General features: G+C 61.0%; 86 protein-coding genes and 5 pseudogenes. 60 read left to right on the plus strand and 31 right to left on the minus strand.

Going from position 1 to position 97,742, the window contains the following annotated elements:
* The first annotated feature begins 165 nt into the window (after positions 1-165).
* From AC0L2Z_RS02505 to AC0L2Z_RS02550, 10 genes are all read left to right on the plus strand, one after another.
* Positions 166-1,707, plus strand: a complete 1,542-nt coding sequence (locus AC0L2Z_RS02505; RefSeq protein ID WP_473626532.1) for a sugar ABC transporter ATP-binding protein — start codon at positions 166-168, stop codon at positions 1,705-1,707.
* Between the two features lie 19 nt (positions 1,708-1,726).
* Positions 1,727-2,716 carry an ABC transporter permease gene (locus AC0L2Z_RS02510; protein ID WP_473509414.1) on the plus strand — a complete coding sequence of 330 codons (990 nt, stop codon included), beginning with the start codon at positions 1,727-1,729 and terminating at the stop codon, positions 2,714-2,716.
* 28 nt (positions 2,717-2,744) lie between these two features.
* Positions 2,745-3,725, plus strand: coding sequence for a sugar-binding transcriptional regulator (locus AC0L2Z_RS02515; protein WP_473626534.1), 981 nt, complete (start codon positions 2,745-2,747; stop codon positions 3,723-3,725).
* Complete coding sequence (locus AC0L2Z_RS02520; protein WP_473626535.1) at positions 3,722-4,717, plus strand: aldo/keto reductase; 996 nt, start codon at positions 3,722-3,724, stop codon at positions 4,715-4,717. Before AC0L2Z_RS02515 ends, AC0L2Z_RS02520 begins: the two co-directional genes overlap by 4 nt.
* Before the next feature lie 18 nt (positions 4,718-4,735).
* The gene (locus tag AC0L2Z_RS02525) at positions 4,736-6,472 is read left to right on the plus strand and encodes a glycerol-3-phosphate dehydrogenase/oxidase (protein ID WP_473626536.1); all 1,737 of its coding nucleotides are present in this window, start codon (positions 4,736-4,738) and stop codon (positions 6,470-6,472) included.
* Positions 6,445-7,287, plus strand: coding sequence for a class I fructose-bisphosphate aldolase (locus tag AC0L2Z_RS02530; protein ID WP_473626538.1), 843 nt, complete (start codon positions 6,445-6,447; stop codon positions 7,285-7,287). Before AC0L2Z_RS02525 ends, AC0L2Z_RS02530 begins: the two co-directional genes overlap by 28 nt.
* A gap of 25 nt (positions 7,288-7,312) precedes the next feature.
* Complete coding sequence (locus AC0L2Z_RS02535) at positions 7,313-8,827, plus strand: FGGY-family carbohydrate kinase (protein ID WP_473626539.1); 1,515 nt, start codon at positions 7,313-7,315, stop codon at positions 8,825-8,827.
* Positions 8,824-10,470: a GMC family oxidoreductase gene (locus AC0L2Z_RS02540; protein WP_473626541.1), complete on the plus strand. Its 1,647-nt coding sequence runs from the start codon at positions 8,824-8,826 to the stop codon at positions 10,468-10,470. The genes AC0L2Z_RS02535 and AC0L2Z_RS02540 overlap by 4 nt, the downstream gene beginning before the upstream one ends.
* A 229-nt stretch (positions 10,471-10,699) precedes the next feature.
* Positions 10,700-11,089: an antitoxin Xre/MbcA/ParS toxin-binding domain-containing protein gene (locus tag AC0L2Z_RS02545; protein ID WP_473516206.1), complete on the plus strand. Its 390-nt coding sequence runs from the start codon at positions 10,700-10,702 to the stop codon at positions 11,087-11,089.
* Positions 11,086-11,604 (plus strand): RES family NAD+ phosphorylase, encoded by a 519-nt coding sequence (locus AC0L2Z_RS02550; RefSeq protein ID WP_473516205.1) that lies wholly within the window; start codon positions 11,086-11,088, stop codon positions 11,602-11,604. Before AC0L2Z_RS02545 ends, AC0L2Z_RS02550 begins: the two co-directional genes overlap by 4 nt.
* Before the next feature lie 36 nt (positions 11,605-11,640).
* Here the strand turns inward: AC0L2Z_RS02550 and AC0L2Z_RS02555 are convergent.
* The 3 pseudogenes from AC0L2Z_RS02555 to AC0L2Z_RS02565 all read right to left on the minus strand — a co-directional run bounded on the left by AC0L2Z_RS02555 (position 11,641) and on the right by AC0L2Z_RS02565 (position 13,991).
* Positions 11,641-12,659: pseudogene (locus AC0L2Z_RS02555) on the minus strand (LLM class flavin-dependent oxidoreductase).
* A gap of 70 nt (positions 12,660-12,729) precedes the next feature.
* Positions 12,730-12,998 (minus strand): annotated as a pseudogene (locus AC0L2Z_RS02560) (hypothetical protein); the annotation flags it as partial.
* A 203-nt stretch (positions 12,999-13,201) separates the two neighbouring features.
* A pseudogene (locus tag AC0L2Z_RS02565) lies at positions 13,202-13,991 on the minus strand (class I SAM-dependent methyltransferase).
* A 161-nt stretch (positions 13,992-14,152) separates the two neighbouring features.
* Here AC0L2Z_RS02565 and AC0L2Z_RS02570 point away from each other — a divergent pair.
* From AC0L2Z_RS02570 to AC0L2Z_RS02585, 4 genes are all read left to right on the plus strand, one after another.
* Positions 14,153-15,235, plus strand: a complete 1,083-nt coding sequence (locus AC0L2Z_RS02570) for an ABC transporter substrate-binding protein (RefSeq protein WP_287258573.1) — start codon at positions 14,153-14,155, stop codon at positions 15,233-15,235.
* Positions 15,225-16,292 (plus strand): FecCD family ABC transporter permease, encoded by a 1,068-nt coding sequence (locus AC0L2Z_RS02575; RefSeq protein ID WP_473626542.1) that lies wholly within the window; start codon positions 15,225-15,227, stop codon positions 16,290-16,292. The genes AC0L2Z_RS02570 and AC0L2Z_RS02575 overlap by 11 nt, the downstream gene beginning before the upstream one ends.
* Positions 16,286-17,071 (plus strand): ABC transporter ATP-binding protein, encoded by a 786-nt coding sequence (locus AC0L2Z_RS02580; RefSeq protein WP_473626543.1) that lies wholly within the window; start codon positions 16,286-16,288, stop codon positions 17,069-17,071. Before AC0L2Z_RS02575 ends, AC0L2Z_RS02580 begins: the two co-directional genes overlap by 7 nt.
* 269 nt (positions 17,072-17,340) lie before the next feature.
* Positions 17,341-17,835 carry a hypothetical protein gene (locus AC0L2Z_RS02585; RefSeq protein WP_473626545.1) on the plus strand — a complete coding sequence of 165 codons (495 nt, stop codon included), beginning with the start codon at positions 17,341-17,343 and terminating at the stop codon, positions 17,833-17,835.
* A 103-nt stretch (positions 17,836-17,938) separates the two neighbouring features.
* Here the strand turns inward: AC0L2Z_RS02585 and AC0L2Z_RS02590 are convergent, their stop codons facing one another.
* Positions 17,939-18,883: a lipid kinase gene (locus AC0L2Z_RS02590; protein WP_473626546.1), complete on the minus strand. Its 945-nt coding sequence runs from the start codon at positions 18,881-18,883 to the stop codon at positions 17,939-17,941.
* Positions 18,884-19,037: 154 nt separating this feature from the next.
* Between AC0L2Z_RS02590 and AC0L2Z_RS02595 the strand changes: the two genes are divergently transcribed.
* From AC0L2Z_RS02595 to AC0L2Z_RS02650, 12 genes are all read left to right on the plus strand, one after another.
* A complete protein-coding gene (locus AC0L2Z_RS02595) occupies positions 19,038-19,271 on the plus strand; it encodes an AbrB/MazE/SpoVT family DNA-binding domain-containing protein (RefSeq protein ID WP_473626547.1) in 234 nt (77 codons plus the stop codon).
* Positions 19,258-19,452 (plus strand): hypothetical protein, encoded by a 195-nt coding sequence (locus tag AC0L2Z_RS02600; RefSeq protein WP_473626642.1) that lies wholly within the window; start codon positions 19,258-19,260, stop codon positions 19,450-19,452. The genes AC0L2Z_RS02595 and AC0L2Z_RS02600 overlap by 14 nt, the downstream gene beginning before the upstream one ends.
* A gap of 122 nt (positions 19,453-19,574) precedes the next feature.
* Complete coding sequence (locus tag AC0L2Z_RS02605) at positions 19,575-20,657, plus strand: P-loop NTPase family protein (protein WP_473626549.1); 1,083 nt, start codon at positions 19,575-19,577, stop codon at positions 20,655-20,657.
* Positions 20,636-22,207 (plus strand): ABC transporter transmembrane domain-containing protein, encoded by a 1,572-nt coding sequence (locus AC0L2Z_RS02610; protein ID WP_473626550.1) that lies wholly within the window; start codon positions 20,636-20,638, stop codon positions 22,205-22,207. Before AC0L2Z_RS02605 ends, AC0L2Z_RS02610 begins: the two co-directional genes overlap by 22 nt.
* A gap of 290 nt (positions 22,208-22,497) precedes the next feature.
* Complete coding sequence (locus AC0L2Z_RS02615; RefSeq protein WP_473626630.1) at positions 22,498-24,342, plus strand: TRAP transporter large permease; 1,845 nt, start codon at positions 22,498-22,500, stop codon at positions 24,340-24,342.
* Between the two features lie 29 nt (positions 24,343-24,371).
* Positions 24,372-25,388 carry a TRAP transporter substrate-binding protein gene (locus AC0L2Z_RS02620; RefSeq protein ID WP_473626551.1) on the plus strand — a complete coding sequence of 339 codons (1,017 nt, stop codon included), beginning with the start codon at positions 24,372-24,374 and terminating at the stop codon, positions 25,386-25,388.
* A 79-nt stretch (positions 25,389-25,467) separates the two neighbouring features.
* Positions 25,468-26,271: an SDR family NAD(P)-dependent oxidoreductase gene (locus tag AC0L2Z_RS02625; RefSeq protein ID WP_473626632.1), complete on the plus strand. Its 804-nt coding sequence runs from the start codon at positions 25,468-25,470 to the stop codon at positions 26,269-26,271.
* Between the two features lie 2 nt (positions 26,272-26,273).
* Positions 26,274-27,131, plus strand: a complete 858-nt coding sequence (locus AC0L2Z_RS02630) for an IclR family transcriptional regulator (RefSeq protein ID WP_473626553.1) — start codon at positions 26,274-26,276, stop codon at positions 27,129-27,131.
* Positions 27,128-27,265 carry a hypothetical protein gene (locus tag AC0L2Z_RS02635; RefSeq protein WP_473626555.1) on the plus strand — a complete coding sequence of 46 codons (138 nt, stop codon included), beginning with the start codon at positions 27,128-27,130 and terminating at the stop codon, positions 27,263-27,265. The genes AC0L2Z_RS02630 and AC0L2Z_RS02635 overlap by 4 nt, the downstream gene beginning before the upstream one ends.
* Positions 27,265-28,890 carry an acyl-CoA synthetase gene (locus AC0L2Z_RS02640; protein ID WP_473626556.1) on the plus strand — a complete coding sequence of 542 codons (1,626 nt, stop codon included), beginning with the start codon at positions 27,265-27,267 and terminating at the stop codon, positions 28,888-28,890. The genes AC0L2Z_RS02635 and AC0L2Z_RS02640 overlap by 1 nt, the downstream gene beginning before the upstream one ends.
* A gap of 10 nt (positions 28,891-28,900) precedes the next feature.
* Positions 28,901-29,659, plus strand: a complete 759-nt coding sequence (locus AC0L2Z_RS02645; protein WP_473626557.1) for an SDR family NAD(P)-dependent oxidoreductase — start codon at positions 28,901-28,903, stop codon at positions 29,657-29,659.
* Positions 29,660-29,669: 10 nt separating this feature from the next.
* Positions 29,670-30,524, plus strand: a complete 855-nt coding sequence (locus AC0L2Z_RS02650) for a PCC domain-containing protein (RefSeq protein WP_473626558.1) — start codon at positions 29,670-29,672, stop codon at positions 30,522-30,524.
* A gap of 95 nt (positions 30,525-30,619) precedes the next feature.
* Here the strand turns inward: AC0L2Z_RS02650 and AC0L2Z_RS02655 are convergent, their stop codons facing one another.
* The 7 genes from AC0L2Z_RS02655 to AC0L2Z_RS02685 all read right to left on the minus strand — a co-directional run bounded on the left by AC0L2Z_RS02655 (position 30,620) and on the right by AC0L2Z_RS02685 (position 36,024).
* Complete coding sequence (locus tag AC0L2Z_RS02655) at positions 30,620-31,603, minus strand: branched-chain amino acid ABC transporter permease (protein WP_473626560.1); 984 nt, start codon at positions 31,601-31,603, stop codon at positions 30,620-30,622.
* A complete protein-coding gene (locus tag AC0L2Z_RS02660) occupies positions 31,603-32,490 on the minus strand; it encodes a branched-chain amino acid ABC transporter permease (RefSeq protein ID WP_023799665.1) in 888 nt (295 codons plus the stop codon). Before AC0L2Z_RS02660 ends, AC0L2Z_RS02655 begins: the two co-directional genes overlap by 1 nt.
* Before the next feature lie 69 nt (positions 32,491-32,559).
* Positions 32,560-33,747, minus strand: a complete 1,188-nt coding sequence (locus tag AC0L2Z_RS02665; RefSeq protein ID WP_413468402.1) for an ABC transporter substrate-binding protein — start codon at positions 33,745-33,747, stop codon at positions 32,560-32,562.
* 53 nt (positions 33,748-33,800) lie between these two features.
* The gene (locus AC0L2Z_RS02670; RefSeq protein ID WP_473626562.1) at positions 33,801-34,547 is read right to left on the minus strand and encodes an ABC transporter ATP-binding protein; all 747 of its coding nucleotides are present in this window, start codon (positions 34,545-34,547) and stop codon (positions 33,801-33,803) included.
* Positions 34,540-35,295, minus strand: coding sequence for an ABC transporter ATP-binding protein (locus tag AC0L2Z_RS02675; RefSeq protein WP_473626564.1), 756 nt, complete (start codon positions 35,293-35,295; stop codon positions 34,540-34,542). Before AC0L2Z_RS02675 ends, AC0L2Z_RS02670 begins: the two co-directional genes overlap by 8 nt.
* Positions 35,296-35,619: 324 nt before the next feature.
* Positions 35,620-35,820 carry a hypothetical protein gene (locus AC0L2Z_RS02680; RefSeq protein WP_287177729.1) on the minus strand — a complete coding sequence of 67 codons (201 nt, stop codon included), beginning with the start codon at positions 35,818-35,820 and terminating at the stop codon, positions 35,620-35,622.
* Positions 35,821-35,877: 57 nt separating this feature from the next.
* Positions 35,878-36,024, minus strand: a complete 147-nt coding sequence (locus tag AC0L2Z_RS02685; protein ID WP_023799660.1) for a hypothetical protein — start codon at positions 36,022-36,024, stop codon at positions 35,878-35,880.
* Positions 36,025-36,199: 175 nt separating this feature from the next.
* Between AC0L2Z_RS02685 and AC0L2Z_RS02690 the strand changes: the two genes are divergently transcribed.
* Both AC0L2Z_RS02690 and AC0L2Z_RS02695 read left to right on the plus strand, forming a co-directional pair.
* On the plus strand, positions 36,200-37,294 hold the full coding sequence (locus AC0L2Z_RS02690; protein WP_473626565.1) for a glycosyltransferase family 4 protein: 1,095 nt from the start codon (positions 36,200-36,202) through the stop codon (positions 37,292-37,294).
* Between the two features lie 75 nt (positions 37,295-37,369).
* A complete protein-coding gene (locus tag AC0L2Z_RS02695; RefSeq protein WP_473626567.1) occupies positions 37,370-39,538 on the plus strand; it encodes an amylo-alpha-1,6-glucosidase in 2,169 nt (722 codons plus the stop codon).
* Between the two features lie 272 nt (positions 39,539-39,810).
* On the opposite strand, the gene AC0L2Z_RS02700 is transcribed toward AC0L2Z_RS02695, so the two are convergent.
* From AC0L2Z_RS02700 to AC0L2Z_RS02715, 4 genes are read right to left on the minus strand one after another with little or no spacing between them, the layout of a single operon-like run.
* Positions 39,811-39,984, minus strand: coding sequence for a hypothetical protein (locus tag AC0L2Z_RS02700; protein WP_167366274.1), 174 nt, complete (start codon positions 39,982-39,984; stop codon positions 39,811-39,813).
* 32 nt (positions 39,985-40,016) lie between these two features.
* Positions 40,017-41,144, minus strand: a complete 1,128-nt coding sequence (locus AC0L2Z_RS02705; protein WP_473626569.1) for a WD40 repeat domain-containing protein — start codon at positions 41,142-41,144, stop codon at positions 40,017-40,019.
* Positions 41,145-41,158: 14 nt separating this feature from the next.
* Complete coding sequence (locus AC0L2Z_RS02710) at positions 41,159-41,446, minus strand: hypothetical protein (RefSeq protein WP_287394699.1); 288 nt, start codon at positions 41,444-41,446, stop codon at positions 41,159-41,161.
* 1 nt (position 41,447) lies between these two features.
* On the minus strand, positions 41,448-41,957 hold the full coding sequence (locus tag AC0L2Z_RS02715) for a hypothetical protein (RefSeq protein WP_473626571.1): 510 nt from the start codon (positions 41,955-41,957) through the stop codon (positions 41,448-41,450).
* Positions 41,958-42,520: 563 nt separating this feature from the next.
* On the opposite strand from AC0L2Z_RS02715, the gene AC0L2Z_RS02720 reads away from it, so the two are divergent.
* From AC0L2Z_RS02720 to AC0L2Z_RS02755, 8 genes and pseudogenes are all read left to right on the plus strand, one after another.
* Positions 42,521-44,194, plus strand: a complete 1,674-nt coding sequence (locus AC0L2Z_RS02720; RefSeq protein ID WP_023799652.1) for an aromatic/alkene/methane monooxygenase hydroxylase/oxygenase subunit alpha — start codon at positions 42,521-42,523, stop codon at positions 44,192-44,194.
* 54 nt (positions 44,195-44,248) lie between these two features.
* Complete coding sequence (locus AC0L2Z_RS02725) at positions 44,249-45,310, plus strand: 2Fe-2S iron-sulfur cluster-binding protein (RefSeq protein ID WP_473626573.1); 1,062 nt, start codon at positions 44,249-44,251, stop codon at positions 45,308-45,310.
* Between the two features lie 50 nt (positions 45,311-45,360).
* Positions 45,361-46,419: an aromatic/alkene monooxygenase hydroxylase subunit beta gene (locus AC0L2Z_RS02730; RefSeq protein WP_023799650.1), complete on the plus strand. Its 1,059-nt coding sequence runs from the start codon at positions 45,361-45,363 to the stop codon at positions 46,417-46,419.
* A 17-nt stretch (positions 46,420-46,436) separates the two neighbouring features.
* On the plus strand, positions 46,437-46,808 hold the full coding sequence (locus AC0L2Z_RS02735; RefSeq protein WP_023799649.1) for an MmoB/DmpM family protein: 372 nt from the start codon (positions 46,437-46,439) through the stop codon (positions 46,806-46,808).
* A 73-nt stretch (positions 46,809-46,881) separates the two neighbouring features.
* A pseudogene (locus AC0L2Z_RS02740) lies at positions 46,882-47,903 on the plus strand (amidohydrolase family protein).
* Between the two features lie 5 nt (positions 47,904-47,908).
* On the plus strand, positions 47,909-48,709 hold the full coding sequence (locus AC0L2Z_RS02745; RefSeq protein WP_128167862.1) for an iron-sulfur cluster assembly protein: 801 nt from the start codon (positions 47,909-47,911) through the stop codon (positions 48,707-48,709).
* Positions 48,710-48,786: 77 nt separating this feature from the next.
* Positions 48,787-50,418 (plus strand): molecular chaperone GroEL, encoded by a 1,632-nt coding sequence (gene groEL / locus AC0L2Z_RS02750; RefSeq protein ID WP_128167861.1) that lies wholly within the window; start codon positions 48,787-48,789, stop codon positions 50,416-50,418.
* Positions 50,419-50,456: 38 nt separating this feature from the next.
* On the plus strand, positions 50,457-51,500 hold the full coding sequence (locus AC0L2Z_RS02755) for an NAD(P)-dependent alcohol dehydrogenase (RefSeq protein WP_473626574.1): 1,044 nt from the start codon (positions 50,457-50,459) through the stop codon (positions 51,498-51,500).
* A 187-nt stretch (positions 51,501-51,687) separates the two neighbouring features.
* On the opposite strand, the gene AC0L2Z_RS02760 is transcribed toward AC0L2Z_RS02755, so the two are convergent.
* The 3 genes from AC0L2Z_RS02760 to AC0L2Z_RS02770 form a co-directional block, all read right to left on the minus strand.
* Positions 51,688-53,763, minus strand: coding sequence for a sigma-54-dependent Fis family transcriptional regulator (locus tag AC0L2Z_RS02760; protein WP_128172143.1), 2,076 nt, complete (start codon positions 53,761-53,763; stop codon positions 51,688-51,690).
* A 130-nt stretch (positions 53,764-53,893) separates the two neighbouring features.
* The gene (locus tag AC0L2Z_RS02765) at positions 53,894-54,367 is read right to left on the minus strand and encodes a hypothetical protein (protein WP_128167859.1); all 474 of its coding nucleotides are present in this window, start codon (positions 54,365-54,367) and stop codon (positions 53,894-53,896) included.
* 268 nt (positions 54,368-54,635) lie between these two features.
* A complete protein-coding gene (locus AC0L2Z_RS02770) occupies positions 54,636-55,286 on the minus strand; it encodes a GntR family transcriptional regulator (RefSeq protein WP_128167928.1) in 651 nt (216 codons plus the stop codon).
* Between the two features lie 200 nt (positions 55,287-55,486).
* Here AC0L2Z_RS02770 and AC0L2Z_RS02775 point away from each other — a divergent pair, with 200 nt between their 5' ends.
* From AC0L2Z_RS02775 to AC0L2Z_RS02785, 3 genes are all read left to right on the plus strand, one after another.
* Positions 55,487-56,881, plus strand: coding sequence for a malonyl-CoA decarboxylase (locus tag AC0L2Z_RS02775; protein ID WP_128167858.1), 1,395 nt, complete (start codon positions 55,487-55,489; stop codon positions 56,879-56,881).
* A gap of 22 nt (positions 56,882-56,903) precedes the next feature.
* Positions 56,904-58,424 (plus strand): malonate--CoA ligase, encoded by a 1,521-nt coding sequence (locus AC0L2Z_RS02780; protein ID WP_473626576.1) that lies wholly within the window; start codon positions 56,904-56,906, stop codon positions 58,422-58,424.
* A gap of 222 nt (positions 58,425-58,646) precedes the next feature.
* Positions 58,647-59,996, plus strand: a complete 1,350-nt coding sequence (locus AC0L2Z_RS02785; RefSeq protein ID WP_128172146.1) for an SLC13 family permease — start codon at positions 58,647-58,649, stop codon at positions 59,994-59,996.
* Positions 59,997-60,172: 176 nt separating this feature from the next.
* On the opposite strand, the gene hutC is transcribed toward AC0L2Z_RS02785, so the two are convergent.
* From hutC to AC0L2Z_RS02825, 8 genes are all read right to left on the minus strand, one after another.
* A complete protein-coding gene (gene hutC / locus AC0L2Z_RS02790) occupies positions 60,173-60,907 on the minus strand; it encodes a histidine utilization repressor (RefSeq protein WP_023799637.1) in 735 nt (244 codons plus the stop codon).
* On the minus strand, positions 60,904-61,926 hold the full coding sequence (locus AC0L2Z_RS02795; RefSeq protein WP_031255122.1) for a zinc-dependent alcohol dehydrogenase: 1,023 nt from the start codon (positions 61,924-61,926) through the stop codon (positions 60,904-60,906). Before AC0L2Z_RS02795 ends, hutC begins: the two co-directional genes overlap by 4 nt.
* A gap of 6 nt (positions 61,927-61,932) precedes the next feature.
* Positions 61,933-63,255, minus strand: coding sequence for a histidinol dehydrogenase (gene hisD / locus AC0L2Z_RS02800; RefSeq protein ID WP_031255121.1), 1,323 nt, complete (start codon positions 63,253-63,255; stop codon positions 61,933-61,935).
* 35 nt (positions 63,256-63,290) lie between these two features.
* A complete protein-coding gene (locus AC0L2Z_RS02805; protein WP_023799634.1) occupies positions 63,291-64,091 on the minus strand; it encodes an ABC transporter permease in 801 nt (266 codons plus the stop codon).
* The gene (locus AC0L2Z_RS02810; RefSeq protein WP_473626577.1) at positions 64,088-65,032 is read right to left on the minus strand and encodes an ABC transporter permease; all 945 of its coding nucleotides are present in this window, start codon (positions 65,030-65,032) and stop codon (positions 64,088-64,090) included. Before AC0L2Z_RS02810 ends, AC0L2Z_RS02805 begins: the two co-directional genes overlap by 4 nt.
* Positions 65,033-65,098: 66 nt before the next feature.
* Positions 65,099-66,205 (minus strand): ABC transporter substrate-binding protein, encoded by a 1,107-nt coding sequence (locus tag AC0L2Z_RS02815; protein WP_473626578.1) that lies wholly within the window; start codon positions 66,203-66,205, stop codon positions 65,099-65,101.
* Between the two features lie 35 nt (positions 66,206-66,240).
* On the minus strand, positions 66,241-67,305 hold the full coding sequence (locus AC0L2Z_RS02820) for an ABC transporter ATP-binding protein (protein WP_473626634.1): 1,065 nt from the start codon (positions 67,303-67,305) through the stop codon (positions 66,241-66,243).
* Between the two features lie 196 nt (positions 67,306-67,501).
* A complete protein-coding gene (locus tag AC0L2Z_RS02825; RefSeq protein WP_473626580.1) occupies positions 67,502-68,275 on the minus strand; it encodes an SDR family NAD(P)-dependent oxidoreductase in 774 nt (257 codons plus the stop codon).
* A 122-nt stretch (positions 68,276-68,397) separates the two neighbouring features.
* On the opposite strand from AC0L2Z_RS02825, the pseudogene AC0L2Z_RS02830 reads away from it, so the two are divergent.
* Positions 68,398-68,666, plus strand: a pseudogene (locus AC0L2Z_RS02830) (plasmid stabilization protein).
* A 152-nt stretch (positions 68,667-68,818) separates the two neighbouring features.
* On the opposite strand, the gene AC0L2Z_RS02835 reads toward AC0L2Z_RS02830, so the two are convergent.
* A complete protein-coding gene (locus AC0L2Z_RS02835) occupies positions 68,819-69,061 on the minus strand; it encodes a hypothetical protein (RefSeq protein WP_473626581.1) in 243 nt (80 codons plus the stop codon).
* A 527-nt stretch (positions 69,062-69,588) separates the two neighbouring features.
* On the opposite strand from AC0L2Z_RS02835, the gene AC0L2Z_RS02840 reads away from it, so the two are divergent.
* The 3 genes from AC0L2Z_RS02840 to AC0L2Z_RS02850 all read left to right on the plus strand — a co-directional run bounded on the left by AC0L2Z_RS02840 (position 69,589) and on the right by AC0L2Z_RS02850 (position 71,688).
* Positions 69,589-70,215, plus strand: a complete 627-nt coding sequence (locus AC0L2Z_RS02840) for a transglutaminase-like cysteine peptidase (RefSeq protein ID WP_473626582.1) — start codon at positions 69,589-69,591, stop codon at positions 70,213-70,215.
* Positions 70,216-70,515: 300 nt separating this feature from the next.
* Positions 70,516-71,253: a TylF/MycF/NovP-related O-methyltransferase gene (locus AC0L2Z_RS02845; protein ID WP_036264615.1), complete on the plus strand. Its 738-nt coding sequence runs from the start codon at positions 70,516-70,518 to the stop codon at positions 71,251-71,253.
* 306 nt (positions 71,254-71,559) lie between these two features.
* Entirely contained in the window at positions 71,560-71,688 is a 129-nt protein-coding gene (locus AC0L2Z_RS02850; protein WP_473626583.1) for a hypothetical protein, read from the plus strand.
* 465 nt (positions 71,689-72,153) lie between these two features.
* Here AC0L2Z_RS02850 and AC0L2Z_RS02855 read toward each other — a convergent pair whose 3' ends face one another.
* Together AC0L2Z_RS02855 and AC0L2Z_RS02860 are read right to left on the minus strand one after the other, a co-directional pair.
* A complete protein-coding gene (locus AC0L2Z_RS02855; protein ID WP_473626585.1) occupies positions 72,154-72,399 on the minus strand; it encodes a class I SAM-dependent methyltransferase in 246 nt (81 codons plus the stop codon).
* Positions 72,400-72,572: 173 nt separating this feature from the next.
* A complete protein-coding gene (locus AC0L2Z_RS02860; RefSeq protein WP_473533787.1) occupies positions 72,573-73,505 on the minus strand; it encodes a GSCFA domain-containing protein in 933 nt (310 codons plus the stop codon).
* A gap of 305 nt (positions 73,506-73,810) precedes the next feature.
* Between AC0L2Z_RS02860 and AC0L2Z_RS02865 the strand changes: the two genes are divergently transcribed.
* The 8 genes from AC0L2Z_RS02865 (at position 73,811) to AC0L2Z_RS02900 (ending at position 83,692) form a co-directional block, all read left to right on the plus strand.
* The gene (locus AC0L2Z_RS02865; protein WP_473626586.1) at positions 73,811-74,584 is read left to right on the plus strand and encodes an FkbM family methyltransferase; all 774 of its coding nucleotides are present in this window, start codon (positions 73,811-73,813) and stop codon (positions 74,582-74,584) included.
* 161 nt (positions 74,585-74,745) lie between these two features.
* Positions 74,746-75,726: a glycosyltransferase family 2 protein gene (locus tag AC0L2Z_RS02870; RefSeq protein ID WP_473626587.1), complete on the plus strand. Its 981-nt coding sequence runs from the start codon at positions 74,746-74,748 to the stop codon at positions 75,724-75,726.
* 460 nt (positions 75,727-76,186) lie between these two features.
* On the plus strand, positions 76,187-77,839 hold the full coding sequence (locus tag AC0L2Z_RS02875; RefSeq protein WP_473626635.1) for an ABC transporter ATP-binding protein: 1,653 nt from the start codon (positions 76,187-76,189) through the stop codon (positions 77,837-77,839).
* Between the two features lie 6 nt (positions 77,840-77,845).
* Positions 77,846-79,024: a glycosyltransferase family 9 protein gene (locus AC0L2Z_RS02880; protein WP_473626589.1), complete on the plus strand. Its 1,179-nt coding sequence runs from the start codon at positions 77,846-77,848 to the stop codon at positions 79,022-79,024.
* Between the two features lie 170 nt (positions 79,025-79,194).
* On the plus strand, positions 79,195-80,220 hold the full coding sequence (locus tag AC0L2Z_RS02885; protein ID WP_473626590.1) for a glycosyltransferase family 9 protein: 1,026 nt from the start codon (positions 79,195-79,197) through the stop codon (positions 80,218-80,220).
* Positions 80,210-81,382 (plus strand): glycosyltransferase family 9 protein, encoded by a 1,173-nt coding sequence (locus tag AC0L2Z_RS02890; RefSeq protein ID WP_473626591.1) that lies wholly within the window; start codon positions 80,210-80,212, stop codon positions 81,380-81,382. Before AC0L2Z_RS02885 ends, AC0L2Z_RS02890 begins: the two co-directional genes overlap by 11 nt.
* 154 nt (positions 81,383-81,536) lie before the next feature.
* Positions 81,537-82,610, plus strand: coding sequence for a glycosyltransferase (locus tag AC0L2Z_RS02895; RefSeq protein WP_473626593.1), 1,074 nt, complete (start codon positions 81,537-81,539; stop codon positions 82,608-82,610).
* Between the two features lie 485 nt (positions 82,611-83,095).
* Complete coding sequence (locus tag AC0L2Z_RS02900) at positions 83,096-83,692, plus strand: sulfotransferase family protein (RefSeq protein ID WP_473626594.1); 597 nt, start codon at positions 83,096-83,098, stop codon at positions 83,690-83,692.
* Positions 83,693-83,713: 21 nt separating this feature from the next.
* Here AC0L2Z_RS02900 and AC0L2Z_RS02905 read toward each other — a convergent pair whose 3' ends face one another.
* Positions 83,714-84,631: a sulfotransferase family protein gene (locus AC0L2Z_RS02905; RefSeq protein WP_473626595.1), complete on the minus strand. Its 918-nt coding sequence runs from the start codon at positions 84,629-84,631 to the stop codon at positions 83,714-83,716.
* Between the two features lie 173 nt (positions 84,632-84,804).
* On the opposite strand from AC0L2Z_RS02905, the gene AC0L2Z_RS02910 reads away from it, so the two are divergent.
* The 8 genes from AC0L2Z_RS02910 to AC0L2Z_RS02945 all read left to right on the plus strand — a co-directional run bounded on the left by AC0L2Z_RS02910 (position 84,805) and on the right by AC0L2Z_RS02945 (position 95,663).
* Positions 84,805-85,974, plus strand: a complete 1,170-nt coding sequence (locus AC0L2Z_RS02910; protein ID WP_023799613.1) for a glycosyltransferase family 4 protein — start codon at positions 84,805-84,807, stop codon at positions 85,972-85,974.
* Positions 85,975-86,081: 107 nt separating this feature from the next.
* On the plus strand, positions 86,082-86,897 hold the full coding sequence (locus AC0L2Z_RS02915; RefSeq protein WP_473626597.1) for a glycosyltransferase family 2 protein: 816 nt from the start codon (positions 86,082-86,084) through the stop codon (positions 86,895-86,897).
* Between the two features lie 78 nt (positions 86,898-86,975).
* On the plus strand, positions 86,976-87,707 hold the full coding sequence (locus AC0L2Z_RS02920) for a glycosyltransferase (RefSeq protein WP_473626598.1): 732 nt from the start codon (positions 86,976-86,978) through the stop codon (positions 87,705-87,707).
* A gap of 580 nt (positions 87,708-88,287) precedes the next feature.
* Positions 88,288-89,427 carry an acyltransferase family protein gene (locus AC0L2Z_RS02925; RefSeq protein WP_473626599.1) on the plus strand — a complete coding sequence of 380 codons (1,140 nt, stop codon included), beginning with the start codon at positions 88,288-88,290 and terminating at the stop codon, positions 89,425-89,427.
* Positions 89,428-90,468: 1,041 nt separating this feature from the next.
* Positions 90,469-91,188, plus strand: a complete 720-nt coding sequence (locus AC0L2Z_RS02930; RefSeq protein ID WP_473626601.1) for a Crp/Fnr family transcriptional regulator — start codon at positions 90,469-90,471, stop codon at positions 91,186-91,188.
* A gap of 395 nt (positions 91,189-91,583) precedes the next feature.
* Positions 91,584-92,354 carry a response regulator transcription factor gene (locus AC0L2Z_RS02935; RefSeq protein ID WP_287050089.1) on the plus strand — a complete coding sequence of 257 codons (771 nt, stop codon included), beginning with the start codon at positions 91,584-91,586 and terminating at the stop codon, positions 92,352-92,354.
* A 59-nt stretch (positions 92,355-92,413) separates the two neighbouring features.
* Complete coding sequence (locus AC0L2Z_RS02940) at positions 92,414-94,357, plus strand: GNVR domain-containing protein (RefSeq protein ID WP_473626637.1); 1,944 nt, start codon at positions 92,414-92,416, stop codon at positions 94,355-94,357.
* Positions 94,358-94,772: 415 nt separating this feature from the next.
* Complete coding sequence (locus AC0L2Z_RS02945) at positions 94,773-95,663, plus strand: sugar transferase (protein WP_473626602.1); 891 nt, start codon at positions 94,773-94,775, stop codon at positions 95,661-95,663.
* Positions 95,664-95,734: 71 nt separating this feature from the next.
* Here the strand turns inward: AC0L2Z_RS02945 and AC0L2Z_RS02950 are convergent, their stop codons facing one another.
* Positions 95,735-95,977, minus strand: coding sequence for a hypothetical protein (locus tag AC0L2Z_RS02950; protein WP_473626603.1), 243 nt, complete (start codon positions 95,975-95,977; stop codon positions 95,735-95,737).
* Between the two features lie 149 nt (positions 95,978-96,126).
* Between AC0L2Z_RS02950 and AC0L2Z_RS02955 the strand changes: the two genes are divergently transcribed.
* Positions 96,127-97,602 carry a hypothetical protein gene (locus tag AC0L2Z_RS02955; RefSeq protein WP_287050093.1) on the plus strand — a complete coding sequence of 492 codons (1,476 nt, stop codon included), beginning with the start codon at positions 96,127-96,129 and terminating at the stop codon, positions 97,600-97,602.
* Positions 97,603-97,742: the final 140 nt, after the last annotated feature.

Consider the following 97,742-nt stretch of genomic DNA (forward strand, 5'->3'; position numbering starts at 1 on the left):
TTTTTTCTCCCCCCCCCCCCCCCGCCGCGGCCCCCCCCCCCCCCCCACCCCCCACCCCCCCCCCCCCCCCTCCCCCCCCCCCCCCCGGGGGGGGGGGGGGGGGGCCCCCCCCCCCCCCCTCGACCCCGGGCCATATCATCAATTTCAACGCTGAAGGGGGACGGAGTGACTGCCGCCGCCATTCTTGAAATCCGCGACATCTCGAAATCGTTCGGCGCCATCAAAGCGCTGACCGGGGTCGATTTCACGCTGCAGCGCGGCGAAATTCATGCGCTGTGCGGCGAGAACGGTGCGGGAAAGTCCACGCTGATGAATATCATCGCCGGCATTGTGCAGCCCGACGAAGGCGCCATTCGTCTCGAAGGCAAGAACGTCACCATCACATCGCCATCCGCCGCGCAGCGGCTTGGCATAGGCCTCGTCCATCAGGAAATCGCGCTCTGCCAGGATGCCACGGTGGCCGAGAATATCCTCATGGCGGCCGTCAACAATCGGCGCGCGCCGCTGATGAATTTTCGCCGGCTCTACGCCGATGCGCAGAAGATAATGGACCTGCTGGCACCGATCCCGGTCGAGACGCCAGTCGCCGATCTTTCTATTTCCAACCAGCAACTTGTGGAAATCGCCAAGGCGCTGACGCTCGAATGCCGGGTGCTAATGCTCGACGAGCCGACGGCCGCGCTGACCGAGACCGAGGCGCAGCGCCTTTTCGCAATCGTCCGCGATCTCAAGGCGCGCGGAATTTCAATCATCTACATCAGCCATCGCATGGCGGAGATCTTCAGCCTGTGCGACCGCGTCACGGTGTTTCGTGACGGCAGATACGTAGCGACCGATTCCATCGCTTCGGTCACTCCCAATGATGTCGTGCGCAAGATGGTCGGGCGCGAAATCACGCAGCTCTATCCGCAAAAGCTCTCGCCTGAACGGCGTACGGACCGCGCTGTGCTGTCGGTCGAAAATCTCTCCTATCGACAGGGTTCCGCTGGCGTCAGTTTCACGCTTCGAGCAGGCGAAATTCTTGGCGTTGGCGGGTTGATTGGCGCCGGTCGCAGCGAGATGGTCCAGACCGTTTGCGGCTTGCGCCCGAAAGTGTCGGGATCGGTCGAACTCAACGGCGAGCCGGTCAGCATCAGGACCTACAGCGATGCGGTGCGCGCAGGCCTCGTCTACCTCTCGGAGGACCGCAAGGCGTCCGGCCTGTTCCTCGACCTGTCGGTTGCATCCAATATCTCCGCGCTCGATCTTCGGAAGCTAACCACGCCGCTTGGGCTGCTCGATCGCCGCGCCGAGGCAAAGCAAGCCACCGATCTGGTCGTGCGCCACGGTGTGCGCATGGGCGGCATCGAGACACAGGTGTCGACGCTTAGCGGTGGCAACCAGCAGAAAGTCGCCATCGCCAGGCTTCTGTCGGTCGGCCCCAAAGTGGTCATTCTGGACGAACCCACACGCGGGGTCGATGTCGGCGCCAAAGTGGAAATTCATCGCCTGCTGCGCGATCTCGCCGAGCGGGGCGTCGGCGTCATCGTGATTTCATCCGAGCTTCCGGAATTGATCGGGCTGAGCGACCGGGTGCTTGTCATACACGAAGGTGCCATCGTCGGCGAACTGGGGGCTGACGAATTGACCGAAGAGGCAATCATGCTGCTGGCTTCGGGTCTCCGGCAGCAACGATTAAACGCAAGGCAGGTTCAGAATGTCGCTTAGACAGACCGGAGGAACCCTCATGGACGCTGAAATCAAGGCGAGCGCCCCCGGGCTTGGCGGGCGCAACCGGCTGCGTCTTGGGTCGATGCGCGAGGCGGGGCTGATCGCTATCATGCTGGCGCTGTGCATCGCCATGACATTCGCTTCGCCGCATTTCCTGACTTGGGGAAATTTCCGCGCCATGCTGATGAGCTTCTCGATTGAAGGCATCGTCGTGGTCGGCATGACGATACTTCTCATTGTCGGCGGCATCGACCTTTCCGTCGGGTCGGTGGTCTGCTTCTCCATGGTCGTGTCAGGCGCTCTGTTCCTGATGGGTCTGGACCCGTGGACCGCGAGCCTCATCGGCATAGGCGCCAGCGCGCTGATCGGCGCGGTGATGGGCTTCTTCGTGACCGTTATCGGGCTCAATCACTTCATCACATCGCTGGCGGCGATGGTGATCGTGCGCGGTCTCTGTCTTGTCATCACCAAGGGAACCCCGCTGTCGCTGTTCACCCTGCCGCCCGGGTTCAAGGCGATCGGCCAGGGCAGCTTCGGCAATGTGCCTTATGTCATCGTCATCTTTGTTGTGGTCGTGGCCATATTCGATTTTCTGCTTCGGCGTGCCACGGCATTCCGCAAGGTCTTTTATACCGGCAGCAACGAGAAGGCGGCCCAATTTTCAGGCATCAAGACCAAGCAGGTCAAATTCTGGGTCACGGTTCTCTGCTCCACCCTCGCGGGCTTTGCCGGCATCATCTATATGTCACGCTTTGGCGCTGCGACCCCGACCTTCGGCGCTGGCATGGAGCTCAACATCATCGCCGCGGCGGTGATTGGCGGAGCATCGCTCAATGGCGGCTCGGGCACCATCTTCGGCGCCATACTGGGCATGGCGCTGCTCTCGGTCGTCACAAGCTCGCTGATCCTGCTCGACGTTTCCGTCTATTGGCAGGACATGATCAAGGGATGCATCCTGCTCGCGGCGGTATCGATCGACCACTTCCTGCACCGCAGGAAATCCTGAGCAGCAGCGCCAGAGTTGAGCATCCATCATGTCACCACCCAATTCGCGGGACGACGTCACGATCGTCCGCCAGATGTATCAGGCGCTTGTGCTTCATTACATGGAAGCCAAGACGCAGGCGGAAATCGCCAAGGAGCTCGGCATCTCGCATGCGACCGTCAACCGCCTCATCAAACGCGGTCATCAACTCGGGCTTGTCGAGATCAAGATCAAGTCGCCGGTCGAGCAACTGATCGACATCGAGGCGCGACTTGTCGCGATCGGTGGACTCCAAAGGGCCGTCGTCGTCCCCTCCGTTTCGGACAATCCGCAGACTGCGCTTCAGCGTGTCGGTGAGGCCGCAGCCAGGCTGGTGCTCGAGACGATCAAGGACGGCGACACGATTTCCATCACCGGGGGCAAGGGGGTGAGTGCCGTCGTCGCCGGCCTCAAGCCGAGCCGCAGCTACGACGTCGAGGTTGTTCCCGCGACCGGCCTGGTCCAGGGCAAGCATTACACCGACGTCAATCATGTCGCGTCTCTGATGGCCGACAAACTCGGCGGGCGCGCCTATCAGATTCACGCACCGCTGTTTGCCGACAGCCCGGCCCAACGTGACATGCTGATGGGCGTCCGGGCCGTTTCGGACGTCTTCAGCAAGGCGCGCGAAGCAACGCTTGCGGTCGTCGGCATCGGCTCCATCCTGGCCGACGATTCGAGCTACTACGATCTGCACCCGTCCTCGAGCGCCGACCGGCTGGCCATCGAGCGCTCGGGGGCGGCGGGCGAACTGCTCGCCCATCTCATAGACGGCGACGGCAAGCTCGCGGACTACAGCCTCAACCGCTCACTGGTCTCGCTGACGCTCGAGGAATTCGCGACCATTCCGCAGTCGATCGGGGTCGCAAGCGGCGCCAGCAAGGTGGTCCCGATCCTCAGTGCCATGCGCGGCTCTCACCTGGACACTCTCGTCACCGACGAAACCACCGGCTTGAAGATCCTCGAGCTTGCCGAAGGAAATGCAGCATGAATACTCGACAAATCACCCGCTCAATCGGCAACTCCGGCGTTGTCGCTTCGGCGGTGGGACTCGGCACTTGGGCTATCGGCGGCTGGATGTGGGGTGGCACGGATGAAGCAGAATCGATCGCCGCCATCCAGGCGTCCTTCGATGCCGGCATTTCGCTGATCGACACCGCGCCGGCTTACGGTCTTGGCCGCAGCGAAGAGATCGTCGGCAAGGCCATCAAGGGCCGGCGCGACCGCGCGGTCATCGCCAGCAAATGTGGCCTCAACTGGCATTCGAGAAAGGGCAACCACTTCTTCGATCAGGATGGAACGCCGGTGAACCGATATCTGGGCGCCGACGGCATCGCTTATGAAGTGGAACAGAGCCTGCGGCGGCTCGGCACCGACTATATCGATCTCTACATCACCCACTGGCAGGACCCGACGACACCCATTGCCGAAACAATGGATGCGCTCGAACGCCTCAAATCCGCTGGCAAAATCCGCGCCATCGGCGCCAGCAATCTCAATGCTGCTGAGCTGCAGCAGTATGTCGCCGCTGGCCAGCTCGACGCGATCCAGGAAAGATATTCGATGCTGGATCGCGACATCGAGCAGACATTGCTGCCGATCGCGCGCCAGCATCAAGTTGCAGCACTCAGTTATTCGTCGCTTGCACTCGGCCTGCTCTCGGGCGCCATCGATCCGGCGCGTGAGTTCAGCGGCGACGACCAGCGCAAGGACAATCCTCGATTCTCTCAGGCCAACCGGCGCAAGGTAGCCGCGCTGAAACATGCCCTGGCCCCGGTCGCTGAGATCCACCAGGCAAGCATGGCGCAGATCGTCATCGCCTGGACGCTGGCGCAGCCCGGCATCACCTTCGCGTTGTGTGGAGCGCGAAACGCCACGCAGGCGCTCGACAACGCCAGGGCAGGGGAGATTTTATTGAGCGCGGCGGAACTGGGAACGATCGATGCGGCGGTGGCCGGGCATCTCGTAGCGATAGACGCGTGATCGAAAGCGCGTCCTGAGATGAATCGCATCCAGACGATCGCCGGCTTGCGCGAGAATCCCGATGTTGACGTCCTCGTCATAGGCGGCGGCATCAACGGCATCAGCGTGTTTCGCGAGCTCGCTTTGCAGGGCGTCGATGTCCTGCTCGCCGAAAAGGGCGATTATTGTTGCGGCGCCAGCGCAGCCCTCTCGCGCATGGTTCATGGCGGCTTGCGCTACCTTGAAAACGGCGAGTTCAAGCTGGTCCGTGAATCTCTGCTCGAACGCGATCGGCTATTGAAGAACGCGCCGCATTACGTTGCGCCATTGCCAACCACAGTGCCTATCTTCGACCTGTTCTCAGGCATCGCAAATGGCGCATTCCGCTTCCTTGGGCTAAGCCGTCGTCCGGGTCGGCGTGGCGCATTGGTCATCAAGACCGGCCTGGCGATGTATGACTTCTTCACCGCCGCACGGCGTATCGTCCCGACGCACAAGTTCAGGAGCCGTGCTGAAACACTCAAGGTCTGGCCTGCAATCAATCCTGCTATCCGCAATTCGGCGACATACTATGACGCCTGGGTCAGCCACCCCGAGCGGCTGGGTACCGAGATGCTGCGCGACACCATGAACGAAAGGCCATCGGCTCGAGCGCTAAACTATGCACGCATATCGTTCGGTGACGCGGGCCTTGCGCTTAACGACGGACTGTCTGGCGAAACAGTTGCCGTGAAGCCGCGGCTCGTCGTCAACGCCACAGGCGGCTGGATCGACCTGACCAATTCGGCTATCGGAGCCGTTGCGCCCAAGTTTATGGGCGGCACCAAAGGATCGCATCTGATCGTCGATAATCGCGAGCTTCACGACGCGCTCGACGGCCACATGATCTATTACGAGAACGAGGACGGCCGGATCTGCATCCTGTTCCCCTATCTCGGCAATGTGCTGGTCGGCTCGACGGATATCCGTGCCGACGATCCCGACCAGGCGCGCTGCGAGGACGATGAGCGGCAATACATCCGGCAGTCCGTGTCCTTCGTGTTTCCCGGGATCGAGATCACTGATACCGACATCGTCTTTCAGTTCACCGGGGTGAGGCCGCTACCGATAAGCCGGGACAGTTTTACCGGGCGCATTCCCCGCGATCATTTCTGCGAGCTCATCGAGGGCGCCGGTATGGTGCCGCCGACGCTGTGCATGATCGGCGGGAAATGGACAACCTTCCGGTCGTTCGGCGAACTGGCAGCGGATATCGTGCTCGAGCGATTGTGCCGACAGCGCATCGTCGGCACCGAAAACATGCCGATCGGCGGCGGCCGGCATTTTCCCATGGCCCCCGAGAAATGGTGCGCAGAACGCGCGGCGGCGCATGGCCTGTCGCTTGACCGCATGCGCAGCCTGTTCGCGCGCTACGGCACCGTGGCGGATGCCGTCGCCGCTTTTTTGGCAGCGGGACAGGACGAGCTCTTGCCTGGCAGCGACTACTCGGTCCGGGAGATTCAGTATCTCATCGCCAATGAATATGTCGAGCAGCTGGAGGACCTGCTGCTCCGCCGCACGACAATTGCCATCACCGGTGCACTCTCTTGCGACCTTCTCGATGCGGTTCTCGATATTCTCGCAGTCGAAAAGAGCTGGGACGCTGCGCGCAAGGCATTCGAGCGCACCGATTTCCTCGCCCTGTTGCGACGCCAGCACGGCGTCGATCTCGACCAGCTATCGCAAAAAGACCAAGGAAGGAGCGCCGAATGCGCATCAACAAGAAAGTCCGCATGAACCGGCTGTTCGGCGGGGCGCGCTGTCTCGACGTCGCAATCGACCATGGCGTATGCAACGAGCCGTCGTTCCTGGAAGGGCTGGAGGATATGGCTGGCGTCGTCGCCGAGCTGGTCGCCGCGGGGCCGGACGCCATTCAGATGAATTATGGCCAGGCCGATTTGCTGCAGACCCTGCCCGGCAAGGACAAGCCGGCATTGGTCATGCGCATAGACATGGGCAATCCATACAACAAAACCCGCCATCGCTCGATGTGGGCCATCCTGCAGAACGAAGCCGAGCCGCTGATCGGCGCGCTGGAGATGGACGCGGCCTGCGTGGTCGTCAATCTGTTCATGCTGCCCGACGAGCCGGACCTGTTTCGGCAATGCGTCCACAACATTGCCAGCGTTCGCGCCGACTGTGAAAGATATGGCTTGCCGCTGATGATCGAGCCGCTGGCAATGCTGCCCAATTCAGAGCGCGGAGGCTACATGGTCGACGGCGACCCCGAAAAGATCGTCACCCTGACCCGGCTCGCCAGCGAGATGGGCGCCGACATCATCAAGGCGGATCCGACGACCGATCCGAACGACTTCCACCGGGTGGTGGCTGCGGCACGCTGTCCTGTCCTTGTGCGCGGTGGGGGCAGGGAGGATTTGCGCGCCGTCTTCGACAAGTCGGCGGCGCTGATGGCACAAGGCGCGGCGGGCATGGTCTATGGCCGCAACATATACCAGCATTCCAACCCTCGTGCCGTCGTGAGAGGATTGATGGCGATCATCCATGAGAATGCGGACGGCGCGGCGGCCTGGGAGCTCTACCAGCAAGAATAATCTTTGCAGCTTGGGAGGAGCTTCAATGCAGCGATACATTCTTGGCCTTGATGCGGGCAATACCGTCATCAAAGCCATCATCTTCGACACCGCCGGTCGCGAACTCGCCCTTGCCGCTCGCGACGGCCGTTCCTGCATGCCAGAGCCCGGCCATGTCGAGCGGGACCTCGGCGAATTGTGGCGCAACGCCGTCGAGGTCATCCGCCAGTGCCTCGACCAATCGGGCATCGACCCCCGCGACATCGCGGTGATCGGCTGCGCCGGCCACGGCAACGGGCTCTATGCGCTGGACCGCGGCGGCGACCCGCTGCTCGGCATCCAGTCGCTCGACACGCGCGGCGTCGGCATCGTCAGCGAATGGGCGGCCGCAGGCGTTGGCGACCGGACCTATATCCACTGCCTGCAACGGCCCTGGGCGGCGCAGACGCCGACTCTGCTGGCGTGGCTCAAGCGCCATGATCCGGCACTTTTTGCCAAAATAGGCACCGTCTTCCTATGCAAGGATTTTATCGTCAACCGCCTCACCGGCACGCGCTCGACCGAGACCTCGGATATGTCGGGCTGCGGGCTTTTGCACATGCCCGGCCGACGCTACGAGCCTGAGTTGCTGGCCGCCTATGGTCTCGACGATTGCATGGAACTGCTGCCGAACGTGCTGGAAGCCTCCGCCATCGCCGGCCATGTCACGCGCGATGTCGCCGCTGCCACCGGCCTTCTTGCGGGCACGCCTGTGGTGGCGGGCCTGTTCGACGTCGTCGCCAGCGCCATCGGTTCGGGCGTCACCAGCACCGGCGCCGCCTCGATCATTGCCGGCACCTGGAGCATCAACCAGGTTATCACCCAAGAGCCGATCCGCGATCCGTCTATCTTCATGCTGTCGACCTTCGATCCGCTGCGCTATCTCGCCATCGAATCGAGCGCCACTTCGGCCGCAAATCTCGAGTGGATCGTGCGTGAGTTCTTCGAGCATGCGCCGCCGGCAGGCGCATCGCCGTTCGAGATCTGCAGCGAGCTTGTTGCTTCCGTCGATCCCGCGGGAGACATGCCGATCTACCACCCATTCCTTTACGGCTCGCAGCAGAATGGCAAGGCGCGTGCCGGTTTCTACGGCATCGCCGGCTGGCACACGCGGGCTCATATGCTGCGCGCACTGTTCGAGGGCGTCGTCTTCGAGCACCGGCGCCATGTCGAGACGCTGCGTCGAGCGGGAGCCATTGTCAGCCAGGCGGTTCTTTCGGGCGGCGGCTCGCGCAGCGCCGTTTGGCCGCAGATATTCGCAGATGTGCTGGACGTGCCGGTGACCGTGGCGCGCAGCCGTGAGACAGGTGCGTTGGGAGCTGCGATTGCAGCCGGGACAGGCGTCGGCCTGTTTGCCGACTTCTCTGCGGGCGCCGCCGCGATGACCGCGCCCGACCGATGCTACCAGCCCAATTGCGCGATCGCACCGGTCTATGAGCGGCGCTATCGTCTCTATGGTGAGATCAACAAGGCCATGGGTCCGCTATGGGACAGGATGGCAAGCGAACGGACGTCCAATTGACACAGACCGCTGCCGATTTTGGACAGTACGACTTCATCATCGTCGGCGCGGGTTCAGCCGGCTGCGTGCTGGCCAACAGACTGTCGGCCAATCCAGGCATGCGCGTGCTGCTTCTGGAAGCCGGCGGCAGCGATCGCTATCACTGGGTCAACATTCCCATCGGCTATCTCTACTGCATGGGCAACCCGCGCACCGATTGGCTGATGAAGACCGAGCCGGAGCCCGGGCTGAACGGTCGTGCGCTCAACTATCCGCGCGGCAAGCTTCTGGGCGGCTGCTCGTCGATCAACGGCATGATCTACATGCGTGGCCAGGCGGCCGACTATGATGGCTGGCGGCAAGCCGGGAATCTCGGTTGGGGCTGGGATGACGTGCTTCCGTATTTCCGCAAGTCCGAGGACCATTTTGGTGGCGCCAACGACCTTCACGGCGCCGGTGGCGAATGGCGCGTCGAGCGCCAGCGCCTGTCGTGGCCAATCCTGGATGCCTTCCGCGATGCTGCCGAGGAACTCGGCATCCCCCGGACCGAGGATTTCAACGGCGGGACCAACGAAGGCTCGGGCTATTTCGAGGTCAACCAGAGGAAAGGCGTGCGCTGGAATACCTCTAAGGCGTTCCTGCGCAGCGCGCTGCGACGCCCGAATTTGCGCGTCGTCACCGGCGCCGAGACCGAGATGCTGGATTTCGACGGAGCTTGCGTCACCGGCGTTGTCTTTCGCATGGGCGGCCAACTGCATCGTGCGCGGGCAGGCGAGACGATCCTTGCCGCCGGCGCGATCAATTCGCCGAAGCTGCTCGAGCTTTCCGGCGTCGGCCGACCTGCCGTGCTTGGCGCAGCAGGTATCCCGGTTCGCCACGCGCTGGAAGGCGTCGGCGAGAACTTGCAGGATCATTTGCAGATCCGCACAGTCTTCAAGGTCGCCAACGCCTCGACGCTAAACCAGCGCTACCACAATCTGTTCAGCCGCGCGGCCATGGGCGTCGAATACGCTATCCGTCGCAGCGGACCGCTGTCGATGGCGCCGAGCCAGCTTGGCATCTTCGCCAGGAGCGACCCACGCCTGGAGACGCCCGATCTCGAATACCATGTCCAACCGTTGAGCACTGACCGGCTGGGCGAGCCGCTGCATCGTTTCCCCGCGGTCACGGTTTCGGTCTGCAATCTCAGACCGGAAAGCCGCGGCAGCGTCCACATGGAGGCGTCCGATCCGCAGGCGGCTCCGAAGATCCGGCCGAACTATTTGTCTACCGACGGAGACAGGGCCGTGGCTGTGGCATCGCTCCGCCACGTCCGCCGCTTGATGAGGGCGCGCGCCATTGCCCGTTTCGCGCCTGAGGAAATGCTGCCCGGTGCACATTATGAAAGCGACGAAGAACTCGTCCGCAAGGCCGGCGATATCGGCACGACGATTTTCCACCCGGTCGGCACCTGCAAGATGGGCTCAGGCTCGACGGCAGTGGTCGACGGCCGGCTGCGGGTGCACGGCATTTCTGGCCTGCGCGTCGTCGACGCTTCGATCATGCCGACGATCGTTTCCGGCAACACCAACTCTCCAGTGGTCATGATCGCGGAGAAGGCATCGGCAATGGTTTTGCAGGACGCAACCACGAGAAATGTTCTCGGCGCGTCTGAGCTAAACTGAAACGAATGAGCAGTGCATGCGATTCTCAGCGTCCCGCCGAATCGATGTGTTCGACAGACGTAGGACAAGAGTGCTTCGAAGCAGCACGTCACGTGGATACATCGGACGGCCCGTGGCGGCACGCTGCTCGGTTGGAGATGCCATCGGCTTCCGGGACTTGAAGACGGTCGATAATTGTCATATATTTTGCACAGTGAATGTGACTATGGATATGACAAGAGAGAGATCTATGGGTCAGGCCCTTAAGACACCGGTGCAGAATGAATCTCTGATTTTGTCCTATATGGACCGGGCCGGGAAAATTGCCATTGACCAGGTGGCGGGCAGTTTTGGAATGTCCAAGAGCCAACTGGCGGAGACCACCGGTCTTGCCCGCGAAACCCTCTATCGGCTAGAGCGCAGCCGCACGGCCAAGACACAGGGGCGTCTACGGGAAATGCTCGAGATCATCAGCCGCGTGGCCGATTGGGCGGGCGGCAAGGAACAGGCCATGGCCTGGTATCGAGCCCAACCGCTGCCGGCGTTCGGCGGACGCACCGCCGAAGCCCTCGTGAAGGAAGGCAAAGCCGCCGCCGTTCGCGACTATCTCGATCATATGGCTTTGGGTGGCTTTGCTTGAGGTTTGTCGGAACCTGCTACAGGGCGCATGATCCACGCTGGGCATTCAAACCGACTTCCGGTGATGGAGCGGCGATCAGGGGTGCCCGCTTCAATCCCAAAGGTGTGCCGGCGCTTTATCTGGCGCTGACCGTAATGACAGCGGTCAAGGAAGCCAACCAGGGTTTCGCGCATCGGATCGACCCCTGCGTGCTGTGCTCTTATGAGGTGGACTGCGGGGACATCACTGATCTGACGACGGAGCAGGGGAGGGGAGAATCTTCTGTCACGTTCGAGGACATGGCCTGCGCCTGGGCGACGGCTCTCAGCGGGGGAGAGCGTCCTGCATCCTGGTTCATCTATGACCGACTGCGGCCTCAAGGCATTGCCGGTATTCTGGTTCCGAGTTTTGCTCCGGGCGCCGAGACGGAGGACCGCAACCTGGTGCTGTGGGACTGGGGGCCGGATCTTCCGCACAAGGTGAATGTATTCGATCCGAGCGGCCGGCTGCCGAAGGACCAGCTGTCCTGGCGATGAAGCATTCGCGGAAGGGCAGGGCTTTGGCCGCAGGCGTCAGCGCCAGCCCAGGGCCGGGGCAACATGGGTCAGGATCGCCTCGATGACATGCGCGTTGTAATCGACGCCGAGCTGGTTGGGAACGGTGAGCAGCAGCGTGTCGGCCTCCGCAATGGCCTCGTCCTTCTTCAGTTCCTCGATGAGGCCGTCCGGCTCGGCGGCATAGGTGCGGCCGAACACGGCGCGCCTGTCCGCTTCGATGTAGCCGAAATGATCCTCGCTCTCATTGCTGCCGAAATAGGCGCGGTCGCGATCGTCCACCAGCGCGAAGATGCTACGGCTCACCGACACCCGCGGCTCGCGTTCGTGACTGGCCGCTTTCCAGGCCGCACGAAAGGCCCGGATCTGTTCGGCCTGCTGAATGTGAAAAGGCTTTCCGCCCTCGTCGAATTTGAGCGTTGAGCTCTGCAGGTTCATTCCCAGTTTCGCCGCCCATTCCGCGGTGGCATTGGTCGCGGCGCCCCACCAGATCCTGTCGCGCAAACCCTCCGAGTGTGGTTCGACGCGAAGCAGGCCGGGCGGGTTTGGAAACATCGGCCGCGGGTTCGGCTGGGCAAATCCTTTGCCGCGCAAGACTTCGAGCAGCACTCCCGTGTGCCGCCGGGCCATGGCGGCGTCGCTCTCACCCTCTTGCGGGGCGTAGCCGAAGTAGCGCCAGCCGTCGATCACCTGCTCGGGCGAGCCGCGGCTGATACCCAGCTGCAGACGCCCGCCGGCGATCAGGTCGGCGGCACCGGCGTCCTCGGCCATGTAGAGCGGGTTCTCGTAGCGCATGTCGATCACCGCTGTGCCTATCTCGATGCGGCTGGTCTTGGCGCCGACTGCCGCAACAGCGGGAATGGCGAGCCGAGTTGCCGTGCGAAGTGATGCACACGGAAATATGCCCCGTCGGCGCCCAGCGCCTCGGCAGCAACGGCAAGCTCGATGGATTGCAGCAGAGCGTCGGAGGCTGATCGCGTCTGCGATTGCGGCGAGGGCGCCCAGTGTCCGAACGACAGAAACCCGATTTTTTTCATGAGAATGCCACGTCAGAGTGAAAGGCGTTCTCGTTATCTAGTTATTGAACCGCTCGCCTGCCACGCCAATTCAGACCTGCCGGCTTGGAAGCAGGGTAGGGCAGGCTTTTTGCCTCCAAGCCTTGGTCAGGTTGACCCGGAACTGGTCTCTGCGGCGTTGATAGCGGGGGGCATCCCGGCGGAGGCATGGCCGAGTTGTTTTTTGCACATTGCGTTCGTCGACCTCGGCTTACGAAAGCTAGGCCAGCGCTCAGTGATTGGTCCGCGAACTTCTTCGCCCGTTCGCCCTCCGGCAAGGTCGCCGCGGACGCCGGCGACCAGGGCCGCGCGCTCGACGATCATTTCCGGCAACACCAACTCTCCAGCGGTGATGATCGCGGAGAAGGCCTCAGAAATGATCCTGCAGGACGCCAACCATGAGAAATGATCGTCGGTGGCGCATCTGAGCTAAAGCAGACCGGCAGCTATTCGTTGTCGTGCCGTCTCCCCGCTCCTTTGAGGCGACGGACGATGGAGCGACCGATTCCGGCAGCGCCGAGGTGTTACTGCGACTTTGTCGCGCAGATCGCGAAGCGATGTTGAGTGGCGCGTTCGAGCGCCTTGGGCCAACTCATCCGTCGAGCCTGGGCGCGATGGATCGCGCCCAGTTTCCAGTCCACGACCGGCTGCTCGAACCCGGCGTCGGCCAGCAAGCGAACTATCTCGTCCGCCCGTGCGCCGCCTGAGAAATAGACACGGGCAAGAATGTTCTGGTGACGTCTGGCCATGGCGGCGCCGTCATCGTCCGAGACCTGGGACTTGCCGGCCGTGAGCTTCTCCCAAAGTTCCCGCATACGCGTCGCCCAGTTGCGGCTGACAAAATCGCCGTCGATGACCAGCAGCCTGCCGCCGGGCTTCAGCAGCGAGAACCATTCGGCAAAGGCCGCCTTCGGATCCAGCAGCGTCCAGACCAGGTGGCGGGTGACGATGACATCGTAGCTCGCCCTGTCCTCGAGCGTCCGTTCTGCATCCCTCACGATGAAGCGGATATCGACGCCGCGTTTTTGTGCCTTGGCGCGCGCCTTGGCAAGCATGGCTTCCGACCAGTCGAGGGCCTGTCACCACAAAGCCCAGATCGTGCATCAGATGCGAAATGACGCCAGTCCCGCAGGCGAGATCCAGAGACGCCCGCCCGGCGCCTGGCCCAATGTGCCTGGTTATGAGCGCGTGCCAGGCGGCACGCTCCTGCTCGGAAAAAATCTCGTGGCCGACCTGCAGGTCGAATGTCTCGGCGCGGTCGGACCAATAGTCCCGAATCTCGTCGCGCAGCGAATAGTTTGCGTGAGCCGTCATTGCCCGAAACGCACTCCCCAAAGCGGCTACATTGGAATTGCTCTAAAAGAAAAATCTTGATTACGAAATTCATGTTTCATAAGCGGGGCCGGCAACTGAATTGCGAGAGCCCAATGATTTTGAAATCGATATTTGCGGCCGCGGTCGCGCTCGCGGCCTTGATGCCGCTTACCCCAGGCGCGCGCGCCGAGACCGTCACCGACATTGCCGGCCGCAAGGTCGAGGTGAAGACGCCGGTCGAGAAGGTCATCCTCGGCGAAGGCCGGCAGATCTACCTGATCGCCGCGCTCGATACCGACAACCCTTTCAAGCGCATCGTTGGCTGGCGCGAGGATTTCTCCCAGGCCGATCCGGACAATTACGCCGTCTATCTGGAAAAATTCCCGTCGATGGCGGCGATACCGACCTTCGGCGGTTTCAAGGACGGCACCTTCGACATCGAGCAGGCCATCGCACTTGACCCGGACGTGATGATCATGAACATCGAGTCCAAGCAGGCAACCGAGGACGCGCAATACATCGAGAAGCTCGCCGCCGTCGGCATTCCGGTGGTCTATGTCGATTTCCGCGAGCAACCCTTCACCAACACCGAGCCGAGCATGCGCCTGATCGGCAAGCTGCTTGGCCAGGAACAGCGGGCCGAGGCGTTCATCGCCTATCGCGCGGCCCAGATCGCGCGCGTCACCGATGTGATCGCAGAGAAAAACCCCAAGCGCCCGACCGTGTTCATCGATCGCGCCGGGGGTTATTCCGATGATTGCTGCATGAGCTTCGGCAACGACAATTTTGGCAAGTTCGTCGACATGGCCGGCGGGGCCAATATCGCGGCCGACCTGATCCCGGGCACGTTTGGCGCGCTCAATCCCGAACAGATCATCGCCAGCGATCCCGACCAGGTGATTGTGACGGGCGGCAATTGGGAGGCCTATGTGCCGGGCGGCAAATGGGTCGACGTCGGTCCCGGCGCCGACGAAGCCGCGGCACTGAAGAAACTCAGGGGCCTGACCGAGCGGCCCGCGCTGACCGGCATCAAGGCGGTGGAGAACGGGCAGGTCCACGCCATCTGGCACCAGTTCTACAACAGCCCCTATCAGTTCGTCGCCATACAGCAGATGGCCAAATGGCTGCATCCCGACCTGTTCGCCGATCTCGACGCCGAGGCCACCTTCAAGGAGTTGCACGAGAAGTTCCTGCCGGTCGGGTACAGGCCTGGCCATTGGGTCTCGCTCTCCGATGAGCAGTGAACCGGCCGCACTGTCAGCCAAACAAGGGCGCGGGCTCTACCGCGCCCTTGTCCTGCGCAAGCAACTGATCCTGGCGGGGCTCGCCCTGGCGCTGTTGCTGAGCCTCTGCATCGACCTCGCGCTCGGGCCGGCAAGCTATAGCCTCGACCAGGTGGTGCTCGCCCTGGTTTCTCCCGGCAGTGTGCCGCTTCAGGTGCGCGTCGTGTTGTGGGACATCCGGCTTCCCATCGCGCTCATGGCAGTAGTCGTCGGCGCAGCACTGTCGGTCGCCGGTGCGCAGATGCAGACCATCCTCAACAATCCGCTCGCCAGCCCGTTCACGCTCGGCATTTCGGCGGCGGCCAGCTTTGGCGCAGCCCTCGCGCTCGCCTTCGGCGTCGCGCTGATCCCGGCCGCGATCGAATATATCGTGCCGCTCAACGCCTTCGTGGTGGCGATGCTGACCGCGCTCGTCATCCACCTTCTGAGCCTCAAGCGCGGCGTGACGGTCGAAACCATCGTGCTTCTCGGCATCGCGCTCGTATTCACCTTCAATGCGCTGCTGTCGCTCGTCCAGTATCTTTCCTCCGAGCCGGCGCTCGCCGCGGTCGTGTTCTGGACGATGGGAAGCCTCACCAAAGCCACCTGGCCCAAGCTCATCATTACCAGCCTCATCCTTCTTGCAACACTTCCGATATTCGTGCGCCGCGCCTGGGCGCTGACGGCGCTGCGGCTAGGCGAAGACAAGGCCGCGAGCTTTGGCGTCAAGGTCGCACGCCTCAGGCTCGAAACCATGATGATGGTGAGCCTCCTTGCTGCCATTCCCGTCGCCTTCGTCGGCACGATCGGCTTCATCGGGCTTGTCGGTCCGCACATCGCCCGCATGCTGATCGGAGAAGATCAGCGCTTCTTCCTGCCCGCCTCGGCGCTTTCGGGGGCGCTCATCCTTTCGGCGAGTTCGGTTGCCAGCAAGTCGCTCATTCCAGGCACGATCTTCCCGATCGGCATCGTCACCTCGCTTATCGGCATTCCCTTCTTCATCTCGCTGATCCTCTCGAATGTGAGGCGCTCATGGTAACGATCAGGCTCGATGGTCTCGGAGCCTTCCACGGGGCGCGGCTCGTCCTTTCGGATGTTTCAACTCCCCTTTTCCGGGGTGGCGAGGTTGTCGCCGTGATCGGACCCAACGCAGCGGGCAAGTCGACGCTGTTCAAGCGCATCGCAGGACTTCTGAAGGGCCCGGGACGCGTCTGCCTCGAGGGAGCGGTGAAGGGGCCGGACGGCATCTGCTATATGCCGCAGGATACGGCAGCCAACGCGGTGCTGACCGTCTATGAATCGATTCTGCTCGCCCGCAAGCAGGGCTCGGCATGGTCGGTCAGCGACGGCGACCTCGCACTCATAGACGGCATCCTGGCCGCGCTCAGCATCTCGGATCTTGCCTTTCGCAACGTCGGAGAATTGAGCGGCGGGCAAAGGCAGGTGGTAAGCATTGCCCAGACCCTGGCTCGCGAACCTGAAATCCTGCTGATGGACGAGCCGACGTCCGCGCTTGACCTGCACCGGCAGGTAGAGGTGCTGACCTTCATGCGCGGGCTTGCGCGCAAGCACGGGATTGCGGTGCTGATCGCAATTCACGACCTCAATCAGGCCCTGCGCTTCGCCGACAAATGCATCGTCATCGCCGAGGGCCGGATGGTCGCCTGCGGCACGCCGGAAGATGTCGTCACCCCGGCGCTATTGCGTGATGTGTACCGCGTCGAGGCGAGGATCGAGCGCTGCTCGCGGGGCATCGGTCATGTCATGGTGGACGGCGTTGCCGCCGAAACGGCAGCGACTGCATCGATAGCAGCTTAGGCATCTGCGGTCAAAAGCCAAAAGCCTGTAAAATAGATCAAAATTATGGCGTAAATAATTGAATTAAAAACATTTTCAGACGCCAAGGCGGTTACTTTGGCGACGAATGGAAGCGTTCGCTTTCGACCGCTGCACGTCCTTCGACGAGCCACTGTCGTACGAGATACTTTGGGTAGACAGAGGTCGTGAAAACGCGCGATAAGGTTAGCCTGCGCTAGATTCAGAGATGGCCGGGGCACCAGATGATGGCACGCCGAATGTGCAACGCAATGCTTGGCTTCGCGGCGCTTGCCATAACCGCGTGCCAATCGGCGCCTGAAACGCCGCGACCCACTGTCGAACCTGCGTTAGGACCTGGACCCATTCCTGCCCAAACCGCCTCGGATCCTGCCGCTGTTCCTTCCGGCTCGGCAATTATTGATCAATCCGTGGCGGTCACTCCGCCTGCCAAGACCGTCCCGACAAAATATGCTGCTTTTTCGGGTCTATGGGCCGGACGATTGGATGGGATGTATGACGCCAAACTTGCTGTTCAGACGATTTCTTCCAATGGCAAGGTGACGGTCACCTATGCGTGGGGAACTCTGGGCGACAACCATCCGGGAGAGGCCGCCGGCGTTGGAAGAATTGTGGGGACTGCGTTGAAGCTCGAGCGCCTGCCGAGTGGCGCAGACGTCAGTTTTGTCATGCGGCCGGACAGAACCCTGGCCGGAACCGTCAGGCTTGCCGGCCAGACCTACACGGGCGCGTTCGTCAAGCAATGATCGAAGACATGCCCGGAAGGCTATGTTGCTGTTGCCAGATCACTCCTGATCGAGAGATGACCGCAGGCAGTTGGGTTTGTTCGACGCGCGCTTGGTCGCCAGTCTAGCCGCTGTTTGCGCTGACCGCGTCACCAGGCACCTTTGTGCGGGGCTGTATGCGCGCGGCGGCAGGCGCGAACACCGAAATTGCCTTCGGGTGGACCTTGAAATGCGCCGGGGTCGAGGTGACGATCTCACCGTCAGTGTTCACCGGCATCGGCCTTTTCGTCTCGATGTCGAACTCGACGCATCTGGCCGTGCGAACCTCGCTCCAGGCGCCGTGCGTGCCCGAGCGGAACGAGCGCAACAAGAGCGCCATCTTCCAGAGATTCGTCATTTCCAGGCTGTACAGGTCGAGATGGCCGTCATCGATCTCCGCCGTCTCCTCGACGACGTTGCCGCCGCCATAGTGGCGGCCGTTGCCGACCGCTATCTGGTACGTCTCGACTTCGGTCGTTGCGCCCTTTTCGGTAATCCTTGCTTCGAAGTGGCGGGCCTTGGTCAACACTTTCATGGCCGCCAAGGCATAGCCAAACCTGCCGAAACGCTTCTTCAGCGCCGGATCCAGCCCCTGGGCAAGATCGGTGCTGAGGCCGATGCTCGCGACGTTGAAGAAAGCGTGGCCATTGACGGTTCCGATATCGATCAGACGTCGTCCGCCCTCTACTATCACGTCGGCCGCCTTCCCAAGATCCAACGGTATTTCGAGGGTACGCGCCAGATCGTTCGCCGTCCCCATCGGAATGATGCCCATCGGCAGCCCGCTTTCCATGACCGCGACCGCCGCCGAGGACACCGAGCCATCGCCGCCGCACACGATCACAAGATCGGCCCTATGGCGAAGGCGCACGATGTCGCGTGCTATCTCGGGCAGTGCCTCAAATGTCTCGACGCTGACGCGGAGCCCTCCGGCTTCCAGCCGCTCGACGACCGGTGCGAGAGATTCCTGCCCGCGTCGTGCCTTTGGATTGATGAGTAGAAGCGCGCGTCTGTTCGTAATGCCATTCATGCGGCGTAGATAGGGTGCGTGCCTGCGGATTACGACGTCGACAGGCGCGCCCGGGGAAAACAAGCCACAAAATCACGGCTTCGGCAGCCGCTTGTGGAGGTTGAAATTCGGTCCACATAATAATACCGAAAATGGGTACTACCAAGGTGCGGACATGACCAACACAGTCACAGCCAAAGGACAGGTAACCATCCCGAAGCCGGTCCGGGACCTGCTCGGAATCGTTCCGGGCAGCAAGGTTGATTTCCGCCGCACCGATGACGGCAATGTGATGATTGTGCGTAGTGACAAGAAGCAGCCCGCGAGCCGCTTCGCGAAATTGCGCGGCCATGCCGGCAAGGGCCTCGACACCGACGCGATCCTGGCGCTGACGCGTGGCGACGCGTGACGCTGGTCGGCTCGACCCTGTAACGGACGATGCGAACTGTGCGGATTGGTCGATCGACCGGCTTCAGGCGGCAAGCCTCGATGGGCCGTTGCTGATCAACGATGCGGTCTATGCCGAACTTGCCGTCCGCTATGACCGCACGCCTGTTTCTCGTCCGCTGCTTCGCGCGGCGTGTGCGTAGGCCCCGCGGCTTGGGTCCACGCCATCGCGGCGAAAAGAATTGCAACTCCACTGAGAATAATCCTGGTTCGACCGCGTTCTCCCCCAGGTAACAGCGCCCCCTTGGTGACCGGAGAGACCACAATGGAAATTCTTGACTGCGAACGCATCGCGAAGGCCAAGCGGGCTTTCACGACCCGCCGAATTCCCACTGAGCGCATGCGGATGTTGCTTTCGCCTCCCGCCGAACCGAAGGCAGGCGACCTGGTGCTCGCGCGGATCGAGGCGCTCGGTCACCACAAGTCGGTCGAGCTGCCCTCGGGACGCAAGGCGGCACTTGCCGCGACGGACGAAGTCGTCCTGGCCTACGGCAACCGCTACGCCCCTGATCAGTTTGAGGCGATCGTGCCGGCAGATCTCGGACCGTGCCATATGGTGGCGGCAGGCGGAGTGGCTTCGCGGGCGTTGGCATGGCACGACAAGACCATGTCTCCAACTGCGATCGTGCCGCTCGGCCTCGTCACAAACTCATGCGGCCGCGTTCTGAACGTTGCAGACTTTGCGGTCGCGCCGCAGCTGGCGCGGCTCACGCCGCCGACAATCGTTGTCTTCGGAACGTCGATGAATTCGGGCAAGACGACAACAGCTGCAAGCCTCGTGCGTGGTTTGACCAGGGCAGGTTTCGCAGTTGGTGCGGCAAAGGTGACCGGAACCGGAGCCGGCAATGATCTCTGGTCGATGATGGATGCCGGAGCATGCGCCGCTCTTGATTTTACTGATGCCGGCTTTGCCACGACCTATCTTGCCCCAATCGATGCCATCGTCGAGGGCGCGCAGCATTTGCTGCATTCTCTTGCCGCCACCGGGGCGGAGATCGCGGTTCTGGAGGTCGCGGATGGGCTATTCCAGTCCGAGACGGCCGCGCTGGCAAAGTCCCCGAAATTCCGCGAGCTGGCCGGCGGCGTGCTGTTTGCCGCAGGCGATGCGATGGGGGCGGTGGCGGGCTGCGAAAGGCTGCGCGAGCTTGGATACGACGTGCTCGGGCTCAGCGGGCTCCTGACCTGCTCGCCGCTGGCGCGCCGGGAAGCAGGCGCTGCCAACGTCCCTGTCTATGGCGTCAAGGAACTCACCGATCCGGCGACCGCGGCAAGCATAGTCTCAGGGATATTGAACCCGCGCCTGATGGTGATCGCTGGAGGTGCACAATGCCTCTACCAGGAATCCTGATCGGCACGCGACTGGTCGCCCTTGCGGTTCTTCTCGCCATCGGCTTTGCCAAGGCCGCCACGTCGCTCGCTCTTGTCGCCATCGTCGGTGCGGCGGTTTCCGGGGAACCGCAGCCGCTCGGGCAGGGCAGGCTGATCGTAGCCAGCCTTTCGCTCGGCATCGCGCTCTTCGCACTCGGGGTGATGCAGCGCCGACAGGGGGCAGCTTTTGCACTGGACTATGTGCGCGAGGTCCGCAAACTGCTGGTCGAGCAACTCTTCGCGTTGCCGCCTGGCGCCGGCCGGACCGGTCTCGGTCTGGTAATGACCCGCCTCGTCACCGACCTCTCCGCCATCAGATCCTGGCTGGCCGACGGCGTCGCTTCCCTCTTTGTTGCGGGTCCTTGCGTCGTTCTCATCGTGCTTGGCGCCTTCTGGCTTGCCCCAGGGGTTGCGCCGTTCCTGCTTTGCGGCGTTCTTGCCTGGTCGATCGTCTGTCTTGTTGCCCTGCCGTTTCTTCACCGGGCCATCCGCGAAAGCCGGCGCAGGCGGGGACGGCTTGCCGGCCGTCTCGGCGACATCGTTGTCGCCCGGGCGGCGTTTGCCCATTTCGGCAAAAGCGGAACGTCCACGCGCAAGATCGATCGGATGTCGGAAGCGCTCAACATGTGGCTCGTCCGCCGGGCAGGGTGGTCGGGGGCTGCGCGCGCGTCCAGCGATTTCGTCATGCCCGTGATCGTCGCAATCCTCGTGGCCTATGCGTTTTCGGGCCGCCCGGCGATGCTGGTTGGTGATCTCAGCACGCTGTTGCTCCTCGCCGGTCTGACGGTTGGCCAGCTCTCCGATCTCGCCCGCGCCGCCGATTATCGGCTTGCCTACGTCGAGTCCCGCCGCCGGATTGCCTCCATCCTGGCGAGGCCGGTGCTTGCGGATCCTGTGAATCCAATTCCCCTGCCGCGCTCGACGTCAGGCCGGCGGCTGCGCATCGAATTTCATTGCCGAAACGGCACGCCGTCAAACGTGCTGGGGGCCGCGCCCGGCGCCTCGATCCTGCTTGGCGGTGATACGCCTGGAGCACGCAGCGCACTTTTTTCCAGCATCGCAGGTTTTGAGGAAAACAGCGGCCTGGCGATTTTCCTCGATGACATCCCTGTCGACAAGATTTCGCAGCGCGACCGGCGCCGGGCAATCACCCTTTTGTCGCCGGCGATCCCGTTGGTGCGGGCTACAATGGTCGACAATATAGCCCTGGGAGCGCCCTCAGCGACCCCGCAGGAAGAGATAATCGCCACGGCCTCGCTGTGCGGCCTGGCAGTCGATGAACCTACAGACAGGCGACTGGAGCCTCCTCACGTCGGTGCAATGCAGGCCGCCCGGATCCGTGCCGCACGAGCGCTGGTCCGATCAGCGGCCGTGCTCCTAGTCGACGACCTCGATGTCTGCAAGGACCGGGACTTGCTTGCGGCCGTTCTTGCACACGCGCGTGTCGCGCAAACGACAGTGATCGTCTCGTGCGAAGCAGCCACTGCGGGCATGGAATTCGATGATACCTGGCGTCTCGATTGCGAGTGATCGGGAGATTGCCTCGGCGCTGCCACATGTCATGTTGCAACCATAAATAGTCGCGACTAGCGACATCGATCCACAATATGGATCGCATTTTCGCCGCAAGTCGCTGATATACACCCGATTGCATGGCAAAAATCGGTTATGCGAAATAATTGGTCCATGATATAGACCTGTATCGAAAATCTGGAATGAGCGGGAGGAGATCGCTTCGTTCCCGATTTCGGCGTGAGCAGGCGTTGTTGCCTGGTCCGAGCGGAGGAGCTTGAAGCATGGCAGCCGCCAGCAACAACACGATGATCGTCGATACGCCGGCCGAGGTGCTGGATGCGCGGCCAGGGTCACGGCTGATGTGGCCGGTCGAGGCGGTGGCCTCGATCCTGCTCGTCTTCGTCATCGGTCTGCTGCTCGCCGGCGTCATCTCGCGCTACGTGCTGGCGTTGCCGATCGTCTGGATCGATGAGGCCGCTTCCATCTCCTTTCTCTGGCTCGCCATGCTCGGCTCGGCGATCGCCATCGACCGCAACGAGCATCTGCGTCTTACCATCCTCCTCAACATGATCCCCGAGCGCGGCCGCGACTTCGTCAACGCCCTCGCTTTGCTCGTGGTGGCGACGGTGCTGCTTGCGTTGATCGTGCCGGCAAGCCAGTATGTACAGGAAGAGTGGTACCTCACCTCGGCGGCGCTCAACATTCCGATGAGCTTCCGCGCCTCGGCAATTGTCGCCGGGCTGGCATTGATGTCTGTCATCGCCGTGGGCCACGCGATCCGCGCGGCGACGCTTGCCAACCTGGCCGCCGCTGTCGCAGTCATTGCCGCACTGGCCGTGGTCGGCTGGCTGCTTTCGCCATTGTTCCTCACGCTCGGCTACGCCAACATCGTCATCTTTCTCGTCGGCGTGGTGGCGGTCTGCCTTCTGCTCGGTGTGCCGATCGCTTTCTGTTTCGGCGTCGGCACGATCGCCTTCATCGCCTTCAGCACGCACGTGCCGATGATCGTGCTTGTCGGCCGCATCGATGAGGGGATGTCGAGCCTCATCCTGCTGTCGGTGCCGATCTTCGTTCTGCTCGGCTGTGTGCTCGACGCGACAGGCATGGGCAAGGCGATCGTCGAATTCATGGCGTCGCTGCTCGGCCATGTGAAGGCCGGCATGTCCTACGTGCTGCTGGGCTCGATGTTCCTCGTCTCGGGCATTTCCGGTTCGAAGGTTTCCGACATGGCGACCGTCGCTCCGGCACTTTTCCCCGAAATGAAGCGGCGCGGCCACAAGCCCAGGGAGATGATCGCGTTGCTCGCAACCGGCGCTGCGATGGCCGATACGGTGCCGCCATCGATCGTGCTAATTGTGCTCGGCTCGGTCGCCGGCGTTTCGATCGCTGCGCTTTTCACCAGCGGCTTCGTCATCGCGGTGGTTTTGTTGCTCGTCCTTGCGGTGCTCGCGCGCTGGAAGGCTTCGGGCGAAAACATGGAAGGCGTCCATCGCGCTCCGTTCTCACTTGTCTGGAAGACGCTGCTCGTCTCCGCCCCCGCGCTGGTGCTCCCCTTCCTGATCCGCGGCGCTGTCGGTGGCGGCGTCGCCACCGCCACCGAGGTTTCCACAATCGCCGTGCTCTATGCGCTGGTCATCGGCGCGTTGTTTTATGGCGGCATCGGCGCGAAGAAATTCTACGCCATGCTGGTCGAGACGGCGGCGCTGTCCGGCGCCATCCTGCTCATTCTCGGCACCGCCTCGGCAATGGCCTGGGCGCTGACGCAAACCGGCTTCGCCAACCAGTTGGCCATCTACATGACCGACCTGCCCGGAGGCTGGTTCTCCTTCATGCTCGTCACCATCGCCGTCTTCATGGTTCTCGGCTGCGTCCTTGAAGGTCTGCCAGCGATCGTTCTGATGGCGCCGATCATGTTTCCGATCGCCGCTCGGCTGGGCATCAACGACGTGCACTATTCGATGGTCGTCGTGACGGCGATGAACATCGGGCTTATGGCGCCGCCTATCGGCATCGGCTTCTACATCGCCTGCAAGATCGGCGACGTCTCGCCCGACGAGGCCATGAGCGCCATCTGGCCCTACCTCGGTGCGTTGCTTGCCGGCCTGTTGCTGATCGCTGCCGTCCCGGCGCTGTCGGTAGCCTATCTCTAGCCACTCGGATTCAACCAGGAGGAAACACGATGACCATCACCCGCCGCAGCTTGATGATTGGCGCAGCCGCATCCATCCCGCTCGTGAGCACCATCCGCTACGCCGGGGCGCAGGCGGCGGAGTTCAACTACAAATACGCCAACAACCTGCCGCTCACCCACCCGATGAACCTGCGCGCGCAGGAAGCCGTCGAGAAAATCCGCGAGGAGACCGGCGGCCGCGTCGCCATCCAGATATTCCCCAGCAACCAGCTCGGCGCCGACACCGATATGCTGAGCCAGGTTCGCTCGGGCGGCGTCGAATTCTTCACGCTGTCGCCGCTGATCCTTTCCACGCTCGTCGCCAATGCCTCGATCAGCGGCATCGGCTTTGCCTTCTCGGACTACGACGCGGTGTGGGCGGCGATGGATGGCGACCTCGGCAAATATGTGCGCGGCGAGATCGAGAAATCGAACCTGGTCGTTATGGAGAAGATCTGGGACAACGGCTTCCGCCAGATCACCAGTTCCGTCGGCCCGATCGAGACGCCCGCCAACCTCGAAGGCTTCAAGATTCGCGTCCCGGTCAGCCCGCTCTGGACCTCGATGTTCACCGCCTTCAAGTCGGCGCCGGCCAGCATCAACTTCGCCGAAGTGTATTCGGCGCTGCAGACGAAGATTGTCGACGGGCAGGAAAACCCGCTCGCCATCATCTCGACGGCCAAGCTCTATGAGGTGCAGCAGTTCTGCTCGCTCACCAACCACATGTGGGACGGCTTCTGGTTCCTCGCCAACAAGCGGGCCTGGGAGGCGATGCCGCAGGGCATGCGCGAGATCGTCGCCAGGAACCTCAACGAGGCCGGCGTGAAGGAGCGCGAGGACGTCGCCAAGCTCAATGCCACGCTTGAGCAGGAGCTCGTCGGCAAGGGCATGAAGATCAACCATCCGGATGCGGCCCCGTTCCGGCAGACGCTGAAGGACGCCGGCTTCTACGCCGAGTGGAAGGGCAAATACGGCGACGAAGCCTGGGCCATCCTGGAAAAGGCTGTTGGCGCCAGCCTGACCTGAGGGCGGGCGGCTCCCGGGCGGGCAGGCCATGTGGCTCGCCCGCCCGATAACAGCCACGGCTTTTTGCAAGGAATTCGATGTGGTCGACCGGCTCAGGGGAAAATCCGCAATTGTCTTCGGCGCAGGGTCGTCCGGACCCGGCTGGGGCAACGGCAAGGCGGCGGCGGTCGCCTTCGCGCGCGAAGGTGCGCGCGTCGCCTGCGTCGATCTCACTGCGGCGGCCGCCGCCGAAACCGCTGATATCATCCGCGACGAAGGCAACCAGGCGATCGCGTTGTCAGCCGACGTGACCAGTCTGGCGTCAGTCGAACTGGCAGCAGCGGCGGCAATGGAGGCGTTCGGCGCCATCGATGTCCTGCACAACAATGTCGGCGTGACCCATATGGGCGGTCCCGTCGAACTCGATGAGGACGCGTTCCAGGCCGCCCTCGACCTCAATATCGGACCGGTCTACCGCACCGCCAAAGCGGTGTTGCCGCATATGCTCAAGGGCGGCGGCGGTGCAATCGTCAATATCTCGTCGCTCGCCGCGATACGCTACGTCGGCTATCCCTATTTCGCCTATTATGCGGCCAAGGCCGCGGTGAACCAGGCCACAGTGGCGCTGGCCATGCAATATGCGCGGCAAGGTATTCGCGCCAACTGCATCATGCCGGGCCTGATCGACACGCCGATGATCTACAAGCAGATTTCCGGCCAGTACGGTTCGGCCGACGAGATGGTGGCCGCCCGCAACGCCATGGTGCCGATGGGGCGGATGGGAACAGCGTGGGACGTCGCTGCGGCGGCCGTGTTTCTTGCCTCCGAGGAAGCGCGTTTCGTCACCGGCGTTTGCCTGCCTGTCGACGGCGGCCAAAGCTGCGCCGTCTGCGAGCTCCGCTGACCATGGACATCGCACTGCCCCCAGAACGCGATCAGACCGGCTCGCAGAGCGTCGACCGGGCGCTCAGCCTTCTTTCGATGGTCGGCCGGCACGCCGACCGCGGCGTTTCGCTCTCCGATATCGTCGAGGAAAGTGGGCTGAACAAGCCGACAACGCGCCGCCTGCTGCTGGCGCTGATGCGCGCGGGAATGATCGAGCAGGACGAGACGACGCGGCGCTATTATCTCGGCGAGGAGGCCTACGTGCTGGGCAGCCTCGCCTCGCGACGTTTCGGCCTGCTTCAGGTCTCGATGGAAAGCCTGCTGCGCCTTTCCAGAAAGACCGAGGATGCCAGCTTCCTCTCGGTTCGCCGCGACACATACTCGGTCTGCCTCTATCGCGAGGAAGGCACATACCCGGTCAGGACTCACGCGTTGCAGGCCGGCTTCGAGCACCCACTGGGCGTTGGAGCCGGCTCGCTCGCCATGCTCGCCGCACTCCCCGACGAGGAAGTGGAAGCGGTGCTGGCGGCAAATGACGCGGTGCTCAAATCCGACTACCCAATGCTCCCGGTCGAGCAGATCCGGCGCGACGTCGAAACGACGCGCGCCAACGGCTATTCGCTCAATCCCGGCCGGATCGTCACCAATTCCTGGGGCGTCGGGGTTGTGCTTCGCAGCGCCGACGCGCGGCCAGTCGGCGCACTGTCGATCGCGGCGATCGACAGCCGGATGCAGCCGGCAAGACAGGTCGAGCTCGTCGGATATCTCATGCAGGAGGCAAGGCGCGTCGAGGAACGGCTTGCCCAGATGTTCGCCGCGCGCGCGCGTGTGCGCGAGCACCCCACTTTAAAGCCCCGCGCCAGGAGGTTGTCACAATGACGAAGTCGGAATTGGAAAACACCGGGCAGTTGATGGCGACGGCAGCGGCGCCCAGGCTTGCTGATGCCGGCGTCGAGCCCTGCGACGTCGACGCCATCTTCGTCTGCGTGTCGTTGCTGGAGCGCGCGAAGTGATGACCATGGCCGCAGGCGGCGTGACGCCTTCCTCCACGCGCGTCATGAACCTCTCGCATTTTTTGACCCAGGCGGCACGCCGCAACCCGCACGACATCGGCTTCGTCTGGCGCGAGCGGCAGTGGACATGGCGCGAGATGGAAGCGCGCGTCAACGCGATGGCCGCTGCACTCCGCCACGCATTCGGCGTGACAAAGGGAGATCGAATCCTCGTCCAGTCGGCCAATTGCAACCAGATGTTCGAATCTATGTTCGCCTGCTTCCGGCTCGGGGCCGTCTGGGTGCCGGCGAACTACCGCCAGTCGCCGGACGAAGTCGCCTACCTTGCCAAGGCGAGCGGCGCGCGCGGCCTGATCTGCGGCGCGGGCTTCCCGGCTCATGCTGCTGCCTGCCGGGAAACAGTCCCCGGGATCGACTTCGTCCTGTCGATCGGCGCGGCCGAATTCGGCGATGACTACGACGCCGTCGCCGCCCGTTTTGCCGGCCGGACCGTTGCCAGCGTCGCGGTCGATCGCGACGATCCCTGCTGGTTCTTCTTCACCTCCGGCACGACCGGCCGGCCGAAGGCCGCCGTGCTCACGCATGGCCAGATGGGCTTTGTCATCACCAATCATTTGTGCGACCTGATGCCCGCCACGACGCCCGACGACGCCTCGATCGTGGTGGCGCCGCTGTCGCATGGGGCCGGCATTCATCAACTCGTGCAGGTGGCGCACGGCGCCAAGTCTATCCTGCTGCCAACCGACAAGCTCGACGTGCCGACGGTCTGGGCGCTGGTCGAAGAATGGCGGGTGACCAACGCCTTCACCGTGCCGACCATCCTCAAGATGCTGGTCGAGGACGACAGCGTCGACCGGTTCGACCATTCCTCGTTGCGCTATGTCATCTATGCCGGTGCGCCGATGTACCGCGCCGACCAGAAGCGGGCGCTCGAGAAGCTCGGGCCGGTTCTGGTCCAGTATTTTGGCCTGGGGGAAGTCACGGGCAATATCACTGTGCAGCCTCCTTCCTATCATTCCGTCGAGGATGGCCCGCAAGCGCGCATCGGAACCTGCGGTTTCGAGCGCACAGCCATGCAGGTCGAGATCCAGGACGACGCCGGCAATGCCGTCTCGCCGGGCGAAACCGGCGAAATCTGCGTGATCGGGCCGGCAGTCTTCGCCGGCTATTACGACAACCCGCAAGACAACGCCGCAGCGTTCCGCAACGGCTGGTTCCGCACCGGCGATCTCGGCCACATGTCCGAGGACGGCTTCGTCTACATCACCGGCCGCTCGTCCGACATGTATATCTCCGGCGGCTCCAACATCTATCCGCGCGAGATCGAGGAGAAGATCCTGCTCCATCCCGACATCAGCGAAGCCGCCGTTCTCGGCATTCCCGATCCCGTCTGGGGCGAGGTCGGCGTCGCGGTTTGCGTCGCCCGCGCCGGCGTTGTGCGCGAAACGATCGCGATTGAGCGCTGGCTGGAAGGCAAGCTCGCCCGCTACAAGATGCCCAAGCGCTTCGTGTGGTGGGAGACGATGCCCAAATCGGCCTATGGCAAGATCGCCAAGAAGTTGATTCGCGAAGAGCTGGAGCGCCGCGGCGAGTTGGGACCGTCCGAGCCGAAGCTCTCGGCATGAGGAGCAGGCGATGAACAGCAGCCACCAAAGCCGCGCCGTGGCGATCACCGGCGGCGCATCGGGCATCGGCCTTGAGACGGCGCGCCTGCTGACCGAGCGCGGCTTCGAGGTCTTCCTCCTCGACCTCGCCGCGCCAGCGCTGGGTTCGGCCTGCACGGATCTCGGCCTCAGCGAGGAACGCGGCATCGTCTGCAACGTCGTCGACGAAGCGGCTGTCGACGAGGCCATCGGCCGGATCACCGCCGCGCACAGCCTCGCCGCGGTCGTGAACTGCGCCGGCATAGCGATGGACCGGCCGTCGGTCGAGACCAGCGTCGAGGATTTCCGCCGGATTGTCGACGTGAACCTCACCGGAACGTTCATTGTCTCGCGGGCTGCGGCGCGCTACTGGCTTGAACGGGAGCTGCCGGGGGCGATTGTCAATATCACCTCTGTTTCTGGTCTTTGCGGCAACAAGGGCCGCAGCGCCTATGGCGCATCGAAGGGCGGTCAGAATCTGCTCACGCTCGTCATGGCCAATGAGCTCGGCGTCGATGGCATCCGCGTCAACGCCGTCGCACCCGGGCCGATCGAAACGCCGTTGACGCAGGCTGTCCACACCGAGGATGTTCGTCGGCAGTGGTTGGAGCGCGTGCCGCAGCGCCGCTACGGCACGCCGCGCGAGATCGCGGGAGCGGTGGCTTTCCTGATTTCAGACGACGCCAGCTACATCAACGGCCAGATTCTCGCCGTCGATGGCGGCTTCATCCATGCCGGCCTTGTCGCCTGAGATGGCTCCGATGCGCAGCATCCGCCATCCCGGTCCGATCGCATCGGAACGTTTCGCAGCGATGCCCTGCGCCGCAGAGTCGCTGACGCTGCGGCTTGAAGCCGGCAGCTCGATCAATGACGCCGTGGCGCAGGCCCTCGCGGTCGCCGGATTCAGCAGCGGATATATCCGCCTGCGCAACGCGCGGGTTGACCCAATGCGCTACGTCGTCCCCGCCGCCTCTCCAGATGGCACGCACGCCGCGTGGTACAGCGATACATTCGCACCGGAAGGCATAACGGTCATCGAGGATGCGGGCCTCGTCGCCGGCCGGCGCGACGAGCGGGCATTTTTTCATTGCCATGGCATCTGGCGCACCCCCGACGGCGTGCGCCGCATGGGCCATCTCCTGCCGCTCGACTCGCGCTTGGCGGAGCCGGTTGAGGTCACCGCCTGGGGTATCGAGGGCGCGCTGTTCGACGTGCGCGACGACGCCGAGACGAATTTTCGCCTTTTCGCGCCGATCAGGGCTCCGCTCCTGGGTGAGCGCCGCGGCCGCCGCGCCGCCATCTGCACGGTAAGGCCCAACGAGGATATCGGCCGGGCGATCGAAGCCCTTTGCCGACGGCACGGCTTTGACCACGCCTCGATCCAGGGCATCGGCAGCCTGGTCGGCGCGGATTTCGACGACGGCTCGGCGGTCTTCTCCGATGCGACGGAAGTTCTCGTCACGGACGGCGCCGTGCGCTCCGGTCGTTGCACGCTCGACATCGCGCTGGTCGGCATGGACGGTGTGATAAGCTCAGGTCGCCTTCGCCGCGACGCTAACCCCGTCTGCGTGACGTTCGAACTGCTGGTTGTCGCATCCGATGAGAAATCTGCCTAGTTGAGGATGCTGACCACGCTGTGTGCCGTGTCGCTGCGGCCCCACTTGGTCGACCGTGGATCAGGATCATCCGAAATTTAGGTTTCACGACCCGGTCAGAGCGGTTTTCGCATCCATTTTGCCAGGACCCCAACGATGCCTTCCCGGAACGACAGCACCGCGACAACGAAGATGATGCCTTGGCCGATCGTGACCCAGTCGCCGAATGTGGCGAGGTAGTTCTGCATCGTGACGATGACTGCCGCGCCGACGATCGGTCCGAACACCGTGCCCATGCCGCCCAACAGCGTCATCAGCACGACTTCGCCGGACATCGTCCAGTAGACGTCGGTAAGCGACGCCAACTGGAACACGATGGCCTTGGTTGCGCCGGCGACGCCGGCGAGCGTGGCCGACAGCACGAATACGGCGAGCTTGTAGCGGTTGACCCGATAGCCCAGCGAGATCGCGCGCGGCTCGTTCTCGCGGATCGCCTTCAACACCTGGCCAAACGGCGAATGGATGATCCGATAGATCAGCAATATGCCGGCGAAGAAGATGGCGAGCACGAAGAAATAGAGAACTTCGCTCGAACGCAGGTCGATCAGCCCGAACAGATGGCCGCGCGGCACGGCCTGGATGCCGTCCTCGCCGCCGGTAAACGCCGCCTGCAGCGAGAAGAAATAGATCATCTGCGCAAAAGCCAGCGTCACCATGGCGAAATAGATGCCGTGGCGGCGAATGGCGAGCGAGCCGATGGCGAGACCGAGCACGGCTGCCACCAGCGTGCCCGCGATAATGGCAAGTTCAGGCGTCAGGCCCCACACCTTTGCCGCATGGGCCGAGACGTAGCTCGCCATGCCGAAATAGGCCGCGTGGCCGAAGGACAGGAGACCGCCGAAGCCGAGCAACAGGTTGAAGGCGCAGGCAAACAGCGCGAAGCACAGCACCTTCATGACAAAGATCGGATAGAGCAGAAATGGCGCGGCGACGAGGAAGACGAACAGCGCGGCGAAGATCGCAAGGTGATGACGGGGCATGCCCGCAGCGCCGACCGACGTTATGGCCGCCATAGCGATCGGGTTGGTGTCGGTTGTCATCACACACTCCGTCCAAACAGACCCGCGGGCTTGACCAGCAGCACGAGCGCCATGATGACAAAGATCACCACCGCCGAGCCTTCCGGATAGAATACGCGGGTCAAGCCCTCGATCAGCCCAAGCCCGAAGCCGGTGAGGATCGAGCCCAGTATCGAGCCCATGCCGCCGATGACGACGACGGCAAAGACGACAATGATCAGGTCTGCCCCCATGTTCGGATTGACAGCATATATAGGCGCGGCGAGCACGCCGGCGAAACCCGCGAGTGCGACGCCGAAACCATAGGTGAGTGTGACCAGCAGCGGCACGTTGATGCCGAACGCGCCGACCATGGTCGGGTTCTCGGTCGCAGCCCTGAGATAGGCGCCAAGCCGGGTCTTTTCGATGATGAACCAGGTCGCGAGGCACACGACGAGGGAAGCCACGATCACCCAGGCGCGCGAATTGGGCAGGTACATGAAGCCGAGATTGTACCCGCCGTTCAGAAGCGGCGGCGGCGGGTACGGCAGGCCGGATACGCCGAAAAACTGGCGGAAGAAGCCGACGATGATCAGCGCCAGGCCGAATGTGAGAAGCAGCCCGTAGAGATGGTCGAGGTGATAGAGCCGTCGGATCAGGACGCGCTCAAGCACGATGCCGGTGACGCCGACAATCGGCGGGACGATGAACACAGCCCACCAGTAACCGACGCCAAGATAGTTGAGCAGCATCCAGGCGCCGAAGGCGCCCAGCATGTACTGGGCGCCATGCGTGAAATTGATGATGTTCAGGAGACCGAAGATGACCGCCAGCCCGAGGCTCAGAACCGCATAGAAGGAGCCATTGATCAGCCCGAGCAGCAATTGCCCGAACAGGACCTGAGGCGGAATTCCAAGCAGTTCGAACATGGTCGCTCCAGCTGACTTATCGACAAAACGACGCGCCGAGCTGTTCGGCGCATCGTTGGCGAGGCTCGCTTACTTGACGAGCGAACAGCCGCCTTCGGCGAGCGGGCGGAACGCCTTGTCGGCCGGAATGGTGGCTACCGTCTCGAAATAGTCCCATGGAGCCTTCGATTGGTCCGGCTTCTTGACGCGGAACAGATACATGTCGTGCAGCTTGCGCCCGTCGGCGCGGATGGTGCCCTTGCCGAATAGCGGATCCTCGGTCGGCATTTCCTTCATTTTGGCCATCACCTTGGCCGCATCCTTGTCGCCGACGGCCTCGACGGCCTTAAGGTAATGCAGGACAGAAGCGTAGACTCCGGCCTCGATCATCGAAGGCTTTTGTCCGGCATTCCGCTCCTGGAAACGGGCAGAGAACTCCCGCGTTTGATCGTTCTTGTCCCAGTAGAACGCGCTGGTGAGCACGAGGCCTTGCGCCACTTCGAGGCCAAGCGCATGCACGTCGTTGATGAACATCAGCAGGGCGGCGAGCGCCTGGCCTCCCTGGGTGATGCCAAATTCCGACGCCTGCTTGACCGCGTTGATCGTGTCGCCGCCGGCATTGGCGAGGCCGACGACCTTGGCGCCCGACCCTTGCGCCTGCAGCAGGAAGGACGAAAAATCCTGGCCGGGGAAAGGATGACGGACGGCGCCGAGAACCTTGCCGCCCGATGCTTCGACGACCGCCGTCGTATCGCGCTCGAGCGCGTGGCCGAAGGCGTAGTCGGCTGTGACGAAGAACCAGCTATCGCCGCCCTGTGCGACCATGGCCGAGCCCGTGCCGTTGGCAAGCGCCCAGGTGTCGTAGGTCCAGTGGACGGTGTTGGGCGAACAGGCTTTGCCGGTGAGGTCGGACGAGGCCGGACCCGAGGCGAGGAAGATCTTGTTCTTCTCCTTGGTGATCTCGTTGACGGCGAGCGCCACCGACGAGGTTGGCACATCGGCGATCACGTCGACATTTTCGGTGTCGTACCACTGGCGGGCGATGTTCGAGCCGACGTCCGGCTTGTTCTGGTGGTCGGCGGAGACGATCGACACATTGATGCCCTTGTCCGTCGCCTTGAAGTCTTCGACCGCCATCTGGGCCGCGATGACCGAGCCTTCGCCAGCGATGTCTGCATAGATGCCGGAACGGTCATTCAGAACGCCGATCTTGACATCTGTGGCATAGGCCGCGCCGGCCATCAGCAGGCTCGCCGTTGAAGCCAGGACAAATCCCATTTTTTTCATCGCTACTTCCCTCCGATTGCGGCGCAACGCGCCGTTGATGATGTCTAGACGCCGAGATAGGCGTGCAGCTTGTCGATGTTGGCGTCGAGCTCGTGGTTGGGGATGGTGTCGATCACGCGCCCCTGTTCCACCACGTAGTGACGGTCCGCGACCAACGCGGCGAAATGAAAATTCTGTTCGACGAGCACGATCGTGAATCCCTCGTCCTTGAGCCGGGCAATTGTGCGGCCGATCTGCTGCACGATGACCGGCGCAAGCCCTTCGGTCGGCTCGTCGAGCAGCAAGAGCTTGGCGCCCGTCCGCAAGATCCGGCCGATGGCGAGCATCTGCTGTTCGCCGCCCGATAGCTTGGTGCCTTGGCTCGAAAGCCGTTCCTTCAGGTTCGGGAAGAGCTCGAAAATCTGCTCGACGGTGAGCCCACCGGGGCGCACCTGCGGCGGCAGCATCAAATTCTCCTCGACAGAGAGGCTGGAAAAGATCGCCCGTTCCTCGGGGCAGTAGGCGATGCCCATCTGTGCGATCAACCGCGACGGCAGCTTGATCGTTTCCCGACCTTCATAGGTGACCGAGCCGGAGCGCCTGGGTAGAATTCCCATGATCGCCTTCAGCGTCGTCGTCTTGCCGGCGCCATTGCGGCCGAGCAGCGTCACCACTTCACCTTCGCCAACCTCGAAACTGACGCCGTGAAGCACATGGCTCTCGCCGTACCAGCCCTGCAGGCCATCGACGCGAAGCAGGGGTCTCGTCGAGGGGCCAGCAGCCGGCCTGCTTGCAAGTTCAACTTCAGGCATGTCCGGCCCCGATATAGGCTTCGATAACGCGCGGATCCTTGGAAACGGCAGCATAGTCGCCTTCGGCGAGGACTTTGCCGCGAGCGAGCACAGTGATGCGGTTCGACAGCGAGGCGACGACCGACAGATTGTGCTCAACCATCAAAATGGTGCGGTTCTTGGAGATGCGCCGGATCAGCGCCGAGATGCGCTCGATGTCTTCCTGCGCCATGCCGGCCATGGGCTCGTCGAGAAGCAGCATTTCAGGGTTCAGCGCCAGCGTCGTCGCGATTTCAAGCGCGCGCTTGCGGCCGTAGGACAGATCGCTGGCGCGGATGTCTGAAAACGCGGTCAGGCCGACATCGGCGAGAAGCGCCGCACCCTCGCCATCGAAATTGGAGAGCACTTTTTCGGAGCGCCAGAAATCGAAACTGTCGCCGCGCCGGCGCTGCAGCGCGATGCGGACATTCTCGAGTGCCGTCATGTGCGGAAACACCGCCGATATCTGAAAGGAGCGCACAAGGCCCAGCCGCGCGATGTCGGCCGGCTGCATCCTGGTGATGTCGCGGCCTTGGTAGCGGATCGCGCCGCGCGTTGGCTGGAGGAATTTGGTCAGCAGGTTGAAGAGGGTCGTCTTGCCTGCGCCGTTGGGGCCGATCAGCGCGTGGACCGATCCTCGCTCCACCGTCAGGTTGACATTGTTGACAGCGACAAAGCCCCCAAATTCCTTAGTCAATCCCGCTGCTTCGAGGATCGCTCCGGAATTCATGCGCGGCAGCCCTCGCCGGTCATCGGCGTGAAAACGTGGAACCGCGCTGCGAGGCCATCCGCCCCCGGGGTGACTTCCATGGTTTCCTCCCGTGGCACTTCCGCCCGCAACAAACGACCTAATGCACATCGCGTCAAGGCCGCAATTACCGGCGCCGTGGCACGGAGCCTTCGATCATTTTCGAATTGCAATGTCGAAGCGGCGCCAACGACCGGCGAGACGTGCCGGGATCCGAACCCAACCCCAATCCGAACCCATCCGGCCGAGCAGTTCGAAATTCCGCCCCGACTGATTGGGCCGACTGATTAGATGAATGCGAAAAGCTTAGCTGCGCTGGCTTGAGTTGGGGTTTTCCCGGTCTGCCCGGGTGATCTTGCCTTTCGACGCTTTCGATCCGCCGCCCCATTCCTGGGCGTTCCTGGCTTGGGCGCCGCCCTTGGCCGGTTGCTTGGCCTTGTCGCTGCCGCTTGCCCTCTTTCCCGATACAGGCTGGTTGGTTTTCGCAGACAAGTTTGTCTTTGCCATGTGTCACTCCTCTCGTGGTCGCAGCCATTATTGTCCGCCTCCGGGGCAGGGCGTCGGTTAGTCCTTGCCACGCCTTGGATCCTTGCCGGCAGCCTGGCTGCTCTTTTGCGGCTTGTCCTTCTTGTCCTGATTGCCAGCGCGGTTGCCGCCGTGCTCGCTGCTCGATCCCTTGACGGCTTTTGTGTCCTGAAGCTTCGTAGCCATTCTGGTTCTCCTTTGGTCCGTAGTTGAACTCGCCTGACGCGGCGATTGTTCCCGCCGGGAACATATCGACCCTTCGAGAGTTGGCCCGGGAGGACCGCACTGCAATGAACGCGAGGAAGGGGATTGCCGTCGGAGCTTTTTGAAGGATGACCTTCGCTTTCGAGAAGTGTTGCAGATGAAAATTGCCCAGATCGCCCCCCTTACCGAAGCCGTGCCGCCGCGGACCTATGGCGGGACCGAGCGGATAGTTTCATATCTGACTGAGGAGCTTGTTCGACAGGGGCATGACGTGACCTTGTTCGCCAGCGGTGATTCACGCACCTCTGCCGAATTGGTCCCGTGTTGCGATATTGCATTGCGCCTGAATCCCAGGGTTCGGCACGACATTCCCCACCACGTGATGATGCTTGAACAGGTGCGCAGGCGGGCCGATGAATTCGACGTGCTGCATTTTCACATCGATATTTTCCACTTCCCGGTAGTCCGGGACTTTGCCGAGCGAACCGTTACGACGCTCCATGGACGGCTCGACCTCCCCGACCTGGCTCAGCTTTATTCGATGTTTGATGACATTCCGCTGGTTTCGATTTCTTACGATCAACGCTGGCCCATGCCACCTGTCCGTTGGGCCGGAACGGTGTATCACGGTCTGCCTCGCGATCTTCTGCCGTTTCGCCCGAAAGCCTCGGGCTATCTCGCATTCCTCGGCCGCATCTCACCGGAAAAGGGGCCGGAAACGGCCATTGAAATCGCAGCGCGTACCGGTATGCCGCTGAAGATCGCCGCCAAGATCGACAAGGTAGACCAATCATATTGGAAAGAGAGGGTGGAACCCCAATTGCTTCGACATTCGAACGTGGAATTCATCGGCGAGATCGACGAACGGCAAAAAGCAGACTTTTTGGGTAATGCGGCAGCGCTCTTATTCCCCATCGACTGGCCGGAACCCTTCGGACTCGTAACCATCGAGGCGATGGCCTGTGGCACGCCTGTGATAGCGTTTAGGCGCGGCGCCGTTCCGGAGGTCGTCGACGACGGCGTGTCCGGGTTGATCGTCGACACGCTCGACGAAGCTGTGGAAGCGGTACGGCGGATAAACGGCCTCGATCGTGCACAGGTGCGACGGACTTTTGAAGAGCGATTCACGGTCGAGCGCATGTGCCGCGACTATGCAGCGATCTATGGCTCGCTCTCGGACGACATAACGACCGCACTTGGTTCTCAAAACAAGCGCGCTAAAAATGCCGCAATGATGACTATGTCTACCTGACCGAGCAAGGAGACGGCTCGGCTGCTCGGATCAGCGCCTGAGCCGCCTTGGTCGCTTCTGAACGGGAGGTTGACCATGACCACTCAACTCGAAGACCGCAAGATTGATCCAGCCGTGGCGCTGCCGGCAATCGACGAAACGGCACCGCGCGAGCCGCATCGGCAATTTGCGCTGAAACACGAGGATTGTTTCGTCGTCGCAGACAGCTACGGCGACATACGCGGCACCGGCGACGGGCTTTTCCGCGACGACACGCGTGTATTGTCGCGCTTCCGTCTGTTCATTGGCGGCCGGATGCCGTCGCTGCTCGGCGCCTCGCTGTCGCAGGACAACATCCTATTCACCGCCAATCTTACCAATCTAGCCACTATCGGGCCGAATGGCAGCGAAGCATTGCCGGGCGTCGTCCACGTCGATCGGACGCGGTTCATCTGGCAGGACCGCATGTTCGAACGCATCAAGTTCACCAACTACTCCGCGCGCGAGGTGGTTCTGCCGGTCCGGCTCGACTTCGACGCCGATTTCCGTGACATGTTCGAGGTGCGCGGCACTACGCGTAGCCGCCGCGGTCGCGCGCATGACGCACTGGTCGGCGAGGCGAGCGTAACGTTCCGATATGAAGGCCTCGACAATGTGGCTCGTCAATCGGTCATCGCATTCTCGATCAAGCCCGATCAGGTGCACCCCGATCACGCCGATTTCCTCATTGTCGTGGCAAGGCGTGACAGCAGAGCATTGTACCTGGAGGTCGGCCACAGCGAAGAAACCCCCTCCAGCGACCGCTTTCGCGCGGCCGCTGCGCGAGCCCGCTTCGCCATGCGCTCAAAGCGCCGGCAGGGCGCCACCGTCTTCAGCTCCGGGCGCGTGTTCAATGACTGGCTGACACGCACACGCGCCGACATCGCGCTGCTGACGACCGATCTGGAGACCGGGCCATACCCGTATGCCGGCATCCCTTGGTTTTCGACGGCTTTCGGCCGCGACGGCGTCATTTCCGCCTTGCAGATGCTTTGGCTCAATCCGGACCTTGCTCGTGGGGTCCTGGCCTTCCTTGCCCACTATCAATCGACCGAGACCTCTGTATTCGACGATGCGGAGCCTGGCAAAATCATGCATGAAACCCGCAAGGGGGAAATGGCCGTGCTGCGGGAGCTGCCGTTCGGCCGCTATTATGGCGGCGTCGACACCACGCCGCTCTATGTCTATCTGGCTTCGTCCTACGCCGATCGCACCGGAGACGAGGCGTTCGTCGATCGCATGTGGAACTCCCTGGGCGCTGCCACTGCGTGGATGGAAGAGGTCGGAGCCCGCAACGGGGAAGGCTTTGTAACCTACAACAGGGCGGCCGACACGGGTCTGTTCAACCAAGGCTGGAAGGACAGTTCCGATGCCATCTTCCATGCCGACGGCACGATCCCCAAAGGACCGATCGCATTGGTCGAGGTGCAAGGTTATGCCTTCGCCGCATATCAGGGAATGGCGGCGCTGGCCGCCAGGCGCGGCGACGACGCAAAGGCGGCGCACTGGAGCGCCCTGGCAGAGAGGATCCGTCAGGCGGTGGAGACGCATTTCTGGATGCCGGACCGCGATTTCTATGCTTTGGCAATCGACGGAGAAGGCAAGCAGTGCGCGGTTCGCACGTCCAATGCCGGTCACCTGCTTTACGTCGGGCTGCCGTCGGCGGAACGGGCTCAGTCAGTCGCCACCCAGCTGATCTCTGGTCATCTCCATAGCGGTTGGGGCGTTCGCACACTGGCCGACGACGAGATCCCATTCAACCCGATGTCATATCATAATGGCTCGATCTGGCCGCACGACACCGCGCTCTGCGCCTCCGGTCTCGCCCGCTATCACGAGCGCGACAGCGTCGTGAAGCTGATGAGCGGTATGTTCGAGGCGGCGGTCCGTTTCAATATGCGGCTGCCAGAGCTGTTCTGCGGCTTTACGCGTGCCGCCAGCGATTCACCGGTGGCCTACCCGGTCGCCTGTCTGCCGCAGGCGTGGTCGGCTGGCGCCGCTTTCATGATGCTGCAGGCTTGCTTGGGCATTCGGGTTGACGGCTGGAAACGCGAAATCACAGTCGAACGCCCGCGGCTGCCGATCGGCATCGACAACATCGTTATCCGCCACCTGGCCATCGGCGAGGCGAAAGTCGATCTCATCTTCGAGCGCATTGGCGACCGTGTTGTGTGTTATCTCGACCACCGCCATGAGGGTCTGGTGCCTCTGGTGGTGCGCTCATAACCAAGGCTCCCCTGCGCTCCGTGATGGACACGGCCATCAATGACTACGGCGCAACTGGTACCTGCGCCGATCGCCAGCGCACCGACTGTAGGGTGATACCTGCGGCATCTGCGAGCGCTGGATTGAGTCGCGCCTGGGTGAGCCTCGACCAGGGTAAGTCGCAATCTGAAGGAATGGCATACACAGCCAGCCCAGCGCAAAACCTGTACGGAGACTCCGCCTGAAGCTCCTTCGGAGCTTTGGCTTTTCGAGCGCATTGATTGGTCGTGAGTTTAGTTGGTCTTCAACTGGCCGACGCGGTTTTCGGCAATCCAGCGGGCGGCAAGCACCAATGCGCCCATACTGAAATCCTTGCCGTGTTTGGCCACCATTTCTTCCGACAGCTTGGCGAGCCGTTCGAAGAATTCGTCCTTGCTCTCGTCCTCGGGGGTGGGTTCGGTTTGCATTTTGTGCTCCTTTTGCATGCGGCCTGCCTTTGCTATTTGAACATCTGTGCGGGAAAGGTGACGATCGCGGCGGTGCCGTCGGCTGCGCCCACTGCCAGGTGGCGTCCGTCGCCGGACCAGACAAGCGCGGTCACCGCGCTGCCCAGCGGCCTGACGAGGAGTTCGTCTCGCGCGCCGATCTGGGCGATGGTGATCCGGCCGTTGGCATAGCCGGCCGCAATCAGTTTTTTCTCCGGGTGCGCAGCCACTGTCTCGACCGGAACCAGCCCGGCTCGGCCGGTCTCCAGCGCGCCCGAGGTGTCGCCGACAAGTGGCGGAGCGGTCATCGACCAGCCGGCGATCCGGAAGGCGCCCGACGCAAACAGCGCATGCTCCGGCCGGCTCCAGCACAGTGTCCTGACCGGCGATGGAAATCCCGCGACGATGCCGTAGCGATCATCGGTCATGCTGACCAGGGCAAAGCCGCCTGTTTCGAGCCCACAGGCCAGCCATGTGCCATCGCCACTCCAGCGGATCGACACCGGGCGCGCCGAAAAAGAAACGTCGCGTATCGGGGTAGCGTCGCCGTCGACCGCCCAGATCGATAGTCCATCATCCCGGCCGCAGGCTAGGCGCCTTCCGCCTGGCGAAAAGGCTAGCGCATCCGTGGACGGTGTCGCATCGTGTCGCAGTCGTACTGCATCGCCTTGGCCGCGTGCCAGGAAGACATCCTGGCCGTTGCTGACGGCTGTGATGGCCGTCCGGGGGTTGTGGTCGACGGCGACGACCGGCCCGTCGATCTTGACCAGCGTCTCCATCACATTGCCGTCCGCGGCCAGATGCACCGCTTCGCCAGCCACCGTTCCAACGAGGAAGCCGAAGGAAAAATAGCTGGCGAGCGGGACGTCTCCATCCCCCAACGCAGCGGTGGCGATCAATGGTGCCGGTGGCTTCTCCCGCGGGCGGATCGTCGTCTGGCCGAGATCGCCGCTCACCCTGATCCGCGATTCCGGCGGCTCCTGGTCCGCGACCGCGGCTATGGCGACCGTTCCGTCCACGCTGGTGCATGCGACAGCCGAGCCATCGGCGCTGAAGCGCAGGTTGGCGATCGCCGACGGGCGACGCCAGCTTCGCGCCAGCAGGTCGAACAAGGTCAGGTTCTGTATCGCGTGCTGGTTCATGACCATTCCCTTCGTCAGTTACCCACCGTCGCCGCGAGGCTGCGGTCGACGTCCTCGACGTCGGCTTCCGCGGCGGCGATGCGTTGCTCGCACCTCGCGCCTTCCTGCATGACCGCCGCGGCTCTCTCCTCCGCCTCATGCAAATCCTGCACCAGTTGCGCGCTGGCGCCGCTCCTGCCGATTTCGAGTTCCAGGCGCAGCACCTCCATCTCGATACCGGCGCGTTTCTGATCGAGCCGCAGCGCCTCGGCAGTCAGCGCGGAGACGTTGGCGACAAGATCGAGCCGGCGGGCGAGCAACATGTCACGCCTGGTAGTTTGCCCCATCGGATCCTCCATCATTTTTCGGTCCCAGCCGTCGGTCCGGTGGTTTTTCGAAAGCCGATAGCAATTTGGGCAATGTGCCGGCCTGCGACTGGAACTGTTTTTCGGCCGTTTCGATGTGGCTCTTGAGCTGATCCCAGATGTCGACACGGATCATCGATGTCGTATCGCCGGTAAGGCGCTCGATCTCCTCGACGCGGAACTGCCGCGACAGCGAAACGCCGGAAAACACGAAGTCGCGCAACAGGATCGCATGGTTCTCGATGAACAGATGGATCATCGGATGCGTTTCCGTGGTGACGCCGCCGGCGGCAAGCTCGGCCCGGATGAAGTCTTGGAAGTGGCTCTGGAGGCGATGTTGGCTCTCGCCCATAAAGCGCATGACAAAGACCAGGTCACTGGGCATCAGCCTGACAAGATCGCCGGTGACGCCATCAGCCTGGCTGGACATTGGTTCGGGCTGCCTCCGGCTGTCTTTGTCGTTCGCCACGGTTTTTCTCCAGTGCGAGGCCCGCCCGTGAGCCATCGCCCTCAAATAGTAGAGAAAGGAGAAGAATAAAATAGATGATGTGTGTTTTTTCAAATTTGCTGCGAATGCTAACTTGATATATCGCAATTGCGAATAGATATTAAATATTACATGCGTACGTTACAACTGTAAAAGAACGTTACAGTTGCCGTCCTCTTCATGTGCCGAAAGGGCGGCGATTTGTTTTTAGCGTCAGGCACGGGCGCCATTTTCAAGTTGGCACGGCGCTTGCTTTATACATTTCCACAAGAAGCCCATCGCGCTTTTGACGCGGTGCCAAAAGAACGAAGGAACGGAGGAAGCAGGTCACCTCGCTTCGATACGCCCATCGCAAATGCGGTTGGCTCCGCGGTCCCTGCCAAACGCCTCGAGAACCTTTGCCACGATCCACTTGAATGGCCGGACCATGAGTCGCGCCTGACTGCGCAACCCTTTGTCGTGCCGTTCGCACTCTCACTAGCGGTGCTGTGCGCCGCTCCATGCCGGGGGTCAAGGGACCTGCGGCTCAAACCTGGTGGAGGCTTATGACCATGACGTCTCTGACGCTCAACAAGATTACCTCGCAACGCGGAATCTCCGTCGGCGAGGCAACCAAGAAGATTGCCGATCTCGGCTGGAATCCTTCCTACGTCCAGGAAGCGATGACGTTTCCGACGGACTACAAGATCAACAAGACGCCGCGCGACCCGATGAAGCAGGTTTTGCGGTCCTACTTCCCGATGCAGGAAGAGAAGGACAACCGGGTCTACGGCGCGCTGGATGCGGCGCTGCGCGGCGACATGTTCCGCAATGTGGAACCGCGCTGGGTCGAGTGGATGAAACTCTTTTTGGCGATCATTCCCTTCCCGGAAATTTCGGCTGCCCGCTCGATGGCGATGGTCGCCCGTATCGCCCCTGGCGAGGAACTCAGGACCGGCTTCACGATGCAGATGATCGACGAGTTCCGGCACTCGACGATCCAGATGAACCTGAAGAAATGGTACATGGAGAACTACATCGATCCGGCTGGCTTCGACATCACCGAGGAAGCCTTCGGAAAATGCTACGCCACGACCATCGGCCGGCAGTTCGCTGAAGGCTTCATCACCGGCGACACCATGACTGCCGCCTGCATGTACCTTACCGTGGTGGCCGAGACCGCCTTTACCAACACGCTCTTTGTCGCCATGCCTTCGGAAGCCGCCCGCAACGGCGACTATGCGCTGCCGACCGTCTTCCTGTCGGTGCAGTCCGACGAGAGCCGGCATATCGGTAATGGCCACTCACTGCTGATGGCGGCTCTCAAGGAGCCGGAAAATCATCTGCTGCTCGAGCGCGACCTGCGCTATGCCTTCTGGCAGAACCACGCGATCGTCGATGCGGCCATCGGCACCTTCATCGAATACGGCACCACCAACCGCGACAAGAACAAGGAGTCTTACGCGGAAATGTGGCACCGCTGGATCTATGAGGATTACTACCGCACCTACATGCTGCCGCTCGAGAAATACGGCATCAAGGTCCATCACGACGACGTCCAGGCGGCCTGGGAACGCATCACCAAGAAGAACTATGTCCACAAGGTCGGACAGTTCTTCGCGGTCGGCTGGCCGGTCAACTTCTGGCGCATCGAAGCCCAGACCGACAAGGACTTCGAGTGGTTCGAGCACAAATATCCGGGCTGGTACGCCGAATTCGGCGACTTCTGGAAATGGTACGCCAAGCTCAGCCACAAGGGCGAGAAGGTACTGCTGTTCAACAGCGACGTCGGCTACGTCTATCCACATCGCTGTTGGTCCTGCCTTGTTCCCTGCCTGATCCGCGAGGATATGGTGGTCGGCGAGATCGACGGCCAGTTGCACACCTTCGCCCACGAACTCGACAAGTGGACTGCCACCGTGGCGTTCGCCGACGAATATCAGGGCCGTCCGACACCCGCGATGGGCCGCTTCAGCGGCAAGCGCGAATGGGAGACGCTCTATGACGGCTGGGATCTGGCCGATGCCATCAAGGACCTGAACTTCGTCCGCTCCGACGGCAAGACGCTGGTCCCGCAGCCGCATATGCGTTTCGCCGACAAGGAGATGTGGACGCTGGACGACGTGCGAGGCAACAAGCTCGGGTCGCCGCTCAACGCGCTGCGTGCCATGTCACCCGCGGACCGTGAGAAGCACCTGGCGGAATACCGGGCCGGCTTCACGATCACCCCCTGCAACTGATCAGGCCAAAGGGGGGCGGGTTCGTCCCGCCCCTTCCTTTCACTGGAGGTCCGTATGTCGGAAACCCACACGGTCAGGCTCAGCCCGGTCGGCGTCGAATTTGATGTCGAAAATGGCGAAACGGTACTCAACGCCGCTTTCCGCCAGGGCATCGCCCTGCCGCACGGCTGCAAGGAAGGGCAATGCTCGGCCTGCAAGAGCGTGGTGCTCGAAGGCGAAGTCGACATGCTGAAATACTCGACTTTCGCGCTGAACGACATGGAGAAGGAGAGCGGCCACGTCCTTTTGTGCCGCTGCATCGCCTACTCCGATCTGGAAGTCGAGCTTCTCAACTACGACGAGGAGATTTTGGCGAAAGCGATCGCCGTGAAGACGTTCAACGGCCGGATTGCTCTGATCGAGCACCTGACCCACGACATTCGCGGCATCGAGATCGAACTCGGCTCGCCGATAAAGTTCTGGGCGGGGCAATATGTCGACATCACGGTTACCACGGAAAAAGGGGAGACGATTACGCGCTCGTTCTCCATGGCAAATACGCCGGACCAAACCGAAAAACTCTGCTTCATCATCAAAAAATACCCTGAGGGAAAGTTCTCTGGAGAACTCGATTCCGGAGGAATCAAGGTTGGAGCCGAAGTCACCGTCGTCGGACCCTACGGAACCTGTTTCCGTCGGGAAGAACGGCAAGGACCCCTAGTCCTGGTCGGCGCCGGCTCGGGCATGTCGCCGATCTGGTCGATCCTCAACGACCATCTGAAGAGCGGCGAGAAACGTCCGGTCTATTTCTTCTACGGTGCCAGGACCCGCAACGACCTGTTCTATCTCGACAGGATCGCCGAGCTGGTCGGCCAGCATTCGGATGTCACTTTCATTCCCGTGCTGTCGCACGCGACTGATGACGCCGAATGGGAAGGCGAACGCGGTTTCGTACACCAGAGTGTCGATGCCAAGCTCAAGCAACTTGCGGTCGACGGGCAGGGCGATGTCCATGCCTGTGGCCCGCCACCGATGATTGATGCGCTTCAGCCGGTTTTATTCATGAACGGGTTCGAGACGGAGCGGATCTTCTTCGACAAGTTCATCACATCGACAGGTGCTACGCCGACCCACTGAGGGGACGGCCACGCAACTGCAACCACAACTGCAACAAGGGAGTGAAGACTATGCCAGCTATCTCGAGTTCAGTCGGATCCGGAGCCGCCGGCGCGGCGATCTTTGCCGATTCCGACAGCCGGAAGTACCGGTATTTCGACCCGAAGGGCCAGCGCGCCACGCACTACGAAGACATGACGGTCGACGTGCAGCCTGACCCGGAGCGTTACCTGATCCAGGACTGGATCATCTCCTTTGCCGACGGCAAGGGCGCTTATGTCAAGCAGAACACTGCTGCGCAGAGCTCCAACTGGCATGCCTTTCGCGCCCCCGATCAGGAATGGGAACGCACGCACTACCAGCGCCAGTCGAAAATCGAGACGATGGTGCAGAGCGTCATCAACAACGCCCGCAAGTCGGGGGCGCCCAAGACCTTCGACAAGGCCTGGGTCAAGATTCTGCAGACGCAGCTCGGCGCCTGGAAGCACTCCGAATTCGGGCTCGGCACCTCGCTGATGCAGGCGCAGCGTTACGGCTACACCCAGATGATCAACAACGCGACGCTGACCAACTCGTCCTACAAGCTGCGGCTTGCCCAGGACATCACGCTCTACCTTGCCGAGATCGGCATGGACCTTCCCGGCTGGGACGACGAACTTGGCAAGAAGGCCTGGCTCGAGGACAACAACTGGCAAGGTACCCGCGAGGCGGTCGAAACCATCATGGGCGCGACCGACTATCTCGAACAGTATTTCGCCATCAACATCGTCTTCGAGCCGCTGGTCGGGGAAGCATTCCGCTCAGGCTTCCTGATGCAGATCGCCGCCGCCAACCACGACTTCATAACGCCTGCGGTGATCTCGGCCGCCGAGGCCGACTACGAACGCAACCTCGCCAACACGATCGACCTCATGCACATGCTCGCCAACGACGAGAAGCACGGCGCGGCGAACAAGAAGCTCTTCCAGGGCTGGGTCGAGAAACACGGCGCGCTCGCCGACAAGGCAGCCACCGGCCTGCAGCCGATCTGGTCGATGCCGCATTCCAAGCCGGTCGCATTTGCGGATGTCCGTGCCAAATCCGAGGAACGGATTGGTCAGATACTCCGCGAACTTGGCCTCAAGCGGTGACACAGGGAGAAACCGTCATGTCAACTGCAGCACGCGACGCATCGCAATCCAACATCTTCAGGGCGATGAAGGACATCACCTTCGAACAGACGATTTCGCATCAGTGCGGCGTCACCATGAACGACTCGGTGGAAGCCAGGGCCATCGCTGAATTCATGGGCCTGAAGCCGAACGTGACCGTAACCTACCAACCGGCGATGATCCGGATCGACGGCACCGGCAAACTGATCTTCAAAATGGACGAGATCAGCGAATATCTCGGCCGCGAGATGACGGCGGAAACGTTCGAGGTCAACAGCTCGACCCACTACGGGCGGATGGTGCGCATCGACGACAACACCGTGATCCTGTTCGGCAACATGGACGAGATGTTCGAATACATCGAATAGCCAGCAAAAAATCAGGCGTGCCGGCTGGTTGCGGCACGCCGAACCGATCAACACGCATCTTGCGGAGGAAAGAATGTTTAGGACACCGGAAGGCAAGGATATTTTCGTGGTCGACGGCCACACCCATTTCTGGGACGGCAGCCCGGAAAACCAGAAGAATATTCACGGCAAGCAGTTTATCGATTGCTTCTACGCCTATCACACGGGGATGAGCCCCAAGGACCAGCTGTGGGAGAAGAGCAAGTTCGAGAAATACAGTGCCGACGATCTCTATCGCGACCTGTTCATCGACGGTCCAGATGACATGGCGATCGTCCAGTCGACCTATCTCAAGGACTTCTACAAGAACGGCTTCAACACGATCGAGCGCAACGCCGAGGTGGCCAAGCGTTATCCGGAGCGTTTCATCGTCAACGGCGCCTTCGATCCGCGGGACGGTGAGAAGGCGCTTGAGTACATCCATTTCCTCAAGGAGACCTACGACGTCAAGGGCGTGAAGATGTACACGGCCGAATGGAACGGCGCCTCCAAGGGCTGGAAGCTCACCATCCCGATGCCTACAAATGCTTCGAACTCTGCGACAAGCTTGGCATCAGGAACATTCACGTCCACAAGGGCCCGACGATCCTGCCGCTCTCGAAGGATGCGTTCGACGTGCATGACGTCGATCATGCGGCGACGGATTTCCAGGGCCTCAACTGGATCATCGAGCATTGCGGCCTGCCGCGTCTTGACGATTTCTGCTGGATCGCGACCCAGGAAACCAACGTCTATGGCGGGCTTGCGGTAACGCTGCCCTTCATCCATTCCCGCCCGCGCTATTTCGGCGAGGTCATCGCCGAACTGCTGTTCTGGATCGGGCCGGAGAAAATCCTGTTCGGTTCCGACTACGCGATCTGGACGCCACGCTGGCTGGTCGAGAAATTCTGGGCCTACCAGATCCCCGACGACATCGCCGCAGAACGCGGCGTGCAACTGACCGACGAGATCAAGGAGAAGATCCTCGGTCTTAATGCCGCGCGTCTCTACAACATCGACATCGCAGCCAAGAAGAAGGCGCTCGCCAGTTCGCCCTTCAGCATCGCGGCGGAGTAGGGGCCATGGCAACCGCCGCCAGCGTTTCCGGCAACCGCGAGAAGGAGCTCTGGCGGTGCCTTGGTGAGGTCAATGACCCCGAACTCGACGAACCGATTACCGAGATGGGCTTCGTCGAGCGAGCCGTGATGACGGGCGATGGCAGCGTGGAGATAGATTTCCGCCTGCCGACCTACTGGTGCTCGCCCAACTTCGCGTTCCTGATGCTGGACGGCGTCCGCAAGGCGCTCGACCAACTCTCATGGTCGCCGGCCTATCGCGTCAAGCTGCACGACCACATGTTCGCGGAAGAGGTCAATCGCGGCATGGCAGCCGGCAAGACATTCGGCGATATTTTCGCTGAACTTGCCGAGGATCAGGATCTCGGCGCCTTGCGCGAAACCTTCAGGATGAAGGCATTCAAGCGGCGCCAGGAGGCGGTTTTGCGGGGCCTTCGGCAGCATGGTCTGACGGATCGGGAAATCCTCGGCATGGACCTGCCGGCATACGACGTCGCGCGGCTCGAGGCGGGCGAAGCGGCCAAACAGAAGCCGAGATACCGGGCGGCTCTGATCGAGCGTTTTCCCGGCCGCCGGGCGGATGATCCTGTCTTCGTAACCTGGGAAGGGCAACGCATACAGACTGCCGCACTCGGCGCCCATCTCGCTGAACTGCGCGGTGTGCGCGTCAATATGGAGTTCAACGGCGCGCTTTGCCGTGGGCTCAAGCAGACCAGATACAAGGAACTTCATGTGGTCGACGGCGAACCGACACTGGTCGATTTCATCATGGATCGCGTGCCGGCACGAGCCGCGCCGACCGCCTGAAGTAGAGCCGAAAACAACGGCCTCCCTTGCACGAGGCCCCTAACCAACAACCCGCCCGTAAGGCGGAAGGAGGAATCATGCCCAAAATAATGCTTCACAACTCCGACGCCCGTCGTGCTCTCGCCCGTGGCGTCTTTCGGCTGGCCGCTGCCGTCGAGCCGACGCTCGGCCCCAAAGGCATGAACGCGATGATCGATCGGCCGATCGGCACGCCGATGGTGACCCGTGACGGCGTCAGCATCGCCTCCGAGATCGAATTGCACGACCGTTTCGAAAACATGGGCGCGCAGGTCGTTCGCGAAGTGTCGATGCAAACCAACGAGGTCGCCGGCGACGGTACCACGACTGCCATCGTGCTCGCCAACGCTCTCATCCAGGGCGGTGTGGAAGCGAATGAACGCGGCGTGAAATCCGTCGATCTGTGCAAGGGTATCGACCTTGCCGTGACAGCGGTGGTGGCGGCGCTCAAGGCTTCGGCCAAACCGGCTAAGGGCAACGGCATTCTCGCCTCGGTCGCCAACATTGCGGCGACCAATACCAAGCTTGGCGCACTGGTGGCGGAAGCCCACCAGCGGGTGGGGGCCGAAGGCGTCATCACCACGGACTTCAGCGTCACCACCGAGACCACGCTCGATGTGGTCGAGGGCATGTCCTTCGACCGCGGCTATCTCTCTCATCACATGGTGACTGACCAGGAGAAGATGGAGGCTGTTCTCGAACGGCCGTACATCCTGATGACCGATCTCAAGATCAAGCAGCCCGAGGCGCTGGATGCGGCTCGCCGCATTGCCGCCGAGGATGGTCGGCCGCTGCTGATCGTGTCCGAGGAAATGTCGCCGGAAGTCGTGGTAACGCTGCTCGGCAAGCAAGGACCTGGAAAATACCTCGTTGTCCATCCGCCGGAATATGGCCATTGGCGCAAGGCGATGATGGAGGATCTGGCGATCATCACCGGCGGCAAGGTGATCGCGCGCGACCTCGGCGGTCGGCTGGAGGACATCACCGCCGACGATCTCGGAACGGCTGACCGGGTGAAGACCAGTTCGTCCTACACCTCGATCATCCGCGGCGGCGGCGACCACGCGGCAATCGCGTCGCGTCGCGCTCAGGTGCAGCGGCAGTATGAAGCTTCGCCGCCGAATATCGATCAGGACAAGTTGCGCGAACGCCTGGCCAAGCTTTCTGGCGGCACCGCGATTCTCTATGCCGGCGGTGTCACGCCGGTCGAGCAAAAGCGAACCATTCAGCTCATCGAGGATTCGCTGAATGCGGTGCGCGCCGCATCCGAAGAGGGCGTGGTCGCCGGAGGTGGCTCGGCGCTTGCCCAGATCGCGCCGCTGCTCGACAAGGTGGCGGCAGACGTCGACGGCGATGTCGCCGAAGGCGTGCGCCTGGTGCGATCGGTGCTGTCGCGGCCGCTCTGGCGCATAGCCGTCAATGCCGGCGCCGATCCCGAAGCGGTCGTGGCGGAAGTCACGCGCATCAACGGCGGCTACGGCTACAACGCGTCTGCCGGCAGCTACCAGAACATGTTCGAGGCAGGGATCATTGATCCGGTCCGCGTCACCTACACAGCACTCGCCAACGCAGCTTCGGTGGCGACGCTGATCCTGACCACCGAAACGCTGATCGGCCATCTCGCCGAGGACGAGGACCCGACGGCCGGACCGGCTCGCGGTGGCGGCTCTGAAAAGCTCGGCCGCGCCTGAAGCAATCCGAACAATCTCGACGTTGAAAGGATACGACGATGAAAGCTGCCAGACTTTACGAATACGACCCGCATATGAACGTCCAGCTCAGGGTCGAGGAGGTCAAGGCGCCGACCATTACCGCTCCCGACGAGGTCATAGTGCGGGTAGGTGCTGCCGGCCTCTGCCGAACCGACCTCCACATCATCGAGGGTGTGTGGAAGCCGACCATGGATCCAGAGGGGACGCTGCTGCCTTACATCATGGGCCATGAAAATGCAGGCTGGGTCGAGGAGGTCGGCAGCGGCGTCAGGTCGGTCAAGCGCGGTGACGCCGTGATCTGCCACCCCTTCCGCTCGTGCGGCATCTGCCTCAACTGCCGCCACGGCGAGGATATGTACTGCGATAACGGCCAATTTCCGGGCCTCGGCATGAACGGCGGTTTCGCGGAGTATTTCATCACCAGCGAGCGTTCGTTGATCAAGCTGAACGCCAACGTCACGCCGATCGAGGTGGCGCCGCTTGCCGATGCCGGCATCACCGCTTATCGCGCCGCCAAGCGCGCCGCCAAACTGCTGCGACCAGGGAGCTATTGTGTGCTGCTCGGCATAGGCGGGCTCGGCCACATCGCGCTGCAATCGCTGCACGCGATCTCGGGCTGCCGCATCATCGCCGTCGATCGCGAGCCGGCAGCACAGGTGCTGGCCAAGGATCTCGGCGCCGACTTCGTCCTCGATGGCGGGCCGAACGTCATCGAGGAGGTCAGCCAGATCACCGGCGGAGGCGCCCATGTGGTCATCGATTTCGTCGGCGAGCTCGGCGTCGAAAACATCTGCTGGAAGATGGTGCGCAAGGGCGGGCAACTGTTCGTCGTCGGCTATGGCGGCAATATCAATGTGCCGACCGCCCATCTCGTCATCGAGGAGATCAACATCGGCGGCAGCCTGGTCGGCAATTTCACCGAGCTTATCGAACTGATGGAGCTCAACGCCGACGGCAAGGTGAAGATGCACTACACCGAATACAACCTTGCCAGCATCAACACTGCGCTCGACGATTTCAAGAACCGCCGGTTCACCGGCCGCGGCGTCATCGTGCCCTGAAATATATGGGCCGGATTTCGCGCGGTCGGGTGCGGTGTCCGGTCACATCTAGAGGGAGAGAAAGGGTCCGGGCGGCATCACCAAGATCGGCGCGGCTGTGGCAATTTCGCTGACCATTGGCATGACTTTCCCCAGCCAGTGGCGCGAATGCCGCTCGGCGCTTTTGTGCCGGTGACGGGTTCTGATCCTAGAGGAAACCGCGGCGGATGCCGTATTGGTCGAGTTTGCGATAGAGTGTCGGCCGGGAAATACCGAGCCGCCGCGCGACCCGACTGAGATTGCCGCCCTCGGCCGCCAATGCGTTCTTCATCGCCTGGCGTTCCGCCTCGACGAGTGTGCCTCCAGGCGACTCGGCCGACAGGGTCTTGCCATCATCGGACGTGGCGCTGGGCGCCGCGATTTCACCGGGGAGATCGTGGAGCCCGATATCTCGGCCCCGCGCCAGGACATGCAACCGCCCGATGAGGTTCCTCAGTTCGCGTACATTGCCCGGCCATTGATAGGCGAGCAGGGCATCGAGCGCTTCTTGGGAAAATTCCAGCGGGTCCTCGCCCGCTGCGGTGGCGATCTGCCGGTTGAAATGTTCGACCAGCAGCAGCACATCCTCGCCACGCTCGCGCAGCGGTGGAACAGTGATCGAAACCGCGCCAATTCGATAGTAGAGATCGCGGCGGAATCGGCCTGTGGCAATTTCGTGCTTGAGATCGCGATTGGTCGAGGCGACCAGGCGCACGTCCACCGGGCGGCCCCGGCTGTCGCCAATGCGGTTGACCACGCGCTCTTCCAGGACACGCAGCAGAAACGGCTGGATCTCGAGCGGCAATTCGCCGATCTCGTCGAGACTGAGGACGCCGCCATGGGCGAGCTCGAAAACCCCCGGTTTGCCTTCACGCGAGGCGCCGGTAAAGGCGCCGGCGACATGGCCGAACAACTCGCTGCCGAACAGGTCCCTGGTGATCGCCCCGCAATTCATGGCGATGAACGGATCGTTCGCCGTGCGCCGGCCGCCGGCATGGACAAGCCGCGCAAACAGCTCTTTCCCGACCCCTGTTTCACCCTCGACCAACAGCGATGTTACGCTGCTCGACCGGGCGACGCGGCGGGCGACGTCGATGGCGGCATGCAGCGCTTCGCTTTCGCCGACGATCATGGCGACAGCATCCTGAAGATGCTTGTTCACTTCCCGGTGGACCACCGCCGCACTGGAGACTGCCGGCACGGAGGGGAACACCAGCGCCGCGCCGCGGAGGTCGCCATCGAGCTTGAGCGGGGTGATATGGCAGGATCGCAGATGGGCCGGCAGCGCCCTGGCAAGGTCGGCTTCGGAGCCGGAGGACGGAAGGTTCATCAGCCAGCGGCCACGGCCTGGCTCCATCGGGCCGTCCATCATCTCAGTGGCCTCGCCATCAGGCACATTGTTGCAGAAGATGGCACGACCGCGGTGGTCGACGATTACCAGCCCGTCCTTTCGGCGGTAGCCGGGAGCCGATGAAATGAAAGCTTCGAGCAGGCGCGTGCGCTGTTCCTGCTGCTGTTCGGCCAATGCCTTTTCGATCTGCCGGGCTGTCGCGGCGACGAGCGCGGTGTTGTGCGGCCTGAAGATCGGCGAATAGCCTGACAGGTCGACCACACCGATGATCTTGCCGTCCAGCGGGTCGCGAATCGGCGCGCCGGCGCAGGTCCAGGATTTGATGCCGGCACAGAAATGCTCGGCCGCATGCACGAAAGTCGGCTCGCCGGTCCACAGCGCCGTACCGATGCCGTTCGTCCCGACGGCATCCTCGTTCCATTTGCCGCCGATGGCCAAGTGGATATCCATGCCGTCATGCAGCGTCTTCTTGTCGCCGATGGCGTCGATCAGCACGCCGTCGCTGTCGGCCAGAACCAGCATCGCGCCGGTCCCGTCCAGTAACTGGCCAAGCGATGCGAACGACCGCCGCGCCGCCGAAAGCAGTTCTGCATTGGCCCGGGTAAGATATTCGATTTCGTCGCGATCACTGCTCAGCGGCGCTTCAATGCCTTGAGCGTTGATGCCGCCGGTGGCACTGCGATACCAGGAATCGTGAATGAGGGAGCGGACGTGGCTTGGGTGGACAGCATCGCCGGCGCATTTGGGCTCGTCAGCCAGGAAACTTTCCCAGGCGCGCATGGTGGCATGCTCGTCATAGTCGATGTTGCTCAGAGCCATTTGGCCGGTGGTCAGCGATCTACGCGCCGGAAGGGCATCGATCTTCATCTGATTTGGGGCTATCTCGCGTTTCATTCAGTCATCACAGAACCTTTGTTTCATTCAGTCATCACAAAACCTTTGAGGCATGCCATTTCTGTATGCTGTCGCGTTCGTAGGCTGCCGCGAGTTGGACGTGAAGAAGCACGCCCAGGCGTTAGCCTGATCAGTTGATGCCGAGTTTCGCGCCGATGTCGAAGGCAAGCTGTTCTTCGGTATAGGTGGCAGCGAGGCGGGATCCGTCCATGTCGGCAAGCGCCTCGGCAACGATTTCGTCGACCGGCGAGAAGAAGCCATTCTGCTTTGTAGCCAGCACGAAGACCTGGTCGCCGCCGCGGTCGCGGATATCGCCGATGTGATGAAGTTGACGGCCGGTGTTCCGATCCTTCGAAATGACGCGGCCGTTCATGGTGACTTGGATGGACGGCTTGGCCTCGGCAACCGGTGCCGCGCCGCCACCGACATGGATGATCAGGCCTTCCGCCTTTGGTTGCTGTCGTGGCTTCCTGGAAGCTGAATAGCCGCCACCGCTGATCTGGTCGGCAAGGCGGACGATGGTCGAGCGGTTCTGCTCGATCAGTCTTTTGACGTGTGCGTCCTCGCGCCGCGGGCCATCCCGCTTGGAGATAATCTCGACCATGAATCCTCCCAGATTCGCTCCGCGTCGCCGTTTCTACAGCTCAATTCTTCTTTTGCGGTGAACCCTACACCGCCTCGGCGAAGTTCGCCATTCATATCAAGATAGCGCCAAAATTTGCTTTGCTGGTAGCAGGCGGCTGCTACACGGGATTTCCGATAACCGGAACGCCCGCTTGCTCAGATGCACGCCCGCTGCCATGCCGGCCTCGGCATGCGGCTTGACTTCATTGAGGCGACGGTGAAAGGCGAGAGGCTCGACTTGCGACGGACTATCTGCTCGCCAGCGTCGCTACAAGATCGCTGAAGCGTTCGCCCTGGATGCTGACATGCTGCCGCAGGAGCGTGCGCGCCTGCTCCGCGTCGCCGGCGAGGATTGCTTCCACGATCGCGCCATGCTCGGCGAACGACGTGGCAACGCGGTTGCGCACGCGCAGTTGGAGACGCCTGTAGGGCTGCAGACGGCGGTGCAGTGCGACGCACTGCTCGGCCAGAAAACCGCTGTGGCTGGCAGTGTAGATAGCTTTGTGAAAGCGTTCGTTATCGTAATAATATGCGTCGCTGTCGCCGGCCGAAGACGAACGCTCGCAATCTGCATGCGCGGCCAGGATAGTTGTGCGATCGGCATCGGTGAACCGTCGCGCGGCCAGCGAACCGGCCAAGCCTTCAAGTTCCGCCATCACCTCGAACATTTCGAAAATGCGGTGCGGTCCCGGATCGATCACCACGGCACCCCGGCGCGGCCGGATCTCCACCAGCCCGATTGCGTTCAACTGCATCAGCGCCTCGCGCACCGGCGTCCTCGACACGCCGAAGCGTGTTGCCAATTGCACCTCGTCAAGTCGTGCACCGGGGGCGAAGTCGTTCGAGATTATGCCGTTTTCAATCTCGTCACGTAGGCGCTGAACGACATTCTCCGACATTTTCTGGGCCTTCCAATGCAGCATGATAAATCTTGTATGCAAGAACATTGACTTTGCGTACAAGAACGTTTAAGAACAATACCACAAAAGGCAAGTCGCACACAAATGGGTGGACGCATCCGAGCACCCGGCACGCGTCGAGGCCGCGCGGCGGGTCTGCTTGCGCCGATTTCGATTTTTTTGCCAGGAGGGACTCCGACATGGCAGGCATCTCGTTCTTTAGCGATATGGTGCAAAGCATTACCGATCGCGGCCGCAGGCTGGTTGCGGCAGGGGCGCGCAGCGAACCGGTCCAAGCCGAGACGAATATCGAAACACTCTGCGACATGCTGTTGTCCAGCCGGGGCGAGGCCTCGGGCATGGCATTGGCCGCCGAGGTCCTTCAGCGCTGGGCCCAACTGGACGCGGCCGGTCAGCAAGACTTCGCGCGTATGCTGCACGAACAGTTCGGCCCAGACATCGCCAAGCTTGACAAAGCCATCGAGCGCTACCGCAGCGACAGGAGCTCGGACGCCGTCATCGAACTGCACCAGGCCGCCGAGCCGCGTCGCCAGGAACTGGTGCGCAGACTGAACCTGGCCCCCAAAGGCACGGCAAGGCTGGTGGAGATGCGCGAACGCCTATTAGCCATGAAGGATGCGACGGAACCGTTTCGCGCTGTCGATGCCGACTTCGCCCACCTGTTCGGCTCATGGTTCAACCGCGGTTTTCTGACCCTGCGTCCGATCGACTGGTCCACGCCAGCTGACATCCTGGAGAAGATCATCAAATACGAGGCGGTGCATGAAATCGCCGGCTGGGAGGAGCTGCGGCGGAGGCTAGCTCCAGCCGACCGCAGATGCTTTGCGTTCTTCCACCCGCGTCTCGCAGACGATCCGCTGATCTTCGTCGAGGTTGCGCTGACCAGGGCGATTCCCTCTGCCATCGCTGATGTGCTCGATGTAAACCGTTCGCCGATCACGGCCCAGGACGCCACCACCGCTGTCTTCTATTCTATCTCCAACTGCCAGGACGGACTGCGTGGCATCTCTTTCGGGAATTTTCTGATCAAGCAGGTGGTGGAGGATTTGCGCCGCGACCTGCCCGGCTTGAAGACCTTCGTGACGCTGTCGCCGGTTCCGGGTTTCGCTGGCTGGCTGGCAAGACTGCGCAAGGCGGCCGATGCCAGCCTCGATGATCGGACCCTCAAGACGCTCGAGCTGCTGGACGATCCGGGCTGGGCGGACAATCCGCCGAAGGCACAGGCCGTTGAAGCGGTGCTTCTCCCGCTCGCCGCACGCTATTTCATTAGGGAACGAGCCACCGGCAGACGGCCGGTCGATCCTGTGGCGCGTTTTCATTTGGGCAACGGCGCTCGCCTTGAACGGCTGAACTTCCTCGCCGATCGCTCCGCCAAGGCGATGCGGCAGTCCCACGGCTTGATGGTCAACTACTTTTACAAGTTGGACGACATCGAGGCGAACCACGAAGCCTTGGCGCAGCATGGCGAAATAGCCGCTTCGCCGGAGGTAAGAAAACTGGCGGCAACCGCTTCGACCGACACCGATATCGCGGCCCCGGTTCATCGACGCCGCACCGAAATGCAGAAAACCTAATAAGCAGATTGGGAGGAGTTCAATGAGCAATCATCTGTTCGACGCCATGCGAGCATCCGCTAAGTCAGGCGAGTCGATTTTCATCGAGACTATTGATGGTCAGCGTTGGACCTATGCAGATGCGCTGCGGCTCTCCGGACAGATCGCCAGCGCAATTGATGTGCTCGGCGTTCGCCCGGGCGACCGCGTCGCGGTCCAGGTGGACAAGAGCCCGCAGGCTCTGATGCTCTATCTCGCATGCGTGCGCTGCGGGGCGATCTATCTGCCGCTGAATACCGCCTATACGCTGGCTGAACTCGACTATTTTATCGGTGACGCCGAACCGCGGCTCGTCATCGTCTCCTCGAAGTCGGGAACTGATGTCGAGACGATCGCGCACGGCTACGGCGCGATTGTCGAAACGCTCGATGCGGACGGCGCCGGGTCGCTCATGGAGTTGGCCCGCGACGAGTCTGACGATTTTCTCGACGCGGCGCGCGCGCCTGACGATCTCGCCGCGATCCTGTACACATCTGGAACCACCGGCCGTTCCAAGGGCGCAATGCTGACGCACGACAACCTTTTGTCCAATGCAATAGCACTGCGCGAATGGTGGCAGGTGACGGCAGCCGACCGGCTGATCCACGCGCTGCCGATTTTTCACACGCATGGGCTCTTCGTGGCGACCAATGTCACACTCATCGCCGGCGCCTCGATGTTTCTGCTGCCAAAGTTCGATCCGGAGGAAATCCTTTCTCTGATGCCGCGGGCGACGCTGATGATGGGCGTGCCGACCTTCTATGTCCGGTTGCTGCAGCATGAGGGCCTGAACCGGGAGACGGTCGCCAACATCAGGCTGTTCATCTCCGGCTCGGCGCCGTTGCTCGCTGAAACGCACGCCGCATTCGAGCAGCGCACCGGTCACGCCATTCTCGAACGCTACGGCATGACCGAAACCAACATGAACACCTCAAACCCCTATGACGGCGAGCGAAGGGCAGGGACAGTAGGTTTCCCACTCCCGGGCGTGTCGGTGAGGGTCACCGATCCGGCCACCGGCGAGACGCTCGGACCAGGCAAAACCGGCATGATCGAGATCAAGGGCCCGAACGTTTTCCGGGGTTATTGGCGGATGCCTGAAAAGACCGCGGCGGAGTTCACCAAGGACGGCTATTTCATCAGCGGCGACCTCGGCAAGATCGATGAGGCGGGCTATCTCCACATCGTCGGCCGCGACAAGGACCTGGTGATCTCCGGCGGCTACAACATCTACCCGAAGGAAGTCGAGGGTGAGATCGATCAACTCGACGGCGTCGCCGAGAGTGCGGTCGTCGGCATTGCACATCCGGATTTCGGCGAGGGGGTGACGGCCATCGTGGTGCTCAAGCCCGGTGCCACAATGGACGAAAAGGCCGTGCTGAACGCGCTGCGCGACCGCCTCGCGCGCTACAAGCAGCCGAAACGGGTGATCTTCGCCGAGGACCTTCCGCGCAACACCATGGGAAAGGTGCAGAAGAACCTTCTGCGCGACCGGTTCAGCAACCTGTACATGCCCGCCTCCTAGAGCATGATGCCGAAAAGTGTGAAGCGGTTTTCGGACGACATCATGCTCTATCTCTTTGATTTAGAGCCGGATTTAGATTTCAGGTCGACTCCTGAAATCATCCGGCTCTAGGAGGCGCTGACGACCCTGCGTTGGTGCTTGGGAGCGAGACCAACGCAGGCTGATCTACCACCGATGGAAATGAGAACGGGCGCCTGAAGGCGTTTCCCGAGGGAGGAAGCTATGAACATCCAGATTCTGTCGATTGCGCTGCTGATCGGCATGTTCGTGATCGCCACCATGCAGCCGATCAATATGGGCGCGCTCGCCTTCGCATGCGCCTTTCTGGTCGGCTCGCTCGTCATGGCGATGAAGCCGGCGGAAATATTTGCTGGCTTCCCGAGCGACCTCTTCCTGACATTGGTCGGCATTACCTACCTGTTCGCCATCGCCCAGATCAACGGTACTATCGATTGGCTGGTCGAGGGCGCGGTCAAACTGGTGCGCGGACATGTGGCGTGGATTCCCTGGGTCATGTTCCTGGTCGCGGCCGTCATCACCGGCTTCGGTGCGCTTGGACCTGCGGCGGTCGCCATCCTGGCCCCGGTGGCGCTGGGTTTTGCGTTCCAGTACCGCATCAATCCGGTCATGATGGGATTGATGGTTATTCACGGTGCACAGGCGGGCGGCTTTTCGCCGATCAGCGTCTATGGCGGCATTACCAACCAGATCGTCGAAAAGGCGGGGTTGCCGTTCGCGCCGACATCACTGTTTCTCTCCAGCTTCTTCTTCAATCTGGCCATCGCCGTCCTCGTATTCTTCGTCTTCGGCGGCTCAAAGGTGCTGCGTAAGTATTCGGTCGCGTCGGGACCGCTGCCTGACCTCCACCCCGAAGGCGTCACGCAGTCAATCGTCGGCCACGGCGGCACGCCGGCTACTCCGATCAGCCATCACGTCTTTGAGGAGCAGACAAAAAATGTGTCGGCGCTTTCCGGCCTGACTACGGAAAGGCTGACGACATTAGTCGGCCTAACCGCGCTCGCGGTCGGCGCACTTGTCTTCAAGTTCAATGTCGGCCTGGTGGCGATCACCGTCGCGGTCGCGCTCGCGCTCCTCTCGCCAAAGACCCAAAAGGCAGCGATCGACAAGGTCAGCTGGTCGACGGTGCTCCTGATCGCCGGCATCATCACCTATGTCGGCGTCATGGAGAAGATCGGCACGATCGACTACGTCGCCCAAGGCATTTCAAGCCTGGGCATGCCGCTGCTGGTTGCACTCCTCCTCTGCTTCACCGGCGCCATTGTATCGGCATTCGCCTCGTCCACGGCATTGCTGGGAGCCATCATTCCACTGGCCGTGCCCTTCCTCCTGCAGGGACAGATCAGTGCCATAGGTGTGGTTGCGGCGATCGCGATCTCCACCACCATCGTCGACACCAGCCCGTTTTCGACCAACGGTGCGCTGGTCGTCGCCAATGCCCGGGAAGCAGAGCGCGAGGGCGTGCTGAAGACGTTGCTGATCTACAGCGCGCTTATCGCCATCATCGGCCCTGTCATCGCCTGGCTGGTTTTCGTGGTCCCCGGTTTGGTTTGAATGGTCGGCCAATCAGTCTGGCCGCTCCGGTGCAATTTGACCGGCGGCCAGGCTTGACCCGAAATGATCTGATCGGCGTCAACAAGAAAAAAGGCGGCGCAGGCGGAGCTGATTGCCTATCAAGGCAGCCGTTTGGCCGATAGCGCCGCCCGCCCTGCCTGGCGGGCTGTCGCTGCTCATGCGGCGGGTGAGGGCGCGTAGCGGCTGCCCAGCGAATAGCGGCTGCCGACATAGGTGAGCTTGTTGACGGTGGCGACCGCCGCGCCCGACCAGGTCCGCCGATGCAGGAGCAGGCATGGGTCGCCGGGTCGGATCTTCAAATGGCGGGCCGCCATCTCTTCTGCGGCGACGGCCGAGATCACATGCTCCACTTCCGTCAGCGGCGTCGCCCGCTGCAGGTAGTCGTAAGTGGTGGTCGCCACGAAATCTTGCCGATGGTAGTCCGGTGCGAGCGCCGGATTGACAAAGCGTTCCTCGAGTTGGACGGGCACATCGTCTTCGAAATGCACGATGATCGAATGGGCGACCGGTCTGCGGCGCGTGAACTCGAAGGCGACGACGAGGTCCAGCGCCGGGTTGCGAATCTTCTCGAGGACGATGACCTCGGCCCTGTGGCGTGCGCCGCGCGCGGCGATCTCGCCGGCGATGTTCCTGATTTCGATGAGGGCCGATTGCGGTTTCGGCGGCGCCACAAAGGTGCCTACGCCCTGGATACGCAGCAGGTGGCCTTCCGAGGTCAGTTCCCTCAGCGCCCGGTGCACCGTCATCCTCGAGACGCCGAGCGTGCTGACCAGCTCGTTTTCGGAAGGCAGCCTGCGGTCCTTCGGCCAGTTGCCACTGCCGATATTGCCAAGCACGTAGTCCTTGACCTTTTCGTAGAGCGGCCCGGCGGTTTCGGTAAGCCTGATCATCGTCCGCTCTCCATCCGGACGATGGTCTTCAACCCGCCGCTCACGCCGGCGATCAGGCGCTGGTAAGCGGCGGGAATTTCGCCGATCGCGATCTCGTCGGACACGAAGCGCGACAGCGCGGGCGCGAGATCGCCCAGCATCGAGACGGCCGGCGCAAGCTCGTCGGCGAAGGCGTGGCAGCCGACAAGCGCGATCTCGCGCTCGACCAGCAAGTTGGGGTCGAGGTCGAGGCGGCCATGCGAAATGCCGACCAGCGCCAGCGTGCCGCCGCCGGCCAAAACATCGAGCAGCCGCGCCATCACCGCCACGCTGCCCGTCGCGTCGATGGCATGGCGCAGATTGGGGGCATGGCGCAGATTGGGATCACAGGGCAGGGCGTCCAGGTCGACGACGGTCGCGCCGCTCACCTTGGCCACAAGCTCCGCACGCGCCGTATTGCGGTCGGCGACGAGGACCTGTCTCTCGCCTGGCCGCGACAGGAGCAGCGCAGCCAATCCGCCGATCGGGCCGCAACCAGCGATAAGCACCGGCGCTGCGGCCGGCGCCGCCAGCCGCCGCACCGCGTGCAGGGCGACCGCCAGCGGCTCCGCCATGGCGGCGATCGCGGGATCGAGCGTGGGGTCGTGGCGCACAAGCAGCCGCGCCGGCAGCTGCGTCTCTTCCGCGAAGCCGCCGTCGCAGATCTCGCCTACAAAGCCCAGTCTGGCACAGACATTATGCCGGCCGGCCAGGCAGGCAGGACACTCGCCGCACCAGAAGCGCGAATCGGCCACGACCCGGTCTCCGAGCGCAAACTGGGACACGCCGGCCCCCACGGCAGTCACTTCGCCAGCGAACTCATGTCCAACGACGCTCGGCGCGCGGCTGATCCACTGACCGGTGCGGAAGTTGTGGAGGTCGGAGCCGCAAATGCCGGCGGCCGTCACCTTGAGCCGCACCCAGCCAGGCGCTGGTTCGCCGGGAGATGGCACGTCCTCAACCCGCAAATCGCCCGCCGCATGGAGTCTGGCCGCCTTCATCATCCGCTACCGCGCCAGATATCGGTCGCGCACGTCGGAGACGGCGTGTTCATGCGAGGAGAAGCCTTCATAACGGGCAAGTGTGCGGGCATGGCGCGCGAATTCCGGATAGGCCGCTTCCGTCACGTAGCCGATCGAAGAGCGCTTGACGAAATCCGTGACCGAGAGCGGTCCACAAGTACGCGCCCAGCGACTGGTCGGCAGCACGGCGTTGGGGCCCAGCCCGAAATTGCCGATCGAGACCGGCGTGTGCGGTCCCATCAGGATCTCTGCAGCTTCGGTGATGTGGCCAAGGTGCGCGAAGGGGTCGGTGGAGAGGATCTCCAGGTGCTCCGGTGCGTAGTCGTTGATGAAGCGGTAGCTCTCCTCGATCGAGGCCGTCAGCACAATGCCGCCACAGGCGCCGGTCAGGACCGCGGTTGAGAACGCGACCCGTTGCTCGGTCATGCGCGCCCAGTGCTCCGGCAGCGCGGCCAGTGCCTCCTCCGCCACGCGGCGGCTGTGGGTCACCAGATAGGCAGACGAGTCCGGTCCGTGCTCCGCCTCGATGAGGAGGTCGAGCGCGGCCAGCCCGCCATGCACGCTGTCGTCGGCGAGGATGATCGCTTCAGACGGGCCGGCGGGAAGGCCAGGATCGATGACGCCGGCAAGCAGCCGCTTGGCCGCAACCACCCAGGGGCTGCCTGGACCGACAATCTTGAGCGCGGCCGTGATCGTCTCTGTGCCGTAGGCGACCGCGGCGACCGCCTGCGCGCCGCCGCATTTGTAGACCGTTTCGACGCCGGCGAGGCGCGCCGCAACCAGCGTCGCTGCGTCCACCGAACCATCGGGCGCCGGCGGCGTGACGATGGCAAGCTCCGGAACGCCCGCCACCACTGCGGGCACTGCGGTCATCATCGTCACCGAAGGGAACGCCCCTTTGCCGCGCGGGACATAGAGCGCCACCGAGCGGATCGGCGTGAAGCGGTCGCCGGCAAAGGCGCCGGGCCGCATTTCCTTGAGCCACATCGCTTCCGGTTTCTGCTCTTCGTGGAAATGCCGGATGTTGTCGATGCCGAAGCGAATGGCGGCGATCACGTCCTCGTCGACCATGCCGAAGGCGGCGTCGAACTCGGCGGGGCTGACCTTCAGTCGCGTGGCATCGAGATCTGCCTTGTCAAAGTCGCGGGCGAAGCGAACGAGCGCGGCGTCGCCTTCTGTTCGGACCGCCTCGATGATCGGCGCGGCCTTCTCCATAAAGCCAGAGAGATCGGTCTCTGAGCGCCGCATCAATGCCGAACGAGCGGCGGCGTCGAGTTGTCTCAAATCGTGGAATGATACGTTTGGCATAGGATTTCCTTTGCGGCCCGACGAGCCGGCTTTCCTCATTTCGATTTCAGGAAGATGTCGAGCCCGACCAGCCTGTCGAGCAGGAAAACGGCGACAGCCGAGCAGGCGATGAAGACCACGGAGATCGCGGCGAGATCCGGCGTGATGATCGAGCGGATGGAGTTGTAGATCAGCACCGGCAGCGTCACGATGCGGGCATCGACGAGCAGCAGGCTGACCAGGAACTCGTTGAGCGCCAGGATGAACATCAGCAGCGAGCCGGTGATCACCCCTGGCATGACCGCCGGCAAGGTGACGGAGAAGAACACCTGGAGCGGCGGCGCGCCGCAATTGGCGGCGGCCAGTTCAAGATCCGGGTCAAGCCCGGTGGCGCTCGCCGTCACCGCCCAGATCATGAAGGGCAGGTTGATGACGCAGCAGGCGATGCCGACCGGCCAGAGCTGGCCGAGAATGCCGGCGTTGCCGAAGATCAGCATGAGGCCGATGCCCGATCCGATCAGCGGGATGGTGAATGGCAGCAGCAGGTAGATCTGGATCGTCTTCTCAAAACGAACCGCATATTTCGCCAGCGCGATGCCCGCCAGCGTGCCCACTGGAATGGCAACGATCGTACAGACCGTCGCGACCTGGAGCGTGCGCAGGAAAGCATTGCGCAGGTCGGAGGCCTGCGAAATACGCGCGTACCACCGCAGCGACAGTCCATGCGGCGGAAACGTGATGATGTTGCCGCCGGTAAACGAAGCGCCGAGCACAACGATCGTCGGCGCCGAAAGCGTCACCAGGGCGATCGTCACCAGGGTCCACAGGACAATCGATTTGCTGCGCGAGCCGCTCACGCCCGCGACCTCCCCATGGCGAGCGTTCCGGCTCCAAACAGCGCGAACACCAAGCCGACAAGGATTGACCCGAGCGCGACCAGCATAAGCGCCAGCATCGCGCCGAGACCCTGGTCGGAGGTGCGGAAGAACTGGTCGTAGATGGCGTTGGCGATGAAATCCTGCGAGCCGCCGCCAAGGATCGCAGGGACTGCGAAATCGGTGAGCGAAAGCGTCAGCACCACCACGCCGGCGCCGACGAAGCCTGGACGAGCGAGTGGCAGCACGACGTGGATGAACGTGCGAACCCAGTTCGCGCCGAGCGATCCAGCGGCTGCCTCGAGCTCTTCGGGAATGGCGGTGAGTGCCGGCGCCAGCATCAGTACGGCAAACGGCAGCATGTACTGGACGAGGCCGAACAGCACGGCGGGGTAGTTATAGATGAGCCGCATCGGGGCGACCCCGACAAGGCCGAGCGCCTCGTTCACCATGCCCTGGTTGCCGAGGATGATCAGCCAGCCATAGGCACGCACCACCTGGCCGATGAAGAACGGCAGGAACAGCGCAATCAGCAGGAATTTGCGCAATCCCGGCGAACGCGTGCGCACCATCAGATAGGCGTAGGGAAAGGCGAAGACGAGCGTCACCGCGGTGACGATCAGGGCGGCAACGAGGCTGCGCTGCGCGACGACCAGGAACAGTGGCTCGGTCAGCGCGCGGCGGAAATTGGCGATGGAATAGTCGTCGGAGAACTGGAAGGTGGTGGTGTCGAGCGTGCGCAGGCTGGCATCCGCGATCTGGATGAGACCAAGCACGAGCAGCCCGATAAGCAGCACCGCCGGAAGCAGCATCAGATAGGGCGTAGCGCGCCTGAACCGCGCCGGCCAGGTAGCGGCGGCAACGCCTTCCAACGCATCCATGATGTGCCATGTCAGGGGATAGGCTGTCCTGGCTGCCCGCATGAAAAATCCGTATCCGACGTCGTGAAGGAACCGGTGCCGCACGAGCGCAGCACCGGCCGACCGGCGTCAGCCCTGCATGATCGCCTTGAACTTGGAAAACCAGTCGCTCTCGTTCTCGACCTGGATCTTCGACGAGATGCGGATAAGGCGCTGGAAATCCGCTTCAGTGGTCGGATAGGACGGATCGCCCACCAGATCCTTGGGCGGCGTGAGGCCCGGCACCACGCCCGGCAAGCCAAGCCCGTCCAGCCAGATCTGCTGGGCTTCCTTGGTCAAGGCGTGATTGATGTACTGCTTGGCCCAGTAGAGTTCGTTTTCCGGCAGGCCCTTGGGGATCCACAGACCGTCAGTGTCAAATTTTGCACCCTCTTCCGGCACCACCCATTCGATTTTGACGCCGTTCTTGCGCGCCTCCCGGGCGTTGGTCGAGATGGTGCAGGCGGCGTCGATCTCGCCGTTCTGGAACCAGGTGGTGAAGTCGGGATCTTCGCCCAGCAGCGGCTGCTGTGCCTTCATCTTGGTGATGAAATCCCATGCCGGCTGCATGTTGCCGGGAATGTCCTCCAGCTTGCCACCACCGGCGACCTGGGCGGGGAAATGGAAGCCGATGCCGTCATTGTAGAAGGCAAGCCGACCCTTGAACTTCGGGTCGAGCAGATCTTTCCAGGACTTGGGCGGTCCATCCGGGAATGCCGCAGGCCGATAGGCAAGTACATAGACATAACCGTAGGTATTGACGATCGGGAAGCCTTCCAGGCCGGCCGGCTTGGCAAGGTCCGTCACATTGGCGAGGTTCGGCAGGTCGGAGAGGTCTTCCGTCACGCCGCGCAGTGCCGATTTCGTGGCATTGGTGGTGGTGTCCCAGTTGATATGGATCGGCGGGACGCGTTTCTGCGCCACGGCCGCCCAGACCTTGGGCTGAATCTCGTTGTCTTCGGTCAGGTCGTGACGGACAGCAATCCCCGTCATCTTGGTGAAGCTGTCGGACACGCCGGCCTTCAGGCTATCCACCCAGCTGCCGCCCCAGGCGCGCACGATGATCTCCGCCGGCTTTTCCGGTTCCTGCGCATAGGCGCCGCGCAGGCCGAGCGCTGAGGCGCCGCCGAGCGCAGCCGTGGCCTGAAGGAAGGTTCTGCGGGAAAGATGGGATAATGTCGGCTTAAAGCGCCTCATCTGCATTCTCCTCTGGGTTTGACCGGTCTCCGGTTCTATCGAAAAACAAGCATGTCCCTGGTGTTCCACCCCAGGAACACGCTTTCGCCTATGTCGAACTGCGTGTGCGCGGCGGGATCATGGTCGAAAACGCGAATGACCTCGTCGCCAATTGCGGCGCAGGCTACCTCGTAGACCATGCGCTCGCCTTCGAAGATGGTGTCGGTCACAGTCCCGGCCAGCATGCAATCAAGCTTCGACAGCTGCGCAGCATCGCCGGCGAGACGGATCTGTTCGGCGCGGATCGCTCCCGATGCCTTGTCGCCCTCGGCAGGCGGATTGACCGGATCGCCGACCTTTCCGGCAAGCATCAGATCACCCCGAACGATGGAAACATCGCCCATTTCCGATACGGCCCGTACCGTGCCGGCAATGAAATTGGTGACGCCGATGAAATTGGCGACGAAGGCGTTGCGTGGCTGGCGGTAGGTGTGGATCGGCCGTGCCTTCTGCTGGATCTCGCCCTGATCCATGACGACGATATCGTCGGAAACTACCAGCGCCTCGCGCTGGTCGTGGGTGACATTGATCGTGGTGACGCCGAGCTCACGCTGGATGCGGCGGAATTCAAGCTGCATTTCCTCGCGCAGCTTGCGGTCGAGTGCGGCGAGCGGCTCGTCGAGAAGCAGCAGGTCGGGCTCAAACACCAGCGCGCGCGCAATCGCGACGCGCTGCTGCTGCCCGCCGGACAGTTCGTGAATGCGCCTGCCGCCATAGCCTCCGAGCCGCACCAGAGCCAGATATCGCTCGACGCGGTCGGGAATGGTGCGTGCGTCGCGCCGACGCATCTTCAGCGGGAAGGCGACATTCTCGGCCGCCGTCATATGAGGAAACAAGGCAAGTCTCTGAAAGACCATACCGATCGACCGCTTGTGCGGTGGCACCGCGCTCACCGCTTCACCGTTGATGAAGATCTCGCCGCTGCTCGGGGTCTGGAACCCGGCGATCATCCGCAGGAGGGTTGTCTTGCCGGACCCAGACGGCCCGAGAATGGTGAGAAACCGGCCCTTCGGCAGATCGAAGGACACGTTCTTGACGGCTTGAACCCCATCGAAGTCCATCCCGACGTTGCGGGCCGTGACGGCGATTTCCCTGTCGCCTTCCGCTTCGTGCGAAGCTGCGGCCCGAAAACGCTCCTGCATTGTGGTTCCCCATTTGTCGCCGGTCGCATGCAAGGACGTCCAGCGTGTCAGGTGGTATATACAACCATATACAAGCTCGGTCTACACAGTCCTCGTTGCGCCGCATCTCAGTCGCTCAGATGGATGCGAGAAAGCCGCCGTCGACCGGAATGCAATGCCCGGTGACATAGGCGGATGCCCCGCTCGCCAAAAACACAACAGCTCCGGCCAAGTCCTGCATCGTGCCGAAGCGCCGCTGCGGGATCTTGGCCAGCATCGCAGTCTGCCAATCGGGATCCTGATAAAAGGCGTCCGTCATCGCCGTATGGAAATACCCCGGAGCGATGGCGTTGACGCGGATGCCGAGCGATGCCCATTCCGCGGCGAGTGCGCGGGTCATGCCCAGAAGCCCGGACTTGGACGAGCCGTAGGGTACCGCGGTCGGAATGCCGACATAGGAGGTCAGCGAGCAAAGATTGATGATCGCGCCACCGCTGTTGTCGTCAGCCATCCGCCGCGCCGCAGCCTGCGCGCAGAAGAAGGCGCCCTTCAGATTGGTCGATACGATGCGGTCCCATACCGCCTCGTCCACGTCGAGCGAGGGCTGGACTTTTTCGTAGCCGGCGTTGTTGACCAGAATGTCGAGCCCACCAAAGGCATCCGCCACCTCGTCGACCACCACGCGGATGCGATCGGTGTCGAGCACGTCGAGAGACCGGCAAAGCGACCTTCGCCGATGTGCGCTAATTCGGTCCGCCGTTTCACGAAGGGAATTTTCGTCGCGGGCGGTCACCGCCACATCGGCACCGGCCGCCGAGAGCGCCTCCGCCATGGCCTGGCCGATGCCGCGGCTGGCGCCCGTCACCAGCGCCTTTTTTCCGGTCAGGTCGAACAGGCGAGCGGCGTTCATGGCGGTTTCCTGCATTCCCGAAAAAAACCATGCGGTCGGATTGGAAACGAACACCAGTTGCGGCCGGTTGTCTATACATCTTGCGCTATTGCGGGGTGCCACTAAGACGGCGCGGCGCCGGTTTGCGGCGATCGCTTGAACGACGGCATCCCGGATGGCACCGGCTGGCTCGGCGCGAGAACCGCTCGATCGCCGAGTCGTTGAGCGCGCGCTGGAATCCCATGAGGACCGGCAAGCCGGTCGTGAGCCGGCGTCGACGTTCTACCCGCGTATCGCTAGCGCTTATGGCGTCGAAATCGACCTTGAAGCAGCGATCCGGGGCGCTCGGCAGGTTGATGCGGAGCTTTGTTCTTCCCTGCTGCCAAGGTCATTTCCGAGACGCCTGCCGTGATCCCATGGTTGTTCGCCATGGCGCCTCGACACGCTCGCCTGAGACATTGAATTCACCCTATCGGCGCGATTTTCCCGGGCGCCCTTGTCCAACCACCCCCGCTGAATGCGGGGTGATTGGACAATTTTGCATGGGAGGAAAAGTTCAGCGCATCAACGGCTGCCCGCCCATGGCGCACGACCCCCAAGGACCTTGCCGGGCTGTGGCTGTTCTTCTTTCGGAGCGACCATCGGTTGAGGCAAGGAAGCCGTGTGACTGGTATCCAAGGTCATTCCGCTGTTGTCGACGCCAGTAGGGAAGCCGCGGGTTGGATCGCGGTCCGGGTTTTGATTGGCAGCGAGCGAGACTCCTGTCGACAGGGCGAGGAGGGCGATAGCGGTTACAAGTTTGTTCATCGTACTGTTCCTTTCAATAACGAGCAGACCCGCCGACGGCGGCTCGCGCGGAATTGACTCCTGCTTTGCGAAATCCTGTCGGCTCTCTGTCTCGCCATCATGACGAGGCTCCCTGCTCACGGATGAAACTAGGCTGAGCCTGTCGCAGAGATTTGCCCGAGTGCTATCGAAGTGTATCCGAATGTATGAGAATCCATGCGAGGTCCCGCAGCTCTTGGACTTCGACAAATTTGGCTACAATTTTTTTTGGCCGCCTGTCGGCGTTTGCGCGGCCAGATACCTGTCGGGCGCCGTCATCAGGTCCAGGTAAGCGGAACTGCCGAAGAACGCCGATGACGTAAAAGCGGGACAATTCCCCTGATCGGGTGAACGCATAATTTGCTGATCGGGCGACCGTGCGGCGCCCACCATCAGGTGGTTCGCGACCGTCGCTTTAAATTGTGCGGCGGCTGTGTTGATGCGCTTATGAAATGATGGTAACGCGGTATTAAAGATTGTTTCGGGTTGTTACCTCTGGGGCGGGGCGAATGGGATTGGTGGTACCGCGGGCATGGCTGTGTGCCGGCCTACTGATAGGCTTGATGATGTCCGCGACGCCGATGGAGAAGGCTTCGGCCGACGTCGTGCCTGGCGCCATGGCCACCGGGCAGCCAACCTCCATCCCTGTCGGCTACATCGAATTCTGCAGACGGCGGGCCGCGGAGTGCGCAATACGATCAGGCAAGAGCGCTCCAGTCCTTCTGTCCGCGGGCATGGAAGGCAAGCTCGCCTCCGTCAACAAGCTGGTGAACAGATCGATCAGGCCCGCGAGCGATTTGGACGTTCACGGCATGATGGAATTCTGGTCCTATCCTGACCACGCGCTCGGCGACTGCGAGGATTATGTCCTGCTCAAGCGCCAGTTGCTCAGGCAGAAGGGCATATCGCTGTCGAACCTTCTGATCACCGTCGTCAGGAAGCAGGACGGCGAGGGGCACGCGGTGCTGACCGTCAAGACCGACAAAGGCGACTATGTGCTCGACAACCTCAATGACGATGTGAAGCCTTGGTCGGTAACTGGATATCGATTCATAAAAAGGCAGTCGTCTACGCATACCGGGCGCTGGGTCGCGATAATCGAACACCCCGATGTACTGGTCGGGGCAGTCGACTGAACCTCCCGAATTAGCGGATCGACAATGCCTGGCGCTGGCGCTCATGCCGGAGAACGGCCAGGATGCCCGGCTGCGCGCCTGTTCCGCACCGGCCCAGGCACATGACCCGTGATCTTGAGTCGCACTGCATGGGCGTTCCATTCCAGGCATAGGCTTATTACGAGCACCGGGAAGCGCTCCTTGCGGCGCTCGATAAGCTAATGTCCCTCAGCCGGAACTCGATTTCATTCCGCGCCTGATGCCGGTAGAGCTTTCTCTTCTGCCCGTGTTATGGACATGTCGAATGCTGGAGGATACAGGATGAAATTGAGAGACGCGGCACTTGCTGTCATTTCGAAAAAACGCAGAGGCGTGGCCTGGTATAAGGTCTCTCAGAAGAAGGCCGACAAATACGGTTTCTATGTTTATTCCAGTCATATGGTCTGGAAAGACCAGCCGTTTTTCCGAAAGGCGCTGCAGCGGGTCAAAAACATCCGTGGGATTCCAGATCCCCGGGCTTTCGTCCTGCAAAGCTGCTTGCGATCGATCGAGCGTATCGACGGCGATGTGGCCGAATGCGGCGTAAGGCAAGGCCGGTCGACGATATTCATGCTGATGAGCGATCTTCGGCCACGGCACTACCACCTTTTTGACTCGTTCGCTGGCCTCTCGGAACCGACCGCAGAGGATCGCAAGCCAAACGGCCGAACGCCATGGAAGTCCGGCGATCTCAGCACCGACGAGAAGGTAGCCAGAGAGAATATTTCCGACTTCAGCAACACCACTTTTCATGTCGGATGGATACCGGAAACTCTTTCCAACGTATCTGACCGGCGTTTCGCCCTGGTCCATATTGACGTCGATCTTTACGAGCCGACACGTGACGCGCTCGCCTTCTTCTACGATCGGGTGTGCGCGAATGGCATGATCATATGTGACGACTACGGCTCTGCGCTCTGTCCTGGAGCCCGAAAGGCCTTTGATCAATTTTTCGAAAACCGCCCGGAAGGCATCATCGAACTTCCAACGGGGCAGGCGATTGTCGTAAAGGCAAGCTAGTGCGCGGCATTCCGCGTCAACCAGCCGCAGGTTCGCGCGGTGTTCAGCTTGCACAAACAGTCCCACGAAGAACTGGGGAAAACAGAAAAATTGCGCAACAAAAGTAGCAGCTATTGGGAAAAACTGGTGCGGTCGAGAATTGTCGCACTTTGAGGCAGGCAAAGGACTTAGCAGAGAAATGGCTCTCACCTCGTCCCTTGATTCCATTGCAGGACCCCGGCGGGGCGCCCGCACCCTTGAGCTACTTCAAGCAGCGAAAGATTCTCGCCCCTTGACGGTTGCCACGCCGGCTGCAGAATCTCTGGCATGACGCGGGAGATAGGCATTGGCGACGAGGTGGCTGTGACTGCCACGGTGCGCCGGCGTGTCACTGAGGGCGGCGTAAGCGTCTCGATCCCGAGCTACAATTTCCCGCATTCGAGACAGCACATCTAAAGGTCAAGCGCGGCCAGAAGATCGACCTTACCGGAGACACCCGGATAGACGATGAGGGCGTCAAGGTCACGATCGGACCTCGCGGTCACGGTCGACATTGGAACGGTCAGTCTGTGGCGAAATATCGGGCGCCAAAGCGCAAGGTGCCGCTGTGCGACAAGGCGGGCTGAACGCAACAAGCCCTAGTGGCGATGATAAGCCTGAACCGTGCAGCCGCGCGGCGACTGGTGGCGATGAGATAAGCTGAATCCAGCGCCCTCGATTAAAGACTGAAGACGAATATCTTTTTCTTTTGGAACCCGCGCCACTACGGTCTGTGCGCGGTTTATGATATCGGCAAAGATGCGATCAGCCTTATCCTGGCCCAATCCCCTGCGGACATGCTGGTAAACAGCGAGGAGCAGAACGACATCATAGCTGTCTCGGAGAACGGATGGAAGCTTTCGGCTCCCCAAGTTCATGGCATCAAATCGGCTTTCGACGCCAGATCCCAGAAAGATCGAGCGAGCCACGCCGATATGAGGGTTTCAGGATGTCGATGCCGTGGATGTAAGCCGGCCTATGCTTGGCGATTTCATAAGCGACGATGCCCATGTTGCAGCCGACGTCGAGGATCGTCTTGCCGGCGTAGTCTACCCCGCACGAAAACAGCCCGTCGAGGCGATCCTCCCACGTTCCTGCGAATTTCTTGCGGGTGTTCCAAAACAGCATGAATTAGCCTCTCGTGGCTGGATAGGTCGGCGGCGTTATATCGGTCAAGAGCGCGCTGTGCTAGTCTAGTTTCCGTCCACAAACGTCTAGCGCTGAATGGCTGCGGCTACTCTCCATCGACACGAAGAGACGATGTCACGGCGGCAAGGCACGGGGTGTCCGTACGATGACGCCTACGACGGAGCAAAGTACGCGTTGAAGAACTGTTCAACGATGTCGTCGACGACCGATCTCTTTACGTGCCGTAAGTCCTCTTCGTAGCTATGAGTGAGGCCTCCATAGGTGACAAGCTCGAATGAGGGAAGGTAATGGACATTGTCCCGTTCCCGGCAGACTTGACCAAGCACAGCCCGAAGAACGGATTTGCCTTCAGTGTTCGCCGTGACGACATCCGCGTCTTGAAACGTCCGAGCCAATGCAACCGGTGAGACTGTGAGAATTATCGGTGCATCGGGTTTGTGTTGACGGACCATGTCCACGGTAGCCATCACGTTGGCATAATTTTCCTGAAAGCTGCTGACGTGAAGCGTCGTTTCCTGCATTCCGCCTCCGCCACGATAAAGCGGTTTCTGTGCTGCTACCTTGCCACTGGCCCTGTTGATGAAGACCTCAGTCATTCCGAAGGTAAATATGAATGCTGTGGCCGCATCGAAGCCAACCCGCATCTCCCTGTTCATGCTCTCGATTACCTCTTTGAGAACTTCCGGAGATTTGGCGAGGATGAGACGGCGGTAGGGGTCCTGAAAGCAGATCGGACCCCAAGGCGCAGGTTTTTTGATCTGCCACCAGTCGTCATTGGCTTGATCCCACAAGCCGAGCATTTGCTCAATCTGAAGGCGAACAGTGAAGGTGTTATAGAAGTTCATATGCTCTCGCCCGGGCAGCTCATCTACAATGGCTTGCGCTGGGTCGAAACTGATATTTCTGTAAGACGGAACGCAGGCGACCTGCTTGCTTGTTAACGCAAGACGAATTTCCTCTGCAAAGCAACTTCCCATCGTGAAGAATATATCTTTTCGAGTGAATACTGCGTTTTTACGGATTGTAATGACGCCTGAACTGGAAAAATCGCCATACTTGTTATTCAGTTTGTCCGCAGCCGCCAAATGGATAGGTTGAATGTACCCGAGTCGCTTGCGGAGCCGAAGATACTTTCGTCGAACTCGCTCTAGCAATGTCACATCGCTCCATGATCGTCATAGTTGGCCGCTGACAGCAATGCCCGACGTTTAGCCCGCTTCCCCGCTGGCCGCAATCCGGCCGGCACGCCGCCAAAGCTCGCAATCACTGCCGTCATGCGGAAGCCCATTATCGTCGCAAACGCTCTCTTCAAAGCCAACCGAAAATAGGCCCCAAGTCCCGATCATTAAGCGACTACTCTAAAGGCACGCCAAGAATCGCGGCGACCCTGTTGCAGAGCAGCACCAAAATTGGCATAGAACGTCTCCCTCTCATCTGGATTTTGCGCATAGAGGATTTTGGTGCCGACGTTCAGTGGAGTCGACAGGATCTGTCGACAGGATCTTTTTGTGTGACTATGAACGTTAAATTGCTAAAATATCACGCTTACAGCCGTTGGTTCGGGCGTCCCTCATGGAATGCTTCGTATCTGTTCGGACGGGCCTGCCGGCGGCTGAAGCCAGGCGATATTGTCATAGATGCCGGCGCGAATCTGGGTGAGATCACCTCGGCCTTGGCCAAGACGGGCTCGACGGTTCATGCCTTCGAGCCAGACCCCTACACCTTCGAACGGCTGCGCAAGAACGTTGGAGCATTCAAAAATGTCCATCTGTATCAGCAGGCGCTTGCCGACCAATCCGGGACTGCGAAGCTCTACCGGTCACGTAAATTCAGTTCTGACCCAGACTTTTGGTCGCAATCCTCTTCCTTGTATGCGGACAAATCTAACATTTCGAAAGACGACTACACTGAGGTTGAACAGTTAAGCATAGTTGATTTCGTTAGAGAACTTGGATCTCCGGTGAGGATACTGAAGATTGATGTAGAGGGCGCGGAAGTGCCAATGCTCGAATCGATATTATCCTGTGGAATAATGAACAAGATCGATATGATCTTTGCCGAAACCCACGAGAAAAAAATCCCACAGCTTGCAGAACGTACGCGCGCGCTCCGCGAAGCAATCAAACGAGATTGGGCCAATAAAATCAACTTGGACTGGCACTAGTCATCTCCACTGGATGTTGACGAGTGGATCGCGCCTTCATAACCACCTTTGCCATCACCTATAACAAGTCGAGTGATGAGCGACGTTCGAAAAAACATGGCGATCCGAACATGGTCGCTGCGATCTTTGTGCGGACAGCCCCTTGAAATTTGTGAGCTCAAATGAAGAAAAGAAGCCAGTTTCATATTTTCCGTAGATCGATTGCCGACACAATTCAGTATAGATTTCGCAACGCGCTGAGGAAAGACGATTTAGAAGCGCGTGGAAATCTATCGCCAGTTTCTCAAAAAGAAATATTGCTTGTGTCAGTCGTCAGGAACGAATATCCTGAGATAATTCCATTCCTTGATCACTATCGATCGATCGGCGTTTCCAGATTTGCCATTGTCGATGACCGTTCTGAGGACGGGACACGGGAATTTCTGTTGAGCCAGCCAGATGTGGACGTATTCATCTCACGAAAGACCTATGGAGAAGCAGGGCGCGGAACTTTCTGGCGACAGGATATAATCCGCAGATACGGGTTCAACCGGTGGTACGTGATCGTGGATGCGGATGAATACCTGGTTTATGATGGCATGAATCGCCACGACCTGCATGACCTTGCCGGTTGGATCCGAAAAAGAGGCATGAAGCACTTGCTGGCGCCGATGATCGACATGTATCCAGCAGGAGACTTAAGGGACTTTCCGTTTGACCCAAAACGCGCTCCTTGGGAGATAGCCGATCATTTCGATGCTTCGGGATACGACTACACGACGAGCCCGCAAAATATCAAAATCCGAGGTGGCCCGAGAAGTCGGGTGTTTGGTACGCACACCCTAACGAAATATCCGTTCGTATACGGGGATCGATTGACGATCTTAAATTCAATTCACGCTCCGCTACCCTATTGGCGTAACCACGTGGAGAGTTATGGTGCTCTTCTTCATTTTAAGTTTTTCTCTAATTTTACGACGAAGGCTCAGGTCGCCGCCGATGAAGGCCAATATTGGAACGGTGCTTCAAAATACAAGGAATACCTTTCCGCCACTATCGACAAGCCGGACTTCAATGTGATGAGCGATATTTCGCAAAGCTATTCGGGTATTCAGGATATAATCGGTGCGGGCCTGACCCAAGCTATTTCTTGGAATGATTAGATCGCTAACCCGGTCCTTGGCTGCTCATCAATTCTGGCGGTTGGGAGCCCGATTTGCCGGAGGCTCTATTCCAAAGCCCAGGCGATCATTCCTCTTGGACCCTTCGGAGAGTTGTGTATGCTCCCATGGTCACCGATCCCGTCAACGCGGGCTGGCATCCGGATTCGGCATTGACTGCACGTCCGAACAAAGTCACAGACAAGCAATCCGACATAGATTTATAGCAGATGTGCGAGCGGTGTCGCGAAAGTCGCATGGATCGGCAAAGGCCAACTGACACCGATGACACATCGCAGCAGGAAACCGAATGAGCGCAAAGAGACGAATTTCAGCGGCCTTGGCGTACCCGCTGGTCAAGCGCCTGATCCTCGAGAACCTGCCGCCGCACATAAAGCTGTATCTCGCCGGTTTGCTGTGCACGATTGCCGGTGCGGCGGCGACGTCCGGATTTGCCTGGATCATGCGCGACATGATCAACAGCATCTATATCGACAGGAACGCCGCCGCCGTTTGGGGTATCAGCGCGGCAATCATCGGACTTTCCGCTGTCAAGGGCATCGCGGCATACGGTCAAACCATTACGACCGGAAACGTCCGCAGGGCCATCGTGTCGGACCTCCAACACCGGCAGTTTTCCCGGGTGATGCGCCTCGACATTGGCCATTTCGTCAATCAGCATCCGGCCAAATTCATTTCCAAGATAATGTTCAATGCGCGCGCCGGTGCGTCCGTCATCATCACGCTGACGAGCAACACGGCCTCCGACGTTTTGACCCTGGTCGGACTGGCAAGCGTCATGGTCGTACAGGACCCGACCATGTCGCTTGTATCGGCGGCTGCTTTGCCGGTGATCTTCCTCTCGGTGAGCACGATCACGCGAAAGATCAAGTCGCTGGCAAGGGGCGAAACAGAGCTGGCGGCACAGGTTCAGTCGATCGGCACGGAAGCCATAGACGGCATTCGCACCATCAAATCGTTCCAGCTCGAGGAAAAGGCGATCGCCAGCTTCGCTAAGGCTGTCCGCAAGATGGAAAGGCGCGGCGTCCAGATCAACCGGACATCGGCGTTGATGAGTCCATTGATGGAGACAGGCGGTGGCTTCATTATCGGCCTTTTCCTCATTTATGCCAGTTGGCAGACCCTCGGCAACGGCAAGACCCCGGGCGAATTCATGGCCTTCATAACCGCCTTTCTGCTTGCCTATGAGCCCGCCAAGCGGCTCGCCCGGGTCAATGTCGACATCCAGAAGCAAATGGTTGCCGTCGAGCAGATGTATGATTTGATCGACACGCCCGAACAGCGACAACTCGCAACCGCAGGCGAGCACCTCACCGGCGCCGAGGGCGGTATCCGTTTTGAAGATGTGGCTTTCTCCTATGGCGGCAACAGCCCGGCGCTGCACGGTGTTTCCTTCGAGGTCCGACCTCGTGAGAAGCTGGCGATTGTTGGCCGCTCCGGCGCTGGCAAGACCACCATCGTCAATCTGATCCTGCGCCTGATGGAGCCGGACAGGGGCAGGATCTTCATCGACGACAAGGACATTGCGAAGATCAGCCTGGCCGACGTTCGCGACAATATCGCACTGGTGTCACAGGATATCTTCCTGTTCGAAGGTTCTATCCGTGACAACATTCGTGACGGACGCCCGAACGCCACGGATCAAGAAATCGATTCCGCGGCGGAACTCGCCCGGGTCACAAGTTTTGCTTCGAACCTTGAAAACGGGCTCGACACCCTGGTAGGGCCCGGCGGTACCAACCTGTCGGGCGGGCAGAAACAACGCGTTGCCATCGCGCGCGCCCTGCTCAAGGATGCGCCCGTGATTGTCTACGATGAAGCAACATCCGCGCTCGACGGCGAAAACGAACGGGCGGTCATGGAGGCTGCGTTCGACGATGCATTTCAGCGCACGGTGATCTGCATTGCGCACAGGCTTTCAACCATCAAGGCGGCCGATCGTATTCTGGTGTTTGACGCTGGCATCCTCGCGGACTCCGGGACTCATGACGAGCTCGCCAGGCGCAGCGAAATCTATCGCTCGATCTTCCATCTGGAAGCGTCCGCTTCGCTCGTCGAAGGCGGCAAAACGCTGCGGCAGAGCGTATTGCGCTGAAGGCCGATGACCAGTTTTTACCACGGTTCCTACATCCGGTATGTGATTGGTGGATTGGGCCTGCAGTTGCGCCGGTACACAAAGGCCGTGCGGACGCTGTTTGCCGGCTCCAAGCCTCGTTCCGTTCTTGAGCAGCAGGCCAAGGTCGACGCGCTGATTGCGCGCCGGGACTGGACAGGGCTTGAAGCAAGTACCAATGAAATGGCCATCATGGCCGATCGTGCCCGCGACCCCGAAATGATGCAGAAGGCAGGCCAGGCGTTCGAACGGCTGGGCAAGTTCGCACGGGCGGCCGAGCTTCGGCTTTCCGCTCGCCGGCAACGAAAAGGGAAAGGTGCCAACGAGTGGACTGGAGAAGACCTCGGCTCGGATACACTGCTGATCGATCTTGTAGAGGATGACCCTCGCAGCCTTGGCCGCGTTATCCGTCATGCGCGACTGGCCGGAGCCGCCGCTGCATGTGCGCAAAGCGCGACAATTCGGGTCGAGCCGCGCCTGGTATCGCTTGTACAGAGGACGTTCCCGAATGCGACCGTAGTCCCAGCGCAGCAGAATGTCGTTGGCGACAAATTTGCGACCTTCGAAAATCTCGCCTGGGTTTTCGGCCGCGATGCCGAAACACTTGCCGCCAATTTCGTGCCGCTGCGGGCAGATCCTGAACTCGTCGAAACATTCCGCAAGCGCTATCGCTCGATGACGGATCTGCCACTGGTGGGTCTGTCCTGGGGCAGCAAATCACACACCAAGGACGTGCCTGACTTCCCCGAATGGGCACGGTTCATCGCCCGCACACACGCGACGTTCGTTTCCCTCCAATACGGACAGATCAAGCCGGCGCTGCGGCGCCTGCGCAACGGCAATGACGCACGGCTTATCTATGACGACAGTGTCGACCAGATGCTTGATATGGACCGTTTCGCCGCGCAGATCGCCGCGCTCGATGCCGTCGTAACGATCAGTAATACGGCGGCCCATCTGTCCGGAGCACTCGGTGTTCCGACTATTTTCGTGATCGACGACAAGTTTCAGACAGCGTGGCCAGCGATTGGCGATCGAACGCCCTGGTATCCGAACGGCGTCGTCATGCGCAAGGAAGGACGTCCGTGGCCGGTGGTGCTCGACAACGTCGGCCGGCAGCTCTCGTCGATTCTGACGGCGCGTTCGACGCTGTCTAGCGATAGTTGAGGGTCGCTGTGCCGAGCAGACGGTCAATCCTTGAAAAGGCAAGAGCCGCCGACTTGCGCCCGCAAGGTGTTGACGGCAAGCGGCTGCAGAAGGTTCTCGATCGGGCAAAGAAGTTTTTTAAGCGCCCCTCTCGCCATGCTGACGAAAGCGTCAAACGCCATGCGAGCCTGATGGCGCAGAGTGTCGAACGGCATGACTGGCAGGCGGCCCGGGAACACGCGCTGGCACTCGGCCTGGTCGGTGAGCAGCTTGGCGATCGCGGGCTTGTCAAAAAAGCTGGGCGTGGACTGAGACGTCTCCGCGGCGGCAATCGTGCCTGGCAGTTGATTGCATCGAGCAAACAAGTGCCCGGCCGGCCCGAATGGGATGGCAGTGATCTTGCGGGTCGTAGGCTTGCCGTCGAGCGGCGCGAAGGTGATCTTGCAATTTTCCTCCAGTTCGCGTCGCTGCTTGGGCCGGTGGTCGCAGCTGCCGACCGATGCACCGTCTTCGTCGAGCCGCGACTCGCGCCACTTTATCGCCGAACCTATCCTGCGCTCGATGTCAGGCTAGAGCGAGAAGGGGAACTGGCTGCGGTGGACGCCGATGTCTTCGCCAGTTTCGAGACACTGGCGAGGTACTTCTGGCCGGATGAGCCGACAGCGCGCGCGCCCTTCGTTCCGTTGGAGCCGGACCACCGACTGGTCGCCCAGCTGCGCAGCACCTATCTCGATCGTGGCCCGGGGCCTCTGATCGGCTTCGCCTGGGGAAGCCTGAACAAGAGCAAGGACCTGCCGGTTCTGGACGATTGGCGGGCGCTGCTCGGCAATCTGCCGGGACGTTTCATCAGTATGCAGTATGGCGATGTCGGGCCAGCGCTCGCCGAATTCGAGCGCTCGGCGCCGGGACGCATCATCCATGACGCTTCCGTCGACCAGTTGTCGGATATGGACCGCTTTGCCGCGCAAATCGCAGCGCTCGATGCGGTGGTGACGATCAGCAATACCGGCGCCAATCTGGCCGGAGCGCTTGGCGTCCCGACTGTCGTCATGCTCGACGATGGGTTTCGGCTGTCGTGGCCTGCCTTCGGCGAGACCGTCGCCACATATCCAAGCGTTCGACTGGTGCGAAAGGGCGGCCGGGCGTGGGCGTCCGCCATGCGGGAAGCAGGTGGACGGGTTGCGCAAATCGTCGGTGGAGCTGGTGATGGAAGCTAGTCAACTGCTTGGCCGGGTTCGCCGAGTTATGGCGCTCGCAGGCTACAATTACAAGGTCTGGTTCCGTCGTCACCGGCGGCAGCTTTTCCTGCGCTGGCGCGATAGCGACATTGCCGATCAGATGGCGGACTATAGGCGAAGCATCGAGGCGCGCGACTGGTCGGCGGCGCTGCCGAAAGCCTTGGCGCTGGGATCGATCGCGAAGTCGAGACGCGAGGTCTACCTGCTCGACGAACTTAGCAAGGCGCTGATGCGTATGGGCGCCTACGGCCCTGCGGCCGAGCTCAAGATCGCCCGGCGCCACATCGTCGAGGGCCGCGTCGACGGCGAATGGCTCGGCCAGGATATCTCGGACCGGGTCCTGCTCGTCGATCTGATGGAAACCGAAAAGCAGGGTCTGGCCACCGCGATCCACCATGCGAGTTCCGTCGGCCGCGCGCTCGCCCGCGCGGCTCGCCTGATCGTCCTGGTCGAGCACCGCTTGGTGCCGCTGTTTCAGCGGACATTTCCCGCCGCCGATGTGCGGGCCGTCGGTCCGGGGAGCAAGGCCGCCTATGGCGAGGCCCAGCTCTTCGCCGGCGTCCAGCATCTGACTGCCGTGTTCGAGACGAATGAGACCACGATCCGGGAGCATTTTGTTCCCCTCAAGCCGGATCCGGCGCGGGTCGCTGAGCTTCGCGCCCGCTATCGCAAGGATGACCTGCCGTTGGTCGGCATCGCATGGGGCAGCTCCAATCCTGGCAAGGACCTGCCGCCACTTACGGCATGGCGCGGGCTTATCAGCCGTCCGGACCTCCGGTTCGTTTCGCTGCAATATGGCCGGATCGAGCCCGACCTGAAAATCCTGACCGATGGTGATCCCGCGCGCATCTTGCACGACGTCTTGGTGGATCAACTTGTCGACATGGATCTTTTCGCGGCGCAGGTTGCCGCGATGGACGCCGTGGTAACCATCAGCAATACCGGGGCGCATCTGGCGGGCGCGCTCGGCATCCCGTCGGTCTTTATTCTTGGCGATGGGTTCAAACGTTCCTGGCCGGTCGAGGGCGATCGCACGCCCTACTATCCCTCCGCCGTGCTGGTCTCGAAACGGGAACGGCCTTGGGCCGCGGTGATGGAAGACGCGCAAAACCACATGGGCTCACTCATCAGCGCTGGTTGAATCCACCGCCCAAGGCACCGCGAGTGTGCCAGGCAGGTTACAACCGGCGGAGAGTTAGGCGCCTTTCTTGACGGCGAGAGCATTGTAAACTAACCGGCGGGCGGCCGTTCTAGATTTTGCGGATAAGAGGCGATGCATATCTTTGGGTAGTAGTTTGGGAAAAAAGGCGTCTTCTCCTGTCAGCGATGGCTTTGTGCAGCGGCTCCTCGCGGCGTACCGGCTTGTGCATCCAGGAAATCTGTTCAAGCGCGGGCGTATCTACGCTCGCGGCAGGGCAGCGACGAGGACGGTCTACTTCGTCCCACACAACCGCAACAATGTTCGGCTGCTGGCTGACGCGGCAGAAATTCTGGGTGACCGCGGCATCCGCTGCGTGTTCGCGCATCTCGATGGATTGAAACGCGGCGGCGTAGCGCGACCTGAACTCAACACCCGAGGAATATCGCATATCGGCTTTGCTGACCTCGAGCGGATGATCAGGCCCGGTGACATGCTGGTGACGGGAAGTGACTTTGCGCCGCAATTTTTTAGGCGATTCATCGACTCCATCAACTTCGGCATGGTCCGTGTGGTCGGCCTCATCGGAGGTGCGCGAGAGCTGCGGCCGCATCGATTTGTGAGAGCTGACTACATCCTGTCGATGGGACCAGCGGCGCTGCAGCAAAGGCGACAGCCGACATATGTTGTCGGCTCCCCGGTCATTGAGCGTGCCGCCGCAAGCGCTGGTGCCAGGCACGACGAAGGGCTTTTTATGCTGGTGAACTTCAAGGGGAATATCGAGGACCCCGCAGATCGCCAGGCGATTGAAGCCGTGGCAGCCGCATGTGCAAAACTCGGCCTTGCCCATGTCGTTAGCGTCCACCCCACGATGTTCGCAAAAGTCGATATGCCGAACAAATCGCCGTTGGATTTCGCACAACTGCTCCCGGACGCTCTGGCGCTCGTAACGCGCCCAAGCACCACTGTTTATGAAGCAATCGCCTGCGGCATTCCGGTGGTGCTGTTTCCGCCGGTTTCGCCCATGGTCGAGTTCGACAGGCCCATGGGCGCTTTCAAACCAACGTTGTCGGAGCATGACCTCGTCGAGGACATCCGCGCTGCGGTCAGGTCAAGACCGACCTATTTTGAGCAAAGCCGGGACTTCCTCAATGCCAATCTGTCGATTGATCCAAAGGTGCCGGCTTCGCAACGGATTGCCGAAGCCTTAATCGATATTTACAATCGCTGATCCGCTCGATCAAAGTGCCGCAATCGGAGTCTATAAGTTGAGTTTGTAGTCCGCCTTTTTGCAAGGAAGCCGCCCCCTCCCTTGTCGTCTCGTTTCCCAAATCCGGGCGGACTTGGCTGCGCGTAATGCTTGACGACCTGGGGCGTCGCCGACCAGAAGAATCTGAGGGGCATTGCGCAAATCGACCCGACAAATCTCGCTACAACGGCTCCTAGCGCGACACTGCGGTGTCTGATATTTCAGGCGCAAGTCACGTTCGAAAGATTGCGCTTCTGCGCTATGAAGATGTGCGGCGGGATACAAACGATGCTTGCCCGGCTCGATTACTGGAAATGGCTCGATGAATCCTTTCAGCGACATGGCATATCTCATGTCGACGACAGGGCAGGTGTGAATTGATCCGATGCAAAGGCTTTGTCTGCGGATGCGGGCATAGCGGCACCACGCTGATAGCGACGATCCTTGCCTCGCATGCCGATGTCTTTTTGCCATTCGAAGAAACCAACGTGTTTTTCAAATGGACTCCACTTGCGCTGTATCGCTACTCGAAGCTGGAACGGGCGGCCATTGGGGCGGGCAAGTCGGTGCTGCTTGAAAAGACACCGCGTCATATCAGACGTGTCGACCGGATACGACGCCTGGTGCCGGGCGCGAAGTTCGTGATGCCGGTACGCGATGGGCGCGATACCGTTGCTTCGCTGACCAAGCGGCTTGGTGATGCGACCGAGAGCCTGGATCGCTGGATTTCGGACAACACAATGGTGCTTGCCGAGCGCGGCAGCACGGACGTCCTGATTTACCGCTACGAAGATCTTGTCAATGACCCGGAAGCGACCATCGAAAAGATCTGCACCTTCCTGGGATTGTCGTTCGACCAGAGTTTGCTCGACTATCATCGGAACCCGCAACGATGGTTCACACTCGATGCGCAACCCCAACATGCCGCGCTCCGCAACCAGCAGGTCAACAAGCCGATCTATGATGGCCGCGGCCGCTGGAAGACCGAACTGGGTCAAATGGAATTGAAGGAGCTTACCGAGGGACGCGGCAAACCGCTGATGCAGGCGTTCGGGTATGTTTGAGGGTTCCGTCGCGCGGATTGTTCACTCTGGAAGCGCGCGCGGATAGCCAAACTGATCGAAGTCGCGCTCATAGGCGCGGTAAATCGTATCGGCCAGTTCTGGCGTGAAATAGTCGGCAAGCCTGCGGCGCGAGGAGGTGTGCAGAGGTGGCATCGCCGCGCGTCGCATTTCCTCGCTTGCACCGACATGATCGAGAACCTGTTCGAAATCTCGTGCGAAAGTCTCGGTTTTGCCGATGAGGTCGAACACAACGCCTGGAAGGTTGACGATGTCGCTTTGCCTCTGCCAATGCTTGTCGATGCGCCATGTCGAGGTCGTGCAGGCAAAGGCGACGAAATCAGCAAACGACAGGCTCTTGTCAGCACCGACAGGCAGCGACGGATCCGCCCTTTCGCGATGGGCCAGATAGACCTCCACCCTGCCATAGCCAGGCACAAGGGGGCGGTCGCGATATTGGTCGGCCCAGCACGACAACAGCCTTGTATAGGGATTGCGAACGAAGGTGAACCGCAAGGCTTCGGGACTTGTGGCCATGCGATGGAACTGCACGATGCCATGGCGAGGCGCCTGCAAGCTCGACGCCTTTCGGTTGTGCACCTTCCAGTTCTGGTCGCTGCGCCACTCCGACACGGTATCATTGCCGATCATGGCTGCAAGGTTGCTGCGAATGCGGCTGCTCGCCGCCTTCGGCGTGGCGAGATACAGGATCTTGAGTTGCGGGACGACGTCGATCAGGTCGTCCGGCAGATAAGCCGTCTGCATCGCTCTGCTGTAGAAAGCCAGAGCTTCCGGATGCGCCCAGGCTAGAAACGGCTCCTTGACCAGACCGCGGAGATTTCGCAGCCCCGGTCGCAACGAGCGCTCCAGGCGGCGGATCACGCCGACTTTGCGTTTGCCCGAGACGGTCTTGTCGGCGGGCGAGACATGGCTGGTGGTCATCGGCAAAAACCCTCGCCTTGAAAGCAGTCTACCGTCGTGGCATAGCCGCAACCAGCGGAACTATACGCCAGCGCCCCGATCCAGGACCGGCTTGCCACGCTTAATAGACTGCGAGCAAAGTCCCGCCAAGTTGGAAAGCTTGATTGGCTTGCAAAAGGGCGTAGCGAGGTCGCATGGATTTGCCACGGCATGATCAACGGGTTCAAGCTGACCCGAAAAAGCCTATCCTGTTCGTGCGCCAGCGTTACGCGCCCTTTGGCGGAGGCGAGATCATGCTGGAAAACATCATGGCGGCGTTCGCCGCGCGTCAACGGCCGGTGGCCGTGCTGTCAGGCGACTGGCCGCGACACGAAGGCATAGAGTTCATCCAGTGCGCCGGCCGCCGCTTTCCCCGCTACCTGCGGGCGACGTCCTTTGCCCGAGCCGCCTGCCGCAAGATCGCCGAAATGCCGCCGGCCCTGGTGCAGAGCAACGATCGCCTTCCGTGCTGCGACGTCTTCCGTGCCGGGGAAGGCGTTCATGCCGCCTATCTTGCCGAGCGACGGCGTTTCGAGACGCGGCTTGGCACGGCAGCGATGGCGCTGAGCCCGTTTCACCGCCAGACGCTGCGCCTCGAGCGCGCGACCTATGGCAGCCCACGGCTTAAAGCGGTGATTGCCATTTCGAAAATGGTGGCGGAGGACATTGTCCGTCACTACGACTATCCGGCCGAACGCGTGCACCATATTCCCAACGGGGTCGACCTGGAGCGCTTCAACCTGGAGTTGCGAAGACAGCATCGAGCCGTGGTCCGCTCACGGCTTGGCGTCGACGATGACAGGCCGGTCGTTCTCTTCGTAGGCTCGGGTTTTGCGCGAAAAGGACTTCTTGCCTTGATGAAGTCTGTCGCAATGCTCGATGGTGAGCCGGAGTTATGGGTCATTGGCCACGATTCGCGCGCCGATACGTTCCAGCGGGCCGGTGACAGGCTTGGTCTTGGTGCAAGGCTCCGAATGCTGGGGCCGCAAAAAGATACGCTGCCATGGTACGGCGCCGCCGACATTGCGGTGCTGCCTTCCATCTATGATCCATTCGGCACAGTGGTGATCGAAGCCATGGCCAGCGGCTTGCCCGCCGTCGTCAGCACCGGGTGTGGGGCGCGCGAGCTTGTCGATCGCTTCGAGCCGACGCTTGTTTGCGACGCAGCCAGCGTAAACCACCTCGCCGCCGGGCTTGCCCGCGCCTTGCTGCTGTCGTCACGGCCCGAGACTGCGGCCAGGGTCAGGGCGGCAGCCGAACACTACGATTTCAACGTCATGATCAGGAGAATGATAGCGCTGTACGAAAATCTCGACCTGAAATAATTTTCGACATATTTTTTGAATCCGTTAGGATCACCGGAGTGCCAACCGGCCGGGGGACAGTTTCATTTGAACAACAGTCGCAGTTTTGATGCCGGAACCGTCTGACCGTGCCGGCGCTCTCAGTCGTCATAATCAGCCGCAATGAGGAAGCGTGCATTGCACGTTGCCTTCGCTCGGTACATTTTGCCGACGAAATCGTCGTCCTCGACAATAACAGCACCGATCAGACCAGGGACATCGCTAGCGGGCTCGGGGCCAAGGTGCTGATCACCTTGGATTGGCCGGGTTTCGGCGCGCAAAAAAACCGCGCCCTCGCCGCGGCGACAGGCGATTGGGTCCTTTCGCTTGATGCCGACGAATGGGTCGAGCCGCCGCTGGCAGCGGAAATCAGGGCCGCAATCGCCAGCCCGAAAGGCTGTGACGGCTTCGAAATACCAAGACGATCGCGTTTTTGTGGGCGTATTGTCCGCCATGGCGGCTGGTCGCCCGATCTGGTGCTCAGGCTTTTCCGTCGCCAGTCCGGCCGCTTCAGCAACGACACCGTGCATGAGAAGGTGGTGGTGAATGGCAAGGTCTCGCGATTGTCCCACCCCCTGGAGCATGACTCCATCGCCGACCTGGCGGACGCGCATGACAAGATAGGCAGATACGCGCAAGCGTCCGCCGCGCGGATGCTTGCCGAGGGGAAAAAAAGCTCGATCAGCAAGGCGGTTTTGCGCTCGGTCTGGGCTTATATGAACAGCTATGTCTTCAGGCTGGGGTTTCTGGACGGTTCGACCGGTGCGATGGTCGCCGCTTATTCGGCCGGCTACACCTATCAGAAATGGGCGCTTGTCGCGTTGGGTGGCAAGTCGAGGTGCGCCGAGGAAAGCCGGGCCGGGGTGAACGGCAAATCCGCGGGCTTTAGAAATCGCCCCGGCTAATTTCCGCGCCATTGTTGCCGAGTTGTTGCCAGACAGTTAGTGTGTGCCCGTTTTGAAATTGGAGCCAAGGTACTGAATATGACTGATGCGTTTAGGGTATTCGTTGGATGGGACAGCCGTGAGCCGATCGCCTACGACGTGGCGCGGCACTCTTTGCTCAAAAACGCTTCGGTGCCTGTCTCCGTCATTCCAATCAAGCAGGACGAGCTGCGTGCCCGTGAACTGTATTGGAGGGAGAAAGATCCGCTCGCGTCAACAGAGTTCACTTATACGCGGTTTCTCACGCCTTTTCTCGCCGACTATACGGGCTGGGCTTTGTTCTGCGATTGCGACTTCCTGTGGCTCGGTGACGTCGCAGGTTTGCTGGAATACACGAAGTCGAACAAGGCGGTCTATTGTGTCCAGCACGACTACACGCCGAAGGCCACCACCAAGATGGATGGCGTTGTCCAGACATCCTACCCTCGAAAAAACTGGTCCTCGCTGATGCTGTTCAATTGCGCGCATCCTGCGGTTAAATCGCTTACGCCGGAGGTCGTGAACCGCGAAAGTGGCGCCTACCTCCACCGAATGCAGTGGGTCGCCGATGAGGATTTGGGCTCGCTGCCGGTAGAGTGGAACTGGCTTGAAGGTTGGAACGAAAAGCCGGCGCATGGCACACCCAAGGCGGTCCACTATACAAGTGGCGGTCCGTGGTTTGCCGAGTGGCAGAATGTCGACTATGCGGATCTGTGGATAGCCGAACGCGACGAATTCCTGAGCAGTGCCGATCAAGCAGAGGCTGCTCTTTCGCGCTCGGCGACCCGGTAGCCAGTCAAAAAACCCAGTGCTGGCGGGCCCTCTACACCTGCCCGTCCAGCCATTCCCGCAAATCGCGGTCCTGCTTGTTTTCGGCAATGGGCAGCGAGGGCCGCCTCCAGACATACCAGATGGCGGCAAGCACGCCGGCAGCCCACGTGCCGGCGAAAACATTCGCAATGAGGTCGATTGGAACCTCCCAAGCCGGCTAGAACATTAGCACGGCATCATTTAGGAGGGCGACACCAATTAGGAGTAGAGCGGGTGGAGCCGTAGGAACCTCACCGCCATCCACCGTCTCAACCAGTTATCCCTTGCGAGGTCGCGGCAAGACGGCGATGAGCAACAGCCATGCGGTCACCTTGGAAGACGGCGCGTAGCATTCTTCGTCAATGGCAACGATCGGACGCAACGCTGCTCAACATGTCAAGGCGCCGAGCAATCCAGGCGTAGCAGTTCGGTGGATCTGCCCACGAAACGGGTCATATCCGACGGTTAATCAATTCGGCTATGTCCGAATGTAGCAGCAGGCGTACTGACCGTTTCACGATAGTATTCGGCCTTGGCCTCTGGCAAGGTTCGGAAACATTATATGGAACGCAATGTCCACTACCACGTCATGGACTTCTTGCGCATTTTTGCAGCGCTCTTGGTGCTGCTGAACCATTTCGCGACATTCGCCTGGAGCAGTGCGTCAGTCACCGAGGGAAGCGATGTCGCCTTCGGTTTTCTGTCGGCGTTTGCCGGTTTGGGTGCTGTAGGGGTCGAAGTTTTTTTCGTAATTTCCGGGTTCGTCATTGCCATGAGCGCTGCAGGCGAAGGGGGCGCGTCGCAAGCGCTGCGCTTCGCGCGCATGCGCGCTACGCGTATTTTGCCCGCCCTGTGGCTGTCCGCGCTCGTCAGCTTGGCCGCACGAGCTCTCTATGGCGAGGATTTTTCCCATCTTCTGATGGATTTTTTCAGATCGGTAACCTTGTCTCCCAAGGGCCCTTATATCGACGGGGTCGTATGGTCGCTCGTCGTCGAGGCCGTATTCTACCTCCTGGTAGCCGCGTCAATTTTGTCGAGGTTTCGCTTATCACTCTATGATCTGGCCAAAATAATAGGGTTTTCGAGCTCGGTATACCTTCTCATTCTGTCCGGGTTGCACTTGCTGCCGCCGTCCACGCGGCCGGAAGAAGCGATATCAGTGCTTTCGCGGTTCCCCTTCAAACTGCTTCTGCTGCAGCACGGCGTTTTCTTCGCGACCGGCATGATCATCTTTCTTGTCAGGAACGGCGGCGACGGCCGTAGCGAAATGGGACATGCGGGGAAGACGATATTGATATTGTTTTTTGGCTGTATGGGCACTGCTGAAATTTTTATGTCGGTTGAACGCGGTTATGCATATAAAACCGCCGCCGTGATTGTGTGGTTGATGTGCATGTATGCAATGGCAGCAGGAATAAGGTATAATGAATTCATTAAATACAATATTTCAGGCTACCGGAATGTTGTGAGATACATTGGGGGAATTAGCTATCCAGTATATCTGAATCATTACTCGGTTGGAATGGTTGTGGTCTGGTGGTTGTTTTCATTAGGTTTTTCGACGCCCCTTGCCTTTGTACTGTCTATGCTATGCGTTTTGGGTTTGAGCATGGCAGTCATGTCCCTGGAAAAGCGGATTCAAAACGCCATCAGGCGAGAGTTTCCTAGACCCGACGCCAAGCGAGATCAAATGGCAGTTTAGCGCGTCTCCGAGAGGAGGGCAGGAAATCCCACGGTTTTTGCGTGGTGAGCAGGGGATCCGGGCGACTACATCGATAATCACGGGCCGAGCAAGGCGACATTTTCGGCGTGACCTGAGTTATCGGTCCGCCAGGGCGGACCAATCCGGCCGCAAGCCGCAACCGGAGCCACCGCGACTTGGCGGGAGCACCAACCCTATGGAGCGCAACAGGGCGGTTGAGGCGGCCGCTCGCCCTGAAGCGCGTCGCCCTCTTCAGGGTGCGTGGCGAGCGTCTCTTCGCACGTGCGAGGCAATCGGGGCTTCAGAGCTAACGCGAATGGAGTACTCGCGCCTGTGTCGCGGCTGAACCCGGAGACAGTTTGGCTCGAAAGAGGGACGGTCAATCGACGCGTTCCGGTCCTGAAACTGCAGCGTTACTCATCGAGCCGAAGTGGCCGAATCTGTGAATGAACGCTCTCGTCCGTTCAAACCTTGTCACCGCACTGAGGAATTCTCGTACCGGGCCGAGCGCGACCTGCCGGCTTTGTGAGGCATCTGGCCTGCAGCGGTTGCACTTGAGTGACCCGGTGCTGCTCGATCTGGCGGAACCCTAGGTGCTGTCTGGGAGTGAAATCAGAAGGTTGCATGGATGGGGTAGCGGCACGTTCCGCCCGATGTTGAACGACCGCCGGTTCGCCCGCGACAACTTAAGCGCGACCGCAAGTCAGCAGCAATGCCTGGCCTTGCTGTCGGTAGGCTAGCCAGTCACGCCGAAAGCCGTAAGCATCCGGAAGGGTGGCGTGGTCGAAAGTTGCACGGTGTCCATCAATCGCTTCCGACCGCCGGAGACCTCACCATTCGAATGGATGGTGCAGAACGTCGGTCGAGCTTTATGATGAATTCGGGTCCTACTGCGCTCGATCAGGTGTGATCCTTGCTTTTTTGTGAGAGTGCAGTGCAATATCACCCAATGGTTGTAGCCCGTGCAGGGTACTCAACACGTCAAAGCTGGAGTACGTTTTTGCTTAGGGAGGGTATCAGGGGAGGATTGGCGGGGTTCGAATGACGTATGCTACAAGCCTTTCATTGAGTGAGAATGAAAACCGTCCGACGTCAGTCGCAGTCAAAAGCGACGATAAGGCGTATATCAAGGCGCTAGGCTTCATGCCGAAGCGATATGCGGCGCAGACCGCTATCGTCAATCAGGGGGAGGACGGCGATCGCGTCTATATAATCGAGTCTGGCTGGGGTTGCATTTCTCATGACCTTGCCGGGGGACAGCGACAGATTTTGGACTTTGCCCTGAAGGGCGACATTGTCCTGCCACAGACGTATACGGGCGCTGCTCTCCAGACATTTGTGGCTCAAACCGACCTTGCGGTGCTGGAAGCCTCGGCCAAGACGCTTGCTCTTGGAGCAGCGAAGTCGCCCCACATAGCCTCGCTTTTTCTTGAAACGCTGGCGCGCCAGCGAGCGCTTGTTGCCCAACACCTCACCAATATAGGCCGACGCAGCGCCTTGGCGCGTACAGCGCACTTGCTGCTCGAGCTGAGAGCGCGCTTGGAGCGCGTCGGCGCTGCCAGCCGCACTGGCTTTGCATGCCCTCTCACCCAGTATGACCTCGCGGACGCGCTCGGCCTGACGCCGGTCCATGTCAATCGAATGCTGCGGGAATTACGGGAACGCGGGTTTCTGGAGTTCCGCCAAGGTCACGTCCGCGTGCTGGATCGGCTGGGCGTAACGAAGTTTGCCGAGTTCGATGACAGGTATATCGATGGTTGACACTTACTTTGGCGCACGATGCAAAGGCGGTGCGACGCGCCTGAAGCCGCGCTGCCATCGGCGACGCCCGCTGTCTTTAGCGACGGTCCGCCGCGCCTGGCAAACAACGCGATGTCGGTGAGTTCTCTGGCTACCATCCCTCCTAGACCAAATTGCTAGGGCCAAGTGAAGGGATAGAAAATTTTTTACCTTTCATTAACCTAAATTAGTGAAGGCACATCTTTTCGGCGATAAACATTATGGACGGGGTAGTGCTGTCCAAGGTGGGGCTTGGGAAATCCCGAGGTTATAGTGAAGGCGACGCGAACAGATCATCGTTTGCGGGAAATAGTATTTGCCTGCAGTACATATCGTACTGGTCTCGAAACGTTGGGTAGAGTTTGGGGAGTAAGTTCATGGTTCCGACAATTCAACTGGATAGCAAATCACCCGGTGCACTTGAATTCGTATCGCGCAAGGCTGGGAATGGAATACATCTTCATAGACATGGCTTGACCGAATCTTGCCTGGCTCTGCTAGACGAGCGAGTGCTTGACCGACAATGTCTTGCGCAATGCCTGACCGCCTATGGCATCGGGAAGGAAATCCTGTCGTTCGGCTCGATCGAAGAGTGGCGGCATCAAGAGAATGCACTGTCGATATCGGCTATTCTGCTGAACGTGGGCAGCCGAAAGGTGACAGATGCAAGGACCGGCAGCGAAATCGCCGATCTCGTGAATGAGGCCCACCCGGTTCCAGTGTTGATTTTGGCCGATACCGACGATCTGGAGCAGATTCTGAAGGCGTTGAATTATGGCGCAAAAGCCTACATCCCTTCATCGATCCGTTTCGAGATCTGTGTTGAAGCCGTAAATCTTGTCCTTGCCGGCGGCACATTTGTGCCGGCAAGCAGCGTGCTTGCCCAGCACAAGGCAATCGACACAACCGCCGATATGACAAGGCCCATGGCGAGTGTGTTCACGGAGCGGCAAGAAGAGGTCGTCCAGGCTCTCAGGCGTGGCAAGGCGAACAAGATAATCGCTCATGAGCTCAACCTTCGCGAGAGCACGGTTAAGGTCCATATCCGCAACATCATGAAGAAGCTGAAGGCGACGAACAGGACGGAGGTCGTCTACAAGCTCAATGAGATGTTTCCTGGCGCCCACCTGTTGGGCCGATCGAGCTAAACGGTTGTCATCATAACAGTGGCGCGGCTGCATGCTCGTAGCGGGACCCATCGGTGGCGATGCTGCTCGAGCGTTGCAGTTCGCCGCTCTTTTTGTTGCAGATATGGATTGAAGCCATGCTAGACCGGCCGTCGGCGGCAATTGCTCACAAGCCATGGCTTGGGGCGGACGCACCGCAGGACTTTATCAGCCTCGCTGACGTTGTCTCGTTTGCTCGGCAGTATCTTTTCTCGATTCTTGCGTTCGTCGTCGCCGGAATCGTTTGCGCCACGTTCTACTTTGCTACCTCAGATCCTATTTATTCGGCGCGCACCCAGATCCTGATCGAACCGAAGATACCCAGAAACCTTCAGCAGCAACCGGCCGAAGTGAACCTGTCGCTCGACACCGCTCAGGTCGAGAGCCAACTTGCAGTTCTGCGCTCCCAGAAGATCGCGATGATGGTGATCGATGATCTTGGACTCCTAGACAATCCAACCTTCAGGGATCTGGACGGTCCGACCATCGGCGAGAGGTTTCGCAGAGCCTGGATGGGCATCGTCGATGCCGGCGGATTCCATGCCGGCAATGCTGCGCTGACGGATTTCTTCCATAGCGTGCTGCCCTGGCCGGATCGTTTGGAGGTGAACGGGCCGCAGCTGGAATCCGAGCGTCGGCGTCGCGCGGTGGAGATATTCAGCGATGGTCTGGATGTCCAGCGTGTCGGTGTCTCCTATGCAATGGACATTACATTCCAGTCTCACGATCCGGCATTGGCGGCACGCGTCGCAAACGCCACAGCAGAAGCGTTCGTGCGCGAGCAAGTTCAAACGACAACAGCAACGGCTAGCGAAGGCATCGCATGGCTGGAAAGGCGGATGCGGGAGGTCGGTGATCAGATGAACAGGGCGACCCGGGTCGCCCAGGAGTTTCGCGCAAAACACGACTACAGCATCGGTCAGGACGAGACGCCCGTCGCCGGACAGGACCTCGTACACAGCGAAGGAAAGCCAACACACCAGATTACGCTAGAGCAATTGGAGGTTACCGCCGACACCTATCGAAAGATGTATGAAAGTCTGCTCGCGGCATATACAAACTCGGTCGACCAACAGCCTTATCTGATCGCCGATGCTCGCGTGATCACGTCCGCGACGAGCCCCAAGAAGGCAAGTCGGCCGCGCAGGACGCTGATCCTCGCCTTTGGCGCACTTGCCGGGATGGTAGCTGGCATCGGGTTCGCCGTGGCGCGACGCGGGCTCGATCGGAACGTGAGGACCCCGCGTCAGATCCGTCGCGAACTGGGCCTGGCCTGTATTGGAGAATTGCCGCCGGTCAGCTTCAGGCGGGGTGGTTTTGGCCGGCTTGACGAGGTACTCAGGAACCCGGACTCTTCATTCAGCGGCAGCCTCAGGAGCGTCAAGGCGATCATGGGCCTGGCCGGGGCCAACGCTTCAACGGGGCGTCGCATCGGAATTACATCCGTGTCCCCCGGCGACGGCAAGAGCACCGTTGTAAGCAATCTGGCGGCGCTGTGTGGGGGGTCGGGCACGGCGACCCTCGTGATCAACGCCGACGATAAGTCGGCACTGGCCAACGAGCGTCTCTTTTCCTCCGATTTCACCGTGGTCGATCGGGATTCCGGCAACCCTAAAGACATCAGCAATCAAATCCAATTCATTGAAAAGACATCGTTTTATTATTTGAAGAACGATGCGTCGAATTGGGCGAATTTGCTGATTCCCGATAATATGGAGAAATTGCTGAACGAAGTTGGCAGTTACAGTATTGTCATTGTTGAACTGCCACCGTTCAGTTCCGGTGCCGAAGGGCTTGCTCTCTGCCCGCTTCTTGATGGCGTGATTGTGGTGGCGCAGTGGGGCGTGACGTCGCTTGATCAGCTGGAAGACCTGACGCAGACACTCAAAAACACCAATTCCTCCGTCCTTGGCGTGTTGATGACACGTGTTCGTACTGTTTCGGCCCGGCGTTACCGGAAGCGCGCAGGTCAAGCGCCGCGCTGACATCCTGGCCTCCTCTCGGCAGCACGTCGCGCGCAAAAAGCATGCCCTCGGCCTTGAACCCGGCTTGAACCGAGGGTGCGCAGCGGTTTTGCGATAACGACATGCATCAAAAACAAGAACTTAAAGTTCGTCGCATGAATCCGTTCAAATGCGACGCGCTTTAGAGTCCGCGGCAAGTCTCGACACCGCCCCGTCAATCCGACACTTGCCCGTCAAAGGGAATCCGCGCCCCTTCGGGGCGTCGCGAGTCGAAAAATCGATTCCGATATCGTGCCAGGCATTGAACGGAGCAGCCATTCGTCCATACCCGGCCTAGCAACTAAGGGGTAGGCCACGCTGCCAAACCCCCCCGTTCTACCACCTTTTCCTTGCTTGCCGGAGATCATCCGTCGTCGACAAGATGCAGGCTATAAGTATGAAAATCGAGCGCAAGCGGAAGATGTCCAACGTAATCGAAAGCAACCTGCGGCAGTGCGAAGACCTGGCTGTTGAAGGCTGGACTCTACCGGTCGGAGCCGGGCCCCCCGCGACATCGCTTCTTCGGCGCGACAGCGACGCGGCCGCACGATCGATCACGCCAGACCTTTCGTCGCCTCAACTCAACGCAAGCCATGACCATGGCGCCGTTCCGTTTGAGCCGGATATGCGCACGGCAAGCATTGACGACGATGTGCGGACCGAAAGCCGACAGCCTCTCGGCGGTTGGGCCAAGAGGCTGCTGGATCTGATGGTAGCCTCGACAGCGCTCATTCTGGCCGGTCCGATCTTGGTTCTTATCCCACTTCTGATCAAGGCCACCACAGGCGGTCCGGTGCTGTTCGTTCACCACCGTATTGGATTCAACGGAAAGGTCTTCGACTGCTACAAGTTCCGCACCATGGTACCGAATGCCGAGGAGGTGCTCCAACGGCATCTGAGCTGCAATCCACAAGCCGCCCAGGAATGGGCAGCCAATCAGAAACTGAAGTGCGATCCGCGTATCCTGTTTTTCGGAAGGATGCTTCGCAAATCGAGCCTGGACGAGCTGCCGCAGTTGTTCAACATCTTGCGGGGCGACATGAGTTGCGTCGGCCCGCGTCCTGTCGTTGCCGACGAATTGCAACGCTATGGCGCCGCATCGCATGAATATTTGAAGACGCGGCCAGGACTGACCGGCCTCTGGCAGATAAACGGGAGAAACACAACTGAGTATTCGCACCGCGTATTGCTGGACACGCAGTACGTTCGGACATGGTCTCTACGCCTCGATCTTTCGATCCTGATGCGGACGATACCGGCCATGATGAAGTTCGATCAGACCTCCTGACCTTGGCGATGTCAGGGGCGCGGCAGAAACGGCCTCAAGCGATTTTCGCCGACAAGGGATTGTCGCCCACTCTATTGTCCCCTTGGGCGATGCCGCAGCACGGCAATTGCAAGGCCGACCAGGTAGGCAATTTGGGTGACGACAACAAGATAAAACGTCGAGCGGATGGTGTTTGGAACAGACAGGTGAAGAAGACTGCCTACAGCGACGCTGCCGACGATCACCACCAAGGTCGTCACTATCAGCGCCGGCGCGCGCAACGTAAGCCCTATTGTCAGGGCAAAACCGGCAACGCCGATAATGGCGAGCAACACGGCGACCTCCTCCCTGGGTCAATCTACGCTGCGAGAACCAACCTTATCCTAAGCAAATCAGAGTCGCTGGTTTTTGTGAAGCCAAGCATTCAGCTCAGCGGTTCCGGCGGGGCCGTCAGGGTCTGGATCATTGATGGTCGGAGTGTGAAATGCAGGTTTCCCTCGTTGGGGCACTGATTTGCATGGGACTGCTGGCCCTCGTCGTTTATATGCGCTGGTCGCTGATCACTGCACTGATTGCCTCGCTGGCCTTTGGTGCGACGGCAATCGGGACAATAACCTCGCTTGGCGGTTCATCGCCGCTTATCTTTACCGTCTTTGATATGCTCGTGATAGTAGCCGCGCTGGCTCGACGGGGAATCTGGAGAGAAATAGGCGCGGTCTTCGTTCGTATAGGTGCCGCATGGATCGTCTGCGCGCTGATGATCTATGTCTGCATCGGAGCGCTGTTATTTCCGAGGCTCTTTGCAGGGCAGACAAGCGCCTTCGTCGCTTCCCGCACCGGCAGGGGCGTCTACGAAGCGGCCTTGGCGCCGGTATCGGCCAATATCTCTCAGGCGGGATACTTTATTCTGGGAGGGCTGACGTTCCTGGCGGCCTGTCTGCTGCTTCGGCGCAGCGGCACGTTAGCGGATATCAGGCGGGGCTTCTTCCTGTGGTTCAGCTTGCACGTGCTGATGGGCGCCCTGGATTTGCTGGGCAAGGTGCTCGGTGCCGGCGACGTCCTTGCCCCGATCCGTACGGCCAACTACGCCATGCTGACGCAGGTCACGGAAGCTGGGTTCTGGCGGATCGCGGGGGCGTTTTCAGAGGCATCGTCGTTCGGTGGGGCATCGCTGGCAGGGCTGGCGTTCACCTACACCTATTGGCGCAAGACCGGATCCAAATTCGCATTGGGGTTAGGAGCGGCCCTGTTTGTTCTCCTGCTGCTGTCGACATCGTCGACCGCCTACGTTGGTCTTGCAATCGTAAGCGTGCCCGTTGTCTTTTCCATCGTGAAGTCGCTCGCTTCAGGTCGGCTGAGGTTGGGGGAGGCACTGCTTATCGCGTTGCTACCGCCCTTGCTCCTCTCCGCGATGGCCGCCAGTCTGTTCTATCCACATTTCTTCGATCCGGTCTTGCAGCTTGTCGACAACACGGTAATCAACAAAGTCACATCAGCCTCCGGCCAAGAGCGCAGCTACTGGAACTACAAAAGCCTGCAGTCTTTCTTCGATACAGGTGGACTGGGGGTCGGGTTGGGAAGCTCGCGCGCCTCGAGTTGGCCGATCGCGGTGCTTTCCCAGTTGGGGCTGTTCGGCACCGCGATGATGACAGTTCTGTTGGCAATGCTGGTGCGGGGGGTGCGGGGTGGCCGCGGTCGCATCGATCCCGAGGTCGACGCGATCGCGTCGAGTGTCCGCGCTTGCGCCTTATCGGCGCTCGTGGCTGGATCCCTGGCAAGCGGCGGCGCCGACCCGGGTATCGTTTTCTTGATTCCTCTCGCCGTCGTTCTTGTCAGCCGGTTCTTGCCTGTTGAAGACGACAGTGTTGCTGAGGCTCCTGTAAGGACCCTCCGGCATTCGCGCGATTCCAGCGAACAGGTGATTAAATCGCAGGTCGGCACTGTTCCCGGCCGCGCCTAAAGCGATCTAGGCTCGTCGACCGTGAACTATCCGCAAGCCATTGATCTGGCATGTTGATTGAGGCGGATAGCGGCTTTGGAATTGCAGGATTGGCGGTTTATGAGCGCTGTTTTCCTGCAATTCGGTTTTGCGATTCCCTT

The organism is Mesorhizobium sp. WSM4850 (assembly GCF_055811735.1).

Coding starts and splice junctions, on each gene's coding strand:
- AC0L2Z_RS02650 (WP_473626558.1), top strand. CDS start 29,670: ATGCGCAGCATCCGCCATCCCGGTCCGATCGCATCGGAACGTTTCGCA.
- AC0L2Z_RS02515 (WP_473626534.1), top strand. CDS start 2,745: ATGTCACCACCCAATTCGCGGGACGACGTCACGATCGTCCGCCAGATG.
- AC0L2Z_RS02670 (WP_473626562.1), bottom strand. CDS start 34,547: ATGCCTGAAGTTGAACTTGCAAGCAGGCCGGCTGCTGGCCCCTCGACG.
- AC0L2Z_RS02685 (WP_023799660.1), bottom strand. CDS start 36,024: ATGGCTACGAAGCTTCAGGACACAAAAGCCGTCAAGGGATCGAGCAGC.
- AC0L2Z_RS02645 (WP_473626557.1), top strand. CDS start 28,901: ATGAACAGCAGCCACCAAAGCCGCGCCGTGGCGATCACCGGCGGCGCA.
- AC0L2Z_RS02525 (WP_473626536.1), top strand. CDS start 4,736: ATGAATCGCATCCAGACGATCGCCGGCTTGCGCGAGAATCCCGATGTT.
- AC0L2Z_RS02845 (WP_036264615.1), top strand. CDS start 70,516: ATGAAATTGAGAGACGCGGCACTTGCTGTCATTTCGAAAAAACGCAGA.
- AC0L2Z_RS02920 (WP_473626598.1), top strand. CDS start 86,976: ATGACTGATGCGTTTAGGGTATTCGTTGGATGGGACAGCCGTGAGCCG.
- groEL (WP_128167861.1), top strand. CDS start 48,787: ATGCCCAAAATAATGCTTCACAACTCCGACGCCCGTCGTGCTCTCGCC.
- AC0L2Z_RS02545 (WP_473516206.1), top strand. CDS start 10,700: ATGGGTCAGGCCCTTAAGACACCGGTGCAGAATGAATCTCTGATTTTG.
- AC0L2Z_RS02680 (WP_287177729.1), bottom strand. CDS start 35,820: ATGGCAAAGACAAACTTGTCTGCGAAAACCAACCAGCCTGTATCGGGA.
- AC0L2Z_RS02730 (WP_023799650.1), top strand. CDS start 45,361: ATGCCAGCTATCTCGAGTTCAGTCGGATCCGGAGCCGCCGGCGCGGCG.
- AC0L2Z_RS02835 (WP_473626581.1), bottom strand. CDS start 69,061: ATGAACAAACTTGTAACCGCTATCGCCCTCCTCGCCCTGTCGACAGGA.
- AC0L2Z_RS02530 (WP_473626538.1), top strand. CDS start 6,445: ATGCGCATCAACAAGAAAGTCCGCATGAACCGGCTGTTCGGCGGGGCG.
- AC0L2Z_RS02780 (WP_473626576.1), top strand. CDS start 56,904: ATGAGCAATCATCTGTTCGACGCCATGCGAGCATCCGCTAAGTCAGGC.
- AC0L2Z_RS02925 (WP_473626599.1), top strand. CDS start 88,288: ATGGAACGCAATGTCCACTACCACGTCATGGACTTCTTGCGCATTTTT.
- AC0L2Z_RS02655 (WP_473626560.1), bottom strand. CDS start 31,603: ATGACAACCGACACCAACCCGATCGCTATGGCGGCCATAACGTCGGTC.
- AC0L2Z_RS02870 (WP_473626587.1), top strand. CDS start 74,746: ATGAAGAAAAGAAGCCAGTTTCATATTTTCCGTAGATCGATTGCCGAC.
- AC0L2Z_RS02635 (WP_473626555.1), top strand. CDS start 27,128: ATGACGAAGTCGGAATTGGAAAACACCGGGCAGTTGATGGCGACGGCA.
- AC0L2Z_RS02610 (WP_473626550.1), top strand. CDS start 20,636: ATGCCTCTACCAGGAATCCTGATCGGCACGCGACTGGTCGCCCTTGCG.
- AC0L2Z_RS02705 (WP_473626569.1), bottom strand. CDS start 41,144: ATGAACCAGCACGCGATACAGAACCTGACCTTGTTCGACCTGCTGGCG.
- AC0L2Z_RS02840 (WP_473626582.1), top strand. CDS start 69,589: ATGGGATTGGTGGTACCGCGGGCATGGCTGTGTGCCGGCCTACTGATA.
- AC0L2Z_RS02760 (WP_128172143.1), bottom strand. CDS start 53,763: ATGAAACGCGAGATAGCCCCAAATCAGATGAAGATCGATGCCCTTCCG.
- AC0L2Z_RS02825 (WP_473626580.1), bottom strand. CDS start 68,275: ATGAACGCCGCTCGCCTGTTCGACCTGACCGGAAAAAAGGCGCTGGTG.
- AC0L2Z_RS02595 (WP_473626547.1), top strand. CDS start 19,038: ATGACCAACACAGTCACAGCCAAAGGACAGGTAACCATCCCGAAGCCG.
- AC0L2Z_RS02575 (WP_473626542.1), top strand. CDS start 15,225: ATGAGCAGTGAACCGGCCGCACTGTCAGCCAAACAAGGGCGCGGGCTC.
- AC0L2Z_RS02850 (WP_473626583.1), top strand. CDS start 71,560: ATGACGCGGGAGATAGGCATTGGCGACGAGGTGGCTGTGACTGCCACG.
- AC0L2Z_RS02695 (WP_473626567.1), top strand. CDS start 37,370: ATGACCACTCAACTCGAAGACCGCAAGATTGATCCAGCCGTGGCGCTG.
- AC0L2Z_RS02940 (WP_473626637.1), top strand. CDS start 92,414: ATGCTGCTCGAGCGTTGCAGTTCGCCGCTCTTTTTGTTGCAGATATGG.
- AC0L2Z_RS02905 (WP_473626595.1), bottom strand. CDS start 84,631: ATGACCACCAGCCATGTCTCGCCCGCCGACAAGACCGTCTCGGGCAAA.
- AC0L2Z_RS02930 (WP_473626601.1), top strand. CDS start 90,469: ATGACGTATGCTACAAGCCTTTCATTGAGTGAGAATGAAAACCGTCCG.
- AC0L2Z_RS02510 (WP_473509414.1), top strand. CDS start 1,727: ATGGACGCTGAAATCAAGGCGAGCGCCCCCGGGCTTGGCGGGCGCAAC.
- AC0L2Z_RS02770 (WP_128167928.1), bottom strand. CDS start 55,286: ATGTCGGAGAATGTCGTTCAGCGCCTACGTGACGAGATTGAAAACGGC.
- AC0L2Z_RS02580 (WP_473626543.1), top strand. CDS start 16,286: ATGGTAACGATCAGGCTCGATGGTCTCGGAGCCTTCCACGGGGCGCGG.
- AC0L2Z_RS02640 (WP_473626556.1), top strand. CDS start 27,265: ATGACCATGGCCGCAGGCGGCGTGACGCCTTCCTCCACGCGCGTCATG.
- AC0L2Z_RS02585 (WP_473626545.1), top strand. CDS start 17,341: ATGCTTGGCTTCGCGGCGCTTGCCATAACCGCGTGCCAATCGGCGCCT.
- AC0L2Z_RS02700 (WP_167366274.1), bottom strand. CDS start 39,984: ATGCAAACCGAACCCACCCCCGAGGACGAGAGCAAGGACGAATTCTTC.
- AC0L2Z_RS02630 (WP_473626553.1), top strand. CDS start 26,274: ATGGACATCGCACTGCCCCCAGAACGCGATCAGACCGGCTCGCAGAGC.
- hisD (WP_031255121.1), bottom strand. CDS start 63,255: ATGCCAAACGTATCATTCCACGATTTGAGACAACTCGACGCCGCCGCT.
- AC0L2Z_RS02815 (WP_473626578.1), bottom strand. CDS start 66,205: ATGAGGCGCTTTAAGCCGACATTATCCCATCTTTCCCGCAGAACCTTC.
- AC0L2Z_RS02890 (WP_473626591.1), top strand. CDS start 80,210: ATGGAAGCTAGTCAACTGCTTGGCCGGGTTCGCCGAGTTATGGCGCTC.
- AC0L2Z_RS02605 (WP_473626549.1), top strand. CDS start 19,575: ATGGAAATTCTTGACTGCGAACGCATCGCGAAGGCCAAGCGGGCTTTC.
- hutC (WP_023799637.1), bottom strand. CDS start 60,907: ATGATCAGGCTTACCGAAACCGCCGGGCCGCTCTACGAAAAGGTCAAG.
- AC0L2Z_RS02775 (WP_128167858.1), top strand. CDS start 55,487: ATGGCAGGCATCTCGTTCTTTAGCGATATGGTGCAAAGCATTACCGAT.
- AC0L2Z_RS02785 (WP_128172146.1), top strand. CDS start 58,647: ATGAACATCCAGATTCTGTCGATTGCGCTGCTGATCGGCATGTTCGTG.
- AC0L2Z_RS02690 (WP_473626565.1), top strand. CDS start 36,200: ATGAAAATTGCCCAGATCGCCCCCCTTACCGAAGCCGTGCCGCCGCGG.
- AC0L2Z_RS02620 (WP_473626551.1), top strand. CDS start 24,372: ATGACCATCACCCGCCGCAGCTTGATGATTGGCGCAGCCGCATCCATC.
- AC0L2Z_RS02765 (WP_128167859.1), bottom strand. CDS start 54,367: ATGGTCGAGATTATCTCCAAGCGGGATGGCCCGCGGCGCGAGGACGCA.
- AC0L2Z_RS02935 (WP_287050089.1), top strand. CDS start 91,584: ATGGTTCCGACAATTCAACTGGATAGCAAATCACCCGGTGCACTTGAA.
- AC0L2Z_RS02535 (WP_473626539.1), top strand. CDS start 7,313: ATGCAGCGATACATTCTTGGCCTTGATGCGGGCAATACCGTCATCAAA.
- AC0L2Z_RS02945 (WP_473626602.1), top strand. CDS start 94,773: ATGAAAATCGAGCGCAAGCGGAAGATGTCCAACGTAATCGAAAGCAAC.
- AC0L2Z_RS02875 (WP_473626635.1), top strand. CDS start 76,187: ATGCGCGACATGATCAACAGCATCTATATCGACAGGAACGCCGCCGCC.
- AC0L2Z_RS02855 (WP_473626585.1), bottom strand. CDS start 72,399: ATGCTGTTTTGGAACACCCGCAAGAAATTCGCAGGAACGTGGGAGGAT.
- AC0L2Z_RS02955 (WP_287050093.1), top strand. CDS start 96,127: ATGCAGGTTTCCCTCGTTGGGGCACTGATTTGCATGGGACTGCTGGCC.
- AC0L2Z_RS02745 (WP_128167862.1), top strand. CDS start 47,909: ATGGCAACCGCCGCCAGCGTTTCCGGCAACCGCGAGAAGGAGCTCTGG.
- AC0L2Z_RS02755 (WP_473626574.1), top strand. CDS start 50,457: ATGAAAGCTGCCAGACTTTACGAATACGACCCGCATATGAACGTCCAG.
- AC0L2Z_RS02820 (WP_473626634.1), bottom strand. CDS start 67,305: ATGGACTTCGATGGGGTTCAAGCCGTCAAGAACGTGTCCTTCGATCTG.
- AC0L2Z_RS02615 (WP_473626630.1), top strand. CDS start 22,498: ATGATCGTCGATACGCCGGCCGAGGTGCTGGATGCGCGGCCAGGGTCA.
- AC0L2Z_RS02570 (WP_287258573.1), top strand. CDS start 14,153: ATGCCGCTTACCCCAGGCGCGCGCGCCGAGACCGTCACCGACATTGCC.
- AC0L2Z_RS02725 (WP_473626573.1), top strand. CDS start 44,249: ATGTCGGAAACCCACACGGTCAGGCTCAGCCCGGTCGGCGTCGAATTT.
- AC0L2Z_RS02735 (WP_023799649.1), top strand. CDS start 46,437: ATGTCAACTGCAGCACGCGACGCATCGCAATCCAACATCTTCAGGGCG.
- AC0L2Z_RS02590 (WP_473626546.1), bottom strand. CDS start 18,883: ATGAATGGCATTACGAACAGACGCGCGCTTCTACTCATCAATCCAAAG.
- AC0L2Z_RS02885 (WP_473626590.1), top strand. CDS start 79,195: ATGGCGCAGAGTGTCGAACGGCATGACTGGCAGGCGGCCCGGGAACAC.
- AC0L2Z_RS02675 (WP_473626564.1), bottom strand. CDS start 35,295: ATGAATTCCGGAGCGATCCTCGAAGCAGCGGGATTGACTAAGGAATTT.
- AC0L2Z_RS02665 (WP_413468402.1), bottom strand. CDS start 33,747: ATGGGATTTGTCCTGGCTTCAACGGCGAGCCTGCTGATGGCCGGCGCG.
- AC0L2Z_RS02910 (WP_023799613.1), top strand. CDS start 84,805: ATGGATTTGCCACGGCATGATCAACGGGTTCAAGCTGACCCGAAAAAG.
- AC0L2Z_RS02660 (WP_023799665.1), bottom strand. CDS start 32,490: ATGTTCGAACTGCTTGGAATTCCGCCTCAGGTCCTGTTCGGGCAATTG.
- AC0L2Z_RS02880 (WP_473626589.1), top strand. CDS start 77,846: ATGACCAGTTTTTACCACGGTTCCTACATCCGGTATGTGATTGGTGGA.
- AC0L2Z_RS02520 (WP_473626535.1), top strand. CDS start 3,722: ATGAATACTCGACAAATCACCCGCTCAATCGGCAACTCCGGCGTTGTC.
- AC0L2Z_RS02710 (WP_287394699.1), bottom strand. CDS start 41,446: ATGTTGCTCGCCCGCCGGCTCGATCTTGTCGCCAACGTCTCCGCGCTG.
- AC0L2Z_RS02720 (WP_023799652.1), top strand. CDS start 42,521: ATGACCATGACGTCTCTGACGCTCAACAAGATTACCTCGCAACGCGGA.
- AC0L2Z_RS02810 (WP_473626577.1), bottom strand. CDS start 65,032: ATGCGGGCAGCCAGGACAGCCTATCCCCTGACATGGCACATCATGGAT.
- AC0L2Z_RS02795 (WP_031255122.1), bottom strand. CDS start 61,926: ATGAAGGCGGCCAGACTCCATGCGGCGGGCGATTTGCGGGTTGAGGAC.